76 protein-coding genes, 1 tRNA gene and 1 pseudogene are annotated in these 87,770 nt (G+C 70.6%); 27 read left to right on the plus strand and 51 right to left on the minus strand.

Annotation, left to right across the window (positions count from 1 at the left end; all coding sequences use genetic code 11):
• Positions 1 to 136 precede the first annotated feature (136 nt).
• The 4 genes from CA984_RS02275 to CA984_RS02290 form a co-directional block, all read right to left on the minus strand.
• Positions 137 to 610 (minus strand): SixA phosphatase family protein, encoded by a 474-nt coding sequence (locus tag CA984_RS02275; protein WP_242675690.1) that lies wholly within the window; start codon positions 608 to 610, stop codon positions 137 to 139.
• Between the two features lie 182 nt (positions 611 to 792).
• Positions 793 to 3,126 carry a sodium-translocating pyrophosphatase gene (locus CA984_RS02280; protein ID WP_086567441.1) on the minus strand — a complete coding sequence of 778 codons (2,334 nt, stop codon included), beginning with the start codon at positions 3,124 to 3,126 and terminating at the stop codon, positions 793 to 795.
• 452 nt (positions 3,127 to 3,578) lie between these two features.
• Positions 3,579 to 4,025: an ATP-binding protein gene (locus CA984_RS02285; RefSeq protein WP_086567443.1), complete on the minus strand. Its 447-nt coding sequence runs from the start codon at positions 4,023 to 4,025 to the stop codon at positions 3,579 to 3,581.
• A gap of 2 nt (positions 4,026 to 4,027) precedes the next feature.
• A complete protein-coding gene (locus CA984_RS02290) occupies positions 4,028 to 4,378 on the minus strand; it encodes an STAS domain-containing protein (RefSeq protein ID WP_012887265.1) in 351 nt (116 codons plus the stop codon).
• Between the two features lie 253 nt (positions 4,379 to 4,631).
• Here CA984_RS02290 and CA984_RS02295 point away from each other — a divergent pair, with 253 nt between their 5' ends.
• The gene (locus CA984_RS02295) at positions 4,632 to 6,953 is read left to right on the plus strand and encodes a DEAD/DEAH box helicase (RefSeq protein ID WP_423229275.1); all 2,322 of its coding nucleotides are present in this window, start codon (positions 4,632 to 4,634) and stop codon (positions 6,951 to 6,953) included.
• Between the two features lie 400 nt (positions 6,954 to 7,353).
• On the opposite strand, the gene CA984_RS02300 is transcribed toward CA984_RS02295, so the two are convergent.
• From CA984_RS02300 to CA984_RS02345, 10 genes are all read right to left on the minus strand, one after another.
• Positions 7,354 to 9,285 carry a hypothetical protein gene (locus tag CA984_RS02300; protein WP_133061513.1) on the minus strand — a complete coding sequence of 644 codons (1,932 nt, stop codon included), beginning with the start codon at positions 9,283 to 9,285 and terminating at the stop codon, positions 7,354 to 7,356.
• A gap of 454 nt (positions 9,286 to 9,739) precedes the next feature.
• Entirely contained in the window at positions 9,740 to 10,105 is a 366-nt protein-coding gene (locus CA984_RS02305; RefSeq protein WP_086567448.1) for an Rv3654c family TadE-like protein, read from the minus strand.
• A gap of 164 nt (positions 10,106 to 10,269) precedes the next feature.
• Entirely contained in the window at positions 10,270 to 10,602 is a 333-nt protein-coding gene (locus CA984_RS02310; protein ID WP_242675692.1) for a TadE family type IV pilus minor pilin, read from the minus strand.
• A 44-nt stretch (positions 10,603 to 10,646) separates the two neighbouring features.
• The gene (locus CA984_RS02315) at positions 10,647 to 10,883 is read right to left on the minus strand and encodes a DUF4244 domain-containing protein (RefSeq protein ID WP_086567456.1); all 237 of its coding nucleotides are present in this window, start codon (positions 10,881 to 10,883) and stop codon (positions 10,647 to 10,649) included.
• Positions 10,884 to 11,048: 165 nt separating this feature from the next.
• Positions 11,049 to 11,375 carry a MerR family transcriptional regulator gene (locus CA984_RS02320; protein WP_086567459.1) on the minus strand — a complete coding sequence of 109 codons (327 nt, stop codon included), beginning with the start codon at positions 11,373 to 11,375 and terminating at the stop codon, positions 11,049 to 11,051.
• 878 nt (positions 11,376 to 12,253) lie between these two features.
• Complete coding sequence (locus CA984_RS02325; protein WP_242675693.1) at positions 12,254 to 12,838, minus strand: type II secretion system F family protein; 585 nt, start codon at positions 12,836 to 12,838, stop codon at positions 12,254 to 12,256.
• Between the two features lie 700 nt (positions 12,839 to 13,538).
• Positions 13,539 to 14,243, minus strand: a complete 705-nt coding sequence (locus tag CA984_RS02330) for a type II secretion system F family protein (RefSeq protein WP_086567462.1) — start codon at positions 14,241 to 14,243, stop codon at positions 13,539 to 13,541.
• Positions 14,240 to 15,553, minus strand: a complete 1,314-nt coding sequence (locus CA984_RS02335; protein WP_086567465.1) for a TadA family conjugal transfer-associated ATPase — start codon at positions 15,551 to 15,553, stop codon at positions 14,240 to 14,242. The genes CA984_RS02330 and CA984_RS02335 overlap by 4 nt, the downstream gene beginning before the upstream one ends.
• Positions 15,554 to 15,822: 269 nt before the next feature.
• Positions 15,823 to 16,869 carry a septum site-determining protein Ssd gene (gene ssd / locus CA984_RS02340; RefSeq protein WP_086567468.1) on the minus strand — a complete coding sequence of 349 codons (1,047 nt, stop codon included), beginning with the start codon at positions 16,867 to 16,869 and terminating at the stop codon, positions 15,823 to 15,825.
• 1,090 nt (positions 16,870 to 17,959) lie between these two features.
• Positions 17,960 to 18,733, minus strand: a complete 774-nt coding sequence (locus CA984_RS02345; RefSeq protein ID WP_086567471.1) for a Fic family protein — start codon at positions 18,731 to 18,733, stop codon at positions 17,960 to 17,962.
• 317 nt (positions 18,734 to 19,050) lie between these two features.
• Here CA984_RS02345 and acs point away from each other — a divergent pair, with 317 nt between their 5' ends.
• From acs to CA984_RS02370, 5 genes are all read left to right on the plus strand, one after another.
• Positions 19,051 to 21,036, plus strand: coding sequence for an acetate--CoA ligase (gene acs, locus CA984_RS02350; protein WP_086567474.1), 1,986 nt, complete (start codon positions 19,051 to 19,053; stop codon positions 21,034 to 21,036).
• A 297-nt stretch (positions 21,037 to 21,333) separates the two neighbouring features.
• A complete protein-coding gene (gene nhaA, locus CA984_RS02355; RefSeq protein WP_086567476.1) occupies positions 21,334 to 22,560 on the plus strand; it encodes a Na+/H+ antiporter NhaA in 1,227 nt (408 codons plus the stop codon).
• A 26-nt stretch (positions 22,561 to 22,586) separates the two neighbouring features.
• On the plus strand, positions 22,587 to 23,060 hold the full coding sequence (locus CA984_RS02360) for a phage holin family protein (protein WP_086567479.1): 474 nt from the start codon (positions 22,587 to 22,589) through the stop codon (positions 23,058 to 23,060).
• Positions 23,057 to 23,980, plus strand: a complete 924-nt coding sequence (locus CA984_RS02365; RefSeq protein WP_086567481.1) for an alpha/beta fold hydrolase — start codon at positions 23,057 to 23,059, stop codon at positions 23,978 to 23,980. The genes CA984_RS02360 and CA984_RS02365 overlap by 4 nt, the downstream gene beginning before the upstream one ends.
• A 132-nt stretch (positions 23,981 to 24,112) precedes the next feature.
• Positions 24,113 to 24,562, plus strand: coding sequence for a DUF309 domain-containing protein (locus CA984_RS02370; RefSeq protein WP_086567484.1), 450 nt, complete (start codon positions 24,113 to 24,115; stop codon positions 24,560 to 24,562).
• Here the strand turns inward: CA984_RS02370 and CA984_RS02375 are convergent.
• On the minus strand, positions 24,559 to 25,758 hold the full coding sequence (locus CA984_RS02375; RefSeq protein WP_086567487.1) for a MarP family serine protease: 1,200 nt from the start codon (positions 25,756 to 25,758) through the stop codon (positions 24,559 to 24,561). The two genes, CA984_RS02370 and CA984_RS02375, sit on opposite strands and share 4 nt — an antisense overlap.
• A 72-nt stretch (positions 25,759 to 25,830) precedes the next feature.
• Here CA984_RS02375 and CA984_RS02380 point away from each other — a divergent pair, with 72 nt between their 5' ends.
• The gene (locus CA984_RS02380; protein ID WP_086567490.1) at positions 25,831 to 26,382 is read left to right on the plus strand and encodes a HEAT repeat domain-containing protein; all 552 of its coding nucleotides are present in this window, start codon (positions 25,831 to 25,833) and stop codon (positions 26,380 to 26,382) included.
• Here the strand turns inward: CA984_RS02380 and CA984_RS02385 are convergent.
• Positions 26,332 to 26,973, minus strand: a complete 642-nt coding sequence (locus tag CA984_RS02385; protein WP_086567493.1) for an NUDIX hydrolase — start codon at positions 26,971 to 26,973, stop codon at positions 26,332 to 26,334. The two genes, CA984_RS02380 and CA984_RS02385, sit on opposite strands and share 51 nt — an antisense overlap.
• Positions 26,974 to 27,049: 76 nt before the next feature.
• Positions 27,050 to 27,775: an endonuclease III gene (nth, locus tag CA984_RS02390; RefSeq protein ID WP_086567496.1), complete on the minus strand. Its 726-nt coding sequence runs from the start codon at positions 27,773 to 27,775 to the stop codon at positions 27,050 to 27,052.
• Positions 27,776 to 27,856: 81 nt separating this feature from the next.
• On the opposite strand from nth, the gene CA984_RS02395 reads away from it, so the two are divergent.
• Positions 27,857 to 28,537 (plus strand): Crp/Fnr family transcriptional regulator, encoded by a 681-nt coding sequence (locus CA984_RS02395; RefSeq protein ID WP_086567499.1) that lies wholly within the window; start codon positions 27,857 to 27,859, stop codon positions 28,535 to 28,537.
• Positions 28,538 to 28,670: 133 nt separating this feature from the next.
• Here the strand turns inward: CA984_RS02395 and CA984_RS02400 are convergent, their stop codons facing one another.
• The 4 genes from CA984_RS02400 to sp36 all read right to left on the minus strand — a co-directional run bounded on the left by CA984_RS02400 (position 28,671) and on the right by sp36 (position 31,035).
• Positions 28,671 to 29,459: an MBL fold metallo-hydrolase gene (locus tag CA984_RS02400; protein ID WP_086567501.1), complete on the minus strand. Its 789-nt coding sequence runs from the start codon at positions 29,457 to 29,459 to the stop codon at positions 28,671 to 28,673.
• 64 nt (positions 29,460 to 29,523) lie between these two features.
• Positions 29,524 to 30,351 carry an NUDIX hydrolase gene (locus CA984_RS02405; RefSeq protein WP_086567504.1) on the minus strand — a complete coding sequence of 276 codons (828 nt, stop codon included), beginning with the start codon at positions 30,349 to 30,351 and terminating at the stop codon, positions 29,524 to 29,526.
• A gap of 73 nt (positions 30,352 to 30,424) precedes the next feature.
• Entirely contained in the window at positions 30,425 to 30,883 is a 459-nt protein-coding gene (locus tag CA984_RS02410) for a RidA family protein (protein ID WP_012887237.1), read from the minus strand.
• Positions 30,880 to 31,035 carry a Sp36 family protein gene (sp36, locus tag CA984_RS02415; protein ID WP_012887236.1) on the minus strand — a complete coding sequence of 52 codons (156 nt, stop codon included), beginning with the start codon at positions 31,033 to 31,035 and terminating at the stop codon, positions 30,880 to 30,882. The genes CA984_RS02410 and sp36 overlap by 4 nt, the downstream gene beginning before the upstream one ends.
• Before the next feature lie 268 nt (positions 31,036 to 31,303).
• Between sp36 and bagA the strand changes: the two genes are divergently transcribed.
• Together bagA and bagB are read left to right on the plus strand one after the other, a co-directional pair.
• Complete coding sequence (gene bagA, locus CA984_RS02420; RefSeq protein ID WP_207620674.1) at positions 31,304 to 32,308, plus strand: ATPase BagA; 1,005 nt, start codon at positions 31,304 to 31,306, stop codon at positions 32,306 to 32,308.
• Entirely contained in the window at positions 32,305 to 33,474 is a 1,170-nt protein-coding gene (gene bagB, locus CA984_RS02425; RefSeq protein ID WP_086567507.1) for an ATPase BagB, read from the plus strand. The genes bagA and bagB overlap by 4 nt, the downstream gene beginning before the upstream one ends.
• Positions 33,475 to 33,575: 101 nt before the next feature.
• On the opposite strand, the gene CA984_RS02430 is transcribed toward bagB, so the two are convergent.
• A complete protein-coding gene (locus CA984_RS02430; RefSeq protein ID WP_012887233.1) occupies positions 33,576 to 33,872 on the minus strand; it encodes a WhiB family transcriptional regulator in 297 nt (98 codons plus the stop codon).
• Positions 33,873 to 34,137: 265 nt separating this feature from the next.
• Between CA984_RS02430 and CA984_RS02435 the strand changes: the two genes are divergently transcribed.
• Positions 34,138 to 36,372 carry a transglycosylase domain-containing protein gene (locus tag CA984_RS02435; protein ID WP_086567510.1) on the plus strand — a complete coding sequence of 745 codons (2,235 nt, stop codon included), beginning with the start codon at positions 34,138 to 34,140 and terminating at the stop codon, positions 36,370 to 36,372.
• Between the two features lie 216 nt (positions 36,373 to 36,588).
• Here the strand turns inward: CA984_RS02435 and CA984_RS02440 are convergent, their stop codons facing one another.
• Positions 36,589 to 37,044, minus strand: a complete 456-nt coding sequence (locus CA984_RS02440; protein WP_031169442.1) for a GatB/YqeY domain-containing protein — start codon at positions 37,042 to 37,044, stop codon at positions 36,589 to 36,591.
• 125 nt (positions 37,045 to 37,169) lie between these two features.
• Between CA984_RS02440 and CA984_RS02445 the strand changes: the two genes are divergently transcribed.
• Positions 37,170 to 38,048: a metallophosphoesterase gene (locus CA984_RS02445; RefSeq protein WP_423229277.1), complete on the plus strand. Its 879-nt coding sequence runs from the start codon at positions 37,170 to 37,172 to the stop codon at positions 38,046 to 38,048.
• 33 nt (positions 38,049 to 38,081) lie between these two features.
• Positions 38,082 to 38,155 (plus strand) — tRNA-Pro (locus CA984_RS02450).
• 281 nt (positions 38,156 to 38,436) lie between these two features.
• On the opposite strand, the gene CA984_RS02455 is transcribed toward CA984_RS02450, so the two are convergent.
• Both CA984_RS02455 and CA984_RS02460 read right to left on the minus strand, forming a co-directional pair.
• Positions 38,437 to 39,048 (minus strand): HAD family hydrolase, encoded by a 612-nt coding sequence (locus CA984_RS02455; protein WP_086567516.1) that lies wholly within the window; start codon positions 39,046 to 39,048, stop codon positions 38,437 to 38,439.
• Between the two features lie 12 nt (positions 39,049 to 39,060).
• The gene (locus tag CA984_RS02460) at positions 39,061 to 39,672 is read right to left on the minus strand and encodes a nucleotidyltransferase domain-containing protein (RefSeq protein WP_086567606.1); all 612 of its coding nucleotides are present in this window, start codon (positions 39,670 to 39,672) and stop codon (positions 39,061 to 39,063) included.
• 187 nt (positions 39,673 to 39,859) lie between these two features.
• Here CA984_RS02460 and CA984_RS45820 point away from each other — a divergent pair, with 187 nt between their 5' ends.
• Positions 39,860 to 40,402: a hypothetical protein gene (locus CA984_RS45820; protein WP_165781072.1), complete on the plus strand. Its 543-nt coding sequence runs from the start codon at positions 39,860 to 39,862 to the stop codon at positions 40,400 to 40,402.
• A gap of 192 nt (positions 40,403 to 40,594) precedes the next feature.
• The gene (locus CA984_RS02475; protein ID WP_086567523.1) at positions 40,595 to 41,206 is read left to right on the plus strand and encodes a TetR/AcrR family transcriptional regulator; all 612 of its coding nucleotides are present in this window, start codon (positions 40,595 to 40,597) and stop codon (positions 41,204 to 41,206) included.
• Positions 41,207 to 41,359: 153 nt separating this feature from the next.
• Here CA984_RS02475 and CA984_RS02480 read toward each other — a convergent pair whose 3' ends face one another.
• The 12 genes from CA984_RS02480 to rhaI all read right to left on the minus strand — a co-directional run bounded on the left by CA984_RS02480 (position 41,360) and on the right by rhaI (position 55,081).
• On the minus strand, positions 41,360 to 41,854 hold the full coding sequence (locus CA984_RS02480) for a hypothetical protein (RefSeq protein WP_133061514.1): 495 nt from the start codon (positions 41,852 to 41,854) through the stop codon (positions 41,360 to 41,362).
• 62 nt (positions 41,855 to 41,916) lie between these two features.
• Positions 41,917 to 42,117, minus strand: a complete 201-nt coding sequence (locus tag CA984_RS02485) for a hypothetical protein (protein ID WP_086567529.1) — start codon at positions 42,115 to 42,117, stop codon at positions 41,917 to 41,919.
• Between the two features lie 97 nt (positions 42,118 to 42,214).
• Positions 42,215 to 42,436, minus strand: a complete 222-nt coding sequence (locus CA984_RS49160; protein ID WP_086567533.1) for a response regulator — start codon at positions 42,434 to 42,436, stop codon at positions 42,215 to 42,217.
• 13 nt (positions 42,437 to 42,449) lie between these two features.
• Complete coding sequence (locus tag CA984_RS02495; protein ID WP_086567609.1) at positions 42,450 to 45,029, minus strand: DUF4118 domain-containing protein; 2,580 nt, start codon at positions 45,027 to 45,029, stop codon at positions 42,450 to 42,452.
• 5 nt (positions 45,030 to 45,034) lie between these two features.
• The gene (locus tag CA984_RS02500; RefSeq protein ID WP_086567535.1) at positions 45,035 to 45,907 is read right to left on the minus strand and encodes a potassium-transporting ATPase subunit C; all 873 of its coding nucleotides are present in this window, start codon (positions 45,905 to 45,907) and stop codon (positions 45,035 to 45,037) included.
• Positions 45,908 to 48,040 (minus strand): potassium-transporting ATPase subunit KdpB, encoded by a 2,133-nt coding sequence (gene kdpB, locus CA984_RS02505; protein WP_086567538.1) that lies wholly within the window; start codon positions 48,038 to 48,040, stop codon positions 45,908 to 45,910.
• Entirely contained in the window at positions 48,040 to 49,701 is a 1,662-nt protein-coding gene (gene kdpA, locus CA984_RS02510; RefSeq protein WP_086567541.1) for a potassium-transporting ATPase subunit KdpA, read from the minus strand. Before kdpA ends, kdpB begins: the two co-directional genes overlap by 1 nt.
• Positions 49,701 to 49,790: a K(+)-transporting ATPase subunit F gene (gene kdpF / locus CA984_RS44375; protein WP_037936924.1), complete on the minus strand. Its 90-nt coding sequence runs from the start codon at positions 49,788 to 49,790 to the stop codon at positions 49,701 to 49,703. The genes kdpA and kdpF overlap by 1 nt, the downstream gene beginning before the upstream one ends.
• A gap of 345 nt (positions 49,791 to 50,135) precedes the next feature.
• Positions 50,136 to 50,957, minus strand: coding sequence for an alpha/beta fold hydrolase (locus tag CA984_RS02520; protein WP_086567547.1), 822 nt, complete (start codon positions 50,955 to 50,957; stop codon positions 50,136 to 50,138).
• 652 nt (positions 50,958 to 51,609) lie between these two features.
• Entirely contained in the window at positions 51,610 to 51,738 is a 129-nt protein-coding gene (locus CA984_RS48550; protein WP_278248975.1) for a hypothetical protein, read from the minus strand.
• Between the two features lie 39 nt (positions 51,739 to 51,777).
• Positions 51,778 to 53,820, minus strand: coding sequence for a bifunctional aldolase/short-chain dehydrogenase (locus CA984_RS02525; protein ID WP_086567550.1), 2,043 nt, complete (start codon positions 53,818 to 53,820; stop codon positions 51,778 to 51,780).
• Between the two features lie 88 nt (positions 53,821 to 53,908).
• Positions 53,909 to 55,081, minus strand: coding sequence for an L-rhamnose isomerase (gene rhaI / locus CA984_RS02530; protein WP_086567553.1), 1,173 nt, complete (start codon positions 55,079 to 55,081; stop codon positions 53,909 to 53,911).
• A gap of 390 nt (positions 55,082 to 55,471) precedes the next feature.
• On the opposite strand from rhaI, the gene CA984_RS02535 reads away from it, so the two are divergent.
• Positions 55,472 to 56,572, plus strand: coding sequence for a LacI family DNA-binding transcriptional regulator (locus CA984_RS02535; protein ID WP_086567556.1), 1,101 nt, complete (start codon positions 55,472 to 55,474; stop codon positions 56,570 to 56,572).
• On the plus strand, positions 56,569 to 57,987 hold the full coding sequence (locus tag CA984_RS02540; protein WP_086567559.1) for a rhamnulokinase: 1,419 nt from the start codon (positions 56,569 to 56,571) through the stop codon (positions 57,985 to 57,987). Before CA984_RS02535 ends, CA984_RS02540 begins: the two co-directional genes overlap by 4 nt.
• A gap of 73 nt (positions 57,988 to 58,060) precedes the next feature.
• Here CA984_RS02540 and CA984_RS02545 read toward each other — a convergent pair whose 3' ends face one another.
• The 6 genes from CA984_RS02545 to CA984_RS02570 all read right to left on the minus strand — a co-directional run bounded on the left by CA984_RS02545 (position 58,061) and on the right by CA984_RS02570 (position 65,960).
• A complete protein-coding gene (locus CA984_RS02545) occupies positions 58,061 to 59,944 on the minus strand; it encodes an ABC transporter ATP-binding protein (protein WP_086567561.1) in 1,884 nt (627 codons plus the stop codon).
• 446 nt (positions 59,945 to 60,390) lie between these two features.
• The gene (gene fmdA, locus CA984_RS02550; RefSeq protein ID WP_086567563.1) at positions 60,391 to 61,638 is read right to left on the minus strand and encodes a formamidase; all 1,248 of its coding nucleotides are present in this window, start codon (positions 61,636 to 61,638) and stop codon (positions 60,391 to 60,393) included.
• 111 nt (positions 61,639 to 61,749) lie between these two features.
• Positions 61,750 to 62,397: an AmiS/UreI family transporter gene (locus CA984_RS02555; protein ID WP_086567566.1), complete on the minus strand. Its 648-nt coding sequence runs from the start codon at positions 62,395 to 62,397 to the stop codon at positions 61,750 to 61,752.
• 184 nt (positions 62,398 to 62,581) lie between these two features.
• A complete protein-coding gene (locus CA984_RS49165) occupies positions 62,582 to 62,857 on the minus strand; it encodes an FmdB family zinc ribbon protein (protein WP_086567568.1) in 276 nt (91 codons plus the stop codon).
• Between the two features lie 344 nt (positions 62,858 to 63,201).
• Entirely contained in the window at positions 63,202 to 64,449 is a 1,248-nt protein-coding gene (locus tag CA984_RS02565) for an MFS transporter (protein ID WP_086567570.1), read from the minus strand.
• Between the two features lie 233 nt (positions 64,450 to 64,682).
• Positions 64,683 to 65,960 (minus strand): aspartate aminotransferase type Ic, encoded by a 1,278-nt coding sequence (locus CA984_RS02570; protein WP_207620676.1) that lies wholly within the window; start codon positions 65,958 to 65,960, stop codon positions 64,683 to 64,685.
• A gap of 197 nt (positions 65,961 to 66,157) precedes the next feature.
• On the opposite strand from CA984_RS02570, the gene CA984_RS02575 reads away from it, so the two are divergent.
• A complete protein-coding gene (locus tag CA984_RS02575) occupies positions 66,158 to 67,045 on the plus strand; it encodes a DUF4429 domain-containing protein (protein ID WP_165781073.1) in 888 nt (295 codons plus the stop codon).
• A 168-nt stretch (positions 67,046 to 67,213) separates the two neighbouring features.
• Here CA984_RS02575 and CA984_RS02580 read toward each other — a convergent pair whose 3' ends face one another.
• Positions 67,214 to 67,945, minus strand: a complete 732-nt coding sequence (locus CA984_RS02580; protein ID WP_086567573.1) for an HNH endonuclease family protein — start codon at positions 67,943 to 67,945, stop codon at positions 67,214 to 67,216.
• A 127-nt stretch (positions 67,946 to 68,072) separates the two neighbouring features.
• The gene (locus CA984_RS02585) at positions 68,073 to 69,041 is read right to left on the minus strand and encodes a magnesium transporter CorA family protein (RefSeq protein ID WP_086567618.1); all 969 of its coding nucleotides are present in this window, start codon (positions 69,039 to 69,041) and stop codon (positions 68,073 to 68,075) included.
• Between the two features lie 340 nt (positions 69,042 to 69,381).
• Between CA984_RS02585 and CA984_RS02590 the strand changes: the two genes are divergently transcribed.
• Complete coding sequence (locus CA984_RS02590) at positions 69,382 to 69,915, plus strand: hypothetical protein (protein WP_086567576.1); 534 nt, start codon at positions 69,382 to 69,384, stop codon at positions 69,913 to 69,915.
• Between the two features lie 161 nt (positions 69,916 to 70,076).
• On the opposite strand, the gene CA984_RS02595 is transcribed toward CA984_RS02590, so the two are convergent.
• Entirely contained in the window at positions 70,077 to 71,315 is a 1,239-nt protein-coding gene (locus CA984_RS02595) for a benzoate/H(+) symporter BenE family transporter (RefSeq protein ID WP_086567579.1), read from the minus strand.
• 130 nt (positions 71,316 to 71,445) lie between these two features.
• Between CA984_RS02595 and CA984_RS02600 the strand changes: the two genes are divergently transcribed.
• A complete protein-coding gene (locus tag CA984_RS02600; protein ID WP_086567621.1) occupies positions 71,446 to 71,997 on the plus strand; it encodes a helix-turn-helix domain-containing protein in 552 nt (183 codons plus the stop codon).
• Positions 71,998 to 72,106: 109 nt separating this feature from the next.
• Positions 72,107 to 73,327 (plus strand): MFS transporter, encoded by a 1,221-nt coding sequence (locus CA984_RS02605; protein WP_165781074.1) that lies wholly within the window; start codon positions 72,107 to 72,109, stop codon positions 73,325 to 73,327.
• 151 nt (positions 73,328 to 73,478) lie between these two features.
• Here CA984_RS02605 and CA984_RS02610 read toward each other — a convergent pair whose 3' ends face one another.
• A complete protein-coding gene (locus tag CA984_RS02610; protein ID WP_242675694.1) occupies positions 73,479 to 74,165 on the minus strand; it encodes an MBL fold metallo-hydrolase in 687 nt (228 codons plus the stop codon).
• Positions 74,166 to 74,411: 246 nt separating this feature from the next.
• Between CA984_RS02610 and rho the strand changes: the two genes are divergently transcribed.
• On the plus strand, positions 74,412 to 75,563 hold the full coding sequence (gene rho / locus CA984_RS02615) for a transcription termination factor Rho (protein WP_086567585.1): 1,152 nt from the start codon (positions 74,412 to 74,414) through the stop codon (positions 75,561 to 75,563).
• 157 nt (positions 75,564 to 75,720) lie between these two features.
• On the opposite strand, the gene CA984_RS02620 is transcribed toward rho, so the two are convergent.
• Positions 75,721 to 76,236, minus strand: coding sequence for a hypothetical protein (locus CA984_RS02620; RefSeq protein ID WP_133061515.1), 516 nt, complete (start codon positions 76,234 to 76,236; stop codon positions 75,721 to 75,723).
• Positions 76,237 to 76,313: 77 nt separating this feature from the next.
• On the opposite strand from CA984_RS02620, the gene CA984_RS02625 reads away from it, so the two are divergent.
• Together CA984_RS02625 and CA984_RS02630 are read left to right on the plus strand one after the other, a co-directional pair.
• Positions 76,314 to 77,144: a putative RNA methyltransferase gene (locus CA984_RS02625; RefSeq protein ID WP_086567588.1), complete on the plus strand. Its 831-nt coding sequence runs from the start codon at positions 76,314 to 76,316 to the stop codon at positions 77,142 to 77,144.
• A 175-nt stretch (positions 77,145 to 77,319) separates the two neighbouring features.
• The gene (locus CA984_RS02630; RefSeq protein WP_086567590.1) at positions 77,320 to 79,086 is read left to right on the plus strand and encodes a S9 family peptidase; all 1,767 of its coding nucleotides are present in this window, start codon (positions 77,320 to 77,322) and stop codon (positions 79,084 to 79,086) included.
• A 163-nt stretch (positions 79,087 to 79,249) separates the two neighbouring features.
• Here the strand turns inward: CA984_RS02630 and CA984_RS02635 are convergent, their stop codons facing one another.
• Positions 79,250 to 80,788 carry a PP2C family protein-serine/threonine phosphatase gene (locus CA984_RS02635; protein WP_086567592.1) on the minus strand — a complete coding sequence of 513 codons (1,539 nt, stop codon included), beginning with the start codon at positions 80,786 to 80,788 and terminating at the stop codon, positions 79,250 to 79,252.
• Positions 80,789 to 80,909: 121 nt separating this feature from the next.
• Between CA984_RS02635 and CA984_RS02640 the strand changes: the two genes are divergently transcribed.
• Positions 80,910 to 85,088: a HAMP domain-containing protein gene (locus CA984_RS02640; protein ID WP_423229276.1), complete on the plus strand. Its 4,179-nt coding sequence runs from the start codon at positions 80,910 to 80,912 to the stop codon at positions 85,086 to 85,088.
• A 3-nt stretch (positions 85,089 to 85,091) separates the two neighbouring features.
• Complete coding sequence (locus tag CA984_RS02650) at positions 85,092 to 85,724, plus strand: response regulator (RefSeq protein WP_086567597.1); 633 nt, start codon at positions 85,092 to 85,094, stop codon at positions 85,722 to 85,724.
• 168 nt (positions 85,725 to 85,892) lie between these two features.
• Here the strand turns inward: CA984_RS02650 and CA984_RS02655 are convergent, their stop codons facing one another.
• Complete coding sequence (locus CA984_RS02655) at positions 85,893 to 86,864, minus strand: ArsR/SmtB family transcription factor (RefSeq protein ID WP_086567623.1); 972 nt, start codon at positions 86,862 to 86,864, stop codon at positions 85,893 to 85,895.
• A gap of 453 nt (positions 86,865 to 87,317) precedes the next feature.
• A pseudogene (locus tag CA984_RS02660) lies at positions 87,318 to 87,560 on the minus strand (NYN domain-containing protein); the annotation flags it as partial.
• On the opposite strand from CA984_RS02660, the gene CA984_RS02665 reads away from it, so the two are divergent.
• Positions 87,533 to 87,770: NYN domain-containing protein (locus CA984_RS02665; protein ID WP_479725526.1), on the plus strand; the 238-nt coding region annotated here is incomplete at its 3' end. The pseudogene CA984_RS02660 and the gene CA984_RS02665 sit on opposite strands and share 28 nt — an antisense overlap.

Below are 87,770 nucleotides of genomic sequence, written 5' to 3' on the forward strand. Positions count from 1 at the left end.
CCGCCCCCGGACGCCCGATGCCCGACGCCCCCCGGACGCCCCTTCAGGCTTAGAACGCCCGACGCCCCTTCAGGCTTCGAGCACCCGGCACTCCCTCGGGCTTCGAACGCCAGGCGCCCCCTGGACCCCGGAACGCTCAGTGCTCCTTGGGACTCCAGCGGGCGACGTCGCGTCCCGTTTCGAGCTCGGCCCACTCGTCCTCGGTCTCGATGACGGCGAACGCGCCGGGCGGGAAGCCGGGGTCGCCGTCCCTCGCGGTGAGGTCCAGGACCAGCTCGTGGACGCCGGGGTTGTGCCCGACCAGCATCAGCGTGCGGACCTCGGGGTCGCTCCGCCGGATCAGCGTGAGGAGCTCGTCGGAGTAGGCCTCGTAGATGGCCGGGTCGAATGTGATGTCCGTGTCGGGCAGGGCCAGCCTGGCGGTCTGCCTGGTCCGCTCCGACGGCGAGCAGAGCACCAGGTCGGGATGGAGATCCATGCCGGTGAGCGTCTCCCCGACCCTGCGGGCGTCACGCTCGCCGCGCCCGGTGAGAGGGCGCTCCCGGTCGGCCAGGCCGTGGACGTGGGCCGCCTTGGCGTGCCGCAGCACGATCAGGGTACGTGTCGTCACCTCGCCGCCCACATGGCGATCCCCACGATCACCGCGAACACCGCGACCATCGCCAGCAGGATGAATACGAGTGACTTGCCTCCGGAGGGCTGCTGTTCCATACGGCTCAGTTTCCCATCGGTGGACCCCGCACACGCGGAAGGGGTGCACGGACCCCGCGCACCCCTCCCGTCAGGCCTTGCTCAGCTGGAGATCGGCTCTCGCTCGCGCTTGACGTTGTTCTCCTCGGTCGGGGCGATGCTCGCCGAGCGGCGCTTGGAGACGATCACCGCGGCGACGACGATGCCGGCCGCGACCACGGTGACGCCGATCCGCAGCGCCACGTTGTCGGCGTAGGTGACCACGGCCGGAGCGATCAGCAGCGCCACCAGGTTCATCACCTTCAGCAGCGGGTTGATCGCCGGGCCCGCGGTGTCCTTGAACGGGTCGCCGACGGTGTCACCGATGATGGTGGCCTCGTGGGCGGACGATCCCTTGCCCCCGTGGTGGCCGTCCTCGACCAGCTTCTTGGCGTTGTCCCAGGCGCCGCCGGAGTTGGCCAGGAACACCGCCATCAGCGTGCCGCAGGCGATGGCCCCGGCGAGGAACGCGCCGAGCGGCGCGTAGCCGAGGGCGAAGCCGACGGCGATCGGCGTGAGTACGGCGAGCAGGCCGGGCGTGGCCAGCTCCCGCAGCGAGTCACGGGTGCAGATGTCCACGACCCTGCCGTAGTCGGGCAGTTCCGTACCCGCCATGATCCCCGGCTTGGTGCGGAACTGCTCGCGCACCTCGAAGACCACCCGCCCGGCCGCCCGGCCGACCGCCATGATGGCCAGGCCGGAGAACATGAACACCACCGCCGCGCCGATGATCAGGCCGACCAGCACGTTCGGGGAGTCGACGCTCAGGCTGAACGTGCTGAAGGAGCCGAGCACGTCCTTGACGCCCTGGGTCGCGGAGGCGAGCTGGGTCTCGATCGCCGTCCGGAACGCGCCGAACAGCGCCGTCGCGGCGAGCACCGCCGTCGCGATCGCGATGCCCTTGGTGATGGCCTTGGTGGTGTTGCCCACGGCGTCCAGCGATGTGAGCACCCGGGCGCCCTCCCCGTCGACGTCCCCGGACATCTCGGCGATGCCCTGCGCGTTGTCGGAGACCGGGCCGAAGGTGTCCATCGACACGATGACGCCGACAGTGGTCAGCAGGCCGGTGCCCGCCAGTGCCACGGCGAACAGGGCGATGGTGACGTTGCCGAAGCCGAGCAGGAACGCCCCGTAGACGGCGGCGCCGATGATGAGCGCCGAGTAGACCGCCGACTCCAGGCCGACGCTGATGCCGGACAGGATGACCGTGGCGGGACCGGTGCGGGCGCTCTCCCCGATGTCCTTCACCGGGCGGCGGTTCGTCTCGGTGAAGTAACCGGTGAGGATCTGGATGGCGCTGGCCAGCACCAGGCCGATGAGCACGGCCCCGATGGCGATCAGGCGCGGGTCGGAGGTGATCGCGGCGATCTCCGGGCTCACCCCGGTCAGGCCGGCGAAGCTGCTCGGCAGGTAGAGGAAGGCCGCGACGCCGACGAGGACCGCCGAGATGACGGCCGAGATGAAGAAGCCGCGGTTGATCGCGGCCATGCCGTTGCGGTCGCCCTTCCGCGGGGAGGTGGTGAAGATACCGATGATCGCGGTGATCACGCCGACCATCGGCACGATCAGCGGGAAGACCAGGCCCTCGGTGCCGAAGGCCACCTTGCCCAGGATCAGGCTGGCGACCAGCATGACCGCGTAGGACTCGAACAGGTCGGCGGCCATGCCCGCGCAGTCGCCGACGTTGTCGCCCACGTTGTCGGCGATGGTGGCGGCGTTGCGCGGGTCGTCCTCGGGGATGCCCTGCTCGACCTTGCCGACCAGGTCGGCGCCGACGTCGGCGGCCTTGGTGAAGATGCCGCCGCCGACCCGCATGAACATGGCGAGCAGAGCGGCGCCGAAGCCGAAGCCCTCCAGCACCGCCGGGGCCTCGCCGCCGTAGACGATCACCACGATGGCGGCGCCGAGCAGGCCGAGACCGACGGTGATCATGCCGGCCACGCCGCCGGTGCGGAAGGCGATCCGCATCGCGACCTTCTCGCCCGACTCACGGGCGGCGGCGGCGACCCGGACGTTTCCGCGGACCGCCAGCCACATGCCGATGAAGCCGGTGAGTGCGGAGAAGACCGCGCCCACCACGAAGAAAACCGAGCGGCCGATGGCCACACCGGTCGATTCGGCGGGGAGCAGATAGAGCAGGAAAGGGATCAGGATGACGAACACCGCGAGCGTCCGGAACTGCCGCGCCAAATACGCGGAGGCCCCTTCCTGTACGGCTCGCGCGATGTTCTGCATACGCTCGGTGCCTTGACCGGCGGCGAGCACCTCCCGCACGAGGACGCCGGCGACGGCGAGTGCGAGCAGGGCCACGACGGCCACCACTATCACTATGTTGAAATGGGAACCGCTCAGGGATACCGCTGGCTCTTCGGCAACGGCTAGATGGAGCACAGACATCCGACTCTCCTCGGCAAGACGGGAACACGTCCTGCCCGGAGTGCGCTGCGGTGGATGGTCGGCAGACGGAGCGGCGCACTCCGGGTGTTGGCAGTGCCGCTTCCGGTTGCGTCCGCAGACTCCCCACGGAATTGAGCCCGTTCACGGGCCGCTCCGAAGGACAAACCTTGGCCGGTGCCGGGAGTCTACGCAGCTACGACCCGGATATGAAGCCTCTGTGCTCGGCCAAATTAACGGAGCGTTCAGTAATCGCTCTCGACCAGCCTGCTTATAAGGGCATTCAGGCCGGTGAAACGAATCTTAAACTCGCATTTACTTCTAATTTCGGCCTACACATATCAAAATTATGTTTTGACCGAAACCCCGCGCCCCCATACGGACAGCCGGGCGCGCCCAGTGGGCACGCCCGGCTGCCGAAGTTCTCTGCTGCCAGAGCCGAGGCTCTCCGCTTGTCAGACCGGAGACAGACCGTTGGTCGCCGCAGGCCAGCTCATGCGGATGCGCATGCCCTTCTGGCTGGGGTAGACCTGGACGTCGTCGGCCAGTCCCACGATGACCGCGATGCCGAAGCCGGTCATCAGCGTGTCGGGAAGCTGCCCGAGTGGATCGTCGAACCGTAAAAGCTCGCGCTCCTGCTCCAGCTCATCACTCGGGGCGGAGTCGGTGACAGTCACCTCGAACCGCCCCAGATCATCACGTAGCTCGATGCGGATCGGCTCTACCGGACAGTGGAGGCGATGTGCCTCGACAGCCCGGGAGCACGCCTCACCGACGGCGAGCCGTACCTCGTCCAGCAACGACTCCTCCACGCCGGTGCGCCTGGCGATCGCCGTGGCGACCAGACGTGCCGTGCGCACGTGCGCGGGGAGAGCGCTGAACGTCAGCTCGACGGTAGCCACGACTACTTGTCTCGGCCGTGGGCTTCCTTGGCCTCTTCCACCGAGGCGTAGATCCCGAAGACCTTGGTCAGTCCGGTGATCCGGAAAATCTTCAGGATGCGCTCCTGGGTGCAGACCAGCTCCAGTGAGCCGTCGTGCGCCCGAACTCGCTTGAGCCCGCCGACCAGGACACCAAGGCCCGTTGAGTCAAGGAAGTCAACCTTCTCCATGTTAACCAGGAGGTGGAAGTTCCCCTTGTTGACCAGGTCGATCAGGAGCTCACGCAATCTGGGCGCGGTGTAGACATCGATCTCACCCTCGACCTCAACGATGGTGAGACGGTCCTCGGAATGGTGGTCCAACTTCAGATCCACAGATCCTCCAGCGCCTTGCCTGCGAAAGTACCGATTCAGGCGTGACTCCTGGGACCGGGTGGCCCCCAGACGACAAGCCCCGACGCGCGGCATTCAACCATGCGTACGCTCAGTGTCTATACGAAATCACGATTCCCGGCGACTCTGCCCACAGATGCCAGACTGGAAACCAGTGACTCCGCCCTCATCCTCCTCTCTCCGAGCGGGTTCCGCGCTCCGCCACCTGCTCGGCGTTCCCGCACGTCGCGACCGCGTGACCCACGTGGAGCACGTTCCAGCACGTCAGGCGGGTCAGACCCGCTGGCCGGACTGGGTTCACGAGAGCCTGGTTACGCGCTGGGCGAACCACGGCATTTCGGGCTTATGGTCACATCAAGCCGAGGCGGCCGACCTGGTCCATCGTGGTCAAAACGTGATCATTGCCACAGGGACCGCCTCGGGCAAATCCCTCTCCTACCTGGTCCCCGCCCTCTCCTCGGTGCTCGACGGCGGCACGATCCTTTACCTCACGCCTACCAAAGCGCTGGCCGCCGACCAGCTGCGCGCCCTGAACGAGCTCGACGTCCCCGAGCTCCGCGCGGCCACCTTCGACGGCGACACCTCCTTCGAGGAACGGGCCTGGGTCCGCAAACACGCCAATTACGTCCTGACCAACCCGGACATGCTCCACCGCACCCTGCTGCCCCGCCACGCCAACTGGTCGTCCTTCTGGCGGCGGCTGCGGATGGTCGTGGTGGACGAATGCCACGGCTACCGGGGCGTGTTCGGCTCCCACGTGGCCCAGATCCTGCGCCGCCTGCGCCGCATCTGCACCCGGTACGGCTCCGCCCCGGCCTTCGTGCTCTCCTCGGCCACGGCCAGCGAGCCCGGGGCCTTCGCGATGCGCCTGACGGGCCTCCAGATGGCCGAGGTGACCACGGACGCCTCTCCTCGGGGCGCGACCACCTTCGCCCTGTGGGAGCCTCCCCTGACCGATCTGCGCGGTGAGGGCGGCGCGCCCCTCCGCCGTCCCGCCACCGCCGAGAGCGCCGACCTCCTCGCGGACCTGGTGATCGCCGACGTCCGCACCCTGGCCTTCGTCCGCTCTCGGCGTGCCGCCGAGTCCGTGGCCCTCACCACCCGGGCGAAACTCCAGGACCTCGTGTTCGACGTGGGGGCGCCCGGGGATCTGCCGGACAAGGTGGCGGCCTACCGGGCCGGATACCTGGCGGAGGACCGCCGTGGACTGGAGAAGGCGTTCCGGTCGGGAGACCTGCTCGGGCTGGCCACGACCAACGCGCTGGAGCTCGGCGTCGACGTGTCCGGGCTGGACGCCGTGCTCATCGCGGGATGGCCGGGGACCCGGGCCTCGCTCTGGCAGCAGGCCGGACGGGCCGGACGGGCCGGGCAGGACGCCCTGGCGGTGCTGATCGCCAGGGACGATCCGCTGGACACCTATCTGGTCCACCACCCCGAGGCGCTGTTCGGCCGGCCCGTCGAGGCGATCGTCCTCGACCCCGACAACCCCTACGTGCTGGGCCCGCATCTGTGCGCCGCCGCCGCCGAGATCCCGCTCACCCCGGACGAACTGCAGATCTTCGGCCCGACCGCCAAGGAGGTGCTCGCCGGCCTGGTGACGGAAGGCCTGCTCAGGCAACGCGCCACGGGCTGGTTCTGGACCAGGCGGGAACGGGCCACCGACCTCGCCGACATCCGGGGCGCGGGCGGCGCGCCGGTCCAGGTCGTGGAGGCGTCCACCGGGCGGCTGCTCGGCACCGTGGACGAACCCTCGGCCCACACGACCGTGCACACCGGCGCCGTCTACGTCCATCAGGGGGAGACGTACATGGTCGTCGAACTCGACCTGGAGGCAGGGGTCGCCCTCGTCGAGGCCGGAACCCCCGACTACACGACCTTCGCCAGGGACGTCACCGAGATCTCGGTCCTGGAGTCCCTCCGCTCGCACCCGCTCGGCCCGGGAGAGCTCCACTTCGGCTCCGTGGAGGTCACCCGCCAGGTCGTGTCCTACCTCAAGCGCCGTGCCCAGAGCGGCGAGCTCCTGGGCGACGAGCCCCTCGACCTGCCCCCGCGCACGCTGCGCACCCGCGCGGTGTGGTGGACGCTGCCCACCTCCGCGGTCGTCCCCCTGGCCGAGGACGGCCTTGACCTGGGTGGGGCCGCGCACGCGGCGGAACACGCCGCCATCGGCCTGCTCCCGCTCTTCGCGACCTGTGACCGCTGGGACATCGGCGGCGTCTCCACCGAGCTCCATCACGACACCGGGCTGCTCACCGTCTTCGTCTACGACGGTCACGAAGGGGGCGCGGGCTTCGCCGAGCGCGGCTACGCCCGCGCCATCGACTGGCTCACGGCCACCCGGGAGGCCATCGCCTCCTGCGAGTGCGAACGCGGCTGCCCCTCATGCATCCAGTCGCCCAAGTGCGGCAACGGCAACGAACCCCTGGACAAGGCAGGCGCCCTCCGGCTCCTGGCCGTCCTGCTCCCCGCCGACCCGCAGGGGACCTGGCCGTCCTGCTCCCCGCCGACCCGCAGGGGACCTGACCGCCTGCTCCCCACCGACCCGCAGGAAACCTGACCGCCTGCTCCCCACCGACCCGCAGGAAACCTGACCGCCTGCTCCCCACCGACCCGCAGGAAACCCAACTGCCTGCTCCCCGCCGACCCGCAGGGGACCTGATCGAAGGCCGTCACCTTCCCGCCGCCGTCACCCGCCGAAGGTTGCGTCCACGAAAAACCCGGTAACAGAACCCGGCCTCACCCACCCGCGAAGGAACTCCTTGAAACACCTGGCGGCGTAGCCCCCCACCATGTTCCCCATCGGCTCCACGGGATATTCCATCCGAAAACAACCGGGCGGGAAGTCACCGCCATAAGGCAGACGGCCAAGAACCGCACAACCAGCCGACCAGCCATAAACAACCAGACGAGAAGACACCACCACACGACAGACGGCCAAGAACCGCACAACCAGCCGATCAGCCATCACCGGGGACGCGACGACCAGCGGAGTAGGACGGGTCGTCCTCTTCCCTGTCGTCGGCGGCCCAGAAGTCGGTCGCCCCCGGCTGCGGACGCTCCCAGAAACCGCTGTCCTCCATGGACCGGGGCGCGGGCGGGAGATAGCCGTCCCACTGGTCTCCGATCCGGACCGCGACCGGGGTGACGGCGGCCACCTCGGGGATCGGCGCCGCGACGGGCAGCGTCAGGTGGACGGGCTCGGCCGGGGGCTCCTCAACGGATTCGGAGCCCGGGTCCGCCCAGCCGGCAACCTGCTCGGCCAGGGCATGCTGTCCGTGAGCTGAAAAGCGATGCGCGGGAGCCTGCTCGGACGGAGCGTCCTCCGCTTGAACCGAAAAGCGACGGGCCGGAACCTGCTCGGACGGAGCGTCCTCCGCTTGAACCGAAAAGCGACGGGCCGGAACCTGCTCCGACAGAACGTCCTCCGCATGAGCAGAGATACCACGGGCCGGGGCCTGCCGTGCCGGGGCAGGGGCCGGCCCCTGCCGGGCCGAGGGGGGCTGCGCGGAAGACGGATTCGCCGGGACCCGCCGGACCTGACGGGTCTTGACCACGGCGAGGATGACCGCGGGCCGCCGGGGAGCGGCCGTGGCGGCGGCCGGCCCCGTGTCCCCGGCTGCCTTGGCAGCGGCCGTGGGAGGGCCGTCACCTCCCGAGGCGGGGGTCGCCGCCGCCGCTCCGGTGTCTGCGTCCGCGGCCAGCAGCTTGCGACGGACCCAGGCACCGCCGTGCGCGCCGAGCAGCAGCAGGATCAGGGCACCGGCGATGACGATGCCGTACTGGCCTATCCCCTCCGTCGGCGTCTCCGACGACCGGGCCGTGACGCTGGTCTTCGTGGCCGGTGCGACGTCTGTCCCGGTGATCGCGGAGTCGGGGGCCGGCTCCTTCTCGCCGTTCGACCTATCGCCGGCGGCATCGCTCTTCCTGTTCCGCTTGGTGGGCGGCTGCGCGGTGTTGCCGTCGTCCTTGACCGCGTCCCGAGACCCGGGCGCCTTCGTGGGCACCGCCGCCGTCCCCGGCGGCCGTGTCGGAGCCGTCGCGGGCTTCTTGGCCGGTAGCTGCGGCAGCTCCTGGACGCCGCTCCGCTGTTTGCCGTCGGTCTTTCCGCTCTGTGGACTGTCTGTGCTCCTGCCGGTGTTCTGCTGAGTCGTGCTGTTCCGCGACCCGGTGGTCTTCCGGGCGGTCTTGCCGGTGCCGGCGTTCTGGCTCCCGGTGTCCTGAGTGGTCTGCGGTGCCCTGGACACGGGGATGCTCACCGAGGCGATGGCCGAGTCCCCTGAGGTCAGGGTGCCGCCGCTGCCGTTACCACGCAGTGCCCGCACCGTGAACCCGATCCGCCGGCCGGCCGCCTTCGCGGGAACGGACAGGGTCGCCTTGCACGAGCCGCCGGAACAGGCGCTGCCCACCCGCACCAATCCGACCTTGCCGGTCTGGCTCGTGGAAACCTGGTAGCCCCGCAGATCGGGTTCGGAGCCCTTGCGCCAGGTCACCATGGCCCTACCGCCCCGCAGCCTGACGGCCACCCCGCTCGGCGTCGACGGCGGTGCGGCCTGGGTCAGGGTTTTGCTGGCCTGGTGCCACTCGGCACCGAGGAGCTTGCCCCTCTGCTCGACTTTGATCTCATAGCTGCCGTTGGGGCGGTCACGGGGGTCCCAGGAATAGGAGACCTTCCGATCGCCTTTCGCCACCTGCCGGCCATTGACGAAAAGGACCGCGTCGAACAGCGGATCGACCGTGCCGGAAAGAGTCACCGTCCTGTTGGAGGTGACCCGTGAGGGGATGTCCAGCCGCGCCACGGCCTGCGCCGGACTCGCGACAGCAAGCAAAGCGGACACGGACACGATCGGCACGATCGTCGCCACAGCGACCAGGCTGCGAACCGTCGTCACGACGCTTCCCTTCGTCGAGAGCCGCGCACCGCCTCGCCCCGCAGTGCGAGCGGTCGCACGGCGACCGGACGTGCCAGTCCTCCAGACCGGTTCACACCGGCCCGGCCCCCGAACCTGTGGTCACGATCGGGACGGACCGCTCGACAGTGCCGTGCGCCCCAGCGACTCGCGACCCATCCCTTCCCAGGCCTGAGCACAAGTCCCTTCCCAGGCCTGAGCACAAGACAACACGGACCGAGGGTAAGCGGAACCTTACGTGAGATTTCTGGCTTTTGGACATGTCGTCTAAGAGTCGTGATTCGATTGCGACCTTGCCCCTCAAATACCCGGCAGCCCCGTCTCCACCCTGTTTCTCCGTGGGGCCGCACCGTGCTTTCCCGCGTTTCCCGGTGGGTCTACACCGCGCTTTCCCGCAGGTCCCCTCCCGCTCTCACCTGCGTCTCGACACTGTTTGTCAACCAATGAAGCCGGCGATGTCGACAGGTCCGGCGCGCGCATTGGCCATGATCGTCCGGTCGCCCAGCACAGGCAGCGAGAGCCCCACGGCCACCTGGACGTCAGCAATGCCGTCGCCGTCGATGAAACATCGTGTGATCGTCGCTCCGTTGCCCTCGGCCAGCGAGGACGCCTCCGCGCACCCGCGCTCCGGAGCGGCGAAGGCCAGCCGGGCGGCGGCGAGCGCGCTGAGATCGGCGGCACTCTGCGCCCGATGACGGGCCACTCTGGCCGTGCCGGCGAACACGACCGTCGCAGTCACCGCGAAGACCAGCGCCATGAGCCCGGCCACCCATATGGTCGCCGCTCCCCGATCTCCCCCCATCCCTCCGATGCACCGGCCCGTCCCAGCCGTTCCGCCCTTACCGACCCACCGGCTCCTCCCGGCCTTACCGACCCACCGGCTCCTCCCGGCCTTACCGATCCGGCCCTTCCCTGGCCTTCCCTGTCCACCGGCCCCTACCGGCCTTCCCGCACGATCCCTCCTCCTCACTGCTCGGCTCCCGGTTCCGTGGCGGAGAGCGCGGTCGCACGGACGGTGACGGCCGGAAGCGAAGCGCCCCAGCGGGGTCTGATGCTCGCGGAGACCTCCACCCGGGTCACCTCCGCGCTCCGGGTCACCACGACGTGGGCACCCGCTGGGGCGGCAGCCAGCACACCACCTCGCACCTGCTCCAGCGACTCACCCCGTGACGCGGCCCGAGCTCCCGCCCGAGCCGCGTCCACGCACTCCAGCTGTGCACCGACCGCCGCCACCGCCCACAACGCGGCGGCCAGCATCACCACGACGGCGGGCAGAACCACCGCGGTCTCCGCGGTCACCGACCCCTTCGACGGACGTGCGGCGGCAACCGTCCCCGCAGGAGTCATCCGGCCACGTTCAGCGCCCGGTTGATCAAGCCTGAGATCATCTGCTGAACCTCGGGACTCGTCACCACCTTGAAGAGGAGCGCGGCGAAAGCACAGGCGGCGATCGTGCCGACCGCATATTCAGCGGTGGACATACCCCGATCGCGGCCCGAGCCGGCGATCAGCAGCGTCCAGCGGGCACGCAACCACCGCGACCGGCGGCCTCGGATACCGCTGGCGATCGATCGAGTCATCGTTTCCTCCCGGAAATCCCGCCAGGTCCAATGCCCGGCATCTGCTGGACCAGATTTCCTTACGGGCACGCGACCCTGCGGATACGAACGACGTTCTGTGGATCCGCGTCATCGCCTGTGGACAACGATGGACGACCACTGCCGGAAAGGGCCTGGCAGCCGCCGTCACACTGATTCGTTGCGCTTTGTCAGCTCATCGTTGAGCCGCAGGGCCTCCGCCAATTGATCTTCCAAAATGATGATGCGGCAGGCGGATTCCAGAGCGGTCCCCTGGTCGACCAGTTCGCGCGCCCGAGCGGCAAGGCGGAGCTGGTAACGGGAGTAGCGGCGGTGGCCGCCGCTCGACCGCTGCGGCTCGATCAGCTTCGCAACGCCGAGGCTGCGCAGAAACGCGGGAGTGACATCGAGGATCTCTGCGGCACGGCCCATCGAGTAAGCCGGATAGTCATCGTCGTCGAACTTGTCGGCCGAAGCCGCCGGAACTGGGGTCATCGCACCTTCCGAGAACGCGGACAAGGGCCCCGGTGCCTAGCACCGGGGCCCAGAGAGTTTCAACACCATCTACCGACTAATCGTGTCGGTTTTTCGACTTTGCACAAGCCTCCTCGGATGGGAAGTGCGCTGGATCGCATATGCGTAACCGGAGACCACCTTCCATTTCGTGAAGCCGTGTCACCCGCGCGGATGTCGCATCCGCCGCAGGTGATTCTGATGGCGCCTCAATCTCTCCTTTCTTTCATCTGCATGCCTGTGATGCCCCTTATGGCGGGTCGACGACCGTCTCGGACGACACGTCATCGCGTCGGAGCTCTTTCACTGCTCCAGCTCCGCCGAGCCTGGACGCGCCACCCACCTTCACAGCAGGCAACCCTGCCGCGTCGGACTGATCATCACTTGCGCCAGGTCAAATACTATCCGTCTAACTCAAGAATGTCTACTCTCACCACAACAGATTTTGATGGATCAGGGGGCAAGATAATCTCTACCACTCGGCCCCTCCGGGTCATCTGCAGGCCCGACCACCGGCGCACCGCGCGACCCAGTTCCTCGATGGCCCGGCAGGTCTTCCGGCTCTCCGTCCCGCCGCCTCCGCCCCACCCCTTCGCCGTCATTCGGCCCGACAAGACGACCAGGGCAGGGGAACGAGATCTGTGACGGTTACACAGCGCTACATCCGCCTGGCCGCAGCTACACGAGAACAGGGCCCCTCATGGCAAGCCTCGGCAACCGAGTCTGCCGATGACCTGAGGGCACAGGCCAGGTCCCACCCAAGCGAAAGGTACCCCTAGGGCAAACTGTGGATATTCATCCACAACCCCTCACATTCCTGTGGATAACTAGATGGGAGTCGGGGACATCCTGTGGATAACTCAAGGGAGCAGCACCTCGCCGGCGAGACCGGCCACGACGGGGACGATGCCCAGAAAGACGAAGGCCGGCAGGAAACAGAGCCCCAGCGGGGCGACGGCCTGAACCCCGACCCGCCGGGCGGCGGCCGCCGACGCGGCACGGACGGCATGGCGGGAGTCATCGGACAGCCTGGTGAGGACATCCGCCACCGGGGCGCCGCTGAGGGCCGCCCGGCTCATCATGCGCGCCAGGGGGGCCAGCGGAGGTTCAGCCGCGAGAGCCTGCCAGGCGCTCTCGGGCGCGGCCCCCAGCTTCAGCTGCCCGCTCACCCAGGCCAGCCGTTCACCAAGCGGCCCACCCACCGCTTCGACGGTGACGTCGATGGCACCGACGATCGGCTGCCCGGCACGCAGACAGGCGACCATGAGATCAGCCGCGAGCGGCAGGTCCACCACCACCCGATCACGCTCCCGGCGCGCCCGGGGCGACTCCCGTCGCTGGACGGCCATCAGCGCCACCGCAGAGCTGACCACCCCGGTGACGATTCCCGGGACGCCACCGACCATGAGGAACACCATCAGCCCGATGGTGGCGGAGATCACCATCTCGCCTCTACTCGGCCGCCGCCTTCCTACCGGGCCGCCGATCACCCCTGCGGGCGGGGAGAACGAGGGTGCCCCGGCCTTTGGCAGCGCCTCAACCGGCCGGATCGAGGAAGGCAGCCGAACTCGGCGGAGCCGTTCGGCGGGATCGCCGTGCGACGTCCACAGCCAGCCGGCGATCCCGGCAAGCACAACGGCGAGCAAAATGATCATTGGTCTCGTTCCTCGTGATCAGCCGGCCACCGGCCGGAAAAGTCGGGCTCCACACATATGCCAGCTCCGGCTATGTCCCCGGGGGTGTACGGCGTCGATGTCTCCCCGCGTGAACGACTGCTCGGAGAGCCGAGGGACGATCGGGTGCCGCACCGCCGCCCCGCTGCGAAATGAAGAACCCTCCTGTGCGGACATCGGCCCTGAGAACCGGAGGGCGATCGGGTTTCACGCGACTTCACCACCGAAAAAGAGGAGTCCCACACGGCACCCGCCCCCTGAAGGCACAGACCGGCCGGACCTCACGCGGCACACCGCAGAAACGAAGAACACCCCCGTACGGACAACCGCTCCAGCGGATCGGAAGACGGCCAGCCTCGCGTGAAGACCGTTCCGGGGCCGAAGGAGGGCCGAAGGAGGGCCGAAGGTCACAGCCGTCGGACACGTCGCGGCGGGTAGTCAGGCTTGCTGCTCCTAAGTGACCAGACGGTGGTCAGGCTTGCTGAGCATGGGTGACCAGACGGTGAGTCCACCACAGACCACAGCCGTCGAGCGCGAGACCGAGCGCCAGGCAGCCCACGCCCGCCGGGCTGCCGAACAAGAAGTGCAGCGGACGCATGCCCAGGCCCATGGCCATCAACAGGCCGAGGACGGGGAGTCCTGCCAGCAGTCGGGCTGTGGCGCGAGGGCCTGCGAGCTGGGCGGCGACGTCCTGGCGATGGGCCTGAGCCTCTCTGAGGGAACCGGCCACGCGATCGACGAGGACGGACAGGCCGGCCCCTGCGGTCACGCTCACCTTCCAGCAAGCGGCCAGCCCTCGGAAGGCTTCGCCTCCTTGCGCCGGCGCCGCGGCCAGCAGCGCGGCGGGCACGTCGCCACCGTCCCTCGCCGCGGCGATCAACGGCCGCAGCGCCACCGGATCGGGAAACTCCACGGTCGACGCGGCACGGGCCAGTGCCTCCCCTGCGGTCCGCCCGGCGGCCAACTCGGCTGCGAGTCCCTGGCACAGCTCGATCGATGCGGTCCGCCATGCAGCCGTGCGTCTGGAGGGCCGCGAACGGCCGGCGAACCTCGCGTACAGAGAGCCCGCCCCGTTCCGGGGACGGTGCCAAATCCGCCGCAGGCGGGCCGTTCCCGGGTCTGGCCCAGTCCACAACCACACGGCCAGAGCTGCGAGAAGCACAGCCGCCGCCGTCATGGCAGTGCCCCCAAGACATCCGGGGCAGAGCCGTCCGGTGATCGGTGGGACACGGCGGGGCCTTCCGGCCGCCCACGGTAATGGTCGAGCCGGGCGGGGCCGTACGGCCTGCGCACGATGCCGGGGGAGGTGAAAAGGCCCGGAGCTCGGGCCTTGAGGGCGGGAAGGCCCGGGCCGGTGGTCACACGGCCGTCCGATGAGAAGGTGAGAGCGGGTTCGGCATCGACCAGGCCTGAGGGCCGACGGATCATCATGCAGATCTCGGCCACCCTGCGGCGGCCACCGGCGTGGTCACGGACAAGGTGGATGACGACGTCCAGCGCGGCGGCGATCTGACTGTGAACCGCCTCACGGCTGAGACCGGCGGCGCATGCCAGTGCCTCCAGGCGAGGCGGCACATCGGCCGCGGTGTTGGCGTGGAGGGTGCCGCAACCACCTTCATGGCCGGTGTTCAGAGCGGCGAGGAGATCGACGACCTCGGCGCCCCGGACCTCGCCGACGACCAGACGGTCCGGGCGCATGCGCAGGGCTTGGCGGACGAGGTCGCGCAGGCACACGCCACCGGCTCCCTCAAGATTGGCCGGACGTGACTCCAAGCGCACGACGTGAGGGTGCAGTGGTCGCAGCTCGGCTGAGTCCTCGACCAGCAGCAGCCGGTCGCCGGGATCGGCCAGGGACAGCAGGGCAGACAGCAGAGTGGTCTTTCCCGTACCCGTACCGCCGGTGACGAGGAAGGCGAGCCTTGACTCGATCACCGCGGTGAGCACGGGGACGGCGTCGGCCCTGATCGTGCCGGCTCCGACCAGGTCGGGGAGGGTGAAGGTGCGGCGGGGCGGGAGCCGCAGGGACAGACAGGTGCCACCGGCCGCCACGGGCGGCAGGACGGCGTGGAGCCGGACACCGCCGGCCAGGCGGGCGTCGACGTAGGGGCACGCGTCGTCCAGACGCCTGCCGGCGGCAGAGGCAAGCCGCTGGGCGAGCCGCCGGACCGCGTCTTCGTCAGGGAACACGACCGGGGTCCGGCGCAGGCCGCGGCCGTCGTCGACCCACACCTCGCGCGGACCGTTCACCAGCACGTCGGTGACCTCGGGCTCGGCCAGCAACGGCTCCAGCGGACCGGCTCCGATCAGGTCGGCGCACAGGACGCGAGCCACCGCCAGGATCTCCGCGTCGCCGAGCACCGCCCGTTCTGCCCGGAGGGCGACCGCGACGTGCGCGGCGCTGGGCTCGACCCCGCTCCTGGCCAGCCGTACCCGGACCGCCTCCACCAGCTCGGGTGAGACCGCCGTGGCGACACCGGACCGCTTCATCAAATCTCCTTGAGCGTGGATACCCCCGCCCTCGGGCGGGGAGGAAACGCGGCGCGGCGGCGCGCGATTCGGTGACGTGATCGGTGGCGGCGATCACCAAGCCGCTGCTCGCGTGATCGGCAATGCCCTCGCCGCCGGGCCGGCGGAGAGGTGAACCGCCTGTGGAGCCGGTGGAAGACCTCAACGGAGATCCTGCGGGCGGGCGACCGGCGGTGAAACAGGAAGTCTCAAGGGTGACTGTGGAAATCCCCTTCCAGGAGGGGAGGAGGTCAAGTCTCCGCCACGAGCAGCGAGTGCAGGAACGAGGCGCAGAACCGGCCGAGAGAGCTCCGGCGGCCAAGTGGGGGAACGTCCCCGCGGTTGAGGGCGACGGCGAGGCGAGGCTGGTCGGGGAGGCTGCCGGCGTACGGCACGCGGAGGGAGGCCGTGACCACCTCGTCGTCCAGGACGCCGCCGCGTACGACGGCGCGCACCTCTCCGGTGTGCTTGCGCAGCCCGGCGAGCACCTGGGCCGCCGCGAGCACCCCGCGCACATCGGCGGTGACGACCAGCAAGGTGGTGGAGGCCCTGCTGAGCGCCTCCACGGCGGCCTGGTCGGGATGGCGGGGCAGGTCGACGACCACCAGGTCGAAGCCTCGCCGACCCGCTTCGAGAACCGAGCGCATCGCCTCAGCGGGGATGGGCTCGACCTCGCCGCGGTGGAAGGAGAGCAGGGTCAGCTCGGCGAAGGTCGGCAGAGCAGCCTGAAGTGCGGTGAAGCTCACCCTGCCCTCACGGGCGACCAGGTCGGACCAGCGTGCTCCGTCGGCCTCCTCCTGACCGAGAAGCAGATCCAGGCCGCCACCGAGCGGGTCGGCGTCGACGAGGAGGGTGCGGAGGTGCCTGCGGGAGGCGCTCAGCGCCAGCGAGGCAGCAAGGACGCTGGCTCCGGCTCCCCCGCGACCACCGGCGACGCAGACCACGAGCCCCGCCCTGGCCTCCGGCTCCACGACATCGGCGAACTCGTCGACCAGTTGCCGCTCGGCCGAGGGCAGTTCCAGCACGGACTGGGCACCGACCGCGACGCACTTTCGCCAGGTGTCAGGATCATCGGGAGTGCGGGTGACGAGGATGACGCGGTGCCGGGGCGGCGGTCCGGTGGCGGCCAGGGCATCGGCCATGTCGCTGCCGACGACGACCAGCGGCGCACGGGTCCAGCGGGGCCGGGCATGTGCGGGCACGTGCGCGACGTCAAGCTCGGCTCCGGCCGCCGCGGCGACACGGAGCAGGTCGTCAAGCAGATCGTGGTCCTCGGTGATGACCAGAGGGCGGTCCAAGGGTGCCTCCCTGAAGTGCGGAGGACCCACTTTCCGAGAGAACCTGCCTCGGCGGATGCACCGAACGCCGCTCTGTGGACAGCCGGAGCGGGCTGGTATCACCTGTGGACAACCAATGGGCGGAAGCACCGGGAACCAGCAGCACCGAGACCAAGCAGGGCCGGATCGGGCGGGGAGGAAAAAGTGGCGACCCCCGCCGGGGGGGAGAGCGGGGGTCGCCAACCGGTCCGGCTCTGGGGGGGTAGAGCCGGTCCCGTTTCAGAAGAAAGCTTTCAGCACTTCACCAGAGCACAGCAAGAAGATTGCAGAGCCAGCTCGTGCGCAGTCACTCCAGTAAGGGAGATACCACCTCATGCTGCCCGATCAACTTGAGTTTCGTCGAGGAGTAATCTCTAATTTTCGCTAGTTTTTTCAAGGTAACGGTTGAGTCGCGACGCGACGTTCAATCAAATACGACCGCACGACCAGCTTGCGATCACACAGAGTGACCAGAATTACAGCTCGGGTGACCTGATAGTCACCTCAAGGACACGGTGCGGCATATGTGGGGATTCGTCCACGAATGTCCCCCGATCTGTAAAGGTCTTGGTTTCAGGGGTTCCCATCAGCCAGGATCCGGCATAGAAAGGTTGCACGGACCAGTTGTCCGGGCACGGCCGCCGGGCACCCACGTGCCGCCGAGCCGCGGGAGGCACCGTCGGGCCGGGCTTGTCCCGTCCCGAGGATTATTTGGTGCACGCTTGGTAACCCGGCTGGAAGTGCGGCAACGGCGCCCCACACCAGGGGCGCCGTTTGCTGTGCGGCATCAGGCGCGCCGTCTGCAGTGCGTCTCTCCGCAGGGCTGTGCGCCCCTCCATACGGCGTGCGCGTCCTTCCGCCTGGCGCTGCTGCGCCTCCCGCGCGACCGCCCCTCTCCTCGCGACGCGTGTGCTTTCGTACGGCGCGTGTGCTTCCGTACGGCGTACCTGTCCCCCGTACGATGCGTGTCCCCCGTACGGCGCGCCTGTCCCCCGTACGATGCGTCCCCGGACGACGTACCTGTCCCCCGTACGGCGTGCGCGTCCCTTCGCGCGGCGGAGGGCGCTCGCGATCAACCGCGCTGCATGGCCTCACAGATCGCCGTGGCCTCCCGGACCCCGAGCGTGATGGCTGAGGCGCAGTGCCTCACCCACACCGCGACCCCGTCGGGTGTTCCGCTCAGGTAGGCCTTCAGGCTCTCGGGATAGGCGTCTCCGAGTTCGAGGTGACCCAGCTCGACGGCCGCCAGCGACTTCGGGTCCAGGCCGAACTCCACCAGTGTCAGCCGCTCCGCCGCACGCGCGACCACGCCGTCCGCCGATCCGAACGGCCGCAGCACCGCCAGCTCCGCGTGCACGATGGCGGCGAGCACCAGCGCCGGCGCCTTGGAGGGCCCCGCGACCAGGCCGACCAGCCCGTCCACACGGGCGACGGTCTCCTCCGGCCCCGGCGCGGCGCCCAGACCGAGAGGGTCGGGCGCCTCGACGGCGCCCCGAGGGCGCCCGAGATGTTCGGTGAGGCCGGCGGCGGCGAGGGTGTGCAATCTGGCCAGCACCTGGCGGGGGGCCGCACGCCAGGTGGGGCCGAGCCGTCCCAACTCGGCCGAGACGCGCAGCGCGCCTTGGACGACGGGGTCGGTGACCTCCGGAATGGCCTCAAGCGGGACGTCCACGCCGTCCAGGGCGGCGGACGCGCGAGCACCGCGCAGGGCCGATCTGGCCGACACCTCCGGGCTCTTGCGCCGCAACACGCGGTGCCCGTAGAGCCGGTCCACGGCCTTGCGCGCGTCGGTGACCGCCTCGGGCACTCCGGGCAGTTCGGCGATGACAGCCAATGGGTCGCTCACGCTCCCCGACCTTACCGGCCGGTCAACAAGGCCCCGAACGCACCACTGAAACGGGGGCCGGACCGCTCGGCGAACGCATACCGCCGTCTGGCGCACCGCCGTACTAAAGGGCACGGAATAACACCCTCTACATTCCTATGGTGTCGAAAACACAACGGTTTCGCTGCAGTTGTTGTCGGGTGTTAAGACGATTGTGAGCCACTATGACCCCCTATCACCGATTGGTACAGACCTGTCTAGACCTCTTGTGGCATGGACCTCTGGCCTGGTGAAGTGGAACACGACCAGTCGTCTAGCAAGTACGTAAGGAGTGCGTAGTGGCCCCGGAGACCCCTGGTTCCGAGTCGCGTGAGACCCAGGAGACCTTGTCGAACCTGCTGCACGAGACCCGGCGGTTCGCACCTCCTGCCGACCTGGCCGCGGCCGCGAACGTGACCGCCGAGGCCTACGCCGAGGCGGAGCAGGACCGCCTGGCGTTCTGGGAGAAGCAGGCCGATCGGCTGAGCTGGTCCAAGCGCTGGGACACCACCCTCGAATGGAACCCGCCCTTCGCCAAGTGGTTCGTCGGCGGAGAGCTCAACATCGCCTACAACTGCGTCGACCGCCACGTCGAGGCCGGCCGCGGTGACAAGGTCGCCTACCACTGGGAGGGCGAGCCCGAGGGCGACAGCCGTACCCTCACCTATTCCGACCTGCAGCGCGAGGTCGCCAAGGCCGCCAACGCGCTGCAGGAGCTCGGGGTCGGCAAGGGCGACCGGGTCGCCGTCTACATGCCGATGATCCCCGAGCTGCCGATCACCATGCTCGCGTGTGCCCGCATCGGCGCGATCCACTCCGTGGTGTTCGGCGGGTTCTCCTCCGCCGCCCTCAGCGGCCGGATCCAGGACGCCGACGCCAAGATCGTGGTCACCGCCGACGGCGGCTACCGTCGGGGCGCGCCCAGCGCGCTCAAGCCGACCGTGGACGAGGCGGTCAAGGAGTGCCCGGGCATCGAGCACGTCCTGGTCGTCAGGAGGACCGGCCAGGAGGTGTCCCAGACCGAGAAGGACGTCTGGTGGCACGACATCGTGGACCGCCAGGCCGACGTCCACGAGGCGCGGCCGAACGACGCCGAGGACCCGCTCTACATCCTCTACACCAGCGGCACGACCGGCAGGCCCAAGGGCATCCTGCACACCACCGGCGGCTACCTGACCCAGGTCGCCTACACCCACCACGCGGTGTTCGACCTCAAGCCGGACACCGACGTCTACTGGTGCACCGCCGACATCGGCTGGGTGACCGGTCACTCCTACATCGTGTACGGCCCGCTGGCCAACGGCGCGACCAGCGTCATCTACGAGGGCACCCCGGACACCCCGCACCGGGGCCGGTTCTGGGAGATCGTGCAGAAGTACAAGGTCACGATCCTCTACACCGCCCCGACGGCGATCCGTACCTTCATGAAGTGGGGCGACGACATCCCCGCCAAGTACGACATGTCGTCCCTGCGTATCCTGGGCAGCGTCGGCGAGCCGATCAACCCCGAGGCCTACGTCTGGTACCGCGAGCACATCGGCAAGGACCGCGCTCCGGTGGTGGACACCTGGTGGCAGACCGAGACCGGCGGCATCATGATCAGTCCGCTGCCCGGCGTCACCTCGGGCAAGCCCGGCGCGGCCATGCGCCCGCTGCCCGGCATCAGCGCCGACGTGGTAGACGACCAGGGCAACACCGTCGGCAACGGCGGCGGCGGCTTCCTGGTGCTGCGCGAACCGTGGCCGTCCATGCTCCGCACGATCTGGGGCGACGACCAGCGCTACATCGACACCTACTGGTCCCGCTTCGAGGGCATGTACTTCGCCGGCGACGGCGCCAAGAAGGACGAGGACGGCGACCTGTGGTTGCTGGGCCGCGTGGACGACGTCATGCTCGTCTCCGGCCACAACATCTCCACCACCGAGGTGGAGTCGGCCCTGGTCTCCCACCCGAAGGTCGCCGAGGCCGCCGTGGTCGGCGCGACCGACCCGGTGACCGGTCAGGCCATCGTGGCGTTCGTGATCCTGCGCGGCAACGCCGAGGAGAGCGCCGACATCGCCGCCGAACTCCGCAACCACGTGGCCAAGTCCCTGGGGCCGATCGCCAAGCCGCGCCAGATCCTGGTGGTCCCCGAGCTGCCGAAGACCCGCTCGGGCAAGATCATGCGACGCCTCCTGCGCGACGTGGCGGAGAACCGCAGCGTCGGCGACGTCACCACGCTGGCCGACAGCACGGTGATGAACCTCATCTCCGAGAAGCTGCCCAGCGCCAAGAGCGACGACTGAGCGGCGGGTAGGCACCGGCCGGAAGGCGCGGATCCCCGGCGACGGGGGCCCGCGCCTTCCCCGTGCGGGCCTCTGAACCGTGCGGGCTTCCGGGCCGTGCGGGCCTCTGAACCGTGCGGGCCTCCAAACCACGCGAACTTCCGGGCCGTGCGGGCCTCCAAACCATGCGGGCCTCCAAACCATGCGGGCCCACCCGAAGTCCCTTTCGCGTTACTTCGATAGGCTGGCGATCAGGTGTGCCGGGAAGTCTGGTCGGCCAGCGAGGGGACCGTCCCTCTCTGCATTCCCGGAGGTCCCATGCGCCGCGCCGTCGAAATCTGGCCTTTCCGCCCGTCCCTGCGATACGCCCGCCAGCTCGCCGAGGCGCTCCGCACCGAGACCGTCGGCGGCGTCGTCATGCTGCTGGCCACGGTCGCCGCCCTGGTCTGGGCCAATGTCTCCACCGACTCCTACGAGGCGCTCCGCAACGCGACGTTCGGCCCGGCCTTTCTCCACCTCGACATGGAGCTCTACAAATGGGTCCAGAACGGCCTGCTCACGGTCTTCTTCTTCGTCGCCGGGATCGAGGTCAAGGAGGAGTTCGTCCACGGCGAACTCGCCCAGCTCCGTAAGGCCGCGCTGCCCGTCGTCGCCTCGATCGCCGGCATGGTCGTTCCCGCCCTGATCTATCTCGTGGTGAGCTGGGGCGTGCCGGGGGCGGGCCGCGGCTGGGCCATCCCCACGGCCACCGACATCGCCTTCGCCCTCGCCGTACTGGCTGTGACGGCCAGCGCGCTGCCCGCCGCGCTGCGGGCGTTCCTGCTGACCAGCGCCGTGGTGGACGACCTCGGCGCGATCACCGTCATCGCCGTCTTCTTCACCCGGAACCTGAACCTCCTGGCGCTGCTGGCCGGGGCGGCGGTCATCACCCTGTACGGCCTGCTGCAGGCCAGGCGGGTCCGCGGCCTCTGGCTCTACCTGCCGCTCGCCCTCCTCGCCTGGTATCTCGTGGAGATCAGCGGTGTTCACGCGACCGTCGCCGGGGTAGCCCTGGGCCTGATGACCCGCGTGCACAGCGGCCCAGGCGAGGAGAGCTCCCCCGCCGAACTGGCCGACCACTACATCCGCCCCTTCTCGGCGGGCTTCGCGGTGCCCGTGTTCGCGTTCGTGTCCGCGGGGGTCGTGCTCAACGCGGGGAGCCTCGGCGCGATGGTCACCGACCGGGTGGTGCTCGGGGTGATCGCCGGTCTGGTCGTCGGTAAGTTCCTGGGCGTCTTCGGCGGGGCGTGGCTGGCCGTACGGCTCGGCTTGGCGAAACTGTCGGATGAACTGCACTGGCGGGACATGGCCGCCGTGTCGATTCTGGCCGGGATCGGGTTCACCGTGTCCCTGCTCATCGGCGATCTGGCCTATGGCGACGATCCCGGACGGGCGGCCGCGGTGACCACCGGAGTGCTGGTGGCGAGCCTCACGGCCTCGGTCGTCGCGGCGGTCCTGCTCCGGGTGCGCGTGCGCAACCACCTCAGCGCGCAGGATGATGTCTGATACCGGCGCTCGATAGGAGATCTCTCATGACACTGAATCCACCCACGGAACCGCAGGAGGAGTCGCTGGGCGCACTGGTCGCCGCGGCCAGCGACCAGATCTCCACTCTGGTGCGCGCGGAGATCGAACTGGCCAAGTCCGAGCTGAGGTTCGACGCCAAACGGGCCGGCGTGGCCGCCGGCCTTTTCGGCGCCGCCGCGTTCATGGCCCACCTGTGCCTGATCCTGGCCTCGTTCGCCATCGCCTACGCCCTGGTCGGGCTGGGCGTGTGGACGTGGCTGGCCTTCACGATCGTCACCGTGTTCTACCTGATCGTGGCCAGCCTGTTGATCTTCCTCGGTATCCGGCGGCTCAAGGGCCTGACCGGGATGAAGCGGACCCTGCGCTCGCTCAGGACCATCAAGAGCGGCGAGAGCGGGCTCGGTCTCGCCACGCCGCCCGCACCGTCCGGCGCGGGCCAGGTCGGCTCGCATCGCGAACCGGTGAGTCCGGGCCAGTGAGCCGTCCCGACGAGTCCCTGGTCAGGATCGAGGGCCCGTGGACCCACCGCGCCGTGCACGCCGGCGGCACCCGCTTCCACATCGTGGAGGCGGGGACGGGCCCTCTTGTGCTGCTGCTGCACGGGTTCCCGCAGTTCTGGTGGAGCTGGCGCAACCAGCTCGTCTCCCTGCCCGCCGCGGGCTACCGCGCCGTCGCCGTCGACCTGCGGGGCTACGGCGCCAGCGACAAGCCGCCACGCGGCTACGACCTGCCCACCCTGGCCGGCGACGCGGCCGGGCTGGTCCGGGCGCTGGGCGAGACCGGTGCGATCGTCGTCGGCCACGACTGGGGCGGGCTGCTGGCCTGGACGATGTCCGTGCTGGACCCCAAGGCGGTCCTGCGGCTGGTCCCGGTCGCGGCCCCGCATCCGCTCAGGCTCCGCTCCGCACTGTTCGGCGACCCGTTGGGCCAGCTCAGGGCGAGTTCCTACGCCCTGGGGTTCCAGTTGCCGTTCCTGCCCGAACGCCGCCTGACCGCCAACCAGGGCGCGATGGTGGGACGGCTGCTGGATCAGTGGTCCGGGCCGACCTGGCCGGAGGAGGAGGTGGCGAAGACCTATCGTGACGTCTTCCGCATCCCCACCGTCTCCCACTGCGCGGTGGAGTATCACCGCTGGTTCGCCCGCTCCCAGTTCCGTCCCGACGGGCTGCGCTACGCCAGGAGGATGCGGAGCGAGATCGCCGCGCCCACGCTGCAGTTGCACGGCGCGCTCGACAGGCACGTCCTGCCCCGCACCGCCCAGGGCTCCGGCCGCTATGTGGCCGCCCCCTACCGGTGGCGGCTGATCGAGGGCGCGGGTCACTTCCCCCACGAGGAGCGCCCGGAGGAGTTCGACGCCGAGCTCATCGGCTGGCTGTCCGACCCGGAGCCCGACCGGTGACCGCGAGAGACCGCGGTCCGGACGGAGGGATCCACAGCCCCATGACCACGCAGGACCGGGACCCGGACGGAGGGATCCACAGCCCATGACCACGCAAGACCGGGACCCCCGGACGGAGGGATCCACAGCCCCATGACCACGAGAGACCGCGACCCGGACGGAAGGCCCCGCAACCGGCGGCCTCGGGACGCGTTCGGACGGCCGCTGCCCCACGGGGCGGAGGGCGTGGAGCGCGTCCCGGACGACTACGCGCCGAGCGCGGAGGAGGCACTCGCCGAGGCGCGTCGGCTGCTCGGCGAGAGCCGGCCGTTCCACGCCCATGAGGTGCTGGAAGGCCGGTGGAAGACCGCTCCGGAGGCGGAGCGGGAGCTCTGGCAGGGGCTGGCGCAGATCTGCGTCGGCCTCACCCACCTGCAGCGGGGCAACCGGCGCGGGGCCGCGGCGCTGTTCGCCCGGGGCGCCGGCAGGATCAGCCGGTACGGCCCGCCGTACGAGGAGATCGCCCTGACCGCCCGGGAGCTGGGCGCCGCGGGCGACCCCGACCCCGGAGCGGCCATCACCGCGATCAGGGACCTGCTCTAGCCGTTCTGGTCGCACTCCTGGGTGTCGACCCGGTTGAACAGCTTGGAGCCGTCCTCGGCGTCCGGCGACACCTCGGCCGCCGTCAAGACGTAGCCGGTCTCCTGCTGGTCGAGCGCGGCCGCGAAGACGACCCCGTAGACCCGGCCGTCGGTGGTGAGCAGCGGCCCGCCGGAGTTGCCCTGCCGGACCAGGCCGCGGATGGAGTAGACGTCGCGGACGACGGACTTGCGCTCGTAGATGTTGAGTCCCCTGGCCTTCTGCTGCACCCGGATGCGGGCCGGGTTCATGGTGAAGCCCTGGCCGTGCGGGAAGCCGGCGACGATGGCGTCGTCGCCCTTCTTGGCGGTGCCGTCGAAGCGCAGGATCGGCATGTTCAGACCGGGGACGTGGAGGATCGCGATGTCCCTGTCGGGGTTGTAGAGCACGACCTTGGCCGCGTGGGCCTTGTTGAGGTAGTCGGTGACCTGCAGGTCCTGGTCGACACCCGCGACCACGTGGGCGTTCGTCATGATCTTGTTCTGGGAGTAGACGAAGCCGGTGCCCTCGATGTGCCTGCGGCAGCTGGAGGCGACGCCCTGGACCTTGACGATGCCCCGGCGGGCGCGTGAGAGCTGCGCCCCCTTGGGCACGCTCTTGTCGGGCGGCTCGACCTGGACGAATTCGCCGGCCCCTATGGCGTCGAACACCTTCGGGAAGCCGGAGGTGTCGATGAAGTCCTTGAAGGGCTTCTGGAAGTCCTTGGCCGCCTTCGGCATCGCCTGGTCGACGGTGCCGATCAGCAGTGACTTGTTGACCTGCTCGCTCAGCAGGGTGAACTGGGAGGAGGAGATCAGCGAGCCGATCAGCCAGGCGATGATCAGCACCGAGAACGCGCTGGCGAAGGTGCCGCCGACCGCGTCGACCACCTTGGCGGGCTCCCAGGTGACATGGCTGCGGACCACCGCGCCGATGGTCGAGGACGCGAACTGCCCGATCGTCGCGGTCAGGAAGACGATGACGATGGCGAGCAGCGCGCGCTCGGTCTCACCGTCGACGAAAGCGCCGGCGATCGGCGGGGCGATGAAGATGCCCAGCAGCCCGCCACCGACGAATCCGACAAAGCTCAGGGCCCCGATGATGAACCCCTGGCGGTATCCCGACACCGCGAAGGCCACCATCAGGGCGATCAGGATGAGATCGAGGAGATCACCGCTCACCCCTTTACGGTATCCAGCCACCGCCCCGCGCGTGCACCCCTTCTTGTAGGTCCATGCGGTTATCGTGGTCATATGGCAACGATCGGGGGGTCGGCGGCCGTGGAGTCTCTCATCGAGGCCGCGCTGCGGGACCAGGACCACGACGGCACGATCCGCTGGCAGGCGATCGCCGTGTTGCACGCGCGAGGCGATCTGGAGACCTTCACCGCGGCCCGGCGGCTGTGCGCGGGCGAGACCGCCTCCGAGCGGATGCTGGGGGTGGACATCCTCGGCAGGCTCGGCTTCACCGACCGGAGCCTGCCGGTGCTGCGATTCCTGGCCTCCAGCGAGGACGACTGCATGGTGCTCTACTCGGTGCTGATCGCCTTCGGCCATCTCAGGGACCGCCGCGCGCTGCCGTCGGTGGTCGCCCTGGGCGAGCACGCCGACCCCAGGGTCAGGTACGGCGCGGCCTACGCGCTGCCGAACATCATGGGCAACCCGCCCGATCCGATGGGCCTGGGGGCTCTGCGGCGGCTGTCGAGGGACCCCGACCTCGACGTGGCCGACTGGGCCCGCCTGGGCCTGGCGCTGTCAACGGGCCGCGAGGTTGAGGACGTCCGGAGGCAGATCCTCGATCCGTGACCGGTCCCAGGGGAGCTCGAAGCCCGACGCGGCGAGCACCCCGTCGAGCACCCCCGCGGTGAAACCCCACACCAGCAGCCCGCGCACCCGGAAGGCGGGGCCGGACAGGCCGCTCGGGTGGCGCAGCTTGAGCCGGTTGGCGGGATCGACGAGCTCGGAGACCGGGACGCGCTCCACCGCCTCCACCTCGTCGGGCGAGGCCGCGTGCACCACGCTGGGCGTGTGCCACCAGCCCAGCACCGGGGTGACCCGGTTGTCGCTGTGCCAGACGTACAGCTCGGGCATCGTGCCGACCACCTGGACACCGGCCGGATCGAGACCGGTCTCCTCCTGCGCCTCGCGCAGCGCGGCGGCGATCGGGCCGCCGTCCTCGGGGTCCACGCCGCCGCCGGGGAAGGCGGGCTGCCCCGCGTGGCGGCGTCCGCGCGAGCTGCGCTGGATCAGCAGCACGTCGGGGCCGAGCGGCCCCTCCCCGAACAGCATCAGCACCGCCGCCGGCCGGCCGCCCGAATTCGGTGGTCGCAGCGGCGGGGGCACCGGCGTCCTCGCGACCCGTTCGGCCAGCGTCTCCAACCATCCGGGCACTTCCACGGGCACACCTCCGGTCTCTGCAACACGGTGCCCCGTCCCGTGCTTCCCGGTCATCGGGAGCCGGTCGCCGGACCGGTCACGAGAAGGGGCCGGGGCGTACCAGTTTGGCGGCCTGGGCGGGGGCGACGGGGCCGATGCCGTACGAAGGGCAGAGCGCGGCGAGCGGGCACACGCCGCAGGCGGGTGTGCGGGCGTGGCAGATGCGGCGGCCGTGCCAGATCAGGCGGTGGGACATCATCGTCCAGTCGCGTTTCGGGATGAGCCCCGCGACGACGTGTTCGATCTTGACCGGGTCGGTCTCCTCCGTCCAGCGGAACCGGTGGACGAGCCGCTGGAAGTGGGTGTCCACGGTGATGCCGGGGACCCCGAAGGCGTTGCCGAGCACCACGTTGGCGGTCTTGCGGCCGACGCCCGGCAGCGTGACCAGGTCCTTGAGCTTGCCGGGGACCTCCCCGCCGTAGCGGTCGCACAGGACCTGGGCCATGCCGACGATGCTGTTGGTCTTGGCCCGGAAGAACCCCGTGGACCGGATGATGTCCTCGACCTCGGCCCGGTCGGCGCCGGCGTAATCCTCCGCTGTCCGATATTTCACAAAAAGCGTTGGAGTAACCATGTTGACTCTTTTATCCGTACACTGCGCAGATAAGATCGTCGCGACCAGCAGCTCCAGGGGGTTGCGGAAGTCGAGTTCGCAGTGGGCATCTGGGTAGGTTTCCGCCAGGATGCGATCCATCCGCCGAGCACGACGGACCAGGGCGAGCGGGGATTCACCAGCACGACCGACGTTGCGAGGCACCTGCACAGCCTACGCGTATGGCCCCCTTGAGGGCTGCTCGGTGGGATAGGTCACAATGACTGCGTGAGCCGTGAAACAGGAGGCACTGTGAACACCGACGACGTGCTGGCCAAGGCGCCTCTGTTCTCGGCGCTCGACCGCGAGGGCGCCGCCGCGCTGCGCACGAGTGTCTCGGAGGTCGAGCTGTCCAAGGGGCAGACGCTGTTCAGCGAGAACGAGACCGGCGACCGCCTCTACGTGGTGCTCGAAGGAAAGATCAAACTGTCCAGGACCGCGCCCGACGGCCGGGAGAACCTGCTCAGTGTGCTCGGTCCGGGCGAGATGTTCGGCGAGCTGTCACTGTTCGACCCCCGCCCCCGTACGGCGTCCGCCACCGCGCTGACCGACGTCCGCCTGGCCGGGCTCGGCCACGACGACCTGCGCCCCTGGCTGACCGGCCGCCCCGAGGTCGCCCTGCACCTGCTGCGCGCCCTGGCCCAGCGGCTGCGCCGTACCAACGACGTGCTGGCCGACCTGGTCTTCACCGACGTCCCCGGGCGGGTCGCCAAGGCCCTGCTCGACCTGGCCGAGCGCTTCGGCCAGCGGATCGACGACGGCGTCCGGGTCCACCACGACCTCACCCAGGAGGAGCTGGCCCAGCTGGTCGGCGCCTCCCGCGAGACGGTGAACAAGGCCCTGGCCGACTTCGCCCAGCGCGGCTGGCTGCGCATCGAGGCCAAGGCCGTGGTCATCATGGACCTGGAGCGGCTGCACAACCGCTCGCGCTGAGGGGCGTCCCGCGGATCCCGGCCGGCGCCCGCGGCGGGCTGGAAGGCACCGCCGCGCGGGCCGGGACCGGCGCCGAGACCGACGGGGCAGGGCCTGGGTCCAGCCGTCGAGACAGGCGCCGCCGGGCCTGGGTCTAGCCGTCGAGATAGGCGAGCTGGGCGCGGACCGACATCTCGGCGGCGGGCCACAGCGACCGGTCGACGTCCGCGTAGACGACCTCGACGATCTCCGCCGGCGTCCTCGCGCCCCGCTCACGCGCGCTCCGGATCTGGTCGAGCCGCTGCCTCCGGTGGGCGATGTAGCCGTCCAGCGCGCCGATCGGGTCGGGCAGCACCGGGCCGTGGCCGGGGAGCAGCGCCTCGGCGCCGACCCGCTCGGCCGTCGCGCGGAGCCGGTCCAGGGAGCGCAGATAGTCGGCGAGGTCGCCGTCCGGGGCGATGACGGAGGTGCCCCGGCCGAGCACGGTGTCCCCGGTCAGCATCGCCCGGTCCTCCGGCAGCCAGAAACAGAGCGAGTCGAACGAATGGCCGGGGGTGCCCACGACGTGGAGCTCCAGGCCGCCCGCGGTGAGCACGTCGCCGTCGGCGAGACCCTCGTCGCCGAGCCGGTGACCGGGGTCCAGTGCCCTGACGGGCGCGCGGACCAGCTCGGCGAACCCCTTCGCGCCGCCGCTGTGGTCGTGGTGCCCGTGAGTGAGCAGGATCGCCGTCACCCTGCGCCCACGGAGACGGTCGGCGACCCGCCGCAGGTGCGGCCCGTCGTCCGGCCCCGGGTCGACGACGAGCACGTCCTCGCCCCGGCCGATCACCCAGGTGTTGGTGCCGTCCAGGGTCATCGGGGACGGGTTCGGGGCGAGAAGGCTGAGCGCGTGATCCGTACCGGATCCGTCGGGCCCGTCGAGGGGGATCCGCAGGCCGCTCATCCGGTCCCCTCCGCCGGCGGCGCGCCGGCCGCCTCCGCGGACGCCCCGTGCCCGCCGCGCTCGCTCATGAGGGACCGAACCCGTAGTCGTCGTCGAGCACGATGCGCATCTCCCCGTCCACCTCCGCGATCCCGGGCATCAGGGTGACGATCTCACGCTCGGCCGCGAGCACCTCGGCCACGGTCCGGTAGTCGCGCAGCTCGCCGAGCGTGCGGTAGGTCGGAGGCATCAGGAAGATCTGACCGTTCTTGGCCTGGTCGACCGCGTCGGCGGGCCGCGCCCAGGTGACCTGGTCGGCCTCGCCGCCGACGTCACGGGTGCGCTGGCCCGGCGGGAGCGCGGCGACGAAGAACCGGGTGTCGAAGCGCCGGTGCTCGACCTCGGGAGTGATCCAGTGCGCCCAGGGCCGGAGCAGGTCGGAGCGGAGGACCAGCCCGCGCCCGTCCAGGAAGTCGGCGAACGACAGGCTCCGGTCGATCAGGGCGAGCCGGTCGGCCTCCCAGTCGTCGCCGGTGGTGTCGGCCACGACGGACTCCGGTGACGGCCCGGCGAGCAGTACGCCCGACTCCTCGAACGTCTCCCGCACCGCGGCGCAGACCAGACCGCGCGCGATCTTCTCGTCAGCGCGGAAGACCGTCCCCCACTCCGCGGGCGAGGGCCCGGCCCAGGCGACCGCGTGGTCGGTGTCGCGGGGGTCCACCGAACCGCCGGGGAAGACATAGGCCCCCGCCGCGAAGGCCATGCTCGCCTTCCGCCTCAGCAGGTAGACCTCGACGCCCTCGCGGAGGATGACCACGGTGGCGGCATCCCTGGCCGGGACGGGCGTCAGCCGCCCGGCCAGGATGTCGCGCGCACGCTCACCGAACTCACCAGGGAGCGGAATCCCACCCATTTCAGACCCTCCACCCGAACATCACTCGGTTTCGAGGTCCATCATGTGGCACGGCCGCCGCCCCGGACAATCGTCAGCGGACCTCGGCGATCAACTCGACCTCGACCGGCGCGTCCAGCGGGAGGACGGCGACGCCGACCGCGCTGCGGGCGTGCTTGCCCGCCTCGCCCAGGACCTCGACGAGCAGCTCGCTGGCGCCGTTGACGACCTGCGGCTGACCGCTGAAGGCGGGGTCGCTGGCCACGAAGCCGACGACCTTGACGATCCGCACGATGTTGGACAGTCCTCCGGCCGCCGACGCGGCCGCCGCGAGGGCGTTGAGCGCGCAGATCCTCGCGAGCTCACGGGCCTCCTCGGGGCTCACCTCGGCACCGACCTTGCCGGTCGCCGCGAGCTTGCCGTCCACCACCGGGAGCTGGCCCGAGGTGTAGACGTAGTCGCCCGAACGGACCGACGGGACGTAGGCCGCCAGCGGCGCGACCACCTCGGGCAGCGTCAGGCCGAGCTCGGCCAGCCTCTCCTCGGCGCTCACTGCTTCGGCCGCTTCAGGTAGGCGACCAGCTGCTCGGGGTTCGGCCCCGGCACGACCTGGACGAGCTCCCAGCCGTCCTGGCCCCAGTTATCGAGAATCTGCTTGGTCGCGTGGACCAGCAGAGGCACCGTCGAGTACTCCCATTTCGTCATGTGGGACACATTAGCGAGGCCGCCCCGCCCCGCGTTTCCCCACGGCCTCCCGGCGGGGGTGTTCCCGGGTTTTCCGCACGTCGCCGGCCGGGGTCGCCGGTGGCGTTGCCGGCGTCCGGCGGACGGACGGTCGCGCCCGCCCGGACCCGGGGCCTCACCCCGGCGGCGTCCCCGAGTGGGCAGGATCACTGTGACAATCCGCACCTGTAGCCCCGTCAGTGCACAGCCCCGACGAATCGTCAGGTGGCTGTTGGGTAGCCTTCGAAACGTGAGAGCTCGCGACACCGATTGGGACGGCGTACGCCTCCACGTCGTCACCGGCAAGGGCGGCACCGGGAAGACCACGGTGGCCGCCGCCCTCGCCCTCGCCCTCGCCGCGGACGGCCGCAAGGTCCTGCTGGTGGAGGTCGAAGGCAGGCAGGGAATCGCGCAGGTCTTCGACCTGCCGCCGCTGCCGTACGAGGAGAGGAAGATCGCCGTCGCCCCCGGCGGGGGTGACGTCTACGCGCTGGCCATCGACCCCGAAGAGGCCATGCTCGACTACCTTGAGATGTTCTACGGCATGCGCAGGGCGGGCAAGGCCCTGACCAAGATGGGCGTCGTCGACTTCGCCACCACCATCGCCCCCGGCTTCCGCGACGTCCTGGTCACCGGGAAGACGAGCGAGGCCGTCCGCCGCAAGGGCAAGGACGGCAGGCGGGTCTATGACGCGGTCGTGCTCGACGCGCCGCCGACCGGCCGGATCACCCGTTTCCTCAACGTCACCAACGAGGTGGCCGGGCTGGCCCGGATGGGCCCGATCAAGAACCACGCCGACCTGGTGAACGGCGTCGTGGCCTCCCCCGAGACCGCGGTGCACTTCGTCACGCTCCTGGAGGAGATGCCCGTCCAGGAGACCCTCGACGGGCTCGACGAGCTCCGCGCGGCCGGGCTCCCACCCGGCGGGATCTTCACGAACATGGTCAGGGAGTCGCTGCTGCCCGCGTCCGTCCTGGACGACGTCGGCAAGGACCGTTTCGACCCGGCCGAGCTGGCGCTCGGGCTCAAGGCGTCCGGCCTCGCGGACGGCAGCTCCGACGCCGCCGCCGTGGCCGAGGCCCTCGCCGAGGAGATCGCCGAACACGCCCACCGCACGGAGCTGGAGCGCCGCGAGAGGCTGTCGCTGGCCAGGGCGGGGCGCCCCCGGTACGAACTGCCGCTGCTGGCCGACGGGGTGGACCTGGCCGGGCTGTACGAGCTGGCCGAATCGATCCACACGCAGGGAGCAGCATGAGCGAGCGCAGCGAGCGGTCCGTCAGGCAGCGGACCGTCCCGGTTCTCGACCTCGACGCGATCATCGACGACCCGGGCACCCGGATCGTCGTCTGCTGCGGCTCCGGCGGCGTCGGCAAGACCACCACCGCCGCCGCGCTGGGGCTGCGCGCGGCCGAGCGCGGCCGTTCGGCCGTGGTGCTCACCGTGGACCCCGCCCGGCGGCTGGCGCAGTCCATGGGCCTGACCGAGCTGGACAACACCCCCAGGCCCGTCGCGGGCGTGGAGGGCGAGGGCCGGCTGCACGCCATGATGCTCGACATGAAGCGGACCTTCGATGAGATCATCGAGGCGCACGCGGATCCCGAGCGGGCCCGCCAGATCCTGACGAATCCCTTCTACCAGTCCCTGTCGTCCAGCTTCTCCGGCACGCAGGAATACATGGCCATGGAGAAGCTCGGCCAGCTCCGCCGGTCGGGCGACTGGGACCTGATCATCGTGGACACCCCGCCCTCCCGCTCCGCGCTGGACTTCCTCGATGCCCCGGAGCGCCTGGGCCGCTTCCTCGACGGCCGGTTGATCCGGCTGCTGATGGCCCCCGCCAAGGCCGGCGGGCGCAGCGCCTTCAAGCTGCTCAACGCGGGCTTCGGCATCGTCGCCGGGGCCATGACCAAGCTGCTGGGCGCGCAGGTGCTCAAGGACCTGCAGACGTTCGTCTCCGCGCTCGACGCCGTCTTCGGCGGGTTCAGGGTGCGCGCCGAGCAGACCTACCGGCTTCTGCAGGCCCCCGGGACCGCGTTCGTCGTCGTGGCCGCGCCCGAACGCGACGCGATGCGCGAGGCGTCGTACTTCGTGGAGCGGCTGGCGGAGGAGCGCATGCCCCTGGCCGGGCTCGTGGTCAACCGGGTGCACCTGGCGCCCGCCGCCATGCTGTCGGCGGCGCGGAGCACCGCCGCCGCGGAGGATCTGGAGTCGCGCGGCGAGCACGAGCTGACCTCCGCCGTACTGCGGCTGCACGCCGGCCGGATGCAGCTGGCCACCCGGGAGCACCGCGAGCAGGAGCACTTCCTGTCCGCCCACCCCACGGTGCCCGTGGCCCGGGTCCCCGCCATGCCGGAGGACGTGCACGACCTGGAGGGGCTGCGCCGGGTGGGTGAGCTGCTGGCCGCCCAGCAGGGCCTCGGCTAGGACCGCCGCGTGCCCGTGGCCTCTCGCACAGACGCGAGAGGCCACGGGCACGCGAATGTACGGCTGGCGCGACGCGCCAGCCGTACGGGATCAGCGCGAACTCAGCCGGCGATCAGCTCGTTCGTCCGTTCGTACTCTTCTTTGGCCAGCTCCAGCAGGTCCCGCCAGGAGTCGACATCCGGTCGCCGACGCAGCAGCGCCCGGCGTTCGCGCTCGGTCATCCCGCCCCACACCCCGAACTCGATGCGGTTGTCCAGCGCATCGGCGAGGCACTCGGTCCGGACCGGGCATCCTCGGCAGATCAGCTTTGCTCGGTTCTGGGCAGCGCCCTGAACGAACAACGCGTCAGGATCCGCACCCTTACAGGCCGCACGGGAGGTCCAATCCGTGATCCACATTCGACCCCACTCCCCTTAGGTGGTCAGTCGTGACTTGGGGCCGACGGGCGCGGGCGTCGAGCCTCCGTATTCAATTGCCGCAGAAGGAGAACGTACGCAACCAGACGTTCGGGCCGACAGACCCCGGCGGGACCAATTTCTTGCATGGTCATCAGCGGCCATCTGGCCGGGAATGACTAGTCACCTGCCCCAGTACGTACTCGACGCGAGCTGAAATAGTGTTCCGTTACCGTTTGGGCCATCCGTCCGACGTACCCTTGAACACGTGCAGGCTCAAGGCAAAGATCAGAAATCGGCGTTCGGCAACGTACTGCGGCTGGTCGCCGCTGCCGCCGCCACAGGCGTATTGGTCGCTGCCATCGCGCTTCCGGCGGTGGGCGGCGCGGGGATGACCGTGAAGTCCGCCACGGAGGAGCTGCACCTGCTCCCCGAGGAGCTCAGCGAGCCCCCCCTCGCGGAGAAGACCACCTTGCTCGACGCGGACGGCAAGCAGTTCGCCCAGTTCTACTACGAGAACCGCGAGTCGGTGACGCTCGACCAGGTCGCCGACATCATGAAGACCGCGATCGTCTCGATCGAGGACTTCCGGTTCTACGAGCACGGGGCCATCGACCTGGAAGGCACCTTCCGCGCGGCGGTGAAGAACACCACGGGCGGCGGAGACATCCAGGGCGGCTCCTCCATCACGCAGCAGTACGTCAAGCAGGTGCTGGTCAACAGCGCCGAGACGAAGGAGGAGCAGAGGGCGGCCATCGCCCCGACGTTCTCCCGCAAGCTCAACGAGCTGCGCTACGCGATGGCCATCGAGGAGAAATACACCAAGCCGGAGATCCTTGAGCGCTATCTCAACATCTCCTACTTCGGCGCGGGCGCCCACGGTATCCAGGCCGCGGCCAAGCGGTTCTTCGGCAAGCCCGCCGCCAAGCTGAACCTGTGGGAGGCGGCCACCCTCGCCGGAGCCGTGCAGAACCCCAGCGGGACCGACCCGAACGCGGGCAAGGCGAGCCGCCAGCGGCTGCTGGACCGGCGCAACACCGTCCTGGACCGGATGAAGCAGCTCGGCAAGATCACCGAGCAGGAGGCCACGGAGGCCAAGGCCAAGAAGCTCGGGTTCAAGGACACCCCGGTCCCCGGCGGTTGCGACGAGAGCGCCTACCCCTACTTCTGCCTCTACGCCCAGTACGAGATGCTCAACAACGAGCAGTTCGGCAAGACCGCCTCGCTGCGCAAGAAGCAGCTCCAGCGCGGCGGCCTGACGATCAAGACGACGCTCGACCTGAAGGCGCAGAAGGCCTCCGAGAAGGCCATCAAGGCGTACGTGAAGACCAGCGACCACCCGGTCGCCGCGCAGGCGATGGTCGTCCCCGGCACGGGCGCCATCAAGGCGATGGCCGCCAGCCGGAAGTTCGGGCAGAACAAGAAGAAGAACGAGATGAGTTACAACCTCGCGGCCGACGTCATGCACGGCGGCGGCGCGGGTTTCCAGGCCGGCTCCACGTTCAAGCCCTTCACCCTGCTCACCGCCCTCGACCAGGGCATGAAGCTCAACGACGGCAACACCACCGGCGCCGGTTACCGGGCGCCCAGCACCAGCTCGTTCCGCGACTGCGACGGCAACCGGGTCGGCGACCCCGGCCACGAGGTCCGCAACTCCAGCGAGGGCGGCGGCGGCTTCAAGTCCCTGACCACCGGCACCCTGAACTCGGTGAACACCTTCTTCCTGAAGCTGGAGGAGAAGGTCGGCCTCTGCGAGGTGGTCAAGACGGCCAAGAAGCTGGGCATCAAGCGGGCCGACGGGGCCAAGCTGAAGGAGTTCGAGACCTTCACCCTCGGCATCAACGAGATGGACCCGGTGACGGTGTCGGCCGCCTACGCGACGATCGCCGCCCGCGGCACCTACTGCAAGCCGATGGCCATCACCGAGATCCGCGACCGCAACGGCAAGGCCACGCCGTACAAGCCGAAGTGCAGCCAGGTCCTGGACGAGGAGGTCGCCGACGCGGCCACCCACATCATGTCTAGGGTGTTCACCGATGGCACGATGCAGGAGGTCGGCGGCATCGGCCGGCCGGCGGCGGGCAAGACCGGCACCACCGACGGCTACACCGCCGCCTGGTTCGCCGGCTTCACCCCCGACCTCGCCTCCGCGGTCAGCCTCGGCGACCCGCGCGGCGCCTTCAAGCACGACCTGGTCGGCGTGACCATCGGCGGGCGTTACTACGGCTACGTGTACGGCGCGTCGATCTCCGGCCGGATCTGGAAGAGCTCCATGCTCGGCGCGCTGAAGGGCGTCGACCCGAGCTCCTTCACCCCGGTGAACATGAGCCGCTTCGGCGGCTGCTCCGGCCTCTGCGCCCCGCCGCCCACCAGGAAGCCCGGCACCACCGACGGCAACGGCCCGGGCAACAACGACGACCACATCGTGATCACCGGAGACGGCAACGGCGGCTTCATGAACGAGGGCGACGTCGGCGACACCAGCATCCCCGTCGTCCCGTAGCTCCCCCGCGGAGATCGCCCTGTAGCTCCCCCGCGGAGACAGGAGCCCGCACCGACGGCGAGAGCCCTCCCTGAGGCATCAGGGAGGGCTCTCGCCGTACCGGGGGCCTTGATCCCTCAGGCGGGCCCGCGGCCTCTCTCCGACCGGCAGAGGGGCGCGCAGCCCCTTCCAGGCCGTGGTCGCGGGGGCGCACCCCCTTCCCGGACCGCGGTCCGCTCAGGCCGACAGCCGGGCGCGTACGGCCTGCGCCACCCGGCCGCCCTCCGCCCGCCCGGCGACCTTGGGGTTCAGGACCTTCATGACCTGCCCCATCGCCTGAGGCCCGGCGGCGCCGGTCTCGGCGACGGCCTCGTCCACGAGCTTGCCGAGCTCCTCGTCGGAGAGCTGGGCCGGGAGGTACTCCTCCAACACGGCCTGCTCGTCCACCTCGGCCTGCGCCTGCTCCGTGCGGCCGGCGCCGCTGAACGCCTCGGCCGCCTCGCGGCGCTTCTTGGCCTCCTTGGTCAGCACCTTGATGATCTCGTCGTCGGAGAGCTCGCGCGCCGTCTTGCCCGCGACCTCCTCGACGTTCACGGCCGCGAGGGCCATGCGGATCGTCCGGGTACGGACCTCGTCCCTGCTCTTCATCGAGGCCGTGAGGTCGGTCTTCAGCTTGTCCTTCAATGTGCTCATGCGGTCCATCTTGCCGTCTCACCAGCTCCGCCGTATCCCAAGTTTCCTTCAGGGAGCCCGATGTCGGGCATGATGAATAGGTGAGGAAAGCAGCCGCGGTGCCCCTGTCCCTGCTCGGTGTCGGCATGGCCGGCCTCGCCTACGCCTCGGTCGTCGAGCGCAACGCGTTCCGCCTGCGGCGCTTCGACGTGCCCGTGCTGGAGCCCGGCCAGCGGCCGGTGCGCATCCTGCACCTGTCCGACCTCCACCTCACCCCGGGCAGGCGGATGCTCATCAACTGGGTGCGCTCGCTGGGCGACCTCAAGCCCGATCTGGTGGTCAACACCGGCGACACCATCGCCCACCCCGACGCGGTCGGCCCCCTCCTGCACGCCCTGGAGCCGCTGCTGTCCCGTCCGGGCCTGTTCGTCTACGGCTCCAACGACCTCTACGCCCCGCGTCCCAAGAACCCCGTGCGCTACCTCTGGCGCACCTCCAAGGGCGACCACGGCCAGACGATCCCCTCGCTCCCCTGGGAGGAGCTCGGCGCCGGCATGGCCGTCGAGGGCTGGCTGGACATGAACAACACCACCGCCCGGATCAAGGTCGGCGACCTCGACGTGGCCGTGGGCGGCATCCACGACTCCCACATCAACCTCGACCGCTACGACATGATCGCCGGTCCGGCCCCCGCGGAGGCCGACCTCCGCCTGGGTGTCATGCACTCCCCCGAGCCCCGCAACATGACCCGCTTCGCCTCCGACGGCTACCAGCTGCTGCTCGCCGGCCACACCCACGGCGGCCAGCTCTGCATCCCGTTCTACGGCGCCCTGGTCACCAACTGCGGCATCGACCGGGCCCGCGTCAAGGGCCTGAGCCGCCACGACTCCGCCTACCTCCACGTCTCCGCCGGCCTCGGCACCAGCCCCTACGCCCCCGCCCGTTTCGCCTGCTTCCCCGAGGCGAGCCTCCTCACGCTGGTGCCCCGCCGCCGAAGTGACGCAAGCACCCGCGAAGTCCGCTAGACTTTCCCAAGCACGAGCAAGACCGACGTGCACCGGGGTGTGGCGCAGCTTGGTAGCGCGCTTCGTTCGGGACGAAGAGGTCGCAGGTTCAAATCCTGTCACCCCGACGTAGTATTTCCCGAAGTAAAAGGCCTGACCCGCTTACGCGGGGAGGGCCTTTTCGCTTTTCCCGGGAGTCCGGTCGCGGAATCTCCAAATGAAGAATGTCTCCCCACCGGAGCACCCTCTCCCCCATGCCTCCTGAATACGTCAATCTTTCTTTTCCACGGCAAGTCCTCCAAGTAGACCTCCTGGCCCCGGCTGGACGCGGCCCACTTCCGGCAGCGCAGCACCCCAACCGCTCAGCGGTGGCGCGTTTCAGTCGTCCAGGCGGACGGGCCCCATGACCTCAGCCCTCCGGCTCCAGCGCCGCGCGCGCATCCTCCACGTCCTGGAAGTGCACTCCTGTCATCCCCAGCCGCACGGCGGCTTCGACGTTCTCCGCCCGGTCGTCGATGAACAGGCACCGCTCCGGAGCGGCGCCCGCCCGGTCCGCGGCGAGCTCGTAGATGCGCCGATCGGGCTTGGCGATCCCCACGCGGGCACTGCTGACCACGTCGTCGGCGAAGTACGTCATCCCCAGGCGGTCGAGATCCTCCTCCAGCCGGGTCGTGGCGTTGGTGACCAGCACCACCGGCACGTACCGCTGTGCCTGTGCCAGCAGGTCCCGCACCTGCTCGTCGATCCGTGTCGGCACCGCGGCGAACTCCTCGACCAGCCGCGCGGCCCGCGCCGGCGAGCCCAGCATCTCGGCGAAGGTGGTCACGAGCGAGTCCTCCCACTCCTCGCAGGTGATCCGGCCCAGGATGGCGGGCTCCAGCAGGGCCGGGCTCAACGCCGTCTTCAGGACGGCCCCGGGCGCCAGCCCGTACGCCTGGTCGATGCGCGCGTGGGTCCGCGCGTCGTGGAAGCGCAGCACGCCGTCGAAGTCGCACAGCACCGCGTCGAAGGGCAATGTCATCGAGACTCCTGTTCAGGAACGCAGGCGGTCACGCCACGGATGGGCGCCGTGCTCGGTCGCGAGGGCCTCGTCCAGCCACCGCTTCTGCGCCTCGGCCAGGTGGGGCAGGACCTGGGTGAAGTCGATCTCGTCCTTGGGACGTGGGTCCTTGGCCTTGTAGAGGAGCTGGATCTCCGGAGCGATCCGGGGGAAGCCGCCGTCCGCGGCGATCGTGCACGATTCCAGCGGGCGGCGGATCCGTGGATCCCGGCGGTACACCCACTGGTCACCGTCCGACTCGTCGAGCATCAGCTGGAAACGCCACGGCCCGCCCTCGCCTTCCCGGACCCAGACGTCGTGGACTCCGGGCGGCAGCGGCGCGTCCACGGGCCACGGCCGGAGCGTCCCGGGCGGGTCGGCCGCCCAGCAGTCCCAGCCCGCCAGCAGCCGCCGTACCGCCTCGTGGTCGCGGTGGAGCACCGATATGTCGACGTCGGCGTGCTCGCGGTAGGCCCTGCCGACCGCGAGCTCGATCGCGTATCCGCCGGCCACCCACCACGGCGCCGCCAGACCGGTGAACAGCTCGACGACCTCGGCCAGCGGCGCCGGCTCCCATGGGCCCCACGGTGTCTCGATGCGCGGCATCCCGCCATCCTCGCCGATCTTCACGGGTGAGGTGAAGCCCGACGGTCCATGATCTGCCCAGTCGGCCCGGCATGGCGGCCCCTGCCCCGGACCGGGGTGCGCGGCCGCCGGGGCACCTCCCCGGCGGGCCGGGCGAGCGTCTCTTCGAATACCACCCACGCCAAGCCCCGTGGGATGGTTGCGCCTTATGAGCAGATCGTTGAAGATAACGCGCGTCCTCCTGGTAGCTGCTTTCGCCGCCGGCCTCGCCGCCTGTTCAGGGGAGGGTGACCCGTCTGCTCCCCCCACGGCTCCGGCCGCCTCCGCGTCCGCAGCCGGTTCCGGGACCGCCCCCGCTCCCACGGCTCCGGCCGCCTCGGCGTCCTCGTCCGGTCCCGAGACCGCCCCCACGACCCCGGCCGCCTCCGCGGAGCCCACGGCCGAGGCACCGGGTGACGGAGCCGGGGACACGGGGCCCGCCATGGACCTGATCGGCGCGCTCAGCGCGAGCCCGACGCAGCCGGGCTGGATCACCGTGCAGCTTGACGCGGGCGACGCCCAGCCGGTCATGCTCAGCCCGGAAGCGGTGGTGCTCGACCTGCGGGGAGCGATCTGCGACAAGGGCGCGGTCCCGCACAAGTGCACCGCGGCCCAGCTGGAGAAGGCGCTCAAGAAGGGCGGCGTCCCCTACGCCAAGGTGACGCTCAAGAGCGGGGTGGCCGTGCGGGTCGAGGAGCTCGTCCAGGAATGACGGGATGAGCCCGCCGGCCCGGGTCAAGGCCCGGGTCAAGAGGGAGACGTCCGGCGGTTCCGGCGCGACCTGGAGTCCCCCTCCGGAGTCTCTCCAGCGCTCGCGTCAGGGACTGCCATCCCACGGGACCGGGCCCGGCGTGCTCCCAGAGACCTCTCTCCGATACGTGCCGGGGCCGATACCCTCGGCCACATGGGAAGACCGTCTCGGCACGACATCGACCGGCTGCTCGACGCCGCCGCCGAGCTGGTGGCCGCGGGCGGTCCGAGCGCCGTCACCGTGTCGGCGGTCGCCCGCGCGGCCCTCGCCCCGAGCGGTTCGATCTACCACCGCTTCCCCGGCCGCTCCGCCATGCTCGCCGCACTGTGGCTGCGCACCGCCGAACGGTTCCAGGAGGGCTTCCTCGCGGCCCTGAACGCCGATCCGCCGGCGCGGGCGGTCCTGGACGCGGCCCGCCACGTCGTCACCTGGAGCCGGGCCCACCCGGACGAGACACGGATCCTGCTGTACGGCCCCGCCGACTTCGACGGGGCCAACTGGCCGGCCGAGGCACGCGAACGGCTGGAGCAGGGCAACGGCCGGGTCATGAGCGCCCTGCGCGACCTGGCCGGGCGCCTGGGAAGGGACGAGCCGCACGACGTGGAACGGCTCCTCCTGGCCACGGTGGACCTTCCGTACGCCACCGTCCGCCGCCACCACCGGTCCGGTGAGCCGATCCCCGCGTACGCCGAGGACCTCGTCACCGGCTGCGCCGCCGCCCTCATCGCCGGGACGGCCGACGGCACCACCACCCCGTCCAGGTAGCGAGGCGCCGCTGGGACCCGCCCCTCATGCCCTGTGCCGGCACGGCGCCCTTACCCGGCTCCCGTCACGTCTCGGTCGAACATCCCAGCTCCGGAGGCGTCCGGAGAATCGGCAGCTGAGATTCGACGGTTCCGCACGGGGCGGCGTCCGGGGTCACCGCTCCAGGTCCGCCCGCGCCCGCCATTCCCGGTCCCACCCCGCCATGGCGCGACGCGCGATCCACATTCTCCTTCCCGACTGGGCCGCCGACATGACCGACCAGGTGACGCCGGCCGTGAAAAGCCCCAGGAGCAGGGGGCTGACGATGAACCCGGCCAGACCGAGGGGCGCAGGGGCCGGTCTGCCGCCGGCGTCGATCCAGATCCGTACGCGCGCCTCCTCCAGCTGGTCCCCCCGCAGCCGGATCGTGCCGACACGCCGGACGCCGCTCCCGTCGACCCAGGCGGCCTCGGCCCTCGTGCCCGCCCGGCGCGATATGGCGGGAGAACGATCGTCGACCGCGAGGACCTGGGCGGTGACCTGGCGGTGGCTCGCGAAGTAGGCGTCCGCGTCGCTCGTGAGGGCACGGTAGACGGTGAGTGCCACGGCACAGCCCATGACGGAGGCGAGGACGACCATCGCGACCGGCGTTCTGTCACGCCGTCTCACCGGGAGTCCTCGCCCTCCCCCGGTCCCCGAGGCCCAGAACCACTGCCCGGTGCTCCGCAGGGTCATGCCGCACCGGCCGTGCGAGCTCCGGCACGGAAGCGCATGCGGCACACCACCGTGTCGATACGGCGGGCGTCCGGCTCGTCCCCCGGATGGACGACGTCGACGGCCAGGCCGGCGGTCACGGTCAGCCGGTGCCTGTCACCGGTACCGGGGGGCTCCGCCGCAGCCGGGGCGGGGGCGGGAGTCAGCACTGCGGACATCACGTTCTCCTGTGAAGGGGTATATCCCAATCGTCGCCCCGGAAGGGGCCCACCACGGCACTTTCATACAGGGCCTTGACGGCTATGAGCGATATTCCTACGACGCCCTGACCCGTACCGCCCCGGCCGCGCGGTTCCGGCGCCTCCCGTACGGACGGTCCCCGCGCCTCACGCACGGACGTCGGGGGCAGGTCTCAGGGACGGAAGCGGCCGTGCCGCCGTCGGCGGCCACCGCGACCTCGAAGTGCCGGGCGAGGAGGTTGATCCGGAGCGCGCGCAGGATCTGCGGTCCGTCGTCGACGACGAGGACGCGGGTCACCAGACCACACTCCTTACTGCGAGAACCGCATAGGTTCTTGTGGAAGGGACTCGGCGGGCAGGCCGTCCGCTCGCGAGGAGACGGGCAGCGTCAGGATCATGGTGAGGCCTCCCCCTGGTGTCTCGTCGGGTGTGAGGGTGCCGCCCATGGCCTCGGCGAGCCCCCGGGAGAGCGCCAGGCCGAGGCCGACCCCGGTGTGGTTGTCGCGGTCGCCGAGCCGCTGGAAGGGCATGAAGACGCGGTCGTGCGCCTCGGCGGGGATGCCGGGGCCGCGGTCGACGACGCGGATCTCGACGTGGCCGCCGTGGCTGCTCGCGGTGATGAGGACCTTCTTGCCCGCCGGGCTGTAGCGGATCGCGTTGGACATGACGTTGACCAGGATCCGTTCCAGCAGCGCGGAGTCGGCGACGACCTCGGGGAGGTCCACGGACACGTCGCCCTCGACGCGGTCGCGGAGCGGGCCGAGGTCGTCGATCGAGCGCGGGATGACCTCTTCGAGCGCGACCGGCTGCAGGGTCAGGCCGAGCACGCCGGCCTGCAGGCGGCTCATGTCGAGCAGGTTGGCGACCAGCCGGTCGAGCTTGAGCAGGGACTCGTCGGCGGTGGCCAGCAGTTCCTCGCGGTCCTGTGCGCTCCATTCGATCTCGGTGCCGCGCAGGCTCTCGACGGCGAGCCTGGCCGAGGCCAGCGGGGTGCGCAGGTCGTGGCTGACGGCGGCGAGCAGGGCGGTGCGCATCCTGTCGGTCTCGGCCAGCGGCCCGGCCAGGTCGGCCTCCCGGCGCAGGCGCTCCTGGCGCAGCGCCACGGCCGCCTCGGCGGCGAACGCCTCCAGCACCCGCCGGTCGGAGGCCTCCAGCAGCCTGCCGCACGCGGCGAGCATAAGGCTCCCGTCGATCGCCACGTCGGTGTCGGCGGCCCCCGGGCAGCCGCAGGGCGGCCCTCCGGAGGTCGCCACGATCCGCCATGCCTCGGGGTCCGACTGGTCGTCCGGGCCCGGCACGTCGATCCGTTCCAGCAGGGTGACCGAGGTGAGGGCGAAGGTCTCGCGCAGCCGCGCCAGCAGGGACGGCAGCGCCGACTCGCCGCGCAGCACGTGTCCGGCCAGGGTGGACAGCACCTCGGCGTCCGCGCCCGCCCGCGCGGCCTCCCTGGTACGGCGGGCCGCCAGGTCCACGATGCCGCTCACCGCCGCGGCCACCAGGACGAAGACGACGAGGGCGAAGAGGTTCTCGGGATCGGAGATCGTCAGGGTGTGGACGGGGGTCGTGAAGAAGTAGTTCAGCAGCAGGGAACCGCCGACCGCCGCGGTGACGGCCGGCCACATGCCCCCGATGAGGGCCACGCCGATGACCACGAGCAGGAAGAACAGGATCTCGCTGGGCAGCGTCAGGGTCTCCCTGAACGGGACCAGCGCGGCGGTGAGCACCGGAATGCCCAGCAGCGCCGTCGCCCAGCCCGCGAGCCTGCGCGTACGGGTCAGCGCGGCCCTGGACGGCGGAGGACGGCGTCCCTTCTGCGCCTCGTCGTGCGTGATCATGTGGACGTCGATGGAGCCGGACAGCGCGGTCGTCGTGACCCCCACGCCCCGGGAGAGGATCTGGGCGAACCGGCCGCGTCTGGAGGCGCCCAGCACGAGCTGGGTGGCGTTGACCCCCCGGGCGAAGTCGAGCAGTGCCCTCGGGACGTCGTCGCCGACGACCTGGTGGTAGGTGCCGCCCAGGCTCTCGGCCAGCACACGCTGGCGGGCCAGGTTGCCCGGGTCTCCTCCGGCCAGGCCGTCGGCCCTGGTGACGTGGACGGCCAGCAGGTCGGCGCCCTTGGTCCTAGCCGCGACGCGGACGGCCCGCCGGATCAGCGTGTCGCCCTCGGGACCGCCGGTCAGCGCGACCACGACGCGTTCCCGGGCCTCCCAGGTCCCCTCGATGCCGTGCTCGGCGCGGTAGCGGCCGAGCTGGTCGTCGACCTTCCCGGCGACCCAGAGCAGGGCCAGCTCGCGCAGCGCGGTCAGGTTGCCCACCCGGAAGTAGTTGGACAGCGCCGCGTCGACCTTCTCCGGCGCGTACACGTTGCCGTGCGCCAGCCTCCGGCGCAGCGCCTCGGGCGACATGTCGACCAGTTCGACCTGGTCCGCCCGCCGTACCGCCTCGTCGGGCACGGTCTCGCGCTGCGGCACCCCGGTGATCTGCCGGACGACGTCGTTGAGCGACTCCAGGTGCTGGATGTTGACGGTGGAGACGACGTCGATGCCGGCGTCGAGGATCTCCTCGACGTCCTGCCAGCGCTTGGCGTTCCGGGAGCCGGGCACGTTGGTGTGCGCCAGCTCGTCGATCAGCGCCACCCTCGGCTCGCGGGCGATGACCGCGTCCACGTCGAGCTCGGTGAAGGCGGTCCCCCGGTGGACCACGGTCCGGCGGGGGACGACCTCCATGCCGCCGATCAGCTCGGCGGTGCGGGGACGGCCGTGGGCCTCGACGAGACCCACGACGACGTCGGTGCCGCGCGCCAGCCGCCGGTGTCCCTCGCCGAGCATGGCGAAGGTCTTGCCGACCCCGGGGGCCGCGCCCAGGTAGACGCGCAGCCGTCCGCGTGGCACGCCGATCACCCCTTGTCGAGGGCCAGGTTGAGCTGCAGGACGTTCACGCCCGGCTCGCCCATGAAGCCGAGGGAGCGGCCGGCGGTGTTCTCCTCGATGAGCCGCCTGACCTTCTCCAGGGGCAGGCCGCGCTCCCTCGCCACGCGAGGCGCCTGCAGTCCGGCGTAGGCGGGTGAGATGTGCGGGTCCAGGCCGGAGCCGCTGGCGGTGACCGCGTCGGCGGGCACCACCGCTCTGGCGTCGCCCCGGACCGGCACGGTACGGCCGGCCGCGTAGTCCTCGCCGGGCCTGCCGCACTCCACCTTCACTCCCCGGTACTCGGCGACGAACGGGACGGCCGGGCAGGCCTGGTTGACGCTGACCGCCCTGACCGGCGTGCCGACCGCCGGGAAGACCTTCAGCACGGCGCCCACGCCGCCGGGGGCGCAGTACGGCCGGGCGCCGCTGACGCCCTCCAGCTCTCCGACGGCCTCGCTGCGGGCGCAGACCTGGGTGAGCAGGCTCTGCCTGCCCTCGTCGGGATGGCCCTCGCCGTCCTTGGCGCCCGGGACCGGCAGGACGTCCACGACGTCCTCGGGGCCCAGGTTGCTCGCGGAGGTGGAGAGCATGTCGTAGCCGTCGCCGGCCGCCGAAGGGCGGCTCTGGAAGTACTTCCCGACCGGGTCGCCCTCAGCGTCGGTGAACTTCTGGCCGACGAGCGCGCTGCCGACGTCCTTGCCGTCCTTCTGGACGATCGAGCCGTTGGCGTTGCCGCCGAAGACGGCCTGGGCGACCCCGGTGACCAGCAGCGGGTAGGCCGCGCCGAGGATCAGGGTGAGGACGAGCAGCGCGCGGAGCGCGGCGAGGTGCTGGCGGATCCAGCTGGGCAGGCGTTCCATTTATGACATCCCCGGAAGGAACTGGATGAGGAGATCGATGATCTTGATCCCGGCGAACGGGACGACGATGCCGCCCAGCCCGTAGAGGTAGAGGTTGCGGCTGAGCAGTTTCGAGGCGCTGGAGGGGCGGTAGCGGACGCCGCGCAGGGCCAGCGGGATCAGCGCCACGATGACGATCGCATTGAAGATCACCGCGGCCAGGATCGCCGACTGCGGGCTGGTCAGGCGCATGATGTTCAGCGCGTCCAGCCCGGGGTACACCGCGGCGAACATCGCGGGGATGATCGCGAAGTACTTGGCGATGTCGTTGGCGATGGAGAAGGTCGTCAGCGCGCCGCGCGTGATGAGCAGCTGCTTGCCGATCTCGACGATCTCGATGAGCTTGGTGGGGTTGGAGTCGAGGTCGACCATGTTGCCGGCCTCCTTCGCCGCCGACGTGCCGGTGTTCATCGCCACGCCGACGTCGGCCTGCGCGAGCGCGGGCGCGTCGTTGGTGCCGTCGCCGGTCATCGCGACCAGCCGGCCGCCCTCCTGCTCCCTCTTGATCAGGGCGAGCTTGTCCTCGGGGGTGGCCTCGGCGAGGAAGTCGTCGACCCCGGCCTCGTCGGCGATGGCCTTGGCGGTCAGCGGGTTGTCGCCGGTGATCATGACGGTGCGGATGCCCATCCGGCGCATCTCGTCGAACCGCTCGCGCATGCCCTGCTTGACGACGTCCTTGAGGTGGATGACGCCCAGCACGCGTGCCTTCCCGTCGACGACCTGGCCGACCACCAGCGGGGTGCCGCCGGAGCCGGAGATGGCGTCCACGATGGCGCCGACCTCGTCGGTGGGGTGCCCGCCGTTCTCACGGACCCACTTCATGACCGCGGTCGCCGCGCCCTTGCGGACCTGGCGGCCGTCCACGTTCACCCCCGACATCCGGGTCTGCGCGGTGAACTGCACCCACTCGGCGTGGGCCAGCTCGCCCGCCTCCCGCTCGCGCAGGCCGTACGCCTGCTTGGCGTAGACCACGATCGAGCGGCCCTCGGGGGTCTCGTCGGCGAGGCTGGCGAGCTGGGCGGCGGCGGCGAGCTCGTCCGCGGAGACGCCCGGCGCCGGGACGAACTCCGAGGCCTGCCGGTTGCCCAGGGTGATGGTGCCGGTCTTGTCCAGCAGCAGGGTGCTGACGTCGCCGGCGGCCTCGACCGCCCGGCCGCTCATCGCCAGCACGTTGCGCTGGACCAGGCGGTCCATGCCCGCGATGCCGATCGCGCTCAGCAGCGCGCCGATCGTGGTCGGGATGAGGCAGACCAGCAGCGAGACCAGCACGACGCCCGTGACGCCGTCGCCGGTCAGGGCGAGCGAGTCGGGGATGCCGGGATTGTCGGCCTTGGAGTAGATGGCCAGCGGCTGCATGGTGACGGTGGCGACCAGGAAGATGATCGTCAGCGCGGCCAGGAGGATGTTGAGCGCGATCTCGTTGGGTGTCTTCTGCCGGTTCGCGCCCTCGACGAGGGCGATCATCCGGTCGATGAAGCTCTCGCCCGGCTTCTGGGTGATCTGGACGATGATCCGGTCGGAGAGCACCTTGGTGCCGCCGGTCACCGCCGAACGGTCGCCGCCGGACTCGCGGATCACCGGTGCGGACTCGCCGGTGATGGCCGACTCGTCGACACTGGCGATGCCCTCGACCACGTCGCCGTCACCGGGGATGATCTCCCCGGCCTCCACGACCACGAAGTCGCCCTGCCTCAGTTCGGACGCGCCGACGTCGTCCCACCGGGCCGGGTCCCTCCGGTCGGCGAGCCTGCGGGCGGTCGTGTCGCGCTTGGCGGCGCGCAGGGTGGCGGCCTGCGCCTTGCCCCGGCCCTCGGCCACCGCCTCGGCCAGGTTGGCGAAGATCACCGTGAGCCAGAGCCACACGACGATCGCCCAGGCGAAGAACGACGGGTCGGCGACCGCGAGCACGGTGGAGAACACCGCGCCGATCTCGACGATCAACATGACCGGGTTGCGCCACATGTGCACGGGGTTCAGCTTGGCCAGGGCAGCGGGCAGCGACCTGACGAGCTGGGCGGGGTCGAGCAGCCCGCCGCCGACCTTCTGCCGCGGAGCGGGGGTACGGCCCGGCACTTCGATCACGGGGGTGGACATCAGTGGATTCCTTCTGCGAGTGGTCCGAGCGCCAGAGCCGGGAGGAAGGTCAGGGCGACGAGGACGATCGTCACGCCGACGACCATGCCGACGAACTGCGGCCGGTGCGTGGGCAGCGTGCCCGCCGACTCCGGGACCGGCGCCTGCCTGGCCAGCGATCCGGCCAGGGCCAGCACGAAGATGATCGGCAGGAAACGGCCGAACGCCATGCACAGGCCGAGCGCGGTGTCGTACCACGGGGTGTTGACGGTGATGCCGCCGAAGGCGGAGCCGTTGTTGTTGGACGCGCTGGTGAAGGCGTACAGGACCTCCGACAGGCCGTGCGGCCCCCCGTTGAGCATGCTCGCCCGCTGCTCCGCCGAACCCATGGCCAGAGCCGTGCCGATCAGCACCAGGACCGGCGTGACCAGGAAGTACATCGACGCGAGCTTGATCTCACGGGCGCCGATCTTCTTGCCGAGATACTCCGGGGTGCGCCCGACCATGAGCCCGGCCACGAAGACCGTGATCACCGCCAGCACGAGCATGCCGTACAGGCCCGCACCCACCCCGCCCGGCGCGACCTCGCCCAGCATCATGTTGAACATCGTCATCATGCCGCCGAGCGGGGTGTAGGAGTCGTGGAAGGAGTTGACCGCGCCGGTCGAGGTGAGCGTGGTCGCCGCGGCGAAGGTGGCGGAGTTCGACACGCCGAACCGCACCTCCTTGCCCTCCATCGCCGCGCCGACGGCCTGCGGGACGGTGGCGCCGCCGGACAGCTCGAACACGTTGGTCAGCGTGACGCTGGCGAGGGCGAGGACGGCCATCACGGCGACGATCGCGTAGCCCTGCCTGACCTGGCCGACCATCCTGCCGAAGGTGCGCGGCATCGAGAACGGGATGAGCAGGATCAGGAAGATCTCGAACCAGTCCGTCCAGCGCGTCGCGTTCTCGAACGGGTGGGCCGCGTTGGCGTTGTAGAAGCCGCCGCCGTTGGTGCCGAGCTCCTTGATGACCTCCTGGCTGGCCACCGGGCCGCCGGTGATCGCCTGCGGGCCGCCCGTCAGGGTCGTCACGGTGTGCGGCTCGGCGAAGTTCTGGACCAGCCCTCCGGCCACCAGCACGATCGCGCCGACGAACGCGATGGGCAGCAGGACGCGGAGCGTGCCGCGGACCAGGTCCACCCAGAAGTTGCCGAGGTTCTCGGTCCGGTTCCTGGCGAACCCGCGCACCAGCGCGACCGCCACGGCCATGCCGACCGCGGCCGAGACGAAGTTCTGCACGGCCAGACCGGCCATCTGCACCAGGTGGCCCATCGTGGACTCGCCCGAGTAGGCCTGCCAGTTGGTGTTGGTCACGAAGCTGATCGCGGTGTTCCAGGCGACGTGGTCGGTGACCGGGGCCATCCCCAGGGAGAGGAACAGCTTGTCCTGCAGGCGCTGCAGGCCGTACAGGAGGAGGACCGAGACCAGCGAGAACGCCAGCACGCCGCGGGCGTAGACGCTCCACCTCTGCTCGGTGTCCGGCCGGACGCCGATGGCCCGGTAGACCACCCGCTCGACGGCGCTGTGTCCGGTGCCGGTGTAGACGCGGTACATGTAGTCGCCCAGCGGCCGGTGGGTCAGGACCAGCGCGAGGACGAGGGATCCGATGAACAGGATCCCGGCGAGGGTGGGGCTCATCAGAATCGCTCCGGGAAGAGCAGGGCCGCGATCATGAAGATCACCAGACCGACGGCCACCACCAGGCCAGTGGCGTTGACAGCGCTCACAGGCGCTCCACCGCCTTCACGACGAGCCCGAAGACCGCGAAGACCGCGATCGTCAGGGCGACGAAGATGACGTCTGCCATCCCCACTCCTCAAATCCGGAAATGTTCTTGCACCGCCAGATGGGCGACACATGAGCAGCAAATCGCGGATTTATCGCCCTATAGCGCTTCTTGACGGGTTCCATACGCCGACTCGGCAAGCTTTGACGCCATCACTACGCGCGGGCCGGGACCGCCGGGTCACGGCGGCCGCACGGCGACCCGGGGCCACATGCCGATCCGGCCGAGGACCCCGTCGCGACGGGGCGCTCGGCCGGATGCCGTATCGGACTCCGTGACACTCCTCTCATCGAACTTGGAAGTACTCCACCAGGACGGGAGCGAGGGCTTTCATGGACACGTTGTGGTTCTGTCCCTCCAGGGATCGGTGCCGTGCGGTGGGCACGGCGTTCGCGACTTCCTGTGCCGCCTGCCGCAGCACCGCGGAACTCCTCTCACCGGCGATCACGAGCGTGGGCACCGTGACCAACGACATCTGTCCGGCGGGCAACGAGTAGTCCCCCATCACCGCCGCGTCGTACGGCAGCGTGTGGGCCACCGCCTTGAACCTCGACCACATGGGGAGGAGCGGCAGGCCCACCGCGAGCACGGCGGGGACGCCGACCACCTTCCTCATGTGGTACTTGGCCGCCGCACCCCGCCGGCCCGCCGCCACGAGCCGGGTGAGCTGCGCCCGGTGGTCGGCCGGCGGCCGGCGGTCGCTGTCGCCCACCACGAACGGCGGCTCGTACAGCGCCAGCCTGTTGATGGCCAGGCCGCGCGCGGCCGCCCTGAGGGCGAGGACCGCCCCGGAGGACAGTCCCCACACCGACGCCGACCCGCCGGCATGCCTGATCAGGGCGTCGAGGTCGTCGACCTCCCGCTCGACCGCGTAGGGCGTCGTGTCCCCGCTGTCACCCCGGCCTCGGCGGTCGTAGTTGATGACGGTGAAATGCGGGGAGAGCAGCTCGGCCAGCTCCACCAGCCCCGGGAACGCGCGGTAGCTGAACGCCCCGCCCACCAGGATGAGCGGTGGCCCCTGCCCCACCCGGTCGTAGGCGATGGCGACTCCGTCGCTCGAAAGTATCTTGCTGACGGCCATGCCCTTGCTGGATGTCACTTCGGTCATAGATTCTCCTTTTCCGCGATTTCCCCGACGGCGTGCCGGGTTCTCCCGAGCCGTTCTCCAGGAAGAGCGCTCTCCCAGGACCCCTTCCGCCCGTATACTCACCGGCGAATTCGGTACGGTCCGGCGGATATTCACGCCGCCCGCCCCTCCGGGATGTGATCGCCCGTTCCCAAGCGGCTCTGTCGGCTCTGACGGTGGATTCCATCATTTCTCAACCCCTTTTTCTCGGACCGTTTATTCGTCCTCGCACAGACAACTCTGCGCGCTCCACGACCCCGGGACCAGGGATGTCAGAGGCAGCATGCTGCCCTCCGGTGACCGCTTCCTGCCATTTCCGGTCCGGCGGAGGGAAATCGACCTCAATTCGTGCGGAGGTATCAGCCTCGCCGTCGGGACCCACCGCGCAAAGACCCATCGCGCAAAGACCACTACGCAAAGGTCAACCGCGCGAAGGTCAACCGCGCAAGGTCCTCGCGCGAAAGGCCAACCGCAAAGACCTTCCAGGCAGAGGCCCGCCACGCGAAAGGCCCACCGGCGCGGGCGGCGCGCCGGTGGGCCCTTGTGGTCCGGGACTCCTCCTGGGAGCCCCGGCTTACTGCTTCACCTCGGTGTTCAGGGTTTCGCCTCGATGCTTACGGCTTCACCCCGGTGCTCACTGCTTCACCTCGATGAGGTCGACGCCGAGGAGATCGGCCACGGCGCGCAGCTCGGCGGCGCGGTGGCCGGTGCCCAGCGCCCAGTGGTGGGAGATGCCGATGGTGCTCCAATCGTCGGCGTGCATGACGTTCTCCGCCAGCCGGGTTACCGGGGAATCTCGGGGTTACCGCAGGAAGGCCGCGGCGACACCGGCGTCGACGGGGATGTGCAGACCGGTGGTGAGCGACAGCTCTCCGCCGGTGAGGGCGAAGACGGCCGCGGCGATGTGCTCGGGCAGCACCTCGCGCTTGAGCAGGGTCCGCTGGGCGTAGAACTCGCCGAGCTTGTCCTCCGGCACGCCGTAGACCGCCGCCCGGTTGGCGCCCCAGCCGGAGGCGAAGATCCCGGATCCGCGCACGACGCCGTCGGGGTTGACGCCGTTGACCCGGATGCCGTACCCGCCCAGCTCGGCGGCGAGCAGCCGGACCTGGTGGGCCTGGTCGGCCTTGGCGGCGCCGTACGCGACGTTGTTGGGTCCGGCGAAGACCGCGTTCTTGGAGGAGATGTAGACGATGTCCCCGCCCATGCCCTGGTCGATCATCACGCGGGCGCTCTCCCTGGAGACCAGGAACGAACCGCGGGCCATCACGTCGTGCTGCAGGTCCCAGTCGGCGACACTGGTCTCCAGCAGGGACCGCGACAGCGACAGCCCGGCGTTGTTGACGATCAGGTCGACCCCGCCGAAGGCCAGCACCGCCTGCCGGAGGGCCGCGATGACCTGCTCCTCGTCGGTGACGTCCACCTGTACGGCCGTCGCGACGTCCTCGGGCCGGTAGGCCTTGGCGCCGAGCTCGGCGGCGACCTTCTCGGCGGCGGCGAGGTCGCGGTCGGCGACGACCACGCAGGCCCCCTCGGCCGCCAGCCGCCGGGCGGTGGCGGCGCCGATGCCCGACCCGCCGCCGGTGACCAGCGCGACCCGGGTGGCCAGCGGCTTCGGCGCGGGCATCCGGCGGAGTTTGGCCTCCTCCAGCTCCCAGTACTCGATGCGGAACTTCTCCGACTCCTCGATCGGCGCGTAGGACGACACCGCCTCGGCGCCGCGCATGACGTTGATCGCGTTGACGTAGAACTCGCCCGCCACCCGGGCGGTCTGCTTGTCCTTGCCGAAGGAGAACATCCCCACGCCGGGGACCAGCACGATCGCCGGGTCCGCGCCGCGCATCGGCGGCGAGTCCGCCGTGGCGTGGCGCCGGTAGTAGGCCGCGTAGTCCTCCCGGTAGGCGGCGTGCAGCTCGCGCAGCCGTACGGCCACCTCTTCGAGGGGCGCGTCGCCGGGCAGGTCGAGCACGAGCGGGGCGACCTTGGTGCGCAGGAAGTGGTCGGGGCAGGAGGTGCCGAGCGCGGCCAGCTCGGGGTGGCGCTCGCGGGACAGGAAGTCCAGGACCTCGGGGGTGGCGGTGTAGTGGCCGACCTGCGGCAGATCCGTGCTCGCCAGGCCCCTGACGAGGGGGAACAGCGCCGCCGCCCGCTCCCGCCGGGCGGCTTCCGCCAGCGGCTCGCGGATGACCGGGCCGAACGGCTCCGGCCTGCCGTGCTCGGCGAGGTAGGCCTCGGCGGTGCGGATGATGTCCAGCGAGTTGGCCTCGCACTCGGCGGAGGTCTCGCCCCAGGCGGTGATGCCGTGGCCGCCGAGGACGCAGCCGATGGCCTGCGGGTTGGCGTCCTTGATCGCGGCGATGTCCAGGCCGAGCTGGAAGCCGGGGCGGCGCCAGGGCACCCAGACCACCCTGTCGCCGAAGATCCGCGTCGTCAGCTCCCGGCCGTCGGCGGCGGTGGCGATCGCGATGCCGGCGTCCGGGTGCAGGTGGTCCACGTGCGCGGCCTCGACGAGGCCGTGCATGGCGGTGTCGATCGACGGCGCCGCGCCGCCCTTGCCGAAGGCGCAGAAGTCGAACGCGGCGACCATCTCGTCCTCGCGCTCCACCCCCGGGTACACCTCGGTGAGCGCCCGCAGCCGGTCCAGCCGCAGTACGGCCAGGCCGCCCTCGGTCAGCGTGCCGAGGTCGCCGCCGGAGCCCTTGACCCACATCAGGTCCACGTCGGATCCGGTCACCGGATCGACGGCGACGCCCTTGGCCGACGTGTTGCCGCCCGCGAAGTTGGTGTTGCGCGGATCGGAGCCGAGCGCGTGCGACCGCTGCAGCAGCATCTCAACCGGCGAAGTCATGAAATATCCCCCAACGTATGAACAGTGATCTCACGATGTGCCCTTTCACGTCTCACCGCGGGCACACCGACGGAACGGGACGCGGGCCTCAGGCGCCCCAGCCCGCCTGGGTGCCGCCGACCCGTTCGGCGGCGATCTTCTCGAAGTAGCCGGAACGGGCGTAGGCGGCCATCGGGTCGGGATCGAGGCCCATCTCCTGGCGCAGCTCGGCCAGGAGCGGCCGGACATCGGTGTTGTAGGCGTCCATCAGCACGGCGTTGGCGGCCAGCACGTCGCCCTCGGCCTGGGCCGCCGCCAGCGCGTCCCCGTCGACCCGCAGCGCCTTGGCCGTGGCCTCCTGGATGTTCATCACCGAACGGATCTGGCCGGGGATCTTCGGCTCGATGTTGTGGCACTGGTCGAGCATGAACGCCACCCCCTGCTCCGGCCCGCCGTGCCGTCCGGAGAGGGCACCGCCGCGGATCACCTCGTACATGATCCGGAAGAGCTGGAACGGGTCGGCCGCGCCCACCATCAGGTCGTCGTCGGCGTAGAAGCGGGAGTTGAAATCGAACCCGCCGAGCTTGCCCTCCCGGAGCAGGAACGCCACGATGAACTCGATGTTGGTGCCCGGCGCGTGGTGCCCGGTGTCCACCACCACCTGCGCCTTGTCGCCCAGCCGCAGGCAGTGCGCGTAGGCGGTGCCCCAGTCGGGCACGTCGGTCACGTAGAAGGCGGGCTCGAACAGCTTGTACTCCAGCAGGAACCGCTGCCCCTCGCCCAGCCGCTCGTAGACGGCCGACAGCGCCTCGGCCAGCCGGTCCTGCCGGGAGCGGATGTCGTCCTGGCCGGGATAGTTGGTGCCGTCGGAGAACCACAGCTTCAACGTGTCGGACCCGGTGGCGTCCATGACGTCCACGCACGCCAGCAGGTGGTCCAGGGCCTTGCGCCGCACCGCCGGGTCGGGGTTGGTGACGCTGCCCAGCCGGTAGTCGTCGTCCTGGAAGACGTTGGAGTTGATCGCGCCGATCCGCACGCCCACCTCGGACGCGTGCCGGGCCAGGTCGGCGTAGTCGTCGACCCGGTCCCACGGGATGTGCAGCGCCACCGTCGGCGCGACCCCGGTGAAGGCGTGCACCTGGGCCGCGTCGGCCAGCTTCTCGTAGGGGTCCCTCGGCACGCCCCGCTGGGCGAACACCTTGAACCGGGTGCCGCTGTTGCCGTACGCCCACGACGGGGTCTCGATGGCCTGCGCACGCAGCGTGGCCCTGATGTCGCCCAAGAAAGGCTCCTCGCCGGGTACGGCGTGCGCGACTCGGGCGCCCGCCGTACCCACGTCGTCGGTCAGAAGTCGAACTCGTCGATGTTGTCGGCCTTGAAGGCGAACGGCGCGCCGAGGGGGGCCGGTCCGGGGGACGGGCCGAGCGGCGCCTCCCCTCCACCCGGTTTACTCACCGCGCCGTACCCCTTCCCTGACCTAAAAACGTTTTAGAGAGTCGACGGGACGCTAATCCGAGGATCCCGCCATGTCAATGGGGAACGAAGGGCCAGTTTCCAATGCGTTACGTCTCCCATCAGGGACGGAGTGGTGGCCCGGTCCGCAGCGTGTTGGGATAAGGTCGCCGCCAGATGGCATAACACGTTTTAATAGAGATCGATCCGAGGAGGGCGGTTGGGGACTGTCAGCATCAAGGAGGTCGCCCGGCTCGCGCGGGTGTCTCCGGGCACGGTCTCGAACGTGCTCAACCGGCCGGAGCGGGTGGCCCCCACGACCCGGGAGCGCGTCAGGCAGGCGATCCGCGAGCTCGGCTTCGTCCGGCACGGCTCGGCGTCGACGCTGCGCGCCGGGCACAGCCGGACCATCGGGCTGTCGGTCATGGACATCGGCAACCCGTTCTTCACCGACGTCGCGGCCGGGGCCGAGGACGTCGCCAGCGACCTCGGTTACGCGGTGATCCTCGGCAACTCGGCCGGTTCCCGGTCCAAGGAGGAGCACAACCTGCTCGTCTTCGCCGAGCAGCGGGTGCGCGGCGTGCTCATCACCCCCTCGGACGAGGACCCCCGGCTGCTCGACGGGCTGCGCGAGCGCGGCATCAGCGTGGTGCTCGTCGACCGTCCCGCGCACCGGCCCGACCTGTGCTCGGTGACCGTCGACGACGTGGCGGGCGGCCGGTTGGCCGTCGCCCACCTGCTCGACCTCGGCGCGCGGAGGATCGGCTACCTCACCGGCCCGCGGACCATCCGTCAGTGCCTGGACCGGGAGCGCGGCGGAGGTCAGGCCCTGGCCGCCGCGGGGCTGGACCCCGAGACCGTCCTGGAGGCGGTGGAGGCGCCGGCCATGACCGCGCGGGCCGGGCAGGAGGCGGCCGAGAGGCTGATCGCCTCCGGCCGGCTCCCCGAGGCGATCTTCTGCGCCAACGACCTGCTCGCCCTCGGCGTGCTCCGGGGCCTGCTCCAGGCCGGGGTCGGCGTGCCCGGCGACGTGGCCCTGATCGGCTACGACGACATCGACTTCGCGGCGGCATCGGCGGTGTCGCTCAGCTCGGTCCGGCAGCCCACCTACCGGCTCGGGCAGATCGCCGCCGAGCTGCTGCTGGAGGAGTGCGGCGACCCCGGCGCGCACGCTCACCGGCAGATCGTGTTCCAGCCCGAGCTGGTCGTCCGCGAGTCCACCGGCGGGCCGGGAAGGGCCGCGGCGACCACCCGACGACGAGTGTCGGCTTCCTCCCCGGAGCTGAAGCCCGGGGTCTCCACGCTCAAGGAGATTCGATGAACGTTTACGCGGCAGTCGACCTGGGCGCCTCCAGCGGGCGGGTGATGACCGCGCGGATCGACGGCGGGCGGGTGTGCCTCACCGAGGTGCACCGGTTCGCCAACCGCCCGGTCCGGGTCGGCGGCACCCTGCACTGGGACATCCTCGCCCTGCACCGGGGTGTCCTGGACGGGCTGCGCGAGGCCGGGCCGGTCGACTCGGTCGGCATCGACTCCTGGGCGGTCGACTACGGCCTGCTCGACGGCGCCGGGAGGCTCATCGGCAACCCGGTGCACTACCGCGACGAGCGGACCGCCGGGATCATGGAACGGGTGACCGCCGAGGTGGGGGCCGACGCGCTCTACCAGGCCGGTGGCCTGCAGTTCCTGCCGTTCAACACGGTCTACCAGCTGCTCGCCGAGCCGGACCTCGACCGCGCCGAGACGCTGCTGATGATCCCGGATCTGCTGACCCACTGGCTGACCGGCTCCGTCGGCGCGGAGGCCACCAACGCCTCCACCACCGGGCTGTACGACGTGCGGACCGGCGGCTGGGCCGAAGAGCTGACCGAACGGCTGGGCCTGCCCGCCAGGATCCTCCCGGAGCTGCGGCAGCCGGGAGCCGCAGCCGGGACGCTCCGCGCCGAGGTCGCCGCGGAGACCGGGCTGCCCGGCTCGACCCCGGTCACCGCGGTGGCCTCGCACGACACCGCCTCGGCGGTCGCGGCGGTGCCCGCCGACACCGACCGGTTCGCCTACATCTCCTCCGGAACCTGGTCGCTCGTCGGACTCGAACTCCCCCGGCCCGTCCTGACCGAGGAGAGCCGCCTGGCCAACTTCACCAACGAGGGCGGTCTGGACGGCACCATCCGCTACCTGCGCAACGTGATGGGCCTGTGGATCCTGCAGGAGTGCATGCGCGCCTGGGGCGACTCCGGCCTGGCCGAGCTGCTCGCCGCCGCCGCGCAGGCCCCGCCGTTCCAGGCGGTGTTCGACCCCGACGACCCGGCCTTCCTGCCGCCCGGCGACATGCCCGCCCGGATCGCCGCGTTCTGCGAGCGCACCGGCCAGCGGCCCCCGGCCGGCCGGGCCCAGGTCGTGCGGTGCGTCATGGAGAGCCTCGCCCTCGCCTACCGCCGGGCGGTCCGCGACGCCGTACGGCTCAGCGGCCAGGAGGTGGAGGTCGTGCACGTGGTCGGCGGTGGCGCCCGCAACACGCTGCTCTGCCAGATGACCGCCGACGCGACCGGCCTGCCGGTGGTCGCCGGCCCGGTGGAGGCCGCCGCCCTGGGCAACGCCCTGGTCCAGGCCCGCGCCCAGGGTGTGGTCTCCGACATCCGCGCCCTCGTACGGCAGGGCGAGCGGCTCGTCACCTACCGCCCCAAGGGCGAGGAGGAGGCGTGGGCCCGGGCCGAGGCCCGGCTCCCCGGCCGCTGAACGACGCGTCCCGGCCCTCCCCGCGCCGTGTCCCGGGGCCCGGAAACCGGCCCGCCGCGGCTCGACGGACCGGTCAGTGGACCGCCTCCCTGACGGACGGCTGGTCGAACTGGGTCCGGTAGAGCTCCTCGTAACGGCCGCCCGCGGCGAGGAGGTCGGTGTGCGTGCCGCGCTCCACGATCCGCCCGTCCTCGATCACGAGGATGAGGTCCGCGGCCCGGACTGTGGAGAGCCGGTGCGCGATCACCACCGAGGTCCGCCCGGCCAGCGCCTCGCCCAGCGCCTCCTGCACCGCCGCCTCCGAGGTGGAGTCCAGGTGGGCGGTGGCCTCGTCGAGGATCACCACCCTGGGGCGCGCCAGCAGCAGCCGCGCGATCGTCAACCGCTGGCGCTCACCGCCGGAGAGCCGGTATCCGCGTTCGCCGACGACGGTGTCCAGGCCGTCGGGCAGCGCCTCGACGAGATCGGCGAGCCGGGCGCGGCGCAGCACCTCCCACAGCTCCTCCTCCGGCGCCCCCGGCCGGGCCAGCAGCAGGTTCGCGCGGATCGACTCGTGGAACAGGTGCCCGTCCTGCGTCACCATCCCGAGCGTCTCGCGGATCGAGTCGGCCGACAGGTCCCGGACGTCCACCCCGGACAGGCGCACGGCGCCCTCCTCGGCGTCGTAGAGCCTCGTGACCAGCTGCGCGATCGTCGACTTCCCCGCGCCCGACGACCCCACCAGCGCCACCATCTGCCCCGGCTCGGCGCGGAACGACACCCCGTGCAGAACCTCGACGCCGCCGCGCGTGTCAAGGGTCGCGACCTCCTCCAGCGACGCGAGCGACACCTTGTCCGCCGACGGGTAGCCGAACCGCACCGCGTCGAACTCCACCGAAACCGGCCCCTCGGGCACCCGCCGGGCGTCCGGCTTCTCGGTGATCAGTGGCTTGAGGTCCAGCACCTCGAAGACCCGCTCGAAGCTCACCAGCGCGCTCATCACCTCCACCCGCGCACTGGCCAGGGCGGTCAGCGGAGCGTAGAGGCGGGTGAGCAGCAGCGCCATCGCGACGACGGCGCCCGGCTCCAACTGCCCCCGCAGCGCGTAGAAGCCGCCGAGACCGTAGACGACGGCGAGGGCGAGGGCCGAGACCAGCATCAGCGCGGTGACGAACACCGACTGCACCATCGCCGTGCGCACCCCGATGTCGCGCACCCGCCGGGCCCGCGTGAAGAACTCGGCCGACTCATCGGCGGGCCGGCCGAAGAGCTTCACCAGCGTCGCCCCCGGCGCGGAGAACCGCTCCGTCATCTGCGTGCTCATCGCCGCGTTGTGGTTGGCCGACTCGCGTTCGAGCCGCGCCAGCCGGGTGCCCATCCGCCGCGCGGGCAGGACGAACACCGGCAGCAGCACCAGGGCGAGCAGGGTGATCTGCCAGGAGGTCCCGATCATCACGATGAGCGTGAGCACGAGCGTCACGAGGTTGCCGACCACGCCGGAGAGTGTGTCGCTGAAGGCCCGCTGCGCGCCGATGACGTCGTTGTTCAGCCTGCTGACCAGCGCGCCGGTGCGGGTGCGGGTGAAGAAGGCGATCGGCATGCGCTGCACGTGGTCGAAGACCGCGGCGCGCAGGGCGAGGATCAGGCCCTCGCCGATGCTCGCCGACAGCCACCGGGTCACCAGCCCGAGCCCGGCCTCCGCCACCGCGATGACGGCGATGAGCGCCGCGAGCCCGACGACGACGTCCACCGCCGCGCCGTTGACGATCGCGTCGATGACCCGGCCGGCGAGCACGGGGGTCGCCACCGCCAGCGCCGCCGTCACGACGCTGAGCAGCAGGAACCAGATCAGCAGCCGACGGTGGGGCCGGGCGAACACGGCGATGCGCCGCAGTGCGGCCATGGAGAACGGCCGTCGCTCCTCCTGCGCGTTCATCGCGTGGTAGAGCGATGTCCACGCGGTAACTTCCATGTCCATCGCGTTGTCTCCGAGGTCTGGGGGATGGTTTCCGACGATCCCACGGAGCACCGACAGAATTCCGCGGCGCCGCGGACCGTCTCCACGGACCCGGCGGATCACGCCGGGTGGCCGTAGCGATCGTCACGGTCGCCGCGATCACGTTCCGCGCCGCCGTGGGAGGTCCGCTGGGGAGCCACGGCGTCGTCGGCGTTCCCGGACGGCGACCCAAGACGACACTAAGACCTCAACGTAACTTGAGGTCAAGCTCCGCCGCCGGCGCCCCGACGGCCGGGGCAGCCGGAAGTCCCGCATCACGACGGCTGAGACAGCCCAGACAGCCGAGAGGCCCGCCCCCTCCGGAGGCGAGCTCATGGATCCCGCTCGGCGCACGCGGTGGTTCCGGGGCCGCGGACTCGGGGGCGGCCGCGGTCTCCGGAATGTCACACCTCGCTACGCCCCACCGGTCAGGACGTCACGGCGCACTGCCCCCTGTCCTTCTTGACGGGCCCCTCCGCGTTCGGGCGCACGTCGAAGTCGAAGATCTCGGTGGGCAGGTAGAGCGAGCAGCAGGCGTTGGGGATGTCGACGATGCCGCTTATCCGGCCCTCGATGGGCGCCGACCCGAGGAGCAGGTAGGCCTGCTCGCCCGTGTAGCCCCACTTCTTGAGGTATTCGACGGCGTTGAGGCAGGCTCGGCGGTAGGCCACCGTCGCGTCGAGGTAGTAGTTCGTGTTCGTGTCGTGGTCGACCGAGATGCCGATGAACGACATGAACTCCGAGTACCGCGGCTCGACGTTGCCGGGCATGAAGATCGGGTTGGTGGCGACGCCGTACTTCTCCATGCCGCCCTTGATGAGGTCCACGCGGAAATCGATGAAGCCCCCCATCTCGATCGCCCCGCAGAAGGTGATCTCGCCGTCACCCTGGCTGAAGTGCAGGTCTCCTCCCGAGAGCTTGGCGTCCTTCACGTGGACGGGGTAGAAGACGCGCGCCCCGCGCGTGAAGTTCTTGATGTCGTGGTTGCCGCCGTTCTCCCGTGCGGGAACGGTGCGGGCCCCCTCCCCGGCGATCCGGTCGGCCACGTCGCCGGTCGCCGTTCCGGCGAGGGCGTTGTCGCGCAGCGGCGGCAGGCCCAGGGCCGGGACCCGGTTGGGATCGGTGTCGATGAGAGCCTGCTCGCGCTGGTTCCAGCTGGCCAGCAGTTCCGCCGACGGTGCCGTGCCGAACAGCCCGGGATGGGTGATGCCGGCGTATCGGATGCCGGGCAGGTGGCGAGATGTCGCGTATATGCCGTGGAAATCCCAGATCGCCTTGTAGGCGTCCGGGAAGTAGTCGGTCAGGAAGCCGCCGCCGTTCACCTTGGCGAACACCCCGGTATAGCCCCAGCCCTGTCCCGGCGCGTCGCCGACCTGCTGGGGCACCGGACCGAGGTCGAGGATGTCGACCACCAGGAGGTCTCCCGGCTCCGCCCCCTCCACCCCGATGGGGCCGCTCAGCATGTGCGCGAGGGTGAGGTCGACGTCTCGCACGTCGTTGGCCGAGTCGTCGTTGTGTAACTGCGCGTCGGTCCATTCACGGCATTCGACGCGGAACTCGTCCCCGGGTCGCACCATGGCGGCCACGGGTATGTCCGGATGCCATCGGTTGTGACCAGGCACGGCCTGGTCACGCATCGACTTCGACTGGTCGACGCTGAACACGACTTCTGGCATGACGGTTCCTCCTCTTGGATCGGATACGCGGTGATCGGGCGTCGGCGGGTCGCATCACCTCCTCCCCGGCACCGGTTCTCGCCGGCCCGCCGGGAACGGTTCGCGGGCGGGCTAGCGGGCGGCGATCGTCTCACCGCCGGCGGGCCCCGCCCGGCTGGAGAGCGCCCCCCGCTTCCTCGTCAGCGGCCAGAGCGCGCCGAACACCACCACGCCGAACACCAGCAGGAGGGTCGCGATGACGTTCTGGTTCCAGCGCTGCCAGTAGCCGATGAGGATGAGGAACGCCGGGATGGCCGCCGTGACCCATCCCTCGATCGCCGTCACCCAGCCCGTGTAAGTGGTCAGGTGATCGCGCTTCAACCCGAGCAGCAGGAAGAACAGCAGCCACAGGAACGACCAGTAGAGCCAGATGACGGCGAAAGGCCTGTCATTGAGGACCCGGAAGTTCGCGAACGCGTAGCCGAGCGCCATGATCGCCACGAACAGCGAGAAGTAACCGATCCCGGTGGTGTCGAACCCACCGAGCAGGCCGATCCCCACATACAGGTAGGTGAACCCGAACAGGAAGATCCCCGACGCGTTGAGGATCACGTCCGGCCTGCCGTTGGCGGTGATGATCAACACGGTGGGCGTGATCACCTGCAGCGCTCCGACGAAGAGGTTGAAGATGCCCGCGGCCCGCAGGTCGACCTTCCCCAGGAGCATCAGCCCGTTGATGAAGAGCACCGCGCCGACGTAGAGCAGTCCAACTGCTCCCATCCGTGACACCCCCTAGTGCCGGTGATGGGAATTCAAGGTGGGCAACGTGAGGCGTCCACGCCATGCGGTGACACGACCGTGCCCATGACCGTGTCCGCCGGGAAGGCGGCTGGACGTCGGCTTTCGCCGAGCTCCAGGCCTCGCCGGGGGACGTATATGGATATGTTGTGCCGTGTTCCGCCGCTCACGGGCGCGGCAGGCGCGCCAGCGCCGGATGCGGTGGCCGTGGAGGGCGCCGGCCGGGGACACCGGAGACGACCTCGGGCGAATCCCGGCTCCGCTCGTCGCGATCGAGCGCGGCGGACAGCGCCGGGTGCACCCGGGAGAAGCCCGGCGGGGAGAAGACCCGAGGGGCGCCGCGTCCGCACGTGGAGCAGTCGTGAGACACCGGCGCGGTCCCTATCGGCAGCCGGACATCGAACCGCCCGCAATCACGGCAAAGGTATTCATAGGTTGCCATAGGCACCTCCACTCCGCCCGCCCGGGAACGGAGCCATGCGTGCCCGGCTCTCCGGCTGGCGGGACCACGGATCCGCGACGGATCGGGTCAACAGTTCCGGACTACCTGAAGCCAACCAGCCTGTCAAGGCCTGAACAGGCCGACCCCCGATGCCTGCGCGGAGGTGTCGAACCCCAGGTCAGACATCCTTTTGACGGCCGGCTCCGCCGGGGCCCCACAGGAGGCTCTCCGAAGCGAGCAGGATCGCCTTCCCGGGCGGGCCGTCGTCCGTCCCCCCGGCCCGCACAGGCCGGCAAAGACTCTCATTCCCTCTTCGGGGTGGCTGATCCTTGGAGAAGCGGAGGTCAGAGGGAGGGCACCTGCCGGAGGGGAACAGCGGTGGAGGCGGCCGTCCGGTTCCGTTCCGCCCAGCGTACGGCCGGCCCCATGGCGGAGCCGGCCAGCAGGAACAGGCCGCCCAGCAGGAGCCAGCCCGGCGGACCCCAGGTGATGATCAATGTGGTGAGCAGTAGGGGACCGAGCATCCTCGCGACCGCCGTGCCCGCGCCGAAGAAACCCTGGTACTGCCCCTGCCTGTCCTGCGGGGCCAGGTCGAACCCGACCTCCCAGGCACCGGAGGCATGCATCATCTCGCCGAGCACCTGCAGGCAGGCGGCCACGAGCAGGGCGGCTCCGGCGGCCCACGCCGAGGATCCGGCCGCCGACAGCGCGAACACCGCGCACGAGGCGAGCATCACCAGGCCCGCCTGCCGTACGGACCGGGAGGCGGTGCTCAGGCCGGTCACCCGCCGGGCCACCCGCACCTGGAAGAGCACCACGCTCAGCGTGTTGAGCACCAGCAGCGCCGAGACCGTCCAGCTCGGCGCCGCGGTCCGCTGCACGATCCACAGCGGGATCACCAGGCTGAGGAGGGGCATGTAGAGCAGCATGATCATGTTGAGGAGGGAGATCAGGGCATAGGGCCTGTCCCGGAGCACCGCCAGGGCCGGTTCGCCGGCCGGGGCGGGGGGCGAGGGCGGCACGGCGGGGAGCCGGAGCAGCACCAGGGCGGAGGCCAGGAAGCTCAGGGCGTCCATCGCGAAGACCGCCAGATACGCCTGCCGGGTGTCGAGGTGCAGGGCCAGCCCGCCGAGCGCCGCGCCGACCGCCAGCCCCGCGTTCACCGTCGCCTGCAGGTGGGCCCGGACCTCGGTCCGCCGGGCCTTGTCCACCAGTCCGGCGAGCAGCGCCTGCCGGGCGGCCCCGAGCCCGCACTGGCAGCAGGTGTAGAGGCAGGCGGCCAGGACGAACAGGGCGAAGGACGTGACGAACAGGAACGAGCCGACCGCCACGCCGGTCGCGACGGCCAGCAGCGCCGCCGTGCCCCGGGCGCCCCAGCGGTCGGCGAGATGCCCGAGCGGGATCCCCGCCACGGACCCGAGGGCCCAGCCGAGGGTCAGGGCGAAACCGACCTGGGTCGGCGAGAGCCCCACGATCCGGGTGAAGTACAGCGCCGAGCACACGTAGTACGCGCCGTCACCGAAGGCGTTGGCCAGCTGCGCCAGGGCGAGAACCCGGGGCGGGCCGGAGGGCGGCAGGATCCTGCTGGACATGTGGCTCCTTGGTCATCCCCGCGGAGCCGGGTGACGCGGACGCCGTCACCGCGTCCCGTTCCTCGCCCGCCGTGAGCGCCGTACGGCTCACACCCCGCTGTGCAGCTCACACCCTAGGGAGCGGGCCGGCCCCTCGATAAGAGCCAAAACCCGGCGGATCGACTGGGCCACCTCGGCCGGGCCCGAGCCGGGTCCGGGCCGCCGCCGGGGACGGCGGCGGCCCGGCCACATGACTATCGGGCCTGCTCCAGCAGCTTCTCGGTCCCGACGAGACGCACGCAGACGGCCAGACCGGCGATGGCGAGCTCCACCTCGTCCAGCTCCGGGTAGGTGGGCGCGATGCGGATGGTGCTGTCACGGGGGTCGTCGCCGTACGGGTGGGTGGCGCCCGCGGGGGTCAGCGCGATGCCCGCCGCCGCGGCCCGGCTCACCACCTGACGCGCACAGCCCTCCAGCACGTCGAGACCGATGAAGTAGCCGCCCGCGGGGTTGGACCAGGACGCCAGGCCGGTGCCGCCCAGCTCCTTGGTGAGGATCAGGTCCACCGCGTCGAACTTCGGCCGGATCAGCTCCCGGTGGCGGCGCATGTGCTCCAGGACGCCGTCCTCGTCGCGGAGGAACTCCACGTGGCGGAGCTGGTTGATCTTGTCGGGGCCGATGGTCCCCTTGGCCATGTGCCCGAGCAGCCAGGCCACGTTGGCCGGGGACGAGCCGAAGAAGGCGACGCCGCCGCCACTGAAAGTGATCTTCGAGGTGGAGCCGAAGACGAAGGCGCGGTCGGGGTTGCCGCTCTCCGCGCACAGCGCCAGCAGGTCGGCGATCTCCACCGGCGTGTCCGTGAGGTGGTGCACGGCGTAGGCGTTGTCCCAGAAGATCCGGAAGTCCGGCGCGGCGGCGGGCATGGCCGCCAGGCGGCGCACCGTCTCGTCGCTGTAGGAGACACCGCTGGGGTTGCTGTACTTCGGCACGCACCAGATCCCCTTGACCTGGGGGTCTTCGAGCACGAGCCGCTCCACGACATCCATGTCGGGGCCCTCTGCGGTCATCGGCACGGGGATGAGCTCGATACCGAACCGCTCGCACAGGGCGAAGTGGCGGTCGTAGCCGGGGACCGGGCACAGGAACGCGATCCGCGGCTCCTCCACCCACCGGCGCTCGGCGCCGGGCACCCTGCCGAGCAGGGCGTGGACGATGGAGTCGTGCATCAGCGAGAGGCTGGAGTTGCCCGCGGCGATCAGCTGACCGGCGGGCACCTGCAGCAGGCCGCTGAACATCTCCCGGATCTCGGGGAGGCCCTGCAGCCCCCCGTAGTTACGGCAGTCGGTCCCGTCCGCGGCGGTGTGCCCGCCGGGAAGGGTCAGCAGGGCGGAGGCCAGGTCGAGCTGCCTGCCCGACGGCTTGCCCCGGGTGAGGTCGAGGGAGAGGCCTCGCTGGACGAGCGCGTCGTAGTCGCGCAGGGCGCGATCGCGCTGCGCGGTCAGCTCGTCGAGGTTCAGGGCCGAAAGGCTCACGGGGTTTCCTTCGCCTGCAGATCGCGGGTGGACGTCGTCGCGGATGGCCTTGAAGGGTCGTCGCGGATGGCCTTTGAAGGATAGAAGACCCCCGGGCACGACCGGAAACCGGCCCACGGCAGGACCGCATGTCCCGGAAGCCGGCCCGCATGTCCTCGAAGCCCGCCCGGCCGTGGCCGCCACCGTAAGATCCGGGTATGGCGGAGGTCATGGTTAGGGACGGGACATGGACGTTCGACGGCGAGATCCTGCGGATCGTGCCCAGCCGGGATCGGGGCGTGAACAAGCTGCGGCAGCTCCTGGGCGAGGTGGCGGTCCCGCTGGCGGCGGTGGCCGGCATCGCCTACGAGCCCGGTAAGAAGGGCGGGCGGCTGCGACTGCGGCTGCGGGAGGGCGCCGACCCGTTCACCCAGGCCTCGCGCGGGCGGATCTCCGACTCGGCCGACCCCTACCAGCTGGCCGTCGACGCCGGCCGCACCGGCGTCGCCGAGTACTTCGTCGACGAGGTGCGCAACGCCCTGGTGATCGAGCAGGTGCCCGACGGGCCCAGCGACCACTACCTGATGCCCGGCCCCGGGGTGCCGCTGACCGTGGCGGGAGGCGACGGCACCGCGACGTTCGACGGCGAGTCGTTCCGCATCGAGTGGAACTGGGCGGTCGAGGGGGCCAAGAGGTCGGCGGGCTCCCAGCGGTTCCCGCTGAAGGACCTGCTCAGCCTGGAGTGGATCCCGTCCGCCGGCCTGGAGAACGGGCACCTCCGGTTCAACCTCAGGGGCTCGGTGCACAAGCTGGCCCCCAAGCACGACCCGCACTGCCTGGTCCTGTGGGGCCTGGAGAAGGAGACCCGGACGGCCGCGCTGTTCGTCGCCGCCGTCCTCGCCCGGCTGCCGCACCCCTCCGGCGCCGCGGAGCCGCAGCCCGCCCTCGACGCCCCCGCACCGGCGGTCCCCGCCCCCGCCGGTGGCGACGACGACCCGGACGCGCTCCTGCGCCGCCTGCGCGAGCTCGGCGACCTGCACCGGGACGGCGTGCTCACCGAGGAGGAGTTCACCGTCGCCAAGCAGGCGCTGCTCCGGCGCTTCTGAACGGGACCGGCCAGGCGCCTGCGAGCGGGACCGGTCCCGTGTTCCCGTCAGGCGCCGCTCCGGCGCCTCCGTCGGACACCGGTCCCGCGCTTCCGGACGAGATCGGCCCGAGAGCCTCCCGGACGGGGCCGGCCGGGTGCCCGCCAGTGCCCGGCGGCCGGGCGCGGCCTAACGGCACTGGGCGAGCATGACGGCCTTGTCGGCCCTGGTGACCGGCAGGCCGTACTTCAGGGAGACCTGGGCGAAGCGCACGACATAGGCGCAGCGGATCCGGCGCAGCGGCGGGAGCCACGAGGCCGGGCCCGAGCCGCCCTTGGCCTGGTTGGCGTCGCCGTACACGGGGATCAGGTTGAGCGGGTCGTTGGCGATCCGCATCCGCTTGGCCATCGGCCAGCGTGAGGCGCCCATCCTCCACCCGTAGGACATCGGGACCACGTGGTCGACCTGGACCTGGTCCGCCCGCTGCTTGCGCCAGCGGATCGTCCTGCCGGTGTAGGGGTCGCGCAGGCTCATCGCGATGACGACGCAGTCCGACCCCCGGCGGTATCTCACCTGCTCGCCGTCCCGGGCGAGCAGGTCGTTGCGGGTGCCGCAGCCGTTGCGCGCGTACGGCACGCCTCTCGCCGTGTCCGCCCAGTTGGCGCCGTACCGGGCCCGCGTGTAGCCGGTCTTCGGCCCCATCCCCCTGACCCGCAGCCTCTTGATCAGCCTGATCGCCGCGATCCTGTCACGCGCCGACCGGACCGGGGCCAGGCCCGGCCGGGTGCCGTGCGGATTGTCGAGCGGAGCGACTCTGGCCCGGCTCTCAGGAGCGGCTCTCGCCCTGCTGTCCGCCGGGCTCGCCAGTGAGAACATCACCGCGGCACCCAGAACGACAGTGACCACCCCCCGCGTGCTCACCCATGCCTCCACAGAGAATTACGGGCCAAGACATGACTGATCCCCGCAATTCCCTTGGTTTAACATCGATCACTGTGACGCGTCGTTCACACTCCCGTCACCTGGACGGGAGACCTCCACCAGCCGGCTAGAGCCAGCCCTTCTTCTTGAAGACCAGATAGAGGATGGACGAGGCCACGAGGATGGCGGCGGTGGAGGTCCAGAAGCCGAGCGGCTGGCTGAAGCCGGGATACGGCACGTTCTGACCGTAGAATCCGGTGATCATCGTGGGCACCGCGATGATGGCCGCCCAGCTCGTGATCTTCTTCATGATGTCGTTGAGCCTGAACCCCTGCTGGTTGATGTGGGCCTCGCGGACGTTGCCCACCAGCTCCCGCAGGGAGTCGGTCCACTCGGCGGCACGCAACGTGTGGTCGTAGAGGTCCTGGTAGTAAGGGGTCAGCGCGGGATCGAGCATCTCCACGCCCTTGCGGAGCAGGCTGCCCACGACCTCGCGCATCGGCACCGCCAGCCGCCGGAACCGCACCAGGCTCTTGCGCATCTCGTAGGTCTGGCGCTGGATGTGCAACCGGTCGGCGTCGTTGTCCTCGAAGAGGTCGTCCTCCAGCGCCTCGACCTTGTCGTCGATCATCTGCAGCACGTCGAAGTAGCCGTCCACTACGTAGTCGAGCAGGCCGTGCAGCAGGTACGGCACGCCGTACCTGGCCATCTCGGCGTTGGCGTCCCAGCGCCTGATCACCGCGTCGATGTCGAAGTGCGGGCTCTCCCTGACGGTGACCAGGGCGTTCTTGGTGACGAAGATCGATATCTCGGTGAGTTCGAGGTGCTTGCTCACCAGCTTGGCACCGTAGACGGTGATGAACAGGTGGCTGTCGTAGGTGTCCAGCTTGGGACGCTGGTCGCTGTGGAGGGCGTCCTCGACGGCGAGCCGGTGCAGGCCGAGCTCCTCGCTGATCTTCTCCAGATCCGCGGGCGAGGGCGAGCACAGGTCGAACCACACCGCGACGGACAGGTCTCCGATGTGATCGGAGACGTCGTCGATGGGGAAACCCTCGGCCTCCAGGACGCCGTTGCGGTAAAGGCGGGTGCGGTCCATGTCCGCCACAGTAGCCCGGGGCCGCGGGGCCGACGCTCCTCACCCGGGAGCGGATCGCCGACCTGAGCCGCGGCGGGGAGCCGGCGGATGCCGGACGGCGGTCGTGCCGGACGGCGGTCGTGCCGGACGGCGGTCGTGCCGGACGGCGGTCGAGGACCACGGAGACGGCTCCGGCCCTGCTCGGGGAGCAGGCACTGGACAACCCGGCCCGCCATGCCTCGATGACCACGACATCGATCTCCGCCACGTTTCCCGCCAACCGCCCGCGGCCGGTGAATAATCCGGCGGTTGCGGGGCAGCAGCGGTTTACGACAACAGACGCAGCCCGAGATGAGGTCACATGATAGTGCTGGGACTCCTCCTGATCATACTCGCGGGCGCGGCCGTGGTCGCGGTCTCCTGGGACGAGGCCGCCACAGCCACCACCCCCGCGTCGTTCACGGTCTTCGACCAGACGATTCAGCTCTCCCAGCTGGAGTTCTTCTTCGCCGGCGCCGTCACCGGGGCACTGTTCCTGCTCGGGCTGGCGGTCATGTTCAGCGGCATGCGCCGCTCCGCCACGCACCGCCGCAAGCTCCGCAACTCCCGGATGGAGGCGCGCGACCGCGTCGCCCGCCTGGAGGAGGAGAAGCGGGAGCTCGAGCGCAAGCTGGAGACGAACCCGGCCCCCGCGGCCCCCGTGGTCGATCGTGACCGCGACGGCGTCGACGACCGGGTCCAGACGACGGCCCGCCCGCAGGTCGACCGTGACCACGACGGCGTCGACGACCGCGGCGAGACCACGGCGCCCCACCCCCGGGTCGAGGTGCCCCGTCAGCACAGCAGCGACCAGCTCGTCGCCGGTCGCCACGGACGCCCGGGAGACGGCCGGTAACCCGCCCCGCCCCACACCTCCGCCGGTACGGCCCGCATGCCGTACCGGCGGAGGTTTTCGGTCACGACGATCTGCCGGCCGCCGGCCGGTCCGCTCGGCGATCGGTGTCGGGTACGGCGTGGGCATCATCGCCCGTCTCGCCCGGCCGGACCTCGTGCCGATCACATCCGGCTGCTCCGGACCCCTTCGCCGGCCGTCCCCTCCTCGGGCGCGATCTCCTCGGGGGCGGTCTCCTGGAGGGCGGTCTGCGGGGCCCTCCTCCTGCGGTGCAGGAACGTCATMGCCCCTCCCGCGACCAGTCCCCAGAACGCCGCGCCCACCCCCAGCAGGGTCAGCCCCGACGCGGTCACCACGAACGTGACCACCGCCGCCTCCCGGCCCTCCGGCTCGGCCACGGCTGTGGTGATCGCCGAGGCGAGCGCGCCGATCAGGGCGAGACCCGCGACGGCCTCGATGAGCACCGGCGGGGAGAGCAGGACGAGCGCGGTGGCCAGGCCTGAGCCGATGCCGAGGACGATCATCGAGGCCCCGGCGGTGACCGAGGCGATCCACCTGCGGCTCGGATCGGGATCGGCGTCCGGGCCGGCGCTCAGCGCCGCGGTGATGGCCGCCAGGTTCACCGCGTGCCCGCCCAGAGGCGCGCCGAGGGTGCTGGCCAGGCCGGTGCCGAGGAGGATGCCGCGCAGCGGGGGGCGGTAGCCGTACCCGGCGAGGACCGCCATGCCCGGCACGTTCTGGGAGGCCATGGTGACCAGGAACAGCGGGAACGCGATACTGATCATGGCCGCGACGCTCCAGGACGGGGCGGTCAGCTCGACCACCGGGCGCACGTCCACCGTTCCCAGGCCGGGCCCGGTCAGCGCGATGGCCACGACGGCGACCAGCAGGGCTCCCGGAATCGCCCACTTGGCCGCGAAGCGGCTCAGCAGCGCCCACGTGAGCACGGCGGGACCGGCCATCAGCGGCACCTCGCCGAGGGCTCGGACGGGAGCGACACACAGGTTGAGCAGGACTCCGGCGAGCATGGCGCCGGCGATCGGGGTGGGGATGGCCGCGATCCAGCGCCCCAGCTGGGGGAAGAGCCCTGCGACCGTGACGAGCAGGCCGGAGACCACGAACGCGCCGACCGCGGCGGGGAAGCCGCCCTCCACGGCGCCGGTCGCGACCAGCAGCGCCGCCCCGGGCGTGGACCAGGCGATGGTGATCGGCACGCGCTGCCGCAGGCCCAGCCAGATCGCCACCACGCCGTTGGCCAGGCAGAGCGCGAGCAGGCCGGACGCCGCCTGCCCCTGGTCGGCGCCCACCGCCCGGAGCCCGGCCAGAACCACGGCGAAGGAGCTGGCGAAGCCGACCAGCGCGGTCACCACCCCTGCCAGCACGGGCTGAAGAAAGCGTGTCATCCCTGTCGTCCTTTCCGCGCTTCCCCGGCGGCCTCCGATCGGCCCGGACCGTCCGCGACTCACCGCGCCCGTCCCGCGCGCCGACGGCCGTTCCGTAAACGGAACGGACGCAATGCTGCACGATAGCCTCATGGACTCCGGTACACAAAGCCCCCGTCCCGCCCAGGACATCGGAACACCGGACGTAGGCCAGCGAATCCGCAGGTTAAGGAAGGAGCGCGGCATCTCGCTCTCCGAACTCGCCCGGCGCGCGGGTATCGGCAAGGCCACGCTCTCCGGGCTGGAGAACGGCACCCGCAACCCCACCCTGGAGACGCTCTGGGCGGTCACCGCCCAGCTCGGTGTGCCTCTGACACTGGCCCTGGGCACCGGCCCCACCATCCAGGGCACCGCCGTCGAGGCCGTGCTGCTCCAGGTCTTCGAGGATGAGGCCGTCACCTACGAGCTCTACCGGCTGACGATCCCGGCCGGGTCCACACAGGTCTCCCCGGCCCACCATGAGGGTGTCACCGAGCACATCACGGTCTTCGCCGGGGTGCTGAGCGCCGGCCCGCAGGACGCGCCGCTCCGGGCCGGAGCGGGAGAGCATCTCACGTGGCGCTCGGACGTCCCGCACATCTACTCCGCGATCGGTGCCCAGGACGTCCACGCCAGCCTGCTCATACGCTATCCCCGCCACTGAGCGCGGGCGGGGCCGCCAGGCCCTTCGGGGGGCCGGGAATATACCCGCCTCCGGACCCCATGGCCACCCCAACACATCCCCTAAAATCCCTAAAAGTAATATTTAGCCCATGACTCCACGGTCCACGGCAGTGATGTTCTGGGCCACGGGTGTACTGGCCTACGTCATCGCGATCTTCCACCGCCAGTCCCTCGGCGTCTCCAGCATCGAGGCCGCCGCGAGGCTCGACATCGGCGCGGCCGGGCTCTCCACCCTCGCGATGCTGCAGATCCTGGTCTACGCGGCCATGCAGGTGCCCGTCGGAGTCCTCGTCGACCGGATCGGGTCCAAGCGCATGCTGGTCGCCGGCGCCGCCGTGATGGCCTGCGGCGAGCTGGTATTCGCGCTGTCGGAGGGGCTGCTCCCCGGGGTCGCGGGCCGGGCGCTGATCGGCTGCGGCGACGCGATGACGTTCATCAGCGTGATCCGGCTGGTCAACCTCCACTTCCCCGCCCACCGCAACCCGGTGATGGTCCAGCTCACCGGCCTGATCGGGCAGCTCGGCGCGATCGCCTCGGCGGTGCCCCTGATCCACTCCCTCCACACGTACGGCTGGACGCCCACCTTCATGGGCGCCGCCGGCCTGGGCGTGCTGTCGGTGATCCTGCTGCTCACGGTGCTGCGCGACGCCCGCCCGGAGCGGACGGACGGGCCCCCCAGCCTGAAGGCCGCCTGGGCCGAGCCCGGCACCCGCCTGGGCATGTGGACCCACGCGGCCACCCAGTGCTCGGCGGCCGCGTTCCTGCTGCTGTGGGGCTATCCGTTCCTGGTCCAGGGACAGGGGCTCGACCCGTCCACGGCGGGTGTGCTGCTGTCCACGCTGACCCTGTGCGGCATGGCGTGCGGGCCGCTGCTCGGCTACCTCGCCGGGCGGTTCCCGTTCCACCGCTCCCGGATGGTGCTCATCGTGATCGGCACCACCACCGCCGCGTGGACCGCCGTGCTGGCCTGGCCCGGCCGGGCGCCGCTCTGGCTGCTCGTCCTGCTCGTGGTGGTGCTCGCGGCCAACGGACCGGGGTCGATGATCGGCTTCGACTACGCCAGGACCTTCAACCCGGCCGCCCGGATCGGCGCGGCCACCGGCATCGTGAACGGCGGCGGATTCGTCGCGTCCGTGTCGGTGATCGCCCTGGTCGGCATCACCCTCGAACTGATCGGGGAGACCGACCTGGACGCGTTCCGCTGGGCCTTCGCCGTGCAGTATCCGATCTGGGCGCTGGGTGCGGTCCAGGTCCTCCGCTACCGGGGCAAGGCCCGGCGCCTGCTGCTGTCCGCCCAGCCGGGCGGCTAGGGAAGAGGCCCCGGGCCGCCGTGGGGGTCACGCGGGGAGGGTCGAGGTTCAGGCCGGGACAGCCGAGGTCACGCGGAGACCGTCGAGGTTCAGGCGGAGACCGTCGAGGTCACGCAGAGACCGTCGAGGTTCACGCGGGAACAGTCGAGGTTCAGGCGGGAGAGAGCATGGTGAAGGGCTCCGCGAAGTGGGCGGTGGCGATCATCCCCCGTGCGCCCCTGACCCGCTCCAGCAGCTCCATCCGCGTCGCGGCGGCGAGCTCGGGGTCGTCGTCGTAGAGGTAGGGCACCTTCGGGTCGGCCAACTGCACCGGATGGAGCACCACGTCACCGGTCAGCACCAGATCGCCCACCTGGACGACCTGGTGGCCGGGGGTGTGTCCCGGCGTGTGGAACACCCGGATGCCGGGGAGCACGTCCGCCTGGCCGTCCACCACCTGCACTCGATCGCCCAGCGGCCGGACGACGCGGGCGAGGACGTCCTCGGCGGCCGCGTCGATCTCGGAGCGCTGGAAGACGTGCCGGGCGTTGGCGAACACGGGCACCCCGCCGATCACGGCCCCGCTCGCGTGGTCGCTGTGCAGATGCGTGATGACCACCGCGTCCACCTCCTCGGGGCTCACCCCCACCCGCGCGAGCTCGGACCCGAGCGCTCCGGGGACCGGCGCCCAGCTCGCCGCCGGCGAGTCCTCCGGACCGATCCCGGTGTCCACCAGCACGGTCCTGCCCGCCGCGTCACGGAGCAGGTAGCAGTGGAAGTGCAGGGTCCACTCGTCGGACTCCCCGTGGCAGCCTCCGGGGAACATCTCCGGCAGCGGCCTCCGGATCGAGGCGCCCATCGGTCCTACGGCGTCGCACAGCGGGAACACTTCGACGCCTGCGACTGTTATGGACTGATGTGGCATCCGGTCTCCTGTCCGATACGGATTGACGGTGCTACTGTGATAGCGGGCGTGACGCACTGTCGGCTAGGCCACGTGCGATGATCCGCTCCATTTCCCACCTTTTCTTACCGCGCCTTCTCAGGCATGCGGTTCTCCCCCGCGAAAGGTCAGTCACGACCTTTCGCCTGTGAAAGGTCACTCATGACCATCGAAACCACCACCAGGAAGCGGCCTCGTGCCGCACGCCCCCCGCGTCCTCGCGAGAGCGACGCCTACGTCGAGACCGTGGCCGGGCTGCTCGATGTCCGCGACAAGACAGGCTACATCCGCACCCGCGGCTACCTCCCCGGGGAGGGCGACGTGCGCGTGCCCCACGCCCAGATCAGGCAGTACGGCCTGCGCCCCGGCGACCATGTCGTCGCCACCACGCGCAAGCCGTACGAGAGGCTGGACGAGGTCGAGAGCGTCAACGGTTCCACCGACTGGCGGAGCAGGGCCGACTTCGCCGACATGACGCCGATCCACCCGCGCGAGCGGCTCCGCCTGGAGACCGAGTCGGTGACCGGCAGGGTCATCGACCTGTTCGCGCCGATCGGCAAGGGCCAGCGCGGCCTGATCGTCGCCCCGCCGAAGGCGGGCAAGACCATGGTCCTGCAGGACCTGGCCGCCGCGATCACGCGCAACCACCCGGACTGCCACCTCATGGTCGTGCTCGTCGGCGAGCGACCCGAGGAGGTCACCGAGATGCGCGAGTCCATCCACGGCGAGGTCGCCGCGTCCACGTTCGACCGCCCCGACCGCGACCACACCGCCCTCGCCGAGCTCGCCGTCGAGCGCGCCAAGCGCCTCGCCGAGAGCGGCCACGACGTCGTCGTCCTGCTCGACTCCCTGACCCGCCTGGGCCGCGCCTACAACAACCTCGCCCCCGGCGGCGGGCGCACCCTCGCCGGCGGCCTCGACGCCGCGGCCCTGCTCCCCCCGCGCCGCTTCTTCGGCGCCGCGCGCAACCTGCGCGACGGCGGCTCGCTGACGATCCTCGCCACCGCACTGGTCGAGACCGGCTCGCGGATGGACGACAACCTCTTCGAGGAGTTCAAGGGCACCGGCAACATGGAGCTGCGCCTCAGCCGCGCGCTGGCCGACAAGCGCCTCTACCCCGCCGTCGACCTCGACGCCTCCGGCACCCGTCGCGAGGAGATCCTGCTCGACCCGCAGGAGCACCAGCTCACCTGGCGCCTGCGCCGTACCCTCGGCGGCCTGGAGAAGCAGCAGGCCCTGGAGCTGCTCACCGACAGGCTCCGGGAGACCCCCTCCAACGCCGCCTTCCTCCAGCAGGTCCGGCAGACCACCTGATCCCCCTGCCGGAGCCCGGACGGCCGACCGCCCGTCCCCTCGACCGGAGCCCGGACGGCCGGCCGCGGCCTCCCCGGGCGGAGTCCGGACGGCCCACCGCCCGCCTCCCCGGCTGGACGATCCCGCCCGGCTCTCCCCGGCGATCCGCGGGCCCCGGTCAGCGAGGCCAGTTGGCGATGTCCTCCGCCCGGATGACGTCGACGTGGCAGGAGGAGGTCGTGCGCCTGCCGCGGTCCAGGACACAGACCCTGACGTCCACCCGGGTGATCTCTCCGTCGGAGGACATCCTGAAGGCGCCGCTCGGGCGGCAGGTCGAGCGCGGCTGCGCCCAGCCGGTGCCGCCGCCGACGTAGTGGAACCTGGCGCGGATGTAGGCGCAGTGGTCACGATGGGGGTCACGGTCGCGGAGCGTGCCCGACACGGCGAACGTCTCGGCGGCGAAGTCCGTGATCCACACATCCGCCGCGGCGTGCCCGGAGTGCCCGGTGGCCGACCGCACCGGCCCCCAGTGGTGCTTCGCCCCCGCGGGGGCGGTCAAGCCGGCGCTCAAGCCGGCGGTCACAGTGGCGGTCACGGTGGCTTTCGCCGGGCTCACGGCGGCGTCGGCGGCCGCCGGCAGGCCCGCCACGAGCACGGACGCCAGCAACCCGCCGAGCAAAGATCTCTTCCTCATACGTCCGATTTATAGGACTGGCGACTTGGAACGTCCTTGCATCTCGCTGACCCCGCTGGAAGCGGGATGATGGTGGGATGCTGGCTGACGTCGTCGAATACCTCACCTGCCCGGTCTGCCGGGCCGGACTCGACCTTGGCGACCGCGTCCTGCGCTGCGCCCGGGGCCACGCCTTCGACATCGCCAGACAGGGATATGTCAGCCTGCTGACCGGCTCCCAGGCCCCCGGAACGGCGGACAGCACGGCCATGGTGGCGGCGAGGGAGGCGTTCCTCGGGGCGGGGTATTTCGGTCCCCTGTCGGAGGCGGTCGCCGGCGCCTGCCGTACCGGCGCGAAGGTGGTCGCGGACGCGGGCGCGGGGACGGGACACTACCTCGCCGGCGCGCTCGACCGGCTCCCGGGAGCCGTCGGGATCGCGCTGGACGTGTCCAAGCACGCGATCAGACGGGCCGCGCGGGCGCACCCCCGGCTGGGGGCGGTGGTGGCCGACGTGTGGCGGCCGTTGCCCGTCGGGGACGGTACGGTCGACGTGGTCCTCAACGTGTTCGCCCCCCGCAACGGCGCGGAGTTCGCCCGGATGCTCAGGGACGACGGCGTGCTCGTCGTGGTCACGCCCACTTCACGGCACCTCGAACCGCTGGTGGAGCGGCTGGGGCTGCTCTCGGTGGACGAGTCGAAGGAGCGGAGGGTCGCCGAGAGCCTGAGCGGCCACTTCGTGGAGACCGGGCGGAGCGTCCACGAGTTCGGGATGACGCTGGGACACGGGGCGATCGAGGCCGTCGTGGGGATGGGACCGAGCGCCTGGCACACCGAGCCCGAAGTTATGCGAAGAAAGATCATAGAACTACCCGAAACAAGCAATGTGACCGCTTCTTTCCGTATGTCTATCTTTCAACCCGCCCTCTGATCAAGCCTTGTGCTTGACAGCCACCTTCGGGACGCATGTTACTGAAGTGGTATTTAGTCCGAAATTCCCACACATTAACTAAGCAAATTGATGGCGGAAGCGACATACTGGACGGCAATCCAGCGAGCCCGTGCCTGGACGCGTGAAGCGAAGCCTTGACGGAGGGAAGCGCCATATGAAGGCGGAGGAGCGCTGGCAGGCCAGGTTCCGTGCGCCACGCGTGACGCTGCCCGTGTGGGCGCGTCAGGCTCCGGCCCGCGCCGTCTACCGCAGCAACGCCTCCGGCGCCTGGGAGGTCTACGCCTGGGACCGGGCGGCGGGATCCATGCGCCAGGCGACCGCCCGACCCAAGGGCACCTCACACGGCACGATCGACCCCACCGGCCAGTGGATCTGGTGGTTCTCCGACACCGACGGCGACGAGTGGGGCGGCTGGATGCGCCAGCCCTTCACCGGCGGCCCCGACGAGCCGATCGACCTCGCAGCCGGCTACCCGGCGGGGATCGCGCTGTCCGCCACGGGCGAGGCCGCGATAGGCGTCGCCAGGCCCGGCGAGGGCTTCCAGATCCATGTCGTACGGCCGGGCGGGCCCGCCCGGCTGGTCTACGAGCACGCCGAGGCCGCCTCCGTGGCCGCCATGTCCCTGGACGGCTCGCTGATCGCGATCAGCCACAGCGAGCACGGCGACTCCCGGCACCCCGCGCTGCGGGTGCTCCGGCAGAACGGCGACACCGTCGGCGACCTGCACGACGGCCCCGGCAAGGGGGTCCTCGGCCTGCGTTTCGCGCCCGTGCCGGGCGACCGCCGGCTGCTGACCCTGCACGAGCGCAGGGGCCGCCGCGAGCCGCTGGTCTGGGACCCCGAGAGCGACGAGCAGCGGGAGATCTGGCTGCGCGACCCCGGTGAGATCACCGCCGACTGGTACGGCGACGGCCGCTCGCTGCTCGTCGTCCGGGCCAACCGCGGCCGTACCCACCTGCACCGCTACGACCTGGCCGGCGGCAGGCTCTTCCCGATCGAGACCCAGCACGGCGTGATCGACGCCGCCGCGCCCCGCCCCGACGGCTCGGTGGAGTACTCCTGGTCCAGCGGCGCCCACCCGCCGGTGATCCGGTCGAGCAACGGCCACGTGGTGATGAACCACGGCGGCCCGACCTCGCCGCCGTCCGTCCCGGTCGAGGACGTGGACGTGGAGGGTCCCGGCGGGCGCATCCACGCCCTGGTGTCACGGCCCGAGCGTGGCTCGGGACCGTTCCCGACGATTTTCCTGCTGCACGGCGGGCCGACCTCGCAGGACGACGACTCCTTCGTGCCGCAGGTGGCCGCGTGGGTGGACCTGGGTTTCGCGGTCGTGCGGGTCAACTACCGGGGCTCCACCGGCTACGGCTCGGCCTGGCGGGACGCCCTGGTCGGAGAGGTCGGGCACATCGAGCTGTCCGACGTCGCCGCGGTCAGGGACGTCATGGTCGACCGCGGCATCGCCGACCCGGAACGGCTCGTGCTGTCCGGCGCCTCCTGGGGCGGCTATCTCACGCTGCTCGGGCTGGGCACCCAGCCCAAGGTGTGGGCGGCGGGCATCGCCACGGTGCCCATCGCCGACCATCTGGCCACCTACGAGGAGGAGACCGAGGCGCTGCGGGCCTACCACCGCGCGCTGCTCGGCGGCTCCCCCGGCGAACAGCCGGAGCGCTACGCGAGCTGCTCGCCGATCACCTACGTCGACCAGGTCGAGGCGCCGCTGCTGATCCTGGCCGGGGAGAACGACCCGCGCTGCCCGATCGGGCAGATCGAGACCTACGTGTCCCGGCTCGCCGAGCGCGGCCACGAGCACTCGGTCTACCGGTACGACGCGGGCCACGGCTCCCTGGTCGTCTCCGAGCGGATCGCGCAGATGTCGGCCCAGCTCGAATTCGCGCGCAAGCACATCAGAATCGAGGCGTAACAGCCCGGCCGCCCGACGACGGAGCCCGCACCGCCCCGGACGCGGCGGGACCGGCCGCCACAGGACCGACGGCCACGCATCGTCCCGGGTGCGGCGGGACCAGCCTCCACCGGGCCCGCAGGACCACGGCCGCGCACCGCCCCGGACGCGGCGGGACCGGTCGCTACCGGGCCCGCAGGACCACGATCGCCATGTCGTCCGCGCTCGGCTCGGGGGCGAAGTCCTGGACGGCCCGGCGGATCCGCTCGGCGACCGCCCGCGCCGACAGGCCCACGCACTCGGCGAACAGCTTGGCCAGTCCCCCGTCGTCGTCGAGCAGCCGGCCGCCCTGGCGCCGCTCGGTCACCCCGTCCGTCACCGCGAGCAGGACGTCGCCGGGATCGAGGTGGACGACCTCGGCCTTGAAGGTCGCCTCGGGGAAGACCCCCAGCAGCGACTGGGAGGTCACCACCGTCTCCACGACACCCGTGGGCCGCAGCCGCAGCGCCTCGGGGTGGCCGGCGGAGACCATCCACACGTCCAGCCCGGTGGGCACGGGCTTGATCTCCCCGTGCAGCAGGGTCAGGAAGCGGGCCCGCTCCCCCTCGTCCAGGATCGCCTGGTTGAGGCGGTCGAGGACGGCCGCCACGCCGTACCCCTCCCTGGCGAGCAGCCGCAGGGTGTGACGGGCCAGGCCGGTGACCGCGGCGGCCTCGGGGCCGGTGCCGCAGACGTCGCCGACCGCGAAGCGCCACGAGTCGTCCCCCGCCGCGAACAGGTCGTAGAAGTCGCCACCGACCTCGTTGGTCTCCCCGGCCGGCTCGTAGACCACGGCGGGATCGAGCCCCGGGATCTCGCCCGGCTCGTTGGGTGGCAGCAGGCTGCGCTGCAGCGCCCGGTTGGCCGCCGCCTGGGTGGCGTAGAGCCGGGCGTTGTCCATCGCGAGGGCCGCGCGGCGGCCGATGTCCTCGGCGTACTGGAAGGCCTCCTCGGCGAAACGGTCCGGCCGCCCCAGGCACATCACCCCCAGCGCCCGCCCCCGCGCGAGCAGCGGGATGACGAGCATCTGCGAGTCGCCGAGCTGCATGGAGCCGCCCGCCTGCGGGATCTGGGCCGTGGCGAGCTCCTCGCGCAGCCCGTCGATGCGCCGCTCGTCGGTGTGCCACAGGTAGGCGGGGCGCTGCGGGCCGCCGTCGCCGCTCCAGGTGTAGACCGCGCACCAGGTGGCCAGGCGGGGGACGACGATCTGGGAGATGATCGCGGGCACCATGTCCGGGTCGAGGGTGCCGGCCAGCAGGTCGCTGGCGTCGGCGAGGAAGCCCATCCAGATCGGTCCCCGGCTCGGCTCCTCCGTGGACCACTCCGCGGCGGTCCGCTCGGCGGAGCCGGGCAGCGGCAGCCGCGCCCAGTGGGTGTGGTGCTCGCCGGAGAAGGTGACGCCCCACTCGTCGACCGGCACGGTGGGGCCGGTGGGGACGCCCCCGGGAACGCCCTTCTGGCGGACCTCCACCTGGACGCCGTCCTCCAGGTGGCTCCAGACGACCTCGAACGGCGCCTGGGCCGCCTGCGCGACGAGCTCGCCCGCCAGCTGCTCGGCCGCAGCCAGCACGGACGTGGCGGCCCAGGCGGTCATCACCTCTACGGTGAACCGCCGGGCGGCGGGGACGGCCGTGTCTCCTGGGGCGAACGTCGCAGCCAGGACGGCTCGGGGAGCATTGGTCATTGCTCCGTGCCTACCACACTTCACGTCGCCATGGGGTAATTCGAAGGCGGGACTGCGGGTTGCGCACCGTGACAGACTGGGATGACTCGCGGCTGCGCCCCCCGGGAGTCAAGGAGGTCTCATGACCATGGCCAACACCGTGCCCGACGTCGAGGAGCGACGTTACAGCGAATCGGATCTGAAGCCGATTCTTCAGACACTCATCACCTGGCGCGACGGTGACTTCCGCCGCCGGGTGCCGCACGCTCCTCCCGGGATCCTGAGTGAGATCCGCCTGCTGCTCAACGAGGTCGCCGACCGCCGCGAGCACCTGGCCAACGAGCTGCACCGGGTCCGCCGCGAGGTGGTGAAGGAAGGCCGGTTCAGCGAACGCCTCACCGCGGGTCCGGGCGTGGGTTCCTGGGCCGAGAGCGTCGACTCGGTGAACTCGCTGATCGACGCCCTGGTCGGGCCGGTCACCGGTGCGGCCGACGTGATCGACGCGGTCGCCAAGGGAGACCTGTCCCGGCGCATCGACCTCGACCGCCGGGCACGGGGCGAGGTGCGCCGCCTCGGCAAGGCGATCAACGGCATGGTCGACCAGCTCTCCCTGTTCACCTCCGAGGTGACGCGCGTGGCGCGCGAGGTGGGCACCGAGGGCCGTCTGGGCGGCCGGGCGAACGTGCGGGGCATGTCGGGCAGCTGGCGTGACCTCACCGAGGCCGTGAACACCATGTCCAGCCGCGTCTCCGCCCAGGTCCGCGACATCGCGCTGGTCACCACGGCGGTCGCCAGGGGCGACCTGAGCCGTAAGGTCACCGTCGACGCGGTCGGCGAGATGTTCGAGCTGAAGAACACCGTCAACACGATGGTCGACCAGCTCTCCGCGTTCGCCGAGGAGGTCACCCGGGTCGCCCGCGAGGTCGGCACCGAGGGCGAGCTGGGCGGTCAGGCCCAGGTGCGCGGCGTCTCCGGCGTCTGGAAGGACCTCACCGACAACGTCAACGTCATGGCGAGCAACCTGACCACCCAGGTCCGCGCCATCGCGGCGGTGTCCACGGCGGTGGCCCAGGGCGACCTGTCCAAGAAGATCACCGCGGACGCGCAGGGGGAGATCCTCCAGCTCAAGGACACCCTCAACACCATGGTCGACCAGCTGTCGATGTTCGCCGACGAGGTCACCCGCGTCGCCCGCGAGGTCGGCACCGAGGGCCAGCTCGGCGGCCAGGCCCGCGTGCGCGGCGTCTCCGGCGTCTGGAAGGACCTCACCGACAACGTCAACTCCATGGCCAACAACCTGACCTACCAGGTGCGCAACATCGCCGAGGTCACCACCGCCGTCGCCAACGGCGACCTGACCCGCAAGATCGACGTGGACGCGCAGGGCGAGATCCTCGCGCTCAAGACCACCATCAACACCATGGTCGACCAGCTCTCCTCCTTCGCCTCGGAGGTGAGCCGGGTCGCCCGCGAGGTCGGGTCGGAGGGCCAGCTGGGCGGCCAGGCCCAGGTGCGCGGCGTCTCCGGCACCTGGAAGGACCTCACCGACAACGTCAACGTCATGGCCAACAACCTGACCACCCAGGTCCGGCAGATCGCGGCCGTCTCCACGGCGGTGGCCCAGGGCAACCTGTCCAAGAAGATCACCGCGGACGCGCAGGGGGAGATCCTCCAGCTCAAGGACACCCTCAACACCATGGTCGACCAGCTGTCGATGTTCGCCGACGAGGTCACCCGCGTCGCCCGCGAGGTCGGCACCGAGGGCCAGCTCGGCGGCCAGGCCCGCGTGCGCGGCGTCTCCGGCGTCTGGAAGGACCTCACCGACAACGTCAACTCCATGGCCAACAACCTGACCTACCAGGTGCGCAACATCGCCGAGGTCACCACCGCCGTCGCCAACGGCAACCTGACCCGCAAGATCGACGTGAACGCGCAGGGCGAGATCCTCGCGCTCAAGACCACCATCAACACCATGGTCGACCAGCTCTCCTCCTTCGCCTCCGAGGTCACGCGAGTGGCCCGCGAGGTCGGCTCCGAGGGCAAGCTGGGCGGCCAGGCCCGCGTCGAGGGCGCCGAGGGCATCTGGAAGCGGCTCACCGAGAACGTCAACGAGCTGGCGGGCCGCCTCACCACCCAGGTCCGCGCGATCGCCGAGGTCACCACCGCGGTCGCCACCGGCGACCTGACCCGCTCCATCACCGTCGACGCCGGGGGTGAGATCGGCGAGCTCAAGGACAACATCAACACGATGGTGTCCGTGCTCCGCGACACCACCAAGGCCAACCAGGAACAGGACTGGCTCAAGTCCAACCTGGCCCGCATCTCCCGCCTCATGCAGGGCCACCGCGACCTGATGGAGGTCGCGAAGCTGATCATGAGCGAGCTGACCCCGTTGGTCTCCGCCCATTACGGGGCCTTCTACCTGGCCGAGCCCACCGGCGACCACGACCTCTTCATGATCGCCGGGTACGGCGCGCGCCCCGGCTCCAAGATCCGCAACCGCTTCGCGGTCGGCGAGGGGATCGTGGGACAGGCCGCGTTCGAGGGCAAGCGGATCATCCTGGAGAGCGTCCCCGCCCAGTACCTCACGGTGGACAGCGGCCTCAGCTCCTCCGTCCCGGCCCAGATCGTCGTGGTGCCGATCCTGTTCGAGACCCAGGTCCTGGGCGTCGTGGAGCTGGCCTCGTTCAGCCAGTTCGGCGAGGTCCACCACGACTTCATGACCCAGCTCGTCGAGACCATCGGCGTCACGATGAACACGATCATCGCCAACTCCCGGACCGAGGACCTGCTGACCGAGTCGCAGCGCCTCACCACCGAGCTGCAGGAACGCTCCGACGAGCTCCAGCGCCAGCAGGAGGAGCTGCGCCGCTCCAACGCCGAGCTGGAGGACAAGGCCGCGCTGCTGGCCAAGCAGAACCGGGCCATCGAGATCCAGAACTTCCAGATCGAGCAGGCCCGCCGCACGCTGGAGGAGCGCGCCGAGCAGCTCGCGGTCTCCTCGCGCTACAAATCCGAGTTCCTGGCCAACATGTCCCACGAGCTGCGCACCCCGCTGAACAGCCTGCTCGTGCTGGCCAAGCTGCTCACCGAGAACGCCGAGGGCAACCTCACCGTCCAGCAGGTGGAGTTCGCCAGGACCATCCACGGTGCCGGCTCCGCCCTGCTCCAGCTGATCAACGACATCCTGGACCTGTCCAAGGTCGAGGCCGGGCGGATGGACATCCACCCCCAGCAGATCTCCCTGCTCAAGCTCGTCGACTACTTCGAGGCCACCTTCGCGCCGCTGGCCCAGGACAAGGGGCTGTCGTTCGCCGTCGAGGTGGACCCGTCGGTCCCGCAGGAGCTCCGCACCGACGAGCAGCGCCTCCAGCAGGTGCTGCGCAACCTGCTCTCCAACGCGATCAAGTTCACTCCCAAGGGCGAGGTACGGCTGCGCGTGATCCCCGCCCAGCGCGCGGTGGCCTTCGTGGACGACACCCTGCGCGGCGCCGACGGCATCCTCGCCTTCGAGGTGGTGGACACCGGCATCGGCATAGCCGCCGACAAGCTGGAGGTCATCTTCGAGGCGTTCCGCCAGGCCGACGGCACCACGAGCCGCAAGTACGGCGGGACGGGCCTGGGCCTGTCCATCTGCCGCGAGATCGCCCGTCTGCTCGGCGGCGAGATCCACGTGGTCAGCGAGGTGGGGCAGGGAAGCACCTTCACCCTCTACCTGCCGCCGTCCTACGGAGGACCGCTGTCCTCGCGCGACGGCGGAGCGGCCGCGCCGAACTCCTCGCCGCGCAACCAGACGCTCATCGGAGTGCTGGAGGAGCCCGACGACCTCCCGGAGCTGGCGCTGCCGGAGGAGCTGCCGGTCTCGCACTTCCCGCAGAACGAGGGCCCGGCGTGGAAGGGCGGCGACGATCCGCTGACCGGGGCCAAGATCCTGATCGTGGACGACGACATCCGCAACGTCTTCGCCCTGACCAGCGTCCTCGAACGGTACGGCTCCACGGTGGTCTACGCCGAGAACGGCCGGGAGGGCATCGAGCAGCTCGAACGCAACGAGGACGTCGCGCTGGTCCTGATGGACATCATGATGCCCGAGATGGACGGCTGGGCCACCACGTCCGCGATCCGGCGGATGCCCCAGTTCGCCGACCTGCCGATCATCGCGCTTACCGCTAAGGTCATGCAGGGAGACCGGGAGAAAAGCATCGCCTCCGGCGCCTCCGACTACGTGCCCAAGCCCGTGGACGTCGACCGCCTGCTGGAACGCCTGCGCGGCTGGCTCACCCGCGGCAAGCCAGCCGGCGACTCCGACGAAGGGGCGTGATCAATGCCGGACCGAGCCAAGATCCTCCTGGTGGACGACCGGGAGGAGAACCTGATCGCGCTCGAAGCGATCCTCAGCTCCCTCGATCTGATACCCGTCCGGGCCAGGTCCGGCGAGGAGGCGCTCAAAGCCCTGCTCAACACCGAGTTCGCGCTGATCCTGCTGGATGTGCGCATGCCCGGCATGGATGGTTTCGAGACCGCCTCCCACATCAAGCGCCGCGAACGCACGCGCAACATCCCGATCATCTTCCTGACCGTGGTCGACAGCGCCCCCGACTACGCCTTCCGCAGCTACGCCGCCGGCGCGGTCGACTACCTCACCAAGCCGTTCGACCCGTGGGTGCTCCGGGCCAAGGTCGCGGTGTTCGTGGAGCTCTACAACATGAACCGCCGCCTGGCCGAGCAGGCCTCCATGCTCCGCGAACGTCTCTCCACCGAGCTGCCCCCCGGCGAGGCCGCCGACCAGGCGGCCGTCCTCCCCGAGCTGTCCAGACGCCTCACCGCGGTCGAGGACGAGCTCGCCCGGGTCAGCGAGCTGGCCCGCAAGACCAACGACCCCAGCCTCTCGGGCCCGATGGCCGACCTCTCCCACCGCGTCAGCCACCTCCGGGCGGGCTTCGACGCCCTCACCTGACGCCGGCGTCTTCCGGGGCCTGAGTACGGCCGGGGCCTGCGTACGGCCGGGCCTGGGCCGCGCCCCATGAGGGAGCTCAGGCCCGACCGGGGGCGGGCAGCGGACGCCGTGGAGAGCCTGAGCGCGGCCGGGCCCGGCACCCGGCCGGTGACGGCGCGCGCCGCGTCCTCAGGTGGCGGTGGCGTCGCCCTGCAGAAGGGCCGACCCGAGAGGGGTCAGCACATGCAGGACGGCCCCGCCCATCCGGGTGGTCGAGACGAGCCCGGCACCACGCAGCACCGTGGCGTGCTGGCTGGCGGAGGCGATGGAGACGCCGACCCGTTCGGCCACGGCGGTGGTGGTGGCCGGGGCGCGTAACACGGCGAGAACGGCCGCCCGGGTACGCCCGAGCAGGGGACCGAGAGTGTCCGTCGCGCATGTCGGCTGGTCTCCGCGATACACCGGGTACGCCAGCACGGTGGACTTTCCCGGCCGAGGCATCAGCAGAGCCCCGAGTATGAAGTACGACGGAACCAACAGCAGTCCGCGTCCGCCCAGGTCGACGTCCCATGGGCGGGGAAACGGAATATGCAGGGTCGGCTCCTGCCAGCTCCACTGCGGGACGAGCGTGGCGAGCAGGGCGTCAACCCCGCCTCTCAGCAGGGTCTCGGACCGTAGGGCGCGGTCGGCGACCCCGCCGGCCTGGACCCGTGGCCACCGCGATGCCAGCGACGAGGTGAAATATCTCTTCAGGTCTCTTCTCAGAACCTCCCGTGCGCCGGGGGCGTCGGCAGCGAGTTCCTGAGACCAGCGACTGGCCTCCTGGTGGGTGGCCAGCAGGCGCAGGCCGGCGGAGATCTGCGCGTTGGATGCGTGCATGACCAGGTCGAGGCCCTCAGCGAGGTCGCCGGCGGACGGCTGGAGCAGGAAACCGGGCAGGAAATCCTCCCGAGGGATGAGATCGAGCATCACCCCGGCCCGAGCTCTCAGACTGCCGCGTACTTCCCGTTCCCAGCTCTCCAGGCCGAATCGCAGCTGGGGCCCCACAGTCGCCGGGACCCGCAACCGGTGCACGCTCACGACCGTCTCCCACAGCGGGGTGGGGCCCGGCGCCAGCGTTATCTGACGTAGGTCGGCCGGGGTGAAGTGTATGCGCAGCACGTAACAGATGTTCCCGCAGAACAACTCTTCCAGCCAGAACCGAAAGGCATCGTGGTGAAAATCCGGCCGGGACAGGATTACTGCCGGATCGAACAGGAGGCGCCACCCGGAAACAGAAGTAAAGAGGAAATTATTTCTGTCGACAATGCGTCCGACAGAACCTTCCCCGCGAAGTCCCCAAGCGCTTCCTCTCTGGAGAAGAAACGTCAAAGATCCGCGGAACAATATCCACCGCCACGACCGGACGCTCCGTCGCCGGTACGGCCCGGCTGACGGAACATGCGGCCGGATGCCGGTTCCGCGCCTGTGTGCAGATCGCAGACGGGTCCACGGAGTGCGGGAAACGGCGGCAACGGCCACCGCCTCGGCACAGGCCCTTTTCCCGTCGGCGGGCCTCCCCCGGCGGAGGGCCTCCTTTCCCGTCGGCGAACCTCCCTCGGCGGAGGGCCTCCGTCAGCGGCGGGCGCGCTCCAGGGCGTCCCAGAAGCCTCGGCGGAGGGCGTGGCGGACCTCGTCGTGGAGGAGGAAGTCGATCGGCAGGGAGGAGCCCTGGAGGAGGCGGGCCTCCAGGTCGGAGGGCATGCGGGGCTTGCGGGCGAGCACGGCCTCCAGCCACAGGGCGGGGGCGTCCTTGGCGACGGACTCGCCGAAGTCGTGGCCTTCCTTGTGTGCGGCCTTCACCGCGTCGGAGAGGGTGGTCGTGCTACTGGTACGAGGCGAGCGTCGAAGGCCGCCGGACCGCCGAGCACGACGCGCTGGCCGACCTCCCGGGCCTCAAGCTCCGGCTGTCGCGCATCCGCCCCGGCCGCCGCGAAGGCGTGGACGCCCAGGTCCACCGTGACCTGATGACGCTGGCCCGCAACAGCGCGGTCTGCGACGCGGTGGTCGTCAGCGGCGACGAGGACC

Source organism: Streptosporangium minutum (genome assembly GCF_002149035.1).
Classification (GTDB): domain Bacteria; phylum Actinomycetota; class Actinomycetes; order Streptosporangiales; family Streptosporangiaceae; genus Streptosporangium; species Streptosporangium minutum.

Excerpts from the sequence above, each read along its gene's own strand:
- CA984_RS02455 (WP_086567516.1), bottom strand. The coding sequence starts at position 39,048 with ATGACATTGCCCTTCGACGCGGTGCTGTGCGACTTCGACGGCGTGCTG.
- CA984_RS02635 (WP_086567592.1), bottom strand. The coding sequence starts at position 80,788 with ATGACCAATGCTCCCCGAGCCGTCCTGGCTGCGACGTTCGCCCCAGGA.
- CA984_RS02620 (WP_133061515.1), bottom strand. The coding sequence starts at position 76,236 with ATGAGGAAGAGATCTTTGCTCGGCGGGTTGCTGGCGTCCGTGCTCGTG.
- CA984_RS02370 (WP_086567484.1), top strand. The coding sequence starts at position 24,113 with ATGACCACGAGAGACCGCGACCCGGACGGAAGGCCCCGCAACCGGCGG.
- CA984_RS02400 (WP_086567501.1), bottom strand. The coding sequence starts at position 29,459 with ATGAGCGGCCTGCGGATCCCCCTCGACGGGCCCGACGGATCCGGTACG.
- CA984_RS02520 (WP_086567547.1), bottom strand. The coding sequence starts at position 50,957 with ATGACCGAAGTGACATCCAGCAAGGGCATGGCCGTCAGCAAGATACTT.
- CA984_RS02610 (WP_242675694.1), bottom strand. The coding sequence starts at position 74,165 with ATGGGCGCCTCGATCCGGAGGCCGCTGCCGGAGATGTTCCCCGGAGGC.
- CA984_RS02335 (WP_086567465.1), bottom strand. The coding sequence starts at position 15,553 with ATGAAGCGGTCCGGTGTCGCCACGGCGGTCTCACCCGAGCTGGTGGAG.
- fmdA (WP_086567563.1), bottom strand. The coding sequence starts at position 61,638 with ATGCCAGAAGTCGTGTTCAGCGTCGACCAGTCGAAGTCGATGCGTGAC.
- kdpA (WP_086567541.1), bottom strand. The coding sequence starts at position 49,701 with ATGAGCCCCACCCTCGCCGGGATCCTGTTCATCGGATCCCTCGTCCTC.
- CA984_RS02330 (WP_086567462.1), bottom strand. The coding sequence starts at position 14,243 with ATGACGGCGGCGGCTGTGCTTCTCGCAGCTCTGGCCGTGTGGTTGTGG.
- CA984_RS02525 (WP_086567550.1), bottom strand. The coding sequence starts at position 53,820 with ATGACTTCGCCGGTTGAGATGCTGCTGCAGCGGTCGCACGCGCTCGGC.
- nhaA (WP_086567476.1), top strand. The coding sequence starts at position 21,334 with ATGCGCCGCGCCGTCGAAATCTGGCCTTTCCGCCCGTCCCTGCGATAC.
- CA984_RS02475 (WP_086567523.1), top strand. The coding sequence starts at position 40,595 with ATGGGAAGACCGTCTCGGCACGACATCGACCGGCTGCTCGACGCCGCC.
- CA984_RS02325 (WP_242675693.1), bottom strand. The coding sequence starts at position 12,838 with ATGGTGATCTCCGCCACCATCGGGCTGATGGTGTTCCTCATGGTCGGT.
- CA984_RS02405 (WP_086567504.1), bottom strand. The coding sequence starts at position 30,351 with ATGGGTGGGATTCCGCTCCCTGGTGAGTTCGGTGAGCGTGCGCGCGAC.
- CA984_RS02565 (WP_086567570.1), bottom strand. The coding sequence starts at position 64,449 with ATGTCCAGCAGGATCCTGCCGCCCTCCGGCCCGCCCCGGGTTCTCGCC.
- CA984_RS02625 (WP_086567588.1), top strand. The coding sequence starts at position 76,314 with ATGCTGGCTGACGTCGTCGAATACCTCACCTGCCCGGTCTGCCGGGCC.
- sp36 (WP_012887236.1), bottom strand. The coding sequence starts at position 31,035 with ATGACGAAATGGGAGTACTCGACGGTGCCTCTGCTGGTCCACGCGACC.
- CA984_RS02500 (WP_086567535.1), bottom strand. The coding sequence starts at position 45,907 with ATGGAACGCCTGCCCAGCTGGATCCGCCAGCACCTCGCCGCGCTCCGC.
- CA984_RS02555 (WP_086567566.1), bottom strand. The coding sequence starts at position 62,397 with ATGGGAGCAGTTGGACTGCTCTACGTCGGCGCGGTGCTCTTCATCAAC.
- CA984_RS02380 (WP_086567490.1), top strand. The coding sequence starts at position 25,831 with ATGGCAACGATCGGGGGGTCGGCGGCCGTGGAGTCTCTCATCGAGGCC.
- CA984_RS02460 (WP_086567606.1), bottom strand. The coding sequence starts at position 39,672 with ATGCCGCGCATCGAGACACCGTGGGGCCCATGGGAGCCGGCGCCGCTG.
- CA984_RS02600 (WP_086567621.1), top strand. The coding sequence starts at position 71,446 with ATGGACTCCGGTACACAAAGCCCCCGTCCCGCCCAGGACATCGGAACA.
- CA984_RS49165 (WP_086567568.1), bottom strand. The coding sequence starts at position 62,857 with ATGGCAACCTATGAATACCTTTGCCGTGATTGCGGGCGGTTCGATGTC.
- CA984_RS02440 (WP_031169442.1), bottom strand. The coding sequence starts at position 37,044 with ATGAGCACATTGAAGGACAAGCTGAAGACCGACCTCACGGCCTCGATG.
- CA984_RS48550 (WP_278248975.1), bottom strand. The coding sequence starts at position 51,738 with ATGCACGCCGACGATTGGAGCACCATCGGCATCTCCCACCACTGGGCG.
- CA984_RS02320 (WP_086567459.1), bottom strand. The coding sequence starts at position 11,375 with ATGACCCCAGTTCCGGCGGCTTCGGCCGACAAGTTCGACGACGATGAC.
- CA984_RS02650 (WP_086567597.1), top strand. The coding sequence starts at position 85,092 with ATGCCGGACCGAGCCAAGATCCTCCTGGTGGACGACCGGGAGGAGAAC.
- CA984_RS45820 (WP_165781072.1), top strand. The coding sequence starts at position 39,860 with ATGAGCAGATCGTTGAAGATAACGCGCGTCCTCCTGGTAGCTGCTTTC.
- CA984_RS02485 (WP_086567529.1), bottom strand. The coding sequence starts at position 42,117 with ATGTCCGCAGTGCTGACTCCCGCCCCCGCCCCGGCTGCGGCGGAGCCC.
- CA984_RS02315 (WP_086567456.1), bottom strand. The coding sequence starts at position 10,883 with ATGACTCGATCGATCGCCAGCGGTATCCGAGGCCGCCGGTCGCGGTGG.
- CA984_RS02545 (WP_086567561.1), bottom strand. The coding sequence starts at position 59,944 with ATGGACATGGAAGTTACCGCGTGGACATCGCTCTACCACGCGATGAAC.
- CA984_RS02540 (WP_086567559.1), top strand. The coding sequence starts at position 56,569 with ATGAACGTTTACGCGGCAGTCGACCTGGGCGCCTCCAGCGGGCGGGTG.
- CA984_RS02575 (WP_165781073.1), top strand. The coding sequence starts at position 66,158 with ATGGCGGAGGTCATGGTTAGGGACGGGACATGGACGTTCGACGGCGAG.
- CA984_RS02430 (WP_012887233.1), bottom strand. The coding sequence starts at position 33,872 with ATGTGGATCACGGATTGGACCTCCCGTGCGGCCTGTAAGGGTGCGGAT.
- CA984_RS02640 (WP_423229276.1), top strand. The coding sequence starts at position 80,910 with ATGACCATGGCCAACACCGTGCCCGACGTCGAGGAGCGACGTTACAGC.
- CA984_RS02590 (WP_086567576.1), top strand. The coding sequence starts at position 69,382 with ATGATAGTGCTGGGACTCCTCCTGATCATACTCGCGGGCGCGGCCGTG.
- CA984_RS02585 (WP_086567618.1), bottom strand. The coding sequence starts at position 69,041 with ATGGACCGCACCCGCCTTTACCGCAACGGCGTCCTGGAGGCCGAGGGT.
- CA984_RS02605 (WP_165781074.1), top strand. The coding sequence starts at position 72,107 with ATGACTCCACGGTCCACGGCAGTGATGTTCTGGGCCACGGGTGTACTG.
- CA984_RS02630 (WP_086567590.1), top strand. The coding sequence starts at position 77,320 with ATGAAGGCGGAGGAGCGCTGGCAGGCCAGGTTCCGTGCGCCACGCGTG.
- bagB (WP_086567507.1), top strand. The coding sequence starts at position 32,305 with ATGAGCGAGCGCAGCGAGCGGTCCGTCAGGCAGCGGACCGTCCCGGTT.
- CA984_RS02305 (WP_086567448.1), bottom strand. The coding sequence starts at position 10,105 with ATGGGGGGAGATCGGGGAGCGGCGACCATATGGGTGGCCGGGCTCATG.
- rho (WP_086567585.1), top strand. The coding sequence starts at position 74,412 with ATGACCATCGAAACCACCACCAGGAAGCGGCCTCGTGCCGCACGCCCC.
- CA984_RS02280 (WP_086567441.1), bottom strand. The coding sequence starts at position 3,126 with ATGTCTGTGCTCCATCTAGCCGTTGCCGAAGAGCCAGCGGTATCCCTG.
- CA984_RS02360 (WP_086567479.1), top strand. The coding sequence starts at position 22,587 with ATGACACTGAATCCACCCACGGAACCGCAGGAGGAGTCGCTGGGCGCA.
- CA984_RS02445 (WP_423229277.1), top strand. The coding sequence starts at position 37,170 with ATGGCCGGCCTCGCCTACGCCTCGGTCGTCGAGCGCAACGCGTTCCGC.
- kdpB (WP_086567538.1), bottom strand. The coding sequence starts at position 48,040 with ATGTCCACCCCCGTGATCGAAGTGCCGGGCCGTACCCCCGCTCCGCGG.